The organism is Nostoc sp. EspVER01 (genome assembly GCF_034530635.1).
Taxonomy (GTDB): Bacteria; Cyanobacteriota; Cyanobacteriia; order Cyanobacteriales; family Nostocaceae; genus Nostoc.
The window spans coordinates 1-115343 of record NZ_JAVRCS010000014.1 but is presented as its reverse complement, the minus strand read 5'-3'; the positions used below and the strand labels follow the sequence as shown (position 1 = coordinate 115343).

The window sequence follows — 115343 nt, the reverse complement described above, 5'->3', positions numbered from 1 at the left end:
ATCATTGACTCCCAAGGTCGCGTCATCAGCACCTGGGCAGATGTAATCAACCGCGCTAACTTGGGTATGGAAGTAATGCACGAGCGTAACGCTCACAACTTCCCCTTAGACTTAGCTGCTGGTGAAGTTGCTCCTGTAGCAATGACTGCTCCTGCTATCAACGGCTAATACTTAAGTATTCGCTAAATAAAAAGCGCCCTCCAGAAATGGGGGGCGCTTTTTACGGCTTTTGTGGAACATAGCTTAAATAATAGTGTTTTTATCCCTCCCTTAGAAAGTGGCGATCGCTTAACCCGCTACGAATTTGAGCGTCGTTATACAGGAAACTATCCCACTAATAATATTTTGAATATTTTGTGAATCCAGATGTGGATAGTGATGTTATGTGAACCTGACATAACTCATTTTGCAACTTTTCTTTTCCCAGATATTAACTCTAGCTTCGGAAAATAACGCTGCCAGATTTGCCGTACTAGCAAAAGTAGACTGATAATTTGCCGCACTTGTTGAATTTGTATTTGTAGCGCTTGATTTCTCTGCCGTAAGTTATAAATATTTTGTTGGCTGAGATAAATATTTTCGGGTGCTTTATTCAGTGCTGCATTGGTACAACTTTCATAGGTGGTTAACCTATCTGCTATATATGCTAGCTGCTGCTTAAGTTGCCACACCCGCCAAGCCACATAGAGTAGTACCAGTGAAATCAGGGTGTTAATTATGACAACTAAAATTACCATTGTTTATCTTGACCAATATTAGCTTTGAGGAATTGTTATATATACTTGATTTGGCTCTTATTTAATGATGAAAAAACTAGAGGATATAAATTTATGGCACAGAGTACATTCTGGATTCTGGCAATAAAAAGTAGTTAGATAATGCTCTAAGCGATATTGAGAGGCTTTGCTAGGTGAAAATTAGTGTAACAAAGGCTGATGGCTAAAAAATCGCCAATTTGCCAATTTTGTAACAATGATATGTCCACACCTTGCAAAACCACAGCTACAATTGCCGTAAGGATTCACGACTCGGTTTGCGAAATCAACCCGTATGTTCCATAAGCCCCATCATTACTACCTTTCACTTCTTAATCTGATAATCCTAGTCAATTTGGAGCTTTGTGGGATGTAAGCACAATGGTATAGACCTTTCAACAGATGGTGAGAGAACTACACTACCCTCCTTGGATACTCCCCAGCATTGCCTTTATTATTGTGCTCCTACCTCTACCAGTTTTCCAGTCTGTCGTGTGCAGTTAACTAATATTTTGCCCGCAAAAACCTCACTAGTGGTTCACCAACCAAAAATTGCTGGGTGTGGAGTTGGGAAACAGATAAGGGACTTGCGGAGAAAATCTTTTAATTCCTCTTCCCTTTACCTTTTTATTTGCCGAAGGCTTCCCCATCAGCCCTTAACCTCTTCCCGCTGAAGACTTTCCCCTGGTATTTTACTAATACTTTACCAATAATGATTATCTTTTTTTATACATCCAGTAGGAGTTGAGGATGTCAAAAAAATCACCATTGAATAATTTCTTCCCAGTTATTCTTGCTGCCTTGACAATTGGATTTGTTGGATGTAGAAATCAAGCTGTAAGCACTACATTCACTCAGACTAACACCCAGGTAAATGAGAATCTTCCCCGAGTTGTAGCTACTACAAGCGTACTGTGTGACTTAACCAGACAGGTTGCCGGAAATACAGTTAACCTCACCTGCTTAATTTCTCCTACCGCCGACCCCCAATTTTATAAACCAAAACCGGAAGATCGTAAAGCCATTGAGCAAGCTAATCTTATTCTTTATAATGGCTACAATTTTGAACCAAATCTGATCAAGTTAATTAAAGCGACTAAAAACCCTACACCAAAAATAGCTGTCGCTCAACTGGCAGTGCCTAAGCCACAAAAATTTCAGGCAGGTGGTAAGAATATAACCGATCCTCATGTTTGGCACAATACCAAAAATACTATCAGAATGGTGGAGGTAATTAATAGTAACTTAAGAAAATTACAATCTAGTGATGCAGAGGCTTATAGCAGTAATACTAAAAAAATTACTAATGAACTCACTCAACTAGATAGTTGGATTAAGTCAAGAATTGCTAGTATTCCTACCAAAGAACGTAAGTTAGTTACAACCTCTGATGCACTGAGTTATTACGCTAAAGCATACCGTATTTTATTGGCAGGAGGATTGCAAAGTATTAATACTAACGAAAAACTGACAGCAGAACGAGTCAATAATTTAGCTACAAACATTAAACGGACTAAAGTATCAACAATTTTTGCTGAAGTGGAAATTAATCCTAATTTGATTCAATCTATAGCCAGAGAAGCTGAAGTGGACATTTCTGATAGAAAGCTATATGTTGAGGGACTTGGGGAACCAGGAAGCGATGCTGACACTTATCAGAAAATGATGATTGCCAATACACGCACAATTGTAGAAGGACTAGGAGGCACGTATTTGATGTTTGAAAGAAAAGCTGCTAAGTAGCCAGAATATCAATTTAGTAATCCGAAAAACTCAGTTTATTTAGTAGTAAGTTGGATTGAGGAACGTAGCTTGCTTCCCGTTTGCGTAGCGTCCTGAAGGGAAGGTTAACCCAACATTTAAGGGACTTGCGTGAAAATAAAGTACCAATAAACCGAGTTTCGACACTATTAACCCGCAGATCCCTAATCATTGTTTCTGTTGGGTTTCACTGCCGTTCAATCCAACCTACATTGATAGATTTTATTATTTAAAATTTAAAATCGTTAGACTGAACGCTCACGACAAGTCCAAAATCTAAAATCCAAAATTGACTCACCATCCCCAAGTACCAGGAGCGCCTTTAAATGGCCCAACAATATCACTGGTTATCCAACCGCCATAGAAGTTACCTGGTTGTGGTTGCACCTCTTCGCCATTAACGTAGCATTTATCCATTAAATGAGCATAAAAAGCTACATAGTCTTTGATAGATTCAAAGGCGGGTGTGGGTTTGGGGTAGAACCAGGCAGCATTATGGACTTCTTTATCACCAACTCGGATTGTGTAGTAACCAGCACTTCCCTTCCACTCACAAAAGCTAGATTGCGGAGTCATCTGTAGATATTCCATTTTGATATCCGCTGGGGGAATGTAGTAAGAAGGAGGATGACTGGTTTCTAAAACACGTTTGGCGCTGTGAGTATCTACAATTACTACTCCGTTAAAAATTATTTGGATATGTTTGGTTGTGTCCTCCAAAAGAGGAGGACGGGGATAATCCCAAACTGATTCTTGTCCGGGAACAGGTTCGATGCGTTGAAAATTAACCATCATCAAGAGTATTGAGTTCTGAAAGAGGAAAAAGTACTCAGTACTAATGTACTTAGTAAAGCAGCAACTCTCCTTGTGGAGTGACTGCGGTCTTTTAACTTAACCCTCTTTATCGTACCTCTTTAAGAGCATCAACTTGCTTGGTAAACAACTCAGTGAATAAACTAAGCACAGTCCGTTCTTCGCGCACTTTTATATTGGCACTGATAGACATACCTGATTGCAAGTTAACTTTTTTGCCCTTAATTACTAGGGATTGTTTATCTAATGAGACTTTTGCCGGAAATCTGTAAAACTGATGGGTTTGGTCTGGCGGTAATGCGTCTGAACCTATCCCAGTGACTTCTCCCTTGATATCGCCAAACTCGCTGTAAGGAAAGGAGTCAATTCTGACATCTACTTTCATCCCTTTTCGCACAAACCCAATATCTTTGTTAGTGATGAAAACTTCAGCGATATAGTTTTCTTTGGGGACAATTTGCAACAGTTTTGTAGTTGGAGTTGCGACAAATCCAGGATTTTTTGCTTGCAAATCAAAAACTGCACCAGCTACAGGCGCGCGAAGTTCTTGATATTTAACGTTTAACTGTGATTGAGATATTTTACTATTGACATCTGCCAAACGCTGCTCATTCTCCAGCATAACTTTCATGAATTGGCTATCGATTGTGGCAATCTGCTGTTTGTTCTGGGCTATCTTATCTAAAATGTTTTTATCAGAAACAGCCACCGTATTGCTTAATTCTTGTTGTCCTTTTTCTATATCAAACTGGAGGCGTTTCAGTTCTTCACCTAGTTGTGCTACTTCTGCCGTGCGGTTTTGTACTTCTTGTTGCTGGTTAAGATACTGAAGTTGAGAAATACCACCTTCTTCTGCTAATATCTTTAGCTTACTTAAAATTCCCTCTTGAATGGCTAAACTTGATTTACTATCTTCCAGCTTAATTTGATTTTGAATCAGTTGTTTTTTAGTCTTTTCTACTTCTAATCGCGCTGCGGAAGAGCGAGAGTCTAATTCCTGTTTGGCAACTCGTAGAAGTTGTTGTTCATCAATTCCTACTCCAGAATCTTGCCCAGAATTTTTTAATTGAGTGCGCAATAATTCATTTTCTGCTACTAATGCTGCCCGACTTTTCAGCAAAAAAGCAGTTTCTTGTGGCAAATTACCGCGCAAATATAACAGTTCAGAGCCAGTGCCCGTGCTTGCACCCATCAATCGGCGATAAATTTGGTTTTCTTTCATTAATGCAAGGCGAATTTTATTCAAAGAATTTAATTCGGCAACAGAGGCTATGGAATCAAAAGTTAGCAGTAAATCACCTGGCTTTACTTCTTGTCCATCTTTTACATTAACTGTTTTCACCACTCCACTCACAGGAGCCTGAACTTCTTTGACTGTTCCTTGGGGTTTTAATTGCCCGGTTGCTGGCACTACTTGCTCAATTTTTGCAAAATAAGCCCAAGCAATTCCAAAGCAGGCTAGCCCCACTAGTGTAATCATAATTGTACGCGACCAAATTGGAGATTGGCGCAAAACAATAGATTGCTCAAATTCCTGATTGTTTAAGTTAGTAAAAGACTCTTGAGCAGCTTTTTGTTGTTTTGTCAGTACCTGTGAATCGTGCTTCACTCCATTTTTGTGATTGCCGTTTTTCTGATTGCCGTTAAGGTGATTCCCATTAAGTTGAGTCATAACGATTTTGGGTTTTGGATTTGTCGTGAGCGTTCAGTCGAACGATTTGGAATTTTTTGTAGGGTGGGCAATGTTTCCCGATGCCAAAAACCTTTGCCCTCAAGAATGACTAATTACAAGTTTACATCTTGTTGCTGATACAGGTAATAATAATGACCTTTAGTAGCCATTAATTCTTGATGGCTACCTTGTTCTATAACCCTGCTGTTATCCATCACAACAATCATATCTGCATTACTTACGGTGTTCAGTCGGTGGGTAATAAAAAATACTGTATCACCCTTGAATGCTTTGGCTAAGTTGAGACATATTTGCCGTTCTGTGGGATAATCTAATGCACTAGTTGCTTCGTCTAAAACTAATAATTTTGGTCGTTGTAACACAGAACGAGCGATCGCAATTCTTTGTCGTTGTCCACCTGAAAGTGCAGAACCCCGTTCTCCCACCCGCGTGTTGTAACCGTTGGGTAAGTTCATGATAAACTCATGGGCGCACGCAACTTGAGCGGCTTCGATAATTTCTTCGGTTGTGGCATCGGGATTCGTTAGGGCAATATTTTCCTGAACGCTGCCGTCAAACAATAATGTCTCTTGGGGAACTACGCCAATTTGTCGTCGCAACGAATAAAGTTCCACTTTGGCAATATCATAACCATCAATCAAAATTCTGCCGGACTCAGTTTCGTAAAGTCTCAGCAGTAACTTCATCATCGTACTTTTACCAGACCCACTTTGTCCGACAATGCCGACAAATTTCCCTGGCTCAAATTCGAGGTTGACATTAGAAAGTTGCAGAGGGCCACTTGTGCCAAAACGGAAGGAAACATTTTCATATTTCACTGCTCCCTTAATGGTAGGTAAGGGTATATTGTAGCGGTCTGTTTCTGCTTCTTGTGGCGTATCGACAATATCGCTTAAACGCTCTAGAGACAAGGCAGTTTCTTGGAAGCTTTGCCAGAGTTGAGCTAAACGTAATATTGGGCTGGTGACGTAACCCGATATAATCCTAAAGGCAATTAATTCACCTAAAGTTAATTCTTGTTGCAGTACTAAATAAGCTCCTACCCACAAAACTAGTAAACTGCTGAGTTTGTTGAGAAAGTTGCTGGTAGAGTTAGCGAGGGTAGAAGTTACGACTGTTTTAAAACCAGCGGCGACAAACCGGGCGTAACGCTCTTGCCAAGAAAAGCGCGATCGCAATTCGATATTTTGCGCTTTTACGGTTTGAATGCCTGACATCACCTCCACTAAATAAGATTGAGTTTCGGCGTTGCGTTCGGCTTTAGCACGTAACTGTCTGCTAATAGTGGGAGAAGCAATTAAGGTGATCACGACAAACACAGGAATTGTGCTTAAGCCGACTAAGGTGAGTTGCCAACTATAAATCAGCATCACACCGATATAAACCACCGAGAACAGAGCGTCCAATCCCACTGTTAAGGCAGTACCTGTGAGGAATTGGCGGATATTTTCTAGTTCGTTAATACGAGTGGAAAGTTCACCCACTGGTCGGCGTTCAAAATAGCGCAGCGGTAGACGTAGTAAGTGGTCAATGATTTGCGATCCTAAACCCATATCGATCCGGTTAGTGGTATCGACAAATAAGTAGGTTCGTAAGGTAGTCAACACTGCTTCAAATAGCCCGACTACTAATAGCAAAATCCCCAAAATATGTAGTGTACCAATACTATTTTGAGTGATAACTTTGTCGATAATTAACTGAACAACTAGCGGATTTGCCAACGCTGCCAACTGCACGAAAAAGGAAGCGATAAAGACCTCTATTAGGACTCGACGGTGCTTTGACAAGTAGGGCAAAAACCACCGTAAACTAAAACGTTCTTGGGGTGTTTGGTTGGTAGCAGTCAGCAGTAATACCCTAACTTTGGGCGGAAAGTCAGTTGGATCGACATCTAATTGTTCAACCAATTGAGCGGGTTTGCAACGCACAATTCCTTTGGATGGAACACCGACAACCACAGTATTGGCATCTACTTCATATAAAACGGCAAAATTATCACCGTAGCGAATCAGCGCTGGTGTTGGAATGCGCGTGACTGAAGCGACTGGTAACTCTATCAACTGCGCCTTCAGTCCGATTAACTCTGCTAGGTAAGCAGTAACTTGAAACGATATAGTCCCCTGACGTTTGACTTGCTCAGTTAAGATGCGGCGAACCACCTCTCGACGAAATGGCATTTCTAGATGCTTCGCGATCATTTGGAAGCAGGCGAAGGCTGAATTTAGTTCTCCTTTACCGCCAAAAAATGGGTATTTTTGTTTTGACGAATTCTTTGAGTTTTGGGGGGCTGTCTGTGGAACTATTTCGTCTGATGCGTAGGGAATAATATCTAGATCGTCAGCGCTATCTTTATCTACTCTGGTTTCAGTTACCGCAAGTTCTATCTCATGACTATCTTCTAAGATCAAATCCGACGGATGTATGCCAAGCAACCGTACGGGGTTTTGACCGATAACTTGAATCTTGTCTCTGTCATCTTCTGATTCTAAGCGATCGCCAGGTGAAAAATTTGTGACTGTACTACCGCCACTTACAAACCAAACGCTTTTGCTATCAAGTTGGTTGAATGGAGTTTTTCCTGAAGGGAGATAATGTACTTTCGCCTGGGGTAAGGCTTTTTCTGCCAGTTCTCTGAGATTTAAGGTAGCGATCGCTTGCTTTTGCCAATAGGAACCGAGAATATCGAAAACTTCTACCAAATAACTACGGTTCTTACGAGCTTCCGCAAAAGCTGGGTATGAAGCCAGAAAGCTAAAATATGCTGATGCACTCAAGGTTAAACATACTACTTCGGTGGAAGCGATCGCTGTTTCACAGGCGACATCGCGTAACAAACCAATTTCGCCGATAATTTCCCCTGGTTGTAATAATTTTAGGGTAATTGGCATTTGCGTCTGGGGTTCATATCCTAACAGCCGCACTTGTCCCTCATAAATGATGGTGATACGTTCCGGGAGACTTTCTTTACCAATGATTTTCTGACCTATGCGATAGCGCCAGGCTTGCAGTTGTTCTGATAGATTAGCGATCGCTCCATCTGGCAACTGCTCAAACCCCTCTAGGGTGGTGAGAAATTCGGGAAAAGTGTTCTTAATATAAGTCATATAAAACTAGTTAAAGTGAGGAATTAAGTCGAAAATATTAGGGAGTATCTCTTTTACTAACAGTGGCAGTGTTTGGTTTTATGCCAGCAGTGACAAGACTTATGTGGAATTTAGGTGTTTAAATGTGTAACAGCACAGAGGGAAATTTAGTCTAATTGCAGACCTGTATTTATATCACACGGTTACGATTGTTACGCGTTTTTCAAAATAAAGCATACTGTAAATAGATCGAGGACAAGTTATCACTTGGTTAACGCTACATAATTTATACAAAATTAAACTCAATATTGATGATTGCAACTATGCAATATCGATATTCATCATCAAACTAAAATACATAAACATGGCTGTTAAATTTAGAGATTTATATTTTACTTTATGATAATCAACATGAAAGTATCACAGATGCTTTCCTAAGTAAATACCCTAGTTAAGAATTATGTAATAAAAAAAACTTTAAATTTCTGAATTATTTTTTACAAATTCTTGAATATAGGTATTGACAATATCACTAATGGCGAAAAATAGGAACTTTCCTCGTTGAACATCACCTATACCTATTTATGAAATAATTCTCCATCACTTTTTTGCTAGCTTAATTTAATAAAAATTAACTGGAAAAGTAAAGCTGAAGATTTTTTGTCACTCTAGAGGAATCAACTATTAAATTTATGAAGGAAAGACAATAACTGCCTTCAGTAAATTTACTAGTTTAATTAATAGCGAGTCCATCTAATCGCTACGCATAAAATAACCTCATCCCGCAACCGGGATAAGGTTATTTTATTTATCCAAGTAATTGCTCGTAGTTGATACTAGGCAATATTGACACTCAAATTGATCTGCACAATCATATCGTTATAATCTTTATCACCACCATTAGCTAAATCTTCAAAACCAAAGGTATTATTTCCCAATAACCGAATGTGATCTACCTTATCTGAATTAGCACCCAAGAATGTGAAGTAAACATTTTTATTGGCATTACCATTGAGAATTGCATCGGGTCTGCCATCCACAATAATAAATGGTGCAAATAAAGAATTCGGCCCGAAAGTGCCAGTGTAATTTGCAGTGCTTTGGTTGCCCACTGCCAAGTCAATGCCTGCAACACGCCCGCGCACAGCAGCTTCGGCGTAACCAGCCTGACCAACAAGAATATCTGCTGTACCATCACCGTTGGTGTCAATACCACCATTTTCATCAGCCACCTGATAGAAGCCGACAAAGTTATTGTAAGCTGCCTCTCTGTTGACTGCAAACTCAGCTGTTACCGATTGTGTCACACTCCGTAAATCAATCAGTTCGCCTTGATATTTGCCTTGCAGACCAGTACCGAAAGATACTTCTTGATTGGTTGGCTGAATATTCACTACCAAATTCTGAAAATTAAGAGAAAACCCTTCATCTTCTATGTCGTTATTTGTAGCTGAGGAAAAAAGCACACTTGAGAAGGGGGTTTTTCCAGACAGTACAGACTGAGTAGTACTGTTGGATACCAGATAAAATCTGAGTTTGGTATCAGAGTCGAATTCTAATATGTTTTTCAGGTCGGCAAGATTAAAACCATTAGGCAGATTGGCAAGAGCGGAGAAAACCACCTTTGAACGCAAAAGAGCCGCTTGCGTATAGCCTTCTGCACCAGGGGCTATGCCGTTAATCCTACCTTGTTCATCGTCAACAGTAAATACATTTAGTTCGTTCACCTCTTTAGAGGTGTTGTTTCTAATCTTGATTGAGAGTTTTCCTTTATCACCTTTAATGTTCAGCTTAGTCTTGACACTAAAGATATCGCCTGTAATTTGTGTTACTACAGCAGTATTGTCAGTAACCCCAAGTTTAAACACATCACTGGCTTGCTCTCCTGCAACATCCTTAGCTGTGACTTTGATGTTTAAACTACCTACATCCTCATTCTCAGGAGTACCACTGAAAATAAGAGTAGTAGGATTGAAGTTCAACCAAGTAGGTAGTAGGTCATTATTTTCCAGCGTTGCAGTATAGGTGAGAATGTCTCCAACATCCACATCGCTAAAGGTGTCAGCTGGGACGGTGAAGTTGAAGAGTGTGTCTTCAGTAACTTGTTGGTCTGCAATTTCTTTTATTAAAACTGGAGGATCGTTGACATTATTAACCGTGAGTTTAAACACATCACTGGCTTGCTCTCCTGCAACATCTTTAGCAGTAACTTTGATGTTTAGACTACCTACGTCCTGATTTTCAGGAGTGCCACTGAAGGTACGGGTAGTAGGATTGAACTTCAATCCCATTGGCAGAGGAGCATCGTTTTCTAAGGTTGCAGTGTAGGTAAGGATGTCTCCAACATCCACATCGCTAAAGGTGTCATCTGGGACTGTGAAGTTGAAAAGTGTGTTCTGGGTGGCTTCTTGGTCTGTAATTTCTTTTATTAAAACTGGAGGATCGTTGACATTATTAACCGTGAGTTTAAACACATCACTGGCTTGCTCTCCTGCAACATCTTTAGCAGTAACTTTGATGTTTAGACTACCTACGTCCTGATTTTCAGGAGTGCCACTGAAGGTACGGGTAGTAGGATTGAACTTCAATCCCATTGGCAGAGGAGCATCGTTTTCTAAGGTTGCAGTGTAGGTAAGGATGTCTCCAACATCCACATCGCTAAAGGTGTCATCTGGGACTGTGAAGTTGAAAAGTGTGTTCTGGGTGGCTTCTTGGTCTGTAATTTCTTTTATTAAAACTGGAGGATCGTTGACATTATTAACCGTGAGTTTAAACACATCACTGGCTGTTTCTCCACCAACATCTTTAGCGGTAACTTTGATGTTTAGACTACCTACGTCCCCATTATCGGGAGTACCACTGAAAGTCTTGGTAGCAGCATTGAACTTCAACCCATTCGGCAAAGGCGTATCGTCGTCCAGAGTTGCAGTGTAGGTAAGGGTATCTCCGACATCTAGATCGGTGAAAGTGTCATCTGGTACAGTGAAGCTGAAGAAAATATCTTCAGTGGCTTGTTGGTCTACAATTTCTTTTCCCAAGACTGGAGCAGTTAGTACTGAAGCGTAGGCTGCCATTACTTCTGGCTGAAATGCCAAAGTAGGAACAATTGCCCCCGTAGAAACTTTTAGTTTCCAGTTACCACCTAATGCAGTACTCCCCGTTAAGTCATCAGACGCCGCTACTACTGCACCTGTCAATTCACTTAGGCGCTGTACAAATGCTTTACCTTGCTCTGTTTGCCCGACTTCGCAACCATACAACAGCAGTTGTGCATTTGCACTCAAAACATTTGCCCAGTCCATGAGTTGCCAAGCATAATGGTTGAGGGTTTCGTAGCTGAGTTGACTGTTTCCCAGATAAACTTGCCCTGGTGCGCCGTGAGAAACAATGTGTAGGCTGTTGATTTCCCGATGAGTTGCCACCACTTGGCTAATTTGTTCAATGCCATTCTGGTCAGGGTCTAAGACTACAACAGAGGTGTTAGGCAATACACCTGCTACCAGACTGTGGTAGTTCTCAACCTGTGAGTCGATGAAAACTAAGTGAGTAGCAGGTATTTGCTCATATAAGTCTTGAGTTGGCTCTTTTGCGATCGCGATCGGGATGGTGTCTGACATAATTACTCTATATTAATAATTAATGGTTTTTTTGTGACAGCCATTACGTGCCATAACCTGTAAATCACGTAGAAACAGGATTTTTTTGGTATCGTACAGGAGTCAATTATTAAACTTATATAAAAGGCTAATAGTTAACTCCAGTAAATTTACTGCCTAAACCTGCGGATCAATATTACCATTGCCATCGCAAATAGCATCATATTTGCCATCAACAATAATAAATAGCGCAAACAGCGAAGCAGCTTTGAAAGTCGCGGTATAATTTGCTGTCCTTATTCACCGTAAAAAATGCCTGTAACACGCCTATAAATAGCTTTAGAGTGATGCAAAGACTTTATTGGCGATCGCATTTATACATATATGAGTCCATGTAATCGCTACGCAGAAAACAACCTCACCCCGCAACCGGGATGAGGTTGTATTATTTTTCTAAGTAATTCCTCGCCTTCGATCTAGGCAAGATTGACACTCAAATTTACCTGTACAATCATATCGTTGTAATCTTTATCACCACCATTGGCTAAATCTTCAAAACCAAAGGTGTTATTTCCCAACAGTCGAATGTGATCTACCTTATCTGAGTTAGCACCCAAAAATGAGAAGTAAATCTTTGGATCGTTATTGGCATTATTATCGAGAAACTTATCTGCTTTACCATTGATAATAATAAAGGGTGCAAATAACGAATCAGTTCCGAAAGTGCTGGTAGATGTTGCCGAACCTTGATTGCTCACCGTCAAGTCAACGCCTGTAACACGCCCACGCACAGCGGCTTCGGCATAACCTGCTTGTCCAACAAGAATATCTGCTTTACCATCGCTATTGGTGTCAATGCCACCATTTTCATCAGCAACCCGATAAAAACCGACAAAGTTGTTCAATGCAGCTTCTCTATAAACCTTAAAGTCAGCTTTTACCGATTGTCCTACACCCCGTAAATCAATCAGTTCGCCTTCTTTTTTGCCTTGTAAATTTGTCCCCAAAGATATTTCTTGATTTGTTGCCTGAACCGTTACAGCAAAATTTTGGAAGTTGAGAGAAAAACCTTCCTCTCCTGTGTTGGTATTTGTGGCTGAGGAAAAAACGACACTTGAAAAAGATGCTTTTCCAGACAGTACAGCCTGAGTAGTACTGTTGGATACGCTATAGAATCGGAGTTTGGTATCAGAGTCAAATTCTAAGACGTTATTCACATCGTCATGCTTGAAACCCTTGGGCATATTAGCAAGGGAAAAGAAAATCACCTTGGAGCGTAAAAGAGCAGCTTGTGTATAGCCTTCTGCACCAGGGGCTATGCCATCAATCTTACCTTCATCATCATCAACATTAAATACACACAGCTCATTCACCTCTTTAAAAGTGCTGGTTTTAATTTTGATGGAGATTTTTGCTTTATTGCCTTTAGTCTTCAGCTTAGTCTTGACACTAAAGATATCGCCTGTAATTAATGTGAATAGAGTAGTAGGAGTATTTTTATCGGCAACCCCAAGCGTAAATATATCACTAGCTTCCTCTCCAGCAATATCTTTAGCAGTGACTTTGATGTTTAGATTACCTACATCCTTAGTTGTGGGAGTCCCACTGAAGGTAAGGGTAGCAGGATCAAACTTCAACCAAGTAGGCAGTAAATCATCATTTTCTAAAGTTGCAGTGTAAGTCAGGATATCTTCAACATCTACATCGCTGAAGGTGTCAACTGGAAGGGTGAAGTTGAAGACACTATCTTCGGTGGTTTCTTGATCAAGAATTTCATTTCCCACCTCTGGCGCATGATTGAAAGGCGCACTAAACACCGCCACCGCCGAGTCATCAGATCCAGCAGTGTAGAGGTATTTGCCATCGGAGGTGAGAGTTACAGAAACCGCACCACCAAGTCCATCAACACCATCTGTATCATCTTTTTGAACTTCCACAAAACTCAGTTTGCCTGTGGTTGTATCCCGCTCAAACACAGCTACAGCCGAGTCATCATATCCAGCAGCATAGAGGAATTTTCCATCGGAACTGACAGTAATGGAAGAGACACCACCAAGCCCATCGACACTACTGATACCATCTTTTTGAACTTCCACAAAACTTAGTTTGCCTGTGGTTGTATCCCGCTCAAACACAGCTACAGCCGAGTCACTATATCCAGATGCATACAGGAATTTTCCATCGGGGCTGACTATGAGGGATTTAGCACCAGCAAGCCCATCGACACCATTTGTATCATCTTTTTGAAATTCAACAAAACTCAGTGCGCCTGTGGTTGTATCCCGCTCAAATACCGCTACAGCCGAGTCATCATATCCAGCAGCATAGAGGAATTTACCATCGGGGCTGACGGTGAGAGATTCAGCACCAGCAAGCCCATCGACACCATTTGTATCATCTTTTTGAAATTCAACAAAACTCAGTGCGCCTGTGGTTGTATCCCGCTCAAATACCGCTACAGCTGAGTCACTATATCCAGATGCATACAGGAATTTACCATCGGGGCTGACTATGAGGGATTTAGCACCAGCAAGCCCATCGACACCATTTGTATCATCTTTTTGAAATTCAACAAAACTCAGTGCGCCTGTGGTTGTATCCCGCTCAAATACCGCTACAGCCGAGTCATCATATCCAGCAGCATAGAGGAATTTACCATCGGGGCTGACGGTGAGAGATTCAGCACCAGCAAGCCCATCGACACCATTTGTATCATCTTTTTGAAATTCAACAAAACTCAGTGCGCCTGTGGTTGTATCCCGCTCAAATACCGCTACAGCCGAGTCACCATATCCAGATGCATACAGGAATTTTCCATCGGGACTGATTGTGAGGGATTTAGCACCAGCAAGTCCATCGACACCATTTGTATCATCTTTTTGAACTTCTACAAAATTCAGGATTTTCTGCGTCATATTTCCCTTGAGATTGCAAAATAGTTTGTAAAAGTAATGTTCTTTTCTAGCAAAGAGAAGAATGTACTATATAGCTTATTGTCTGATTTTTATTCAAGCCTCAGTAGATATACTACGTATTTTCCAGCTTACAACTTATGCAAGAGCTTTAGTAGCAATTGAATTTATACATATATAGTTAAAGTTATTACTTAGAAATAAAACAACCCCATCCCGGAAGCGAGATGAGGTTGAAAGTTCTAACTATTTCTGCAAATTAAATGAATTTCAGATGTCTACAATAGCTTGATCTATACAAGCCCTCATCTTTTCAGATAGAGTTCGGACATGGGGTTCTCTAAAAATAGAATCGTGGTTTCCTGGGACATTTTGAATATCCAAACCTCCTAAGACCATTTCACTCCAACCCATTTGGGGGTCAACCTCCCGTTTTTCCAATGCAACGCGCTCTTCTGCTCGGAATACAGTGACTCGACCTGGATAAGCTTTTAGAACGTATTCTCTGGCTGCCTGTTTATTGGCCTCTTCGATTGTTAATTTCCGGTAGTTATAAGGTACAGTCCGCCAGATTCTTAAGGAAAACTTAAAGATCAATTTTCGGAACTTTTCTTGAAGTTTATACTTCAGCCAAGAGCTTTTGTTCCTGATTTGCTCAAGCACGTAATTAGTCCCAAGTTTTGTCAGGTTGTCCCAATGCTGAGAAACTCGCTTTTCTAATGGCGCTTGTTTAATATAATTTGGGCCAGTAGTATCAAATAAAGCTAACAGAGCTACTTTTTGACCTTGTTTTACTAATTGTTGAGCCATTTCCCAAGCTACTAGTCCGCCAAAGGAGGAACCACCCAAAAAATAAGGGCCTTCAGGTTGAATAGTTTGTATCTCTTTGATGTAATGAGCCGCCATTTGTGCAAGCTTGGTAAAAGGAGCTTCTTTCCCACTTAATCCTCGTGCTTGTAGCGCATAAAATGGCTGATTTTCACCTAAATGAAGTGATAAATCTCGGTAGTAGAGGACACTTAAACCAATTGCATGGATGCAAAAGAGAGGTGGCTTAGAACCGTTGGGCTGCATTGGTACTAATGATGACCAAGGCATCGGTTTTTCTGAGTTGGTACTAGTATTACTCTCAACCCGATTATGGCTTTCTGGCAAAAACCCTTGCTGGCGAATAAAACTAGTTAATTGCTCAATGGTTGAAGATTGCAAGAGAATAGCTAGGGGCAGATTTAGACCAAATGTCTTTTCGATCTGAGAAAATAGATGTACTGCAAGTAGTGAGTTTCCACCCAAATCAAAAAAGTTGTCTTTTATGCCAATAGGATGAATACCTAAAAGGTTTTCCCAAATTTTAGTTAACTGAAGTTGTAATGGATCTTCTGCTGTGGCAAATATTTTTTCTATTTTAGAATTAGTTGGATTCACCGCAGATAAGGCTTGGCGATCGACTTCGCTATTAGCATTTAATGGCAGAGAATCGACTATGAAAAAGGCAGAAGGCAACAAATGTTCAGGTAACTTTTGCTGGAGAAAACTCAGCAGTTGCTCACTCCCAAAAGTTTCTCCTTGTTTGGTGACAACATAAGCAACTAAACTTTTATCCCCAAGAACATCTTCTTTGGCAATCACCACAGTTTTTTGTACGCCTGGATATTGACCTAAAATTATTTCAATTTCAGCCAACTCAATGCGAAAGCCGCGAATTTTTACCTGATTGTCTAAGCGGCCTAAAAACTCAATATTGCCGTCACTTAAGTAGCGTCCTAAGTCACCAGTTCTGTAAAGGTATGCCCCAGATTCGCTGCTAAAGGGATTGGGGATAAATTTCTCAGAGGTTAATTCGGGACGATTAAAGTAGCCTTGGGTAACACCGATACCGCTGATGTAGATTTCACCAGTTACACCAATAGGGAGGAGTTGCGATCGCCGATCGAGGATGTAGATTTGGGTATTGGCGATCGCTTTTCCTATGGGAATTTTTGACCGAGTGTTATTGGCTTCAGTGGCAGTCTTTGGATCGTAAACCGTGGCGGTTAAAGTTGTTTCTAGCGCTCCATAAGCATTCAGCCAGCGTACTTGCTTGCCAACTTTTTCTACCCAAGTTAGATAAGCCTGGCGTGAGACTTTTTCTCCACCAACCATGACTAAGCGCAAGCTGGCTGGCAAAGTTTGTGGAGACACAGATAGCTCCTTGACTAACTCATACCAAAAAGACGTGGCTAGATTAACAACAGTAATTTGTTGTTGAGCAATGAATGGGAAAAACTGCCCCGTCGATTGCATCTCCTGAGATTGGAGAATTGCAGTAGCACCAGTAATCCAAGTGGGAAAGAGTGATTCAATGAACGTATCGCAACTGATACTAAGTATGAGTAGTAGGCGATCGCTCTGAGTCAACTCCCAAGTTTCGCTAATTGCCAAGCTGTGGGTAACAAGATTATCGTGGGTAATAGCTATACCGTTGGGTTTTCCATTGCAGCCAGACACATACATTACACAGGCGAGAGTCCGATCTGTGCCATAACTTTCTGGATTTTCAGTCACGTGTACGGCAATAACTTCCCAATCACTATCCAAACAGATAGCTTGTGCTTGATGCTCAGAGAGGTTCTCAACTAATGAGCTTTGGGTTAACACCAAAGATATTTGGGCATCTTCTAAAATGACAGCCAGACCATCTTGCCCAGATGTCGGAGCGAGCGGTACGTAAGTTCCACCGACTTTCAAAATACCCAACAGCCCCACAATCATCTCCAGGGAAGGCTCTAGATAAAGACCGATGAGTACCCCCGATTCTACCCCTAAAGTTTGCAAATAGTAGGCTAGTTGATTTGCCCGCTGGTTAAGTTCCTGATAAGTTAATTGCTGATTTTTAAAACTTACTGCAATATTATTTGGAGTTCTTTTAGCTTGAGTTTCAAACCACTGATGGATACAAGTATGCTGGGGATAATCAGCTAGTTTGCTATTCCACTCAACTAATAATTGATGTTGTTCAGGTGCTGTCAACAGGGGTAATTCAGCAATCGGGCGATCGGGATTAGCAACAATACCTTCGAGTAAAGTTTTGAAGTGTCCCAACATCCGCTCTATCGTACTAGCATCAAACATTTCGGCATTGTAATCAAATACCATGCCTAGACCATTATCCTGTTCTCGCAAGACCAATGTCAGATCATATTTGGTCTTGCCATGATAGATGTAGCCAAATAGAGAAGTGATAGTCAAATCAGGTAGTTGCACTGATGCCATGCCACGACCATTCGACCAAGGAGGATTGAGGGAGAATTTTACTTGAAACAGTGGCGAAGTATTGCGACTTCGCTGTTCTGGTTTAAGTTCTTCAATTAGCTTTTCAAAGGGTAGGTCTTGATGGGTATAAGCCTCTAAGCAATCCTTACGCACTCGGTCTAATAATTCTCGGAAAGTTGGGTTGCCTGCAAAATTACTCCGCAGTACAAGAGTATTAGAAAAAAATCCAATCAGCCCCTCGGTTTCAACTTGTCCTCGACCTGCACTTGCAAAGTTAATTAGTAAGTCTTCTTGTCCAGAATAACGGTAGAGCAATAGCTCAAATGCTGCCAGTAGAGTCATGAACAGGGTGACACCCCATTTTTGACTCAGGTCTGTCAGGGCATGGTTCAGCGCCTTTGATAGCAGCAGGGCAGCGCGATCGCCTCGATAGGTTTGCACTCCTTGAGGACGGGGGCGATCGTAAGGTAAATCAATAATGGGTAAATTGCCTTCTAGCTTTTGCTTCCAGTAATTTACCTGTGACTCTAAAACCTCTCCCTGGAGCCATTGATATTGCCAATTGGTAAAATCAGCATACTGCACTGGTAAAGGAGTTAAAGGAGAAACTTGACCTGCTGATAATGCTTTATAGATGGTAATCAGGTCTTGATAGAACAGATCGGACGAAGCTCCATCACAAACTATGCAGTGCATATTCCAAATTAGCAGATGTTCGCGATCGCTCAATTGCAGCAGTAACACCCGCAAAATCGGCCCATTGCCTAAATCAAAGGGTTGATGAGCTTCTTTAGTTGCCAGTAGATGAGCTTCCGCTTCTCGTTGTTCATCTGGTACTTGCCGCAAGTCAATTATTGGCAGTGTCAAGGAAACATCGGTGGCAATGACTTGAGTGGGCTTTCCATTCACTGCTGGAAAAGTTGTCCGCAGGACTTCATGGCGACGAACGACTTCTCTTAAACTTTCTTCTAAGACAGCAACATTCAGATTCCCCGTAAAACGCACCACAACTGGCATATTATTTGAGGAACTATCAGGTTCAAACTGATGGAGAAACCATATCCGTTGCTGACCAAAGGAAAGCGGCAAGTCGCCATTCCGTTCACAAGCGACAATTGGAGGAATTTGTGAACTGGCGGCTGTGTTAATTTGTCGGAGAAAGTTGATGATTTCGGCTTTTTGAGTTTTTAACTCGGTTAGCAATTCTGGTGTGAGACTATCTTTTGCCGCCCGATAGCGTAAGCGATCGCCCTCTAGCCAAAGTTTGACATCGCGCTGACGTAGCTCAGATAGTAATTCATCTAATGTTTTCATAGCTCACCTTCCTCGTAATCATCAGCTGTTTCACTCTCAGCAGCTTGAACACCTTGGGTTGCCCACCGCAGAGTTTCCACTCGTTCAGCCAAATCCGCTACCGTTGGTAATTCAAATAAATTGGACATCAAAATTTCTGCTTGCAAGGCTTGGCGCACTCGAGAAACCACTTGAATTCCTAGTAGAGAATATCCACCCAATTCAAAAAAGTTGTCGTTAATTCCAACCTGCTTGACATTAAGAACCTGCGCCCAAATATCTGCAATCTGCTGTTCAATGGGAGTGCGGGGCGCTACATAATTTGCCTCCAGTTCCGGGCGGGAAGCATCAGGCTTTGGCAATGCCTTGCGATCGACTTTGCCATTGGGGGTTAACGGCATCGCTTCTAGTGCCATAAAGATTGTTGGCACCATAAAGTCAGGAAGCTGTTGTTTCAAGAATCGACGCAATTGCGAAATCACTTCCAAGCTATCTTGACCAGTTTCGGCAACAATATAACCGACTAAACTAGTCTCATTAGGAATGTCTTCTCGAACAATTACAACAGCTTCTTTTACTCCTGGATGTTGTAGGAGTGCGGTTTCAATTTCACCCAATTCTATGCGGAAACCACGCACTTTTACCTGATAGTCGATACGACCTAAGTATTCAATATGTCCATCTGGTAAATAACGAGCCAAATCCCCAGTTTTGTATAAACGCGATTCAGGGTTTGAACTGAAGGGATTAGAAATAAATCTTTCAGCAGTCAGTTCGGGACGATTTAGATATCCCCTTGCTAGCCCTTCGCCACCAATATACAACTCACCTGATATACCAATGGGAACGGGTTGTAAATGGGAGTCTAAGATGTAGATTTGCGTATTAGCTAGAGGACAACCAATGCCTATTGGTTTATTTGCCGTTGTCACCTTGTAGCCTGTTGACCAAATCGTTGTTTCTGTAGGGCCGTAGAGGTTCCAAAGACAAGCTCCCTTCGGTAATAATTGATTTGCGAGGTCTCTAGGTAAGGCTTCACCTGTGGAAATCATCTTGAGTTGAGGACTACCTTGCCATCCGGCTGCTAGTAATAACCGCCAAGTAACTGGTGTCGGTTGCATAAAGGTTGCCCCGGAGGTGGTTAGGGCTTTTAACAGTTGAGTACCATCAGCCGCAACTTCACGGCTTACCAATACCAACTTCGCGCCTACAGATAGAGGTAGAAAAATTTCTGAAACGGCAATATCAAAGGATAGGCTAGTAACAGAGAGGAGAGTATCCTCAGCGGTTAAACCGGGTTCTTTAGCGATCGCATTCAGCAGATTAACAGCATTCTGATGTTGAATTTGAACGCCTTTCGGTTGACCTGTCGAGCCAGATGTATAAATGACGTAGGCTAAGTTATTGGAAGTGACGTTATGTGTTGGGTTATCTAACCCATAATCTATAGATTGCCAGTTGCTATCAAGGCAAACAATCTCCGCTTGATGGTTGGGTAGTCCCGATTTTAGCTTCTCTTGCGTTAGTAGCACTGACACCTGAGCATCTTGCAGCATGAAAGCTAAACGTTCTTCAGGATAAGCATAATCTAACGGTACGTAGGCTCCTCCGGCTTTGAGAATGCCTAAAACTCCTACAACCATTTCCAAACTGCGCTCGACACACAGACCAACCAGAACTTCTGAGCCGACTCCTAAGCTTTGGAGATAATGGGCTAGCTGATTGGCTCGCTGATTTAGTTCGCGGTAGCTAATTTGTTCATCTTCAAAAACTACAGCGATCGCATCTGGAGTCTTCTCCACTTGAGTTTCAAACAGCTGGTGAATGCAGATATCTTGGGGATAAGCTGTTTGAGTATTGTTCCATGTTGCTAATAACTGTTGCTCGACTGCTGGCAAAATTGGCAATTTAGCAATAATTTGATTAGGGTTAGCAACTATGCCCAATAACAAAGTTTCAAACTCTGCCATCCGGCGGCGGATAGTATCAGCGTCAAATAAATTAGTGTTGTACTGGCATTCCAGAATAAGTTCACCATGCGATTCCGTAGCATTGATAAACAGTTCAAAATTCTCGAATGCGCGGGGATTGGAGAAAAATTCTACCTCTAAATCGATAAAGGGAAGTCGATCGCTATCTAAGGCTTGATCGACATTAAATATAATTGGTACTAAGGGAATACGGCTGGAATCCCGTGGCAATACTAATTTTTTGACCAGACTGCCAAAGGTAAATTGTTGATGGTCATAAGCATCTAAGACAGCCGAACGCCGCGTTTGCAAGTAGTCGCTGAAAGATTTTTCGCCATTAATCTGGCTACGCAATGGTAGTAAATTAACACAGTGACCTACGAGATTATATTGTCCTAAAGCAGCTTGTCCTGCGGCTGGAATACCTACAACTAAATCGTTTTGTCCTGTTAGTCGGTGCAGCCAGACCTCGAATCCTCCGAGGATCGTAGTCATAAAGCTACAACCGAGTTTTGTTCCTAGTTGTTTCAGGTTGGCAACTAATTCGGGATTTAAATGCCAATCTTCGCGGGCGGCGTTAAAGGTTCTGAGTGGGGGACGAGGGCGATCGCTAGGGAAATCCAGTACAGGTACAGAGTCAGCGAATTGTTGTAACCAGTATTGTTCTGTGGCGATCGCTTCTGGACTATCCGCCTCTTCTTCCTGCAAAATCGCATATTCACTTAAGTCGTCTGGTTCTTCTAATTCAGGAACAATACCCTGTTGCAAGCCAGAATAAAGTTTACCCAAATCTGGAATCAGCACTGCCCAAGACCAACCATCACAAATAATATGATGGGCTGTCAAAGTAACTAGATGCTCTTGCGGCTGCAATTTGACAATTTTTGCCCGAAATAGAGGGCCATGTTCCAAATCAAAAGGTTGCTCTACCTCTTGTCGCAAGATACTAGCTAATTTTTCCTGTTTTTGTTGTGGTTTTAAGTTAGACAGTTCAATAATCGGAATTTCAATTTGCCGAGAAGCAACAATGCAGAGTGTATTGCCATCGGTACTAAAAGTTGTCCGTAGTGCTTCATGACGTTGTACTAACTTTTCCACCGCAGATTGGAAAAGTTTGACATCTAGTTCGCCTTTTAGTCGCAGAGATTGAGACTCATTATAAGCACAATTAGCAGCATCGCCCATTTGCACAGAAGCCCAAATTTCTTTTTGTGATTCTGTAGCGGGGGCGGTTAGAAGTAATTCTCCATCTGCAAATGGATCAAAATCAACCGCAGTTAATGTCGATTGGTAATCTACAGGTGATAAGGTCATAAAACTCTATTATTTTCTCAGTTTATTGAATGTGGATAAATTTCAATCTTTTTCTTTGTTAAATTACTGACTTTAAATACATTGTTTAGCCAAGATTGTAGACTTTAAATAATTACGTGCGGGGACTTCTACAAATCTATATGTCAATGATGCAGCCAATAAGACAATCATAAGAAATACTCCTAAAGATGTCAACGATTGATATTCTGTGAATTCTTTGCCAAAAACATTGTGAAATTTATAAAACCAGAAAAATTTTAACAATTCTTGAACAAACCAATGAACCATATAAATTGAGTAAGATATAGTCCCGACATATAGCATTAACTGTGAATTGAGAAACTTTGATATTAGACTTTTGTTGTTGATAGATACAGATAAAATCAGTAGAGAGAAAGCTGGTAAAATTAGCCAATCATGAATGTTACGAAAATTATGCCAGTAATAATGCATAATCAAAATTATCCAAGTTATAGCTATAATTGCTAGAAAATTAAGATTAAAATACTTTTGATAATTACCTCTATGATAAATTTTATAGGTTATAACACCAAGGATGCATTCTAGCCCACATCTAGCTATCGAAGGTATACCAATAATCGTATCTAAATTTCCACGGGTAAAAGTGATTAGTAGTAATATAAAAAAGAGAGTATAAATATAAATTATTAAATCGGTTTTAAAATTATTTTTTAATAAGAGTAATAATAACAATGGAAATATACAGTAAATGAAAAACTCTACACTTATTGACCAAGCTGGCTCATTCCAATAGGTATTACACCATAATAAAGGTAGGCACTTTAGGTCAAATGCTTGGAGAAGAAAAATATTGGAAAAAAGAGCCGTTAAGTTAAATTTACCAGTAAAAGCAGAAGTGCTTAGAAAAAATAATTTTACAACCTCTAATCCAACAAATAGAAAAATAATAAATATATGCAGAGGATAAATTCTTGCAAAACGCGAGAATAAATATGAACGATAGTTCTTTAAACTGACTTTTAAACAAAAAGTATTGGCATAAACATGGGTCATAATAAAACCACTCAGAATAAAGAAAAAATCAACCCATAAATATCCATTCTGAAAAAAATTAGTATAGGCTGACAAAGTTGAACCTGTTTTCGGTAAACCGTAGTAAGAAAAATGGTGTACAACAACAACCAAGGCTGCAATACCGCGTAAAGAAGTGAGCGATTTGATGTGTTTATACATTGATATTTTTAGTTTTAGTTTATATCTATAGCAATCCTATTTAAATTGTAAAAACTATTTTTAAAACTAGACGCGTAGTTGATTTATGTCGGCGGCATGAAGGATGTAATAAGTACTTATCTTGTATAAAAATAAGCTTCGCGAAGTGCCTAAAAGAAAAGATTTCACAAATGATTTAGAATTGCTATAGAACACCGATTCAGTATTCAGGCTAATTAATAATTAGTCATTTAAGAAAAATTAGATTTTTTTCACAATCTTGTTGATAAATTGCTTTAACTTTCCTTCAATAGATTTTAGTTTTAATACACCAGAGCGCAGGATCATAAATTTACTTTTCGGTCGGCGATCCGATAAAAGACCCAGAGCAAAAATTTTGAGCCGATCTTTCAAAGCAGATTTATCTGGTGAAGTGGGTTTTAATCCCAGTCTGCGTAAGTAACTGTTGACTTGATATATTCTGGCTTTGAGATCGTAAGGTCGCAGATAAAAGAGGATACTCAAAGCTACAGAAACATTATTACTATTTTTGGCCCAATGGGGTGCCAGTATCGGATGATGGAGTCCCTTACCTGGTTGCAAATGGTAAACAGTCGCTTTACTCTGATTCTCCTCTTTATAATTTGCTACATTCAGGTCGCCTACATAAAATTTTTCAATCTCCTCTTCGCTCAGTACAGAACGATCGCTTTGATTGAAGAGGCTCATATCTTTCTCGCCCTGAATTTGAAACAGGAAATTCAACTCACTATCGATATGGTAAGGTGTAATAGAATTTGGGGAACCAATAAAGATGTAAGCACCTAGCCACGTCATCTGCTTACGAAGGGGTTTACCTGTAAGAGTTTCGAGTTCAGTTATAATCTGGTTGACCAGGGCAGCATATTCTGGGTCTGCTTGAACATCTTCAAGCATGACCCAAGAATCCGATTCACCAATATGTGCGATCGCCTCGTTAATGTGCTTGATTCCAGGTCGCTGATTCCACTTTTGCTCAACAGGAACTTTGCTGATATAAGACTGGATTTTATTTGTTCTTCCCTGACTTAGCATGGTATTTGCAAGCTCAACTAAGCGGGGGATCTCAAATAAAGGATGTCCTGCAAGGTTGTGCGAAAACATGAAGTGAGAAGAGTTGAAGTTTTCCCGAAAGTTTGAAACATCAGTTTCAATGATTTGTTCAGGAAGCTTCGGATCGCACTTAATAGAATTCGGTTCAAGTAGATTATCAACTGACATACAAAACCTGGATGGATGAGTATTTACTATTTGCAAAAATTACTGAAGCTCACTACACTTTCTATACACTCGATTTTTTAAAGCACTTCAGAAAACACTTGCGACTTGTAAATATTTCCCAGGACGCTCGATATCGGGGATATACCAGGCGGGGTTCCCTTGGGGATCTCGTCCTAATTTGGCATTAGGTTGCGGAGGACGATTGCGTAGGCTGTTATTGGTAACTTCGCAGTTTGTTACTTCTTTTGGCGGTGCAGACAAGAAGCCAGCAGACTGCATTTCAGCAATACTTTCTTTAAAAGCTGCCATTACAAAAGCCAGATCAGCTTCGGAATGGGCTGTTGTCAAGAAGCAAGGACGGTGATCCCAAGTATGCACTCCCTTATCCCGCAGCAAGTAAAATAGTAAATCTCCGTAGGCGAACTCTGGTGCAGATTTCACCATGAACAAGGAGCCGAAATTATAGGCTGTGAACGGTGCTTGAACTTGCTGGAAATAGCCCATAAGTTCCGCTACAAACTTATCGGTTCTGGCATTAAGATTTTGCTGCAAGCTGGGGCCACTCTGTTTTAAATGCTGAAGTACTGCTTTGGCGGCTGCTAGTGCGAGAGGATGGCGGACGAATGTGCCAGCAAAGTAAGTCACGCCTACTTCTGGAACGGAGTCATCGCCAAACTGCCAAAATCCACCGTCCAAAGCATCCATATATTGTGATTTGCCAGCAATGACTCCAATTGGTAGCCCACCGCCCACAATCTTGCCGTAGGTTGCTATGTCCGCCTTGATACCGAAATGTGCTTGAGCGCCACCTGGATGAATTCTAAATCCGGTAACGATTTCATCAAAAATTAGGGCAATCCCAGCTTCTTCGGTGAAATCACGCAATTGCTGGAGGAATTCTTTGGGCTGGTATTCAGGGCGACGGCTTTGCACGGATTCCACCATCACTGCTGCTAACTCATCAGCCCGACTTCTGAGGATTTCTAGAGACTCAGGCGAATCGTAATCTACCACCAAAATGTTCTCTACCATTTCGGGTGGGATACCAGGAGCAGCAGGAATTGACCGGAGTTTTTTTGTACCCCGAACAATTACTTCATCCAAAATACCGTGATAAGCTCCAGAAAATATAGCGATTAAGTTACGTCCTGTGATGGTGCGTGCCATCCGCATCGCTCCTAATACCGCTTCCGAACCTGTGTTGCAAAAAGCTGCTCGGTCAAAGTTGGTCAACTCACACATCAGCTTCGCCACTTCTCCAACCAAGGGAGTTTGCGGGCCAATTTCCATGCCGAGTTTGAGTTGTGCTTCAATTGCTTCGGTAATGAAAGGTGGCGACCAACCAAACAAATTCAAGCCAAAGCCATTGCTTAAATCGACATATTCATTGCCATCAACATCCCAAAGTTTAGAACCAGATGAACGAGACACCACGATGGGATAAACCATCTCTTTCATCGTCGGGTTAAACCCAGAAACAGTTCTTGGGTCTGCCAAATAAGGGCGATGAGTTTGAGTATATTCTTTAGATTTTTGAGTCCGTTTTGTATATCTTTGGATAATTTTGTCTAGATGAGTGCGTTGTTGCGCTGTCAGAGTTTTAGTTTGGGTCTTTTCAATTCGAGCCGCCGCACCAAATGCCTTTTTAGCACCATTTGACTCTGTTTCTACTGATGCTGATTCTTTGCTGGTTTGGGTTGGGGGGATAGATACAGCGTTTTGTGGCTTGACACCATTATTTTGAGATGTCACCACAGGTACAACTGGGACTGTTAAAGATTGACTGCTATTACCCAATAGCGCCAATTGCTGGCTCATAATTTGTAGCTGCTGATTAATCACACTTTCTAGGACGTTACTAGATGCAGCAGGTTGCAGGGAAATCTGAGGTGCAAATCCATTTGATCCATTTGTATGAACTTCATGCACTACCAAAGTGGGTGATGTGGTTGCAGGTGGAGGTTCTGGCAATGGTGCTTCTGGAATTGGGTCTGCAACGGTTTCTATTAATCCTAGTGCAGATAAAGTTTCGGGAGACAAGGCTTGATTGATCAAGTCAGCCAACGTTACTAAGTTCGGGCAAATTTCTAGTAACTGCCTAAGTGTTACTTTGACTTTAAATTTTTTCTTCAAAGCTAACCCGACTTGCGTTAGAGATAAGGAATCTAATCCCATTTCTAAAAATGTTGTCGAGTCGTCAACACTAGCAATTTCCAATCCTGATGTTTCTTCGATAACTTCTTTGAGCAGAGGAATAAGCTTTTGCTGAGGGTATGTTGTCATAGTTTGGGTCTTTTCTAATAAATGAGGATTTAAAAGTTTGGAAGTTGCTGCACGATTGGGATGAGGTGGAGGATCAATCCAGAAGCGTTGGCGCTCAAAGGGATAGGTAGGTAGAGGAATTCGTTGTCGCGTTTCCCTTTGATAGAAGTTGCTCCAGTCAATAGATACTCCTGCTAGCCACAGTTGTCCTACTGCCTTGAGTAATGCTGTCCATTCGGCTTCGTTCTCAGCATTATCACTTAGAGAAGGAATGGCTATCTGTTGTTTAATATCTTTTGCTTGTTGGCGGGCTAAGGTGGTAGTTGTGATTCGTGGCCCCACTTCTAACAGTACGCGCTCCGGTTGCTGCCATAGAGTTTGTACGCCCTCCGCAAATCGCACAGTCTGACGCAGATGTGTAGCCCAATACATCGGATCAGTTGCTTGTTGGGCTGTAATCCAGTCGGCGGTAACTGTGGATACAAAGGGAATTTGGGGTGGCGATAATTTAACCTTTCCAACTACCTCAGCAAAGGGGGCTATGATGCTATCCATCATTGGGGAGTGGAAAGCGTGGGAAGTGTGTAAATGGCGACAGACAACTTCTTCGCTTTCTAATTGTTTTTGTAGAGCCGCGATCGCCTCTGTGGGGCCAGAAACTACACACAGGGAAGGGCCGTTAATTGCTGCGATCGCTAATTCTGCACTCAATCGTGGCTCTATCTGTTTGGCTGGAAGGCGCACCGAGAGCATCGCCCCTTCTGGTAACTCCCACATGAAGCGACCGCGATTTGCAACCAACATCAGCGCATCTTCTAAGGTGAATACACCCGCAATACAGGCGGCGACAAATTCACCAATGCTGTGACCAATCATCGCTTGGGGCTTGACTCCCCAACTTTGCCACAGTTGCGCTAAAGCATATTCAATGACAAATAATGCTGGTTGAGTAAAGCAGGTTTGCCGCAGAGAGATAGCCGCAGTTTCGCAATCGCTCGGTGCTGGATACATGATTTCTCGTAAATCCCTACCCAACAAAGGTTTAAGGATTTCAGCACATTCATCTACTACCTCCTGAAACACAGGTTCGCGGTTGTAGAGATTCAGTCCCATGTCTACATATTGCGATCCTTGTCCAGGGAACATGAAGACAACGGCTGGATTGCGGATTTCTGTATGCCGGGTATTTACTTGATTTGGATCTAAAGATTGCAGCGCTGCGATCGCATCTGTGATGTCGTGACAAACTATACTGCGTCGGTAGTTGAAGGCTTTACGCCCTCGCTGTAAAGTATAAGCTACATCAGCTAAGTTAATTTCGGAATTATACTGCAAATGTTGGTGTAAATTCGCTGTTGCAGCCTCTAAAGCTTGACTAGTTTTTGCCGAGAGCAACAATAGCTGCTGTGGGCGCGAAGATCCTGAACTTTGGATTTGTGGCGCTTCTTCTAGCACAATATGAGCATTAGTCCCACCGACACCAAAAGAACTTACACCGGCTCGTCGCGGAGTTTCACCTTCTGACCATTCGGCTAGTTTGGTATTTACATAGAAGGGGCTGTTGGCAAAGTCAATTTTGGGGTTGGGAGCCTCAAAATTTAAACTAGGTGGAATCTTTTTATAATGCAGGGCGAGAGCGGTTTTAATTAAACCTGCGACTCCGGCCGCCGCAACTAAATGTCCGACATTGCTTTTAAGAGAGCCGATCGCACAAAATTGTTTAGCATCTGTATGTACTCGGAATGCTTGCGTCAGCGCTTCAATTTCAATCGGATCACCTAAAGGTGTAGCTGTACCGTGAGCTTCAATATAAGAGATGGTTTCTGGGTGGAAGTTGGCATAAGCTTGGGCCATTGCAACGGCTTCTGCTTGTCCGTCTACGCTGGGAGCGGTAAAGCTTACTTTATCAGCCCCATCATTATTAATACCAGAACCACGAATTACAGCATAGATGCGATCGCCATCATTAAGCGCATCTTCTAAACGCTTGAGGACAACTACTCCTGCGCCATTATTGAACATTGTGCCCTGAGCGCTGGCATCAAAGGGACGACAATGCCCATCTCCAGAGAGCATACTGCCTTCTTGAGTCATATAACCGCTGTTTTGAGGTGTAGTCATAGATACACCACCGGACAAAGCCAAATCGCACTGATAGCTGGTTAAGGCTTGACAAGCCTGAATGACTGCTACCAAAGAAGTGGAACAGGCTGTATTGACGCTGACGGCTGGGCCTTTAAGGTTGAGTTTGTAAGCCGCACGGGTTGTCAAAAAGTCTTTTTCATTGGCTAGCATCGTCTGAAACTCGCCGATGCGATCGACAATTTCCATACGTCCAGAAATGTGGCTAGCAAAATAAGTATTTTGACCGCAACCAGCGTATAAACCAATCAAACCCTCGAAAGATTCTGATTCATAACCAGCATTTTCTAGAGCTTCATAAACCAACTCTAGAAAAACTCTGGCTTGTGGGTCCATAACCACAGCTTCCAGTGGATTAATGCCAAAGAAGGCAGCATCAAAAGTTTCTCCCCCAGAAATAATTCCTCTAGCTTTCACGTAGCTAGGATCTTTACAAAGGTTCGGATCAATACTAGGGTCTAGTTCGTCATCTTGAAAGAAAGTCGTTGATTCTAATCCGTCACACAGATTGCGCCAAAACTCATCAACATTTCCAGCCCCAGGAAATCTTCCTACCATGCCAATAATGGCAATACCATCATTAGGATCTTGGTTATCGGATGCTTGCATATTTACCATTGCTTAACACCTTGTTGATGATTACGACGACGAGTCCGAGCTGCTTGTTGGCGTTGGGCGCGATTTTGCAGCTTGTCAGAAGATGGTTGGCTATTCTGGTTGGAATGCAAATAGTTTGCTAAAGAGCCAATCGTTGAATACTGAAATAACTTCACAGCAGATAGCTCAATACCAAGTTCCTGTTTTATTCGCGCAGCAACTTGGAGAATTGAGATTGAAGTTGCTCCCAAATCAAAGAAATTATCATCAATCCCAACGCGATCGATTTTGAGCAGTTCGGATAAAATACCTGCAAGCAGACGTTCTAAATCGGTTTGGGGAGAAATGTAAGCTTGTTCCAGTTGTGGACGTTCTCTACTTGGTGCTGGCAATTTATGTCTATCGACTTTACCATTGGCAGTCAAAGGCAGTGATTCTAACATCACAAATGCTGATGGCACCATGTAATTAGGTAGTCGCTGTTGTAAGAAATCACGTAATTTATTGTGCGTGTATTCACTGTTATAGTGAGGAACAATATAAGCTGTCAACTGTTTTTCACTTGTGTCATCCTGACGAGCTAAAACGACAATTTCCCGAACATCAGGATGTTGTGCAATTTCCCGCTCAATTTCACCTAGTTCAATTCTGAAACCGCGAATTTTTACCTGATTGTCAATACGACCTAAGAATTCAATTTTGCCATCTGGAAGATAACGAGCTAAATCTCCAGTCTTGTAAAGGCGCGTTTCTAAATTGCTATCAAATGAGTGAAAAATAAATTTTTCGGCAGTCAAATCGGGACGGTTTAAATAGCCTCTAGCTAATCCATCACCACCAATGTACAATTCGCCAGTTTCTCCTATTGATACTGGTTGGAGGTTTTGATCTAATATATAAACTTGGGTATTAGCAATTGGGCGACCAATAGGAATAGAAACATCTGGTTGCAGTGGCGCTGTTATAGGATGGCAACAGGTAAAAGTTGTATTTTCAGTTGGCCCATAACCATTAATTAGCTGACAGTTGTGCACTGTTTGCAGAAACTTCTGCACATGTGGAATAGATAAGACATCACCACCCGCTAAAAGTTGACGCAAGGATTTCAAAGCATCTATTTTTTCATCCACTATCAGGTGGAATAAACCGGCTGTCAGCCAAAGAGTAGTAACTTGATATTGCTGAATAATCTGTCCTAATTCTTCTAAAGATGGTGTATGAGGAGGATAGATTATTAATTGCCCACCGTTCAGTAAGCAACCCCAAATTTCAAAAGTTGAAGCATCGAAGGAAATAGGAGCAAGTTGCAGAATTATTTCTTCAGCTGTGAGGTGAGCATAATTAGTTTCCTTGACTAATCTAACTACACCACGATGGATAACGCTAACACCTTTGGGTGTACCTGTAGAACCTGATGTATACATGACATAAGCCAAGTTATCAGCAGTGACACTAGTGTTTAGGTTCTCTTTGTGATTTTGGGAGATTGTATTCCAATCTGTATCTAAACAAATTACAAATGCTGTATGAGTAGGTAATTTTGCAACTAATTCTTTTTGAGTTAATAGTATTGATACCTGGGTATCTGATAGCATGAAAGCTAAACGTTCTTGTGGATAACCTGGGTCTAATGGTACATAAGCTCCACCTGCTTTAAGGATAGCTAAAAGTGCCACAATCATTTCTAAGGAGCGCTCTATGCAGATTCCTACAAGAGTTTCTGTTCCTACCCCTAGTGATTGCAGATGTTGTGCTAGTTGATTAGCACGACTATTCAAATCTCTATAAGTAAGATGCTGATTATTAAAAATTAGTGCTACAGCATCAGGCGTTTTCTCTACTTGTGCTTCAAACAACTGATGAATAGACGCTTGTTGAGGATAATCAGTTTGAGTATGATTCAACTCTATTAGTAGGTTATTTTCAGATTTTTTCAAAATAGTTAATCTTAAATTATCTCGTTCTAAGTTGTTTTCTGATGATGAAAGTTGACCATCATTCATCAGTAATTCATTTTTATTTTGAGCCAATGAATTAGTTATTATTTTCATTTTTAAGTTGAAGAAAAATACTTATATCAATGAATAACAAGGAATTGGGTGTATTTAAATTTAAGATGAGATGTTTATTTTCCGTATTTAGAGAAACAGATAAAATAAAAAGTGGTAAAGCATTTTTATATATTTATCTATTAGTGTTTACACGTAGAATTGATGGTTACATTGTTAGCTTTAAAATTATATTAAAAGATTAATTTGACAAAAAATTATGCCGCAATCCTACAATATTTGTGTGAAAGGGCACTGACTCTAAGATTTAGTTCTTTCATTCTGACCTATTTCCTCCAAATCGTAGTTATTTTCAATACATCTTCATTGAAAATTAAAACTTTAGAGATGTTTGCAATGGGAATATTAACTGTACGTAGGCTTATTTTGAGAGAATAAGAAGAATTAATACCTTGAAGAACAAGGAATACTGCGATTTTAGCAACTGATAAGTAATGTAACCCCTTCGAGGTAGATTGGACTCCAGCGAAACGAGAATAGGGTGAGCATTGTAATGCCCACCCCAGAATAACGAACTATTTGCTGTAGTCTACGTAATTGAAAACCACTGTTTCAACTGATAGTTATTTCTGCCACGCTGCACTAGGTGAACAGACTAAGCCACAACGCTAGCAGAGAAAACGAAGTCATTTGCAGTCAGGCTAGTTGCGGTAATTTGCAGTAATGAAGCCAACTCTGTATTTCCGCTTTTTACGATAGTGTCAGCACCCTGTTGCAATAGGGTTAGGGCACTAAACTGAGTAACACCAATACCGCCCAGCCCGATTTTATCAATGGCGATCGCAAAATCAGTCACAATGTTCTTGCTAGTTGGCAGACTGGCGTTAGCAATCCAGAATTGGTCAGCACCAGCAGCACCACTCAAGCGATTACCACCCTTTTGACCAGCAAATAGCACATCATCACCATCGCCACCAAACAGGGAATCATTCACGCTGGAGAAGAGTTTATCATCGCCAGAACCACCATACAAACGGTTATTGCCACCGTTGCTGGTGAGGGTATCGTTACCTGAACCACCGAAGGATAATTGACGTGAGCCTTCAACTACTGTCAAAGTATCATTACCTGCTGCTCCAAGTAAATTATTAGTACCATTGGCTTCAACTACGGTAATTTCGTCATTACCATTGCCACCATCAGCACTAGTTTTGTTAGCAGGGCCATTGGCACCAATCAAGACTTGATCGTTACCCTCTCCTGTGGAGACTGAGGAGTCACTACTTACCACCACTGTGTCTTCACCATTTCCAGTCTGGATTGTGTTACCTGTAGTACCCGTTACAAAGTCTGCTCCGTCACCTGTGAATAAGGTTTGATCCGGCTGAACGGTAATATCATCGCTGCTAGTGGAGCCAAAATTAATTTCTTCAGCTTGAGGTTGACCTAAACCAGCTGCAAGGTTAAGGGGCTTTTCCAACTTCAGCAGTAGAATTTCGTTGTTGTCTATGACTGGATTCTGAGGATCATTACCAGGACGACCTGTAGAGAAGGGATAATTGTTGTCATTAGCTACCAAAATGGTGTTTTTGTCAACAACTAAAACATTTTCAATGGTTACAAACGGGAAGTCAAAGGTGGTTTTGCCATCTCCATTCAGGTCGTTGGGGTCTTGGATGTTTAACAAGTCTGCAACTTCTTCTTTGGCTACATAGCCATTAGAATCTGTTTTCGACAAGTCAATTTTGTAGATTCTCTTGAATTGAGCAGCAGTTCCTTGACCACCATCCCGCTCAACGACTAAGTACTCATTGTCATTAATGACTGCTAAATCCCCGATCGCATACGCGGGATTTTCCAACTTGTAGTAAAGTTTATTATCGGTGTACTCGCGGCTGGCAATATCAAATTCGTTAATCCGCAAAGCACCAGCAGCATCACCTTGAACCGTACCCTCTAGCAGCATATAAAGCTTGGTTTTGCTGGCGTTAATTGCTCCACCCTCAAAACCTTTAGAGCCACCTAAGTTAGCAAAAGTATCTCCTGAAAGCACATCGGGGTTTTGTGGCGATCGCACTAAGTTATTCTGAGGATCGCTCAAGAAATCTCGGACTTTATCGCCTGTCTCTGGGAAGTCTGTAAATAGTGCATCTACGCCTAATTGATAGAACTGCTGAAATTCTAGTTCTGGATTACCTTTGTAATCTGCTGCTAAATACAGGTCTTCATCGCGAAAGGTGTAAGGATGAACCTGTAAACCTGCATTGTGAGCATCTTGAATTAAGGTAGTGGGAGCTAACAGCGTTCTGTCAGCATCATTTACTGTGCCGTCGTTGTTGATATCATCTGCCAAACCATCGTTATTAGCATCAGTACCTTTGACACTGACAATTAACCGCTTCCAAGGGCCAATGCCATCAGCATAGGTAGCGATTTCAGCCAAACCTTCTGGAGTCCGTAAATCACCATAAGTGCGAAGGTCGCCACTGACTTCAAAATCATAAGGCTGAGTCTCTATGATCTCACCGTTTAGCTCAATTCCAGCTGCATCTAGAAGTTGAACCAGGGGAATATCTACACCTGCATTAGGCATAATGCGATCGTGGAGATCCTTGAGATTACCAACTTCAAAGGATTGGATGAAGATCCGACTGGGATCGGTGAAGTTCTCAGCCTTGAGTGTATCGATTAATATCTCGCTGATGTTTCGGTTAATTTTGTTCGTAGTGCCTACATAAGTAGCTTCTTCGGCAGAATAGGTAGGATGCTTAGTTTCGGGATAGATGCCAATCTTTTTACCTGTCTCGGCTTCTACTTCCTTAACCAAGTCGATGATTTCGGCGAGGGTGGGAATTTCAAATTGACCATTGAAGGATTGGTCGCGGAAAGGTACACGCTGTATCGCTCTTAAAGTCTTGATTTCTTCTAAAGTAAAGTCTTCAGCAAACCAACCTGTAATTTCAGTTCCATCTAGACTGACTGTTTTCTTGCGATCGCTAAACTGTGGATACTTGGTAACATCGTAAACGTCTGTGGTTGTATTGCTTAAATTAAGAGTGCCATCAGCATTCAAAATTGCCAAAGCAGGTTCATGACGAGCAATCAACACGCCATCTTTTGTAACTACTAAGTCTGGCTCAATAAAGTCAGCACCGTCTTCAATTGCCCGTCTGTATGCCTCTAAAGTATGTTCTGGGAGATCGCCACTTGCACCTCTGTGTCCAATAACTTTAGGTGCTTCTCCATCTAAAGTTTTGAATTGGTCAGGTGTAGCAATGGGAGCTTCCAACAACTTACCACTGGCATCAAAATGCAATAGGTAAGGGCCAAACTCTTCTCCAACCCAGATTGTGCCGTCTTTATCAAAGACGAATGACTCGACATCAAAATCTGCGCCAGTCAGTAATCTTCCAGTAGTTCCTTCATTCACAATTTGGAAAGGAACTTTGTTGTTAGGGTCAGACAGTTGAATGTAATCTAAAACTTTAACAGTGCCATCGCCATTTTCTGTTCCCTTAAAATTCGGGTCTACACGATTGATTCGTAACAGGAAGTCTTCACTATTATCTTTGCTACCGTAGCCATTATCTGACAGGAAGTACAAAGAGTTGCTGTTAGCAAATTGAACACCGCTAAAACCCTGAATTGGCTGTCCAGGGAAAGGCCCGGTTCTGCCATTGGCTGAAATTTCTGCACCAGAAGCAGGCCCATCACTATAGGTATCAGCAGGTAAAGAAGCAAAACCTACTAACTCAACTTTTGGCTTTATTGAAGCAAACATCGTTTGGTAGATGTGGGTTTGATCATTTAAACCCGCAATTCCTGGAATATCAAAACCGTAGGCGTTATAACCTTGACCTACCAAGCTATTTAGAACTTCAGAACCAGCACCTTGGTAGTAAACAGGTACGGGACGGTTTGTGTGAGTTCCCCAACCATACTTGACGGTAGGATCTGACCCCCAGTAGTGTCCAACTTCTGCTGGAGTATCCAAATTGGTTAATGCTTCAGCACCTTGATTTTGTACTACAGTCGGAAAATCACCGTCGAGAGTCAGGTAGTGATCGTGATCAGCAGTAACAATTAGTAGGTTTTCATCCCAACCACCATTGTTATTTATCCAGTCAATCGTTGATCCAACTGCCTTATCGAAGTCCAAAGTGGTGCCGATCAAGTTGTCCATGTTGTTGTCATGGGCAGACCAATCAATATCGCCAGCCTCTACCATTAACCAGAAACCATCGGGGTCTTTACCCAATACATCTAATGCAGCATTTGTCAATTCATTGAGGGTTGGATTTTCGTTAACCTCTTTGGCAATGAAAGATGCGTCCGTTTCTCCAGGAAGGAGTGGGCGTGTGGTGTCGACTTTGGTGTTATCACCTTGGTTAGTGAAAACGCTGAACATATCTAAACCAGTGGTGCTGTAGTCGCCGTTGGCAGAACTTACAGGCAAGTTACCATTTTGACCACGCGCACCGTATAGACCGAAAAGGCGATCGCCTTTTTCTGGATCGATTGTCGCCGCAGTTTCAGCTAGTTTCTGGGCGGCATTCTCACCCCGCTCTAAAAATGTGTAATCGTAGAGGTTGTTTGTTGGTTTAGTGCTAAGTTCTGTGTAGGTAGATTGGCTAATATATTCATTGCTTGTATTCGGCTCAACCTCGGATGGTAGTAAGTCTCCAGGAGCAGAGAGTGGGTGTCCGCCACCAAGTAATACTGTTGGTTGATAGACACGGAGTTCCTGTTGCAGAATGTTGTCTAATGCCGGATAGTCATCATCATACTTATTGCGACGGTTAACGTTGGCAGCAGCGGCACCAGGTGTTGCATGGTCAATGGGAACTGAAGTCACCAAACCAGTAGATTTACCAACTTGGTTCGCCGTTTTGAGAATTGTTTCTAGAGGATTCTCAAAAATATCAACGCCAATAGCGCTGTTGTAGCTCTTGACGCCAGTGTACAGAGTTGTTGCGGTGTTTGCCGAGTCAGGATAGCTGTACTTAATATATTCAGGATCGTTACCGGGAGTCCAAGGGTTAACACCACCTCTAGTAGGGTCATAACCTACTAGATTCCCAACAGCACCATCACTGACTTTTGCGCCACCTGTTGGGGTATTACCTGGGTTAAAAGTTGGATCAAAGGTGAAACCAGGACGAACCTGGCTCTCTCCGGTAATGGGATTGGTATCGTCAAGAGCTGAATTACCAGTGCTAAAAACTCCATCACTACCAGCGATCGTTGTCCCGTATGTAGTTGCCAAACCGTAGCCTTGGAGTGTTTGAAAGTTGAGTCCTTGTCCCTTACCTTGTGTATAAAAATCACTTAGATTAGCGCCTGTCTTACCATTTTGAATCTCTTTATAGATGGACGCAGCACGAGCCATTTCCCAGCCCATACCATCCCCAATCATAATGATGACGTTCTTAGCCATGAAAGAGAATCTCCCTGTGTTTAATTGTTGAGATGGTCTTCGCTCTAGTGAAATCAAAAAAGCAATATGGTGAGGAAAAACTAATAGTTTTAGGCTGCAAAGATGTAATTTACTTGTAAGCTTTTTGAGTCTTAACTATTAAATGTAAACTACCACTACAATTGATATTTCACTAGAGCATTTTGGTATCAAAATTAACGATGAAAATTGCATAATAATTAACATACATACCCAAAGTTGTGAAAAAATTGTGGGCTGGTTAAGAAATCTTGTATTGCAATCTTTTAGCTAATGTGTTATGTACAAAATCATGCATAGTTTTGATGATCTAAAAAAGTTTTTGGCGTCAGATACTCATTTATTTCTAATCTTTATCTTTAGACACTTTCGCAATAATTAAATACAGCTTCATTAACTTTGACTGTGTAATGAAGCTGTAAAAATCACGTTATGCAAACAAGCTAAACTACACTAGCAGAGAAAACGAAGTCATTTGCTGTGAGGCTAGTTGATTTAATTCCAACTAATGAAGCCAATTCTGCATTTCCAGTTTTCACTAAGGTGTCACTACCCTGTTGCAATAGGGTTAAAGCACTAAATTGAGTGACACTAATACCACCAATTCCAATCACATCAATTCCTGGAGTAAAGTCAGTGACGATGTTCTTGCTATTTGGCAGACTGCCATTAGTAATCCAGAATTGGTCGATATCAGCACCACCACTCAGGCTATTACTACCCTGTTGGCCAGCAAATAGCACATCATCACCATCGCCACCAACCAGGAAGTCATTGGCATTAGAGAAGAGTTTGTCATCTCCAGAACCACTATAGAGACGGTTATTGCTACCATTACTCGTCAGGGTGTCATTACCTGAGCCACCGAATAATGATTGACGAGAACCTTCAATTACCGTGAGAGTATCATCACCTGCCGCTCCAAACAAATTATTACTACCACTGGCTTCTACCACAGTAATAAAATCATCACCAGTGCCACCATCAGCATTGGTATTTTGAGCCGGGCCATTTTGACCAATAAATATGCGATCGCTACCATCTTCCCCGGAAACTGAAGAGTTATTCCCTGCAAGCACTGTGTCATCTCCGTTTCCAGCCAGGATTGTGTTACCTTCAGCACCTTCTACAAAGTCTGCTCCGTCACCTGCATTAAAGAATTGTCCTGGCTCAAGATTGACAGTATCGCTGTTGCTAGAACCAAAACCGTTCGGAAAAGTAGGTTGTACAGTTGTCAGATTATTAGGTAATTCGAGAATAGCGAGTTTTTCAGCAGCCGTATTACCTGTAATGTTGAAGTCGTTGTCGTTAAGCAAGGCTAGAGTATTGGGTGCTACCAATGCTAGACCTTCTAATTTTTCCACCCCGGTGTAACCCAACTGAGCAGCATTAGCAATCAAACTCTTGCTGACAGGGTTAATATTGGCAGTAGCTAACTCCGCAGAGGTAAGTTGTTCAATAGTTTTACCAACTGGCAAGGTAAAGTTAGCAGGGTTATTGATGTTGGTCGCGCCAGCTAAATCAATTTGGTAAATTAGTTTATTGCCAGCAGATGTACCATTGTCGTCTCGTTCAACTACTGCAAATTTGCCGTTACCCAAAGAAACTGCATCGCCAATCTTATCGGTTCCTGGTAGACCTTCTAGGCGATATAAATACTCTCCTGTTACCTGCTTGCTGACAATATCAAACTCTAGAATTCGGAGATTGAGAGAAGCTTTAGAAGTCGCATCATTGGCGACATCTGGATTATCAATTGGACTCTGAATAAAGGCGTATAATTTATTACCTTCTAGCGCTACAGCTTCAAATCCTCGGTTATTGCGGCGTTGGGCATAAACTGCTGGCAATACCTCAGTGCCAAAAGTTCCATCTGGTTGATCTGGGTTGGGTGCTGTGGCAGTTCCTTGAGGGATAAAGCGATCGCTCAGTTTACCATTAACATCAAAGTGATAAATTGCCGGACGGTACTCATCTACCAGCCAGTAATCTCCATTTTCTGCAATTACAATTCCTTCTAAGTCAGCACCTAAAGGATCGTTAGCTAAAACATTTTTGTCTAAGTCAACGGCAATTTCATCTGTGTAGGCTAAACCGTTTCCTACACCTTGCAAATTAGGCAATCCCGTTAATGGGGTCGTTCCATCTTGGCGAAATAATCCTGTTCTGTTGGTAATGCTGATTTCACCTGTGGTGCGGTTGAGTTCAAAGCTAACTATTTCTGGCTGGAAGTCGGGTAATAAAAATGGTCTATTTACACCATCAGGTTCTCCATTGGGTCCACGATCTGTGTTGGTGACAAATTTCAGGTTGCCATTTGCTGCAAACCCTTGGAAATATAATCCAGAGAAACCACCCAAGAAAATATCTTGATTTTCAGAGGTTGTACCTAACTTGGGTAAGTTTTCAAATTCATAGATAGTCAGCTTGGGTTGAGCAACAGGATTGCGCGGATCGTAACTAGTAGTGTCGATATTTAGAGAATTAGGGAAGGCATTGGCAATATTTTCCCAAGGTACCAGCTTGAAGTTAGAACTAATATTTTCCTCTTCACCTTCATCACTAACTATTTTGGCAGGTTCATTAGAACCATCTTGAGTGACAAATAAACCAAATGGAAAGTTAGGCCCCAGTGGCACGTTAATTACATCTGCACCGTCTGACTCTTGTACGCTGTCAATTGGCCCATTGTTACCAATGGCAAAGTTACCCAGGTATTCGTTGTTACCTTCACGAGTGTAAGCAACAAAAGTGTTGTCGCCTTGGCTAGATGCTAATAAGTAGCCTGTGCCATTTTTGCCGTAATAAATCGTCAGTCCTTCTACGTCATCGGTAAGGTTAGTACCGCCTAAATCTCTGACTTGATCAATTAACTTACCAGTTGTGCCACCGTTTGGTTCTGCTTGGAACTTCCAAATACCGACATTTTCCTGGCCCATGTAGAGGAAGCCAGTTTCTTGGTCTACCACCATACCCTCAGTTTGAGGATCGCGTCCCTCAATTGTCGGTACAGTGAATTCCCGCACCCGTTCAGCCCCAATTTTGCCATTACCTTTGTCAATCAGTTTAAACTGAGCCACATCTCCAGTTTCTCGGCGACTGGTAAAGACATAGTAATCATTGGTGATGGGGCTTCGGTATAAAGTAAGCCCGTAAGCACTCCGGGAAGATGAGGAATAAGGTTCTGCAAAAGGTGCTGCTTGGAAGATAGTACCAATATTGCTATCGGTGATATTTTCCAGGTATTGTCCGGGGGGGGAAGGATTGGGGTTAATTTTGAAGATTGCTAGTTTGTCGTTGTTGCGATCGCTAGCTACGGCAATATCAAGAGATTGATTGCCTAATTTAAAACCGTATTGCAGATCAATATTGTTGTAGCGAATGCCACCGGGATTAACTGTTTGCAACAAATTACCAGACAAGTCATAAACCCGTAGTCCGGCATTTTTGACTGAAGTTAATACTAGACTATCGGCAGAATTTGTGGCATTAACATAGATCGCAGGATCATCAGCATCGGCACGTTGATCTACTGGGAGTGTTTCATCGTCCAACAAATCGGGACGGGTTTCTAGTGTGGGTGCAGCAGTTGGAACTAAGTCTGCATCCAAAGTCAGGATTTGGGTAAATTGGCTTTGGTTAAAGTTGTTATCACTCACCAGCACAATCGACTGGCTACCATCTGCTAGTTTGGGGCCAAAGGTAATACCCTCAATGTTATCTGTACCGTTAGGTAAGTTTAAGTCATTTAAATTCAACAGCAGACGTTTTTGAGCGGGTTTGATAGTAGCTAATTGTTCAGTACTCAAATTATTGAGAGAATCGTAGAAGCTAATATCTGTTGCACCTTGCAAAGAAACTTCGTAGATTTTGATTGTGTTGCCTACACCTTGTGCAAAGGAACGTTCTAACGCTAGTAATGTGCCACGATTATCTATTGCTAATAAATCTGTCAAGCCATTGTCAGCAAAGCCTGTGCTAGGGTTGGGCGCTTCGGAAATCGCATCCGTAATGTAGAGGTATTCTTTTTCTGGTTGTCCGCTAACCAGATTGTATTGCAGAATTCGGGAAGGGCTGCCACTACTGAGCGAAGCCCTTAATCCATCTTGGGAAAGCGCGTTTTCAGTGGCGGTGAATAGGGTTTTCTGGTCAGGTGTGATGGTGAGGCTTTCAAAGGCTAAGTTATTGTAAACACCTGATGTCTGCGTGTCACCTGCATCGATAATACCGTTGCTGTTGGTATCTTCAACTACTGGTAGGAATTTGCTGGGGACAAATAGCGATCCTATTTCTTGCCCTGTTGTCAGGGAAAATTCCTTAATAAAGGGATCGCTAACTCGACCTGCACCAGGATTAACTTCACCTTCAGAAGAGATGAAAATAGTCTCATTGTTAGTTAAAGCAATGCCTTCTGGGTCAATACTAAATGTTGCAAATAAATTGCCATTGCTATCTTTCAGGGGCGTGACATTGGTAAAAGTCACCCCAGTATCAGTAGTAAAAGTATAGAAGCGGGCGGGGCCAAATTGCGAGCGATCGTCTGAGATTGCATAGTAGCGGTTGTTAACTGCATCGTATGTGACACCAGAAAGTCCCCCTAATGGAGTCGGTGTTCCATTCACAGTTCCCGCCGTGCCAGCAGGAATAAAGCCTGTGGCAAAAGTACTCTGTCCCACAAATCTTACATTGGGAATGGTTTTACCTGGTTCCATTGCTCCGGTTTGCACATCTGCAAATACTAAACGATGGTCAGAACTGGGGAAGGGAAAAGTACCTACCAAGGGAAACGTCGAATCAGTATTCAGAGGCCAAAATACTCCTGAGTTGGCAATTGTCAAATCAGCCGAGGGTAGCACATAGTCAGTCCGCAGGTTTCCGGGAGTGTTATCAGCAAAGTCTGCGGTGTCAAAACTAGGATTACCCTTTTGGCTAGCGTTTGCACCAGTTTGTAAGTCTGCTTGTTGGAGCGCACCCAGACTGGTAGGGATGACATTAGTATTGATATTGGGATTTTGCAACAGTTGGCGAATAGCGTTGTCAAAACTATCACCATCCAACGGATCTGCATTTTGGTCGCCCACAATCACAAAGCTCGATCCAGCAGCAATACCGCCAGTTTTACCCTCATCATCGTAAATGTAATTACCATTACCAGGAGTAATATAGTCTGCCCAAAACCGGATCTCGTCATGGTTGCGCTTACCGTTACGGTCTTCCGCGCCATCAAAAGTTGGGGGTGTGGGGTGGCTGGCGAGGATGTGAATTATCTCGCTGTTTACCTGGATGGGTACATCCCAGTGACTTTTAGAAGAAAGGCGTAGAACTGCCAATTCCTCCTGAGAATACCAATCATTTGGCTGTGGTGTTGTCGGATCGTCAGGAAGCAAAGCATTGGGCATATCCTTCCAGAGAAAATTTTGAAAGGTGCGGATGTTGGCTGTGTCAATGGGATATTTGGACAATAGCAACATCCCGTATTGACCAGGGAAATTCCCGAATCCGAAAGCATCATCGCCGTATCCGGTTGCGCCTGTGGTTGTAACTACTGTGCCGTTGTTGTTTAAGTCAAACCCAGAGGCAATACCCGTATTGGAAGGAGCGATGTAAAAGTAAGGGTAGTCAACGGGTGTTGTACCATTCTGGCTGACGGCTAGATAATTTTGCCGGAATAGTTGAACTGCCTCCGGGGAGTAGTCAAACTCGTTAATTAGCAATACATCCGGGTTATTACGCTGGATAATTTCTGCAACTGCCTTTGCTTGAGCATTGTCAGGAGTAGACAAATCGCTGACTAACTGACCTTCGGCATTACGATTCAAAGAAGCGTTGAACTGAGAAAAGCGAATTGTATTAGTAGTTACCATGTTTAATTCTGAGATAGATTCTAGACATGAGACTGCTTTGAACATTGGGAATAGGGAACCGCAGAGGCGCAGAGTACACAAGAGTTGTCGGAGTTCGATTAAATCTGCGTTAAATAAAGACGAAACGAGTATCTGTTGCCAAATTTGTATTGCGGTTTAACCCGTTTTCTACAACAGCAATCAATTCCGTTCCATTGTTGGTGAAAATACCTACAGCCGATCTCACTGACCCTAGTGAGTAATTGTTAGCAACTCCCTGAAGCTGAATTAGATCGTTTGCTTGAAAGTTGAGAATCTCGGCATAATCATTGTTGCGAGAACTGGTATAGAAAACTGAAGTGGTATCACTTAAAACGTAAGTATCCGTACCTTGTTCGCCGTTAAGGAGGTCAATTTCGTTTGTGCCACCGCCCCAACCAATCAGGCGGTCATTGCCATTACCCCCAGAAAGTCCGTCACTGCCAAATCCACCTAAGATTGTGTCATTGCCATCGCCACCAAGGAGTACATCTATGCCTCCCTTACCATCCAGGTAATCATTGCCTGTTCCACCGTCGATTAATTCACTGGTATTAGTGCCGATGACGCGATCGCTCCCTGCAAGAGCATTGACTATGTATTTGTTCAAACCAGTAAGTTCGCTGACAAAGATGATGTCGTTGCCAGATGTCGCCTTGTTATTGGCAACAGTCAAGTCAAAGGTATCGCTAACATTAGCGCCTTTAGCATCAGCAGCGGTAACTGTAACTGCGAAAATGCCGATTTGGGAGATAGTGCCGGATATCACACCTGTGTTGGCAACGATACTAGAACCAGTGGGTAAACCTGTAGCACTGTAAGTCAGGGTGTCACCTGGATCTGCATCAGCAAATTTGTTACTGATATTGAAAGAAAAAGCTTTATTAGTAGAAATGATTTGGTCGTCAATCGGCTGTACTACCGTGGGAGCATTGTTTTTAGGGAGATTAAACCGAGCTACGCTAGGATCGTGATCGCTATCCTGATCGGCAAACTCTGAGTTGATGTGAACTACATCATAACCATCCAGCTTGTTGAGCAAGTTGTTGCTAACTAAAACGTGGTCAAGGGTTTGGGCGTTACCTTCAAAGTTGTAGGTGTAACGCTCATTTTGCGGCAGAGTTTCAATTAAGGAAGTCAGCCCGGCGCTTTCTAGGGTGCTGACGGGGTTGGAAAATTCAAAGTCATTTAAGTCACCCGCCACTACGACATTGGCATTGGGAGCGATCGCTAAAATAGACTCGACAAAGTTTTTCACCAGGGTAGCTTGTTGCTGGCGCTGGGTTTCACTACTGAGAGTTGGTGGTTGATTCGGCCCAAATAATGGTTGGTCGCCACCTTTAGAATTAAAGTGGTTGCCAATTACATAAACAGTTTCACCGTTGAAAGTAAATTCACCAACTAACGGCTTACGACTACTGGTAAAGGCAGAGTTGGTGGGGTCGATTAAACCAGGACTATTAGAAACTGTAGGAATACCAGAAACATTGGTAACTGTGGTGCTGGTGGTGGAAGTACCACCAGGGCGATCTACAAAGTTGACACGATTGGGATTAAATAAGAAACCTACCCGGATATTTCCACCAGGTTCACCGCCGTTCGTATCGTCTACTGGGTTAACTTGGCGATATTGATACGCGGGGCCACCAGCAGCAGTAATTGCATCAATTAACTTTTGGAAGGTAGTGCTGGCATCAACTACGCTATCATTTGTCGCACCGTTATTGTCCTGAATTTCTTCGAGACTAATGATATCTGGTGATTTAAGATTATTAACAATGCGGTTAGCCAGGTTGTTAAACTTGGTTGGATCGTCACCTGGATCGAGATTTTCGACGTTGTAGGTAGCGATCGTCAGTTTGTCAGTGGTAGAAGTTAGGTTAGTGACTTCTTTTTGAATGTTACTGTTCTGTACTACCGTGGGAGCAGCCGATACTAAAACTTCATAGTTGTTAAAGCTATAGTCAACGACACCAACAATAGTGCTAAGTTGCGTACCAACATTAACTTCAGGTAACACTAAAGAATTGTTCAGATCATCTATCTGAATCCGCTCAGGATTGAAGTCTGAAGCACTAATCAGGCTCCCACCGCGAACCGTTCTACCCGTGGCATTTGCGCCATTGTCTGCTAATACCCAAATTTCCTCTGATGTGCCAAAGTTTGCAGTGGGTGAAGTGGTAATTGGGTTATTCACCTGTACCAACATTCCTTCTAAGCTTTCATAGAAGTCGATGCCATCCTGAGCAGGATCGAAGGTGGTTGTTCCAGTTTCAATATTAGCGATCGTGTCGTTATCGATTACCGTTGTCGGAATAGTTCTGCCACCATTACCAAGGATTGTAGCAGTGGGTAGATCATTGCCACTAGAAACGGTAACAATTGTGGGAGTGGTAATTTGCGTTTTGGTTAAATTATTGGCATCGTTGCCAGGACGAAACTCTGTAACTGTTCCACTGACTAATACCGAATCGCCGACGGATACGGTTGGCGCTGATGATGTGAAGACGAAAATACCTTCAGAAGTGCGATTGTCGTTGTCTGGAGTGGGGTCTTGCAAGTAAAAACCGTTACTTGCTTTCACTGTGACAATTCCCGCTACATTGCTGACAGTCTGATTTCTAAAGGATGAGATATGTGCCGTTCCCTGAATGTCGCTAATCCGAACGGATGGAGTTATTTCAAACACCGCAATTGTCTTACTGACTTCGGCCGTAGTAACTAACAAAGGCTTGCCTGTGGGACTATCAGCCGACGAGACAAAGGTTAGCCCTTCGATCGCAGTATCTTCAGGAGGGTTAATATATTGAACAAAGCTTGGCTTGTTGGGATTTGTCACTTCGTAGACAATGACATCGCCAGTGCGTTCTAAACCAATAAAAGCATAGGTGCGGTTGTTGATAACTCCAACTACCACGCCTTCGGGTTCAGGCCCTTTATTATCGCTGCGGGTGTCAAATGTATCAGCCGCACCATCTGAGTTAAACAGAGTTGGTACTTTGGTCGCGGTAATTTGTTCAAATTGGTCGCCACTATCAAATATTTGATTACCGCTTGCGTCCCAAATCGAAAAGGAACGCGCCCCAAATGCTTCGATGCGGTCAAAATCTCCGTCTCCGTCAGAGTCTCCTGTGGCATTTGTAACGGTTAACCGCCCCAGGTTGGTGTTTTGCTTCAGGGTAGCCGCATTGGGGAAAACAGTTGGATCTAAAGCATATCCGGCTGCGCCAACCCGGATTTCCTCACTAAAACCAGTATAATCGCGGGAATCTCCTTCGTTCGCGGTGATGTAATAGGTTTGTCCGTTGGCACTGAAGCTAGCGATCGCATCGGGTTGATATAACCCAAACACCGGCCAATTCTGAATATTGATTTTACCATCGCGATCGCTAGCATCTAATCCGTTACCTGGGAGATTGTAATTCTTCCTACCCAGAGGCAAAATATCGGTGATGGTGGCGCTGGCAATATCCAGAATAGCGATCGCATTATTTTCTTGCAAGGTAATGCGTGCAGTTTGACCGTCTGGAGATACAGCAATATACTCTGGTTCTAAGTCTTGTGCCACCGTCGAGCCGGGGCCAGTAATCCGTACACCTGCGGCTTTGAGTGTGGCGATCTGGCTATTGAAGCTTGTAAATGAGGCTTGGGCAACGGTTGCATTCGCCACGCCACCGGAAATATCAATAATGCTAACTGAACCTTCAGGATCTACCGAATTTGGTTGCCCGTAGCTGTTGGGTTCTCCCTCATTTGCTACTAATACCTTCGTGCCATCGGGCGTAAAGGTGAGCATATCGGGTAATGCACCCACCGCCACCGAGTTCAAAAAGTTGCCATTGGCGGCATTGTAAAAACTCACCTGTCCTGTCTGTTGGGCGTTTGTGCTGGTGTTTTGAATGGCGTAGGCGACTGCGACAATACCATTTTTCACCGCAACGCTGTTGGGAATAGCTTGTGTCCCTGCGGGAGGCGTAAATCCTGTTGTCAAAGAACCAGCTAAGGTTAGCGTCCCTGTATTGCTGACATTATAAATTTCAACTATGCTGCTAGCAACCACAAATAAGCGATCGCTTCCTGAATCAAAGGCGGATATTTCGGCTCCATTAGTACTGGTGAAGCTGCCAACTTTCTGCAAAATGCTGGAGTTATTGTTGGTCGCAATATCGCCTTGTGTCAAAGCCATTAATAACGTCTCCTTCAATTTATTTTGTATTGTTTGAAAATCGCCTGAAAAGCTGATGCTCAGTAATAATTTGCAAACACAATCTAGTCACATTGACAATCGCAATATCACTATCAAGAAAAACTATTTTGTAGTCAAAAAATCTACGGATTTTACTGATATTAATCCATATTTAACAACCTCAAGTTATCTCAGCAACGTTAAGAAACTGCTAGCAAAAGGTTAAAAGAATAAATAATATACAGCTGGATTTAGATCCTCGACATCTCGAAGAAGTCCAGGAGGCAGCAATTTGACGCCCATAAAAAAAGGCGGACAAGATGTCCGCCCCACAATAAGTAGTTGGATATTTTTTATTTGAAAGTCATTTTGTATTAAAAACCACTCTTGCTTACCGGAATTTACCAGGGCTTAGACGAACACCGTTAGGTTGAGACTGACGACGAATTGCGACTCCACTCCGCAAATTGTTTCCAGTACCACCATCTTGACGATCGAGGAAAGGTTTCAGATTAATCCCACTTCTAGATGAACTAACCCGATTATTGCCACCGCCTAGAAGTGTGCGTCCTAAATTATATAATTCGTTGGTTCCACTACTGCGATCGCCATAAGTGTTAACGGCTATAGTCTGTTGTCCACTGTCAGCAGTAGTCAAGTTTTGGAAAATGCTATTGCGAATAACAACAGGATCTTTTCCACGGGGGACTGTCAGCACAATTCTACAGGTTGGATTAGCTTCAGTTGTAACGCAGACAGTATTTTCGTTGTTTTCTACGGATGTCTGAAGTTCTTGTAAACCATCTGGACGATAAAGTTCCAAGCGACTGGCAATTGCTGTACAACGCTTTTGTGCGTCCCAACCGCCACCTAAAGCCGCAGGTGCTGCCCAAGGAAAGAATTGTCCTGGTTGACTTTGTGGCTGGTACATGACAGTATACTGTCCATTATAAGTCTGACAGGTAAACCGAGTTGTACCATCAGCAGAGGGTGAAGGTGGTACACCTGTCGATGTGTCGATTGGGACTGGTGCTGATGTGCCACCTGATGGTACTGTTGGTACTACTACACCATCGCCAGTAGAATCATATTGCGCCATTGCTGCCGAATTGCCCAGACACAAAGATAAGCCAAGACTGCCCAAAGTTATCAACCGCAACATTTGTGATGACATAAATCATCCTCCAGGAGAAATTAAGTAGGGAATTGATAGTTTAAGTGACGAATAATTCTGGCTTTTGATTCAGCAAAAGCTTATTTTTTTTCTCTCTTGCTTTTTTCTCAGCAATTAGCTTTTTCACCTGTGATTGAATTTCTGCATGATGCCCCACTCCTTAGTAGGCATAAGGGTTGTAGCTATTACGGGTAATCAGGTTTTCTAAATCACTGACTCGCTCACCACTGCCTGGCTGCGAAGAATTCGTTTCATTCTGCGGACACCTATGCATATATGCTAAGGCAAATTAATTGGATCGATACCTTGAGATTGTAAATAGGCAATTAGCCGTTCTTTTTGCTGGCGTTCCTCTTCAATTTGTTCCACTGCCCAAAGTAACAAATTACCTGCCTCATCCCACCAGCGCAACCAGTAACCAGTTCTGGCTTCTTTTGTTCCTTGCCAGGTTCCCAGAAATAAACCCATTGAATCAATCCAATGACGACCATTTTCATCAGGTTGCTTTAACTCGTAGCGCCTGTTTTCGAGTTGGTAAAATTCTAATAAACCACCTTTTGGGTCAAAAATTATGTAAATTGGGACTTGAAGAATCTGCTCGTAAAAAAACCATTTTCCTGGTGGATAGGTTCGTTTAAAAGAGTATTCTCCACCCTCAGTGTCAGATAGAAATTCCATCACAATTGCTGGAATATCTCCATCTAAATTAGGTGTATAGCTTTTGCGTTCTCCTAAAACCTGATTTACCGATGGCACATAAACCCAGTCGGGTGCTTTAGAAATAAATTGTCCGTTTACCGTCGCACAAAGTCCAAAATTTGAGGCTATTAACATCTGCGGTTGGATGAAACCACTTATTTCAAGGCTTTCGCGCAAAGCACCAGCCAATAGTGGCTGACCTGTATTTTCCACTGGTTCATCCTCTAGGTGAAAATCTGCGGGCAATGCTTCCCAAGATACTACCAGTTCTGTTGAAGATTTAGCTTCACCGAGTTGGGTTGCCATAAACACCCCCTTTTATTGATTTGTCTTCATTTTATGGCTGACCAATGGTTTGTTGCTGACCGAGCAATAAAAAAAGCTAGATGCAGAGAAAATATGTTATTGATTTGAGCGATACCAGCAAAAAACTGTGATGCTTGGTCGCGCTTGGTGTCTGCCTTTGTGAGAAGACTCGCTAACGCACTTGTTTGACAATATAATACACTCGCCGTTTGGGACACATAAAACACAAAAAACCCCGGCTAATTTAGCCGAGGTAAAGTCGAGAAGTGAGATTAACGATGAGATACAGCGATACCTAAATCAAAAAATCTTAGCTAACACTCAAACCAACCAAAACTAAAGCGGTGACGATTAAAGTCGCAAAAAGACCCTGTAAAACGTATTTACGTTGTTCCCAAATTGCTGGGTACTCAGCGTAGTACATCTTGGGTTCTGCTGCGTAGTTGTTGAGAATGCCGTCTTCGTTAGTGGTGGTGTACATAGTTTTTTCTTTTCTTTGTTTTGTTATCTTATGTAAATAAATATAACAATTTTGTTGCAAACTGTCAACATGACTTGACAAAAAAATACTAATAGTAACTATAAAACTGACTTATCAGCATACTACTGCCGTTTGGGATACGTAAAACACAAAAAACCCCGGCGAAACTAACCGGGGTTACAGAGAGAAGTATGAATGACGATGAGATACAGCGATACTGAAATCAAACAATCTTAGCTAACACTCAAACCAACCAAAACTAAAGCGGTGACGATTAAAGTCGCAAAAAGACCCTGTAAAACGTATTTACGTTGTTCCCAAATTGCTGGGTACTCAGCGTAGTACATCTTGGGTTCTGCTGCGTAATTGTTGAGAATGCCGTCTTCGTTAGTGGTGGTATACATAGTTTTCTTTTTTTTGTTTTGTTATCTTATGTAACTAAATATAACAGTTTTGTTACAAATCGTCAATAAGACTTGACAAAATAAGACTGATGGTAGATATAAAGCTAACTTATCTGCGATCGCGGACTCTGGCAAAGTGATTCGAGTCTGCCAACACCGGATGTCTCTTAACTCGTCGCTGCTGGCTCCAAATCAAGAGCGACCAAATCCTATAGCTGATTGCTCTTTCTGCCTGCTTCAATTTTTGGGATTCCCTAAATTTCTAACCCAACTACCATTAAGTCGGGTGGATATTCAACATTAAACTGGTAATATATATCTCGTCGCTCTTGAGGTGAAAGAGTTAGCAGCCATTCTAAAATTCCCATTTCACCGAGTTGAATTTGTGGGTTGCTGCGACTGAGGCGTACTTTAATTTGCTCGTTGCGGCTAACTGGCAATTGTTCGCTTAATTTTAGATTTACTTCTTTCTCTAGCAAGTTAGTAACAATCAACCGATAACTATAAGTAATCCGGCGCTGGTTGCTAATTAATCTTTTATCTACCAGACGTTCAACTAAATCGCGCTCAATTTTTAAACCTTCGTCAATTCCTAAGTTCAGTTTGAATTCTTGTCCTGGTGCAATATTCTCCAACCCAGTAGTGCCCACAAAAACGTTATCGCGGAAAATATTTGCTTTACCTGCTAACAAAGTCGCACCGCTGGGATTATTTTTCACATTAGCTTGTAGATAAGCAAAACTTACCAAGCGCGGCATTGCCACATAATCGAAGCTACAAGGATAATCATCATTGAAAATCGTAGTTTTATGAGGTGCGCCATCGCTGGGAATGTTACCACCACCATTCAGTTTAAAGGTAACTACACTACCTTCTTTGGATACTTCTGCTGTAACGGTTTCTGCTGGGATAAGACTATCCTGTGTAACTTCGTCTTGTTCTTCCCAATCCGCTCTGGCAGCAGCAGGTGGTTCTGGTATACTAGGCAGCAGTGGTGGCTGGGCAGCTAGTCGAGATCGTCGTAACATTTGGGGACGTGGCGCATCAATATACCAAGGTTCAAGTTTAGGTGGAAGTGTACCTAATCCTGGTTTAGCAGTAGAAAGGGTGAGATTTGCACCAATCCAATCTTCGCCAGTGCTTTGAGTGATTTCTGCAAGGTAACTCAGATGGACAATATCGCTGGTAGTGCTAAACCGTAAGTCATAAAGCGGATTCCAGCTAGCGCGATTTACGATGTAAGACACCTCTAATTCAAATTTGCCTTCACCCGCGACTTCAACTGCTACAAGTAAGCTAAAACTTTCTTTGGGATGGGGTGTTTGGATTATTTGCAATGAGGTGTAGAGTGCTTGCAGTTGTTTGTCTAACTCCTGCTGTTGAGTTTTGCACTCTCCAGATGCGATCGCATATTCACTATACTGGCTTCCAAGAAAGTTGAGGAAATCCAAAGTTTCACTGAGGCTGAGATTTTTCCGAGACAAACTCTGTGAAAAGGGTTCTTCTGTTTTTTCACGTAAGCCTGCAATAAAACTAGATTGCAAGGCTAAAGCATCCACCTGAGCTTGGAGGTGGCGTTTTTCTGCTTCTAATTGCTGAATTTGCCTAGTCAAATGTGCTACTCGCTCCGCTACAGGTTCAGTAGTGTAGATGCGATCGCTACTAATTCCTACCAAGCGTACCCCTACCGTACCTGTACCGCTAACCCTGACAGACTCAGTTTCTAGAGTTATTGGCACTGGGGTAATTACTAATTCCTGTTCAATTCCTGTTAAATCAACTACACCTCGCCGTGTAACCAATGCTCTGTCAGTATACACGGTAACAGCTACAATCTCGCTTTGTACTGTTTTGCGCCAAGACGGTATTTCCGGGTTAACCACTGCCAGTTTTCCCCCATTTATAATAACTCTGCTGGTTAATTGTCAATGCTTCTCGGTCTAACCGTCAACCCCTTTAGGTCATTAAAAATTTAAATTTTTAATTTTGCTTGACTAATGCAATGTCATAATAAATTACTAACCTTTAAAATTGTATCAATATGAATATTTTCCTTATCGGTTATTATGGTGAGGGTAATGTAGGTGATGATATATTTGTAAAGCAATTAACAACTTTTTGGAAAGCCCAAGAAGTTGTAGAACAAGTATTCGTGATGTGTCAAAATAATTATTATGATAATTCAGACAGTAAAATCCAAATTTTTAGCATTCATAAATTAACTAGATTACACAGGCTTTGGTTAATTTTAAAAAGTGACTATATTGTTTGGGGAGGAGGTAGCTTAAACCTCAGCATTAAGCCTAAATATTTAGTCAGACTTCAATTGTTATCAAAATTAATGGGTAAGCGTTTTTGCTTTATAGGCGTAGGTTTAGAAGGTGTTAAAGCAGAAGATAACGTAACGCAGATATATAAAAATGCAGATTTCTTATATGTTAGAGACAAAGATTCGTATCAAGTAGTCCAACAAAAAATTAAATACAATAAACACTTTTGTATGGGTGGTGATCTAGCATTTTTAAATTTAAATTTTTATGAAAAGTATCTAAAGAAAAAAACAATATCCAATAATATAAATAATATATCTTTTTCTGGAACATATTGGTGGGGCGAAGGTAGAGGCAAGTTTTATGCAGAACAGTTAATGCCATTGATTGAGAAGTTTAATTCAGTCATTCATTTACTGCCAGCACATATAGGAGATCAGAAAAACGACAATAACTTTCATAAATTCCTGAAAAAGTATTTACCCGAACAAAATTGTGTAATTCATTCATGGAACAAACCAGAGGAGTTTATTGAAATCCTTAGCAAAATGGATTTTCACTTGGGAAATCGTCTGCACTCTATAATACTTGCTGACATATTAGGGGTTCCTAATATTGGAATTGGTAATCATCCTTCAAAGATTAGTAACTACATTAATAAAACCGAAATGCTAACTAACGAAAGGATAGCAGATTTTATGGAGCCATTATCTCTAGACCGGATTATGAATATTTTTCAAACATATAAAAGACCAGAGGAATTTATTTTTAACGAGTCTAAGACATCTAAGGAAGGTTTAGAAAAACTTTTTAATATTTAAAAGGCATAAATTTTCTCTAAGAAAAAACTTACCATTAAATATAGAGTTATATCAGCACGCCAGTTCTTCACTTGAAGGTAAATAAGGTAACTGTTCACGGAGATAACGAGAAAATAAGAGTTACAGGCAAATTAGTGAGATGAGTTAGGCTTGTTTCCTCCTACTCTAGGGCTTGATAAGTAGGTAGACATGATGAAATATAAAATAAACTTCTAGTTTGTAGTGAGCGATTTATCGCTCAGAGCAAGGATTATCAGGACTAAAGTCCTTACTACAAACAATAAATTTATTTATTCCTAGATACTTAGTCGCTCAAACCCTCTTAAATTCGTATCCTCCCTGAACGCTTACCTTATCAGATTAAAGAGTATTAAAAGTAGTATCAGCTTTTTGGTCAACAATATTTTTTGCCGCAGCTAGTAGATACTCATAATAGGCACGAGCGACGATAGATAGCTGCTTGCCAGATGGGTAAACCATGTACCAATGCCGCTGAATGGGGAAGTGTTGCACGTCTAAAATGCTGAACTCTGAACCGTCTGATAGTAAGGTATGACGAGATAAAACAGAAATTCCTAAACCACCTGCGATCGCTTGTTTAATTGCTTCGTTACTTCCCAATTCTAACTTGACTTTTACCGTCACTGCTTGTTCTTCAAAGAGCTTTTGGACGGCACGACGAGTTCCTGAACCTGGTTCCCGCATAATAAAAGGTTCGTTAGACAGGCGTTCTATAGGAATATTTTTTTCTTTGGATAAAGGATGATTAGTCGGCGCAAAGACTATCAAAGGATTTTCTAGAAATGGTTCACAAGTCACATCGATATTGTCTGGAATTTGACTCATAATATATAAGTCATCCAAATTTTGACTCATCCGTTCCAAAATTTGTTCGTGATTTGTGACTTGTAGCGAGATATCAATCCCTGGATAAAGTTCGCAAAATGGCCCTAACAAACGTGGGATAAAATATTTAGCTGTTGTGATCACTGCCAAACGTAATTGTCCCTGTTTTAGCCCTTTTAAATCTGCCACCTTCATTTCGTACTGGGCTATATTGTGAAAAATCTGCCGACAAGTGGCAAATAATTCCCGTCCGGCTTCCGTCAGATACAACCGCTTCCCTACTTGCTCAAATAATGGCAACCCTACCGATTTTGTTAGTTGCTTGATCTGCATAGAAACGGTAGGTTGGGTGAGAAACAATTCCTCAGCAGCACGAGTAAAGCTACTGTGCCGTGCCGCCGCCTCGAACACCTTTAACTGGTGCAGCGTCGCTTGGTTCAAGGGTGATTCTCCTGTATATAGCGATTAATAGATATAAAACTAGTATTGCTGAACACTGGCAAATGATATAGTGATGCTCACAGAAAGTTACGAGTTCTATCCATAGATAAAACTCTACTGTTTTTATTAAAATAAAGGTATTTTACTTATGGTTATAAGAAGCTATTATCAGAACAGCTAAAGCGTAAGATGCCTTCCATCTAAACGATGAATGCTGAATGATGATTTGACAAAATTCATCTATCATCATTCATCATTCCATAATTCTTCTTGAACTTTTGTCGGTAACTTGGTTAAGTCTGGTAATCTTAGTACCTCGATTTCCGCAACTTGTTCTTTGATATTCACTGGCAAGTTTAACGGTTCGCGTTCTTCTATCCAGCAGCTTGCCAATGGCAAAGTTAACTCCATTTCATCCAGCGGTCGAGGAATTACCATCACTGCATTTAATTCTCCAATGCGTTCTGCTTCAAACATTCCCGCTTCTACTGCTACCGCCACATTGGCTACGGAACCCCGAATAATTGCTGTACACAAACCCCCACCAATTTTTTCATAAGCTGCTAAATGAACATCAGCAGCTTTGAGCATGGCATCACATGCTCCTACCATCGCGGGAAATCCTCGCGTTTCGACCAAACCAATTGCTTGGTTACTCAGGCGGCTGGAATTGCCCTCTTGCATTAATTTAGTGAAACGAGTTGTAATGGGAAGCACTATATCTAGGTTGGGATAAGGTCGGGGAATCACCAAACTAGAAACCAACTGACCAAACTGTTCAGCTGTTTGTACACCAGATTCTACCGCTAGACGCACGTCAGCAATTCCACCACGGACGATCGCAGTACAATAACCACCACCAATTTTTTCATACCCAACTAGGTGAACTCCCGCTGATTTCAGCATCATATCCGCCGTCCCAACGATCGCCGGAAAGCTGCGGGTAGAAACTAAACCCAAAGCAGTATCTTGAAAGGTTTCTTGACTACTCGCTCCTTGGATAGTGCGAATAGACCGTTGATTGTATGTTTCCATTGATGAATTCTCCAAAATACGGAAAAAGCCGACACCTTACAATTAACACTTACTCTGACTAATCGTCAGAGTTTGGGTCGCTCAAGGATTGTCTATGAGGAAACAGTGTAGTCAACAGTCTGCTTATGCTCCCTTGTCCATAAATTTGAGTCCCAAAACCGTTAGGGGATTCTGTGGTTGGCTGATTGGGGTCTAAGTTATGTTCTGTTGACGGTTTGGCTGACTCCACTTTGGAGTCAGCATAATTGATCGGTTCCTCCACAGGAGGTGGCTGACTTTCTGGAGTTGCGGGAGATTTAAAATAAGAGATCGACTTGTTTTGTTTAAAATCGACAAAAGCCGAAGCTGAGAAGTTAGTTGAGGAAACTACTTTTTCCTTAACTCCACCTGAGCTATTTTCCTCTTCCTTCAGTGGTGGTGTATTGGTAGTAGAAGTTGGGTTATTTGTAGATGTTTCCAGCTGTTTTGTTGGCTCAATCTGCCGACTGGTATCTCCTAAAATTGAACCAGGCGGTACTACTTGCCCAGGTTCAACCGAATAGTTAAAAACTGTTGTCGCAGAACCAATGCAAGCATTTGCGCCAATTTTGCCTTTGCCAATCATCAAAAAACCGGCTCCCAGGTTTGCACCTGCTTCTACTTCTAGAGTGCCTTCATGGACTTGGAGAATTGCTCCCATGCCAATACAGACCCCTGGACCAATGACGATCTTGCTGTTTACAGCCGCTTGGAGGATTACCCCAGGTGCAAGTACCGCGCTTGGATGAATAGTCACCTCACCACTAATATAATTATCAAAGTTATTGCTGAGGCGCAGTAGCGGCACAGACATGGAAATTTTAACCTCGGAAGCCGGAAGAAGATAGAGAGTTAGAAGTTAAAAGTGAGGAGTTAGGAGTTAGTTAAAAGTGGGGAGTTATAAATTTTAAGTTTAGAGTTATGAATTAACAATTTTTTTTAACTCCTAACTCCTAACTCCCAACTCCTAACTTCCTAACTCCTTAAGGTCGTTGAATAATCGTTTCCAATACGCGACGCTTGGCTTTGGGGTCAATACCAATTAAGCGCACATATTCTCCTTGATATTCGCCGAGTTGTCTTTCTACGGCTGCGATCGCTTCTCTTTCTGAGGAGGCTTGAATTTGACCGGTACTAGTCCAGGAACCTGTACGGAATCGCCGTTGATCTACGTGTTCAATGCTAATTTTTGAGCCGCTAGCCAATAATTGCCGGAGTTGGTCTACTACTTCACTACTCAAGCGGGTAGCTGTTGCTGTTGCTGTTGCAGAGGGTGCTGCACTAGTAGTAGTAAATGATTTCTGACTGCCAGAGGAGGCTGCTTGACCATTTGGACGTTGGATAATCGTCTCTAATACCCGCCGTTTAGCTTTAGGGTCAATACCAATTAAACGTACATATTCCCCTGGATATTCGCCGAGTTGTCCTTCTACGGCTGCGATCGCTTCTCTTTCTGAAGAGGCTTGAATTTGACCGGTACTAGTCCAAGAACCTGTACGGAAGCGGCGCTCATCTACGTGTTCAAGGCTAATTTTCGATCCGCCAGCCAATAAATGCCGGAGTTGGTCTATTACTTCACTACTCAAGCGGTTACTGCTAGCTGTTCCCGTACCAGAGGGTGCTGCATTAGTAGTAAATGATTTCTGACCACCAGAGGAAGCTACTTGACCATTTGGACGTTGGATAATAGTCTCTAATACTCGCCGTTTGGCTTTGGTGTCAATACCGATTAAACGTACATACTCACCTTGATGGCTTGCTATGCATTCTTCCAAAGCGGAGATGACTTGATTTGTGGAAGTTGCATCAATTGGCTTACAACTAGTCCAGGAACCAGTACGGAAACGACGCTCATCTACGTGTTCCATGCCAATTTTGTAACCACCTGCCAAGAGTTGGCGGATTTGCTCTAGAGTTTCGCCACTGACCTTGCCACTGCTAGAACCGTTACCGTTGCCGTTACCATTACTACTGCTGTAACTGCTATTGCTACGACCAGTCGGTGCTTTAAAGCTGCTAGCTGGTTTTGCATCATCATCGGGACGTTGGATGACGCTTTCTAGCACACGTCGTCTATCTTTGTCAATCCCAAACAGTCGGACATACTCGCCGCTATGGTCATTTAGACAGCTTTCTAATGCTGCGATCGCTTCACCGAGGGATCTCGGTTCGATTGGTTGGCAACTAGTCCAAGAACCTGTGCGGAAACGCCTTTGGTCTACATGTTCCGTACCAATTTTATACCCTTGCCCCAATAGATACCGTAACTGATCTATTGTTTCTGCACCCAAGCTATTGCTCGACACTTCACTACTCCTTTCCAACTCTAAAACAGTAATACCATTACCTGTATAAGATTTAGCGTTCTCATCCCGGATGGGTGCTATACATTTGCTATCCGCAGCACAGAGATAACCAGCTCGTAATGCCTGATTAATCCCAACCACATGATGAGCAAATTCTTTATCCTGATCTTGCACATCTGGCAAGCGATCGGCTTGCTGCTGGCTGGTGATTATCGCTCCCGAAGGTACATACTTACCAGAGGGAATCTCTACATCTTGAATCAAGGCGTGCATCATTACGATGCAACCTGCACCCACCCTGGCATTAAACACCGTAGAGCGAAAGCCAATGAAGGAATTATCACCTACATAAGCTGGCCCGTGAATTAGAGCCATGTGGGTAATACAAGCGTTTTTACCAATCCATACTGAGTATTTATTTTGGTCATCGCCAATTACTCTGCCTTGCTCCAACCCATGAATGACAACACCATCTTGAATATTGGTGTTTTCACCAAGATAAAAGGGTGTGCCTTCATCCGCTCTAATCGTAGTCCCCGGAGCAACGATTACATTTGCACCTATTCGTACATCCCCAATCAGATTGGAGAATGAATGTACAAAAGCTGTTTCATGGATTTTGGGTTCAGCTAAATTCCTTGACCACGGGGTTGGGGGTGCCGCCGTGCTGCGGACTGCCATCGCGAGATTCCTCCTGTATTGTCTGCCATTAGTCATTTGTCCTTTGTTGAGAGCTAATGACTAATGACCAATGACTATCGATATTGATCTTTTTTGCTGTAAATGAGGCGATCTTCAACGTAAATAGTATCTATGATCGCCACCACTGCTGCATCCAATGGACGCTGTTCATTGCCAACAACTTGACGAGCGGCACTACCACGAGTGATGAGTACCCACTCATCTACTCCTGCTCCCACAATATCTGCTGCTACTTCATACTCTGGTAGGATATTGCCGTTTTCATCTACTAATTGTAACAATAGTAGTTTCACACCTCTAAGAGTTGGCTCTTTTTGGGTGCTAACTACTGTGCCGCGAACTTTGGCAATTTGCATTACAAATTACGGTCTTCTACCAAAAGGACGAATTGCGTTCACATTTTCCCGGAACTGCTCTACGTCTTCCGTATAACGAATTGGGAGAACGTATTCCAAGTTTTCGTGAGGACGAGCAATGATATGAGTAGACAGCACTTGTCCACCATTAACTCGCTTTACAGATTCAACTCCTGCGGCCACAGAAGCTTGCACTTCCGAAACGTCACCCCGAACAATTACCGTCACTCGACCACTACCAATTTTTTCATAACCTACTAAAGTGACGCGGGCAGCTTTCACCATTGCATCAGCAGCTTCCACTACTGCTGGAAAGCCCAGCGTTTCAACCATTCCCACTGCAATTGACATTAGTTTTAATCCCTATTTCAAAGTTTTTAGCCTTGGACAAAAGTGATGCTCTTTTCAGGCAAAGAGCGTTAATTACTTTGTTTAAACAGCTTTTAAGTACGGAATTGTTCCACCGCTTCTGTGTAACGTATCGGCAAGACGTATTCCAGGTTTTCGTGAGGACGAGCAATGATGTGAGTGGATAATACTTCACCACCAAAGACTCTTTTGGCCGCTTCAACCCCAGCTGCTACAGAAGCTTGCACTTCCGATACATCTCCCCGAACTATCACGGTGACGCGAGCGCTACCAATTTTTTCATACCCTACTAAGGTGACACGGGCGGCTTTCACCATCGCATCAGCAGCTTCCACCACTGCTGGAAAGCCCTTCGTTTCAATCATTCCAACTGCAATTGGCATCGCAGAACTCCTACAAAATTAATGCAATCTGTACTGTCGTTTGAATTTTTTGACGGGGAGAGCCTGATCTTATAGCTAAGAAAACACTTCCAAATTAAGCATAGGAAAGCTTGGCGTTCCTGGCAATATAAATTACTATAATAGTTTATGATAAGAAAGTTTTAAAAAACTTAACAAAAAGTTATCTAGGCATCTGAGCAATTAAAGTTTACAGATTCCTTGAGCTGGCACTTATGCTTTATAATTTCTTTATTACATTTACAAAACGACATTCATAACCAAGGCTAATCCCATCTGATGAGGGGTAAGCGGCGGCTGTATGTTTTGCTGTATCTATCTTTCCTCAAATATTTCTAGGTGTACAAGGACTAAGTGAAACATATATAATTTTTTCAAATATATCGTATAAAGTACTCTGCTTAAAGTAGAAATACAAATGTAAAAAGGTCGGTGATGTTAAGGCAAGTAAATGCTTTTGCTTATGTAAAGTTATATTTTACTTATATTTAATAGGGTAGCATTAAGTAAAAGTACTTCTGGAAGTTTAGTTAAAAAAATAGTAAAGAAACATCGATATTTTGGTAAGTTGATTTTATTAAATAAATAATTGGTTGGAATTTTTTTTTAAATCAAGGCTGAGTAATTAAGGGAATTTAAATGGAGCAATTTCTATTTTCAACAAGTTGGTTTGTGCCTTTGTATAGCTTATTGGGCGCAATTTTGACCTTGCCGTGGGGAATAGGAATAATTCAGCGAACAGGGCCAAGACCTGCGGCATACTTCAACTTGTTGACGACCGTTTTAGCTTTTATCCATAGCCTGTTTGTATTTAAAAATATCTGGGATAGAGAACCAGAAAACTTACTAATCAATTGGTTCAAAGCAGCAGATTTAGACTTATCTTTTGCCTTAGAACTATCGCCAGTCAGCATTGGGGCAACAGTTTTAATTACGGGGTTAAGCTTACTAGCACAAGTTTACGCTCTGGGTTATATGGAAAAGGACTGGTCGTTGGCGCGTTTTTTTGGGCTACTGGGATTTTTTGAAGCAGCGCTATGTGGTCTAGCAATCAGTGATTCTTTGTTTGTCAGCTATGCCCTTTTGGAAGTCTTGACGCTTTCGACTTACTTGCTGGTAGGTTTCTGGTACGCTCAACCATTAGTAGTGACAGCGGCACGGGATGCGTTTTGGACTAAGCGGGTAGGAGACTTGTTGCTACTGATGGCTGTAGTGACACTTTCTACCTTAGCCGGAAGTTTGAACTTTTCGGATTTATATGAGTGGGCGCAAACAGCTAATTTAAGTCCAATGACATCGACGCTGCTAGGTTTGGCACTAATTGCTGGGCCTGCTGGTAAATGTGCCCAATTTCCACTACACCTGTGGTTAGACGAGGCAATGGAAGGGCCCAACCCCGCCTCGGTAATGCGGAACTCTCTGGTGGTAGCTGGTGGTGCTTATTTACTGTATAGATTTCAGCCATTATTAGCGCTGTCGCCAATTGCCTTGAATGCTTTGGTAGTCATGGGTACGGTGACTGCGATTGGTGCCACATTAGTATCTATAGCTCAAATTGACATTAAGCGATCGCTGTCTCATTCCACCAGTGCATACATGGGGTTAGTGTTTTTGGCGGTGGGGTTACAGCAAGGGGGTGTAGCCTTGATGTTGCTGTTAGCTCATGCGATCGCTAAAGCATTATTATTTATGAGTTCAGGTTCAGTCATCTTGACTACCCAAAGCCAAGACTTAACAGAAATGGGCGGTTTATGGTCGCGGATGCCAGCCACCACCACAGCCTTTGTAGTTGGTTCAGCCGGGATGGTAACACTGCTACCCTTGGGAAGTTTCTGGGCAATGCTAGCGTGGGCTGACGGTTTCGTGAGTATTAGCCCTTGGGTAATTGGAGTTTTAATATTAGTCAATGGTTTGACAGCATTAAATTTGACAAGAGTATTTAGATTAGTCTTCTGGGGGAAACCGCAACAAAAGACCCGTCGCACCCCAGAAGTTGGTTGGCAGATGGCCTTCCCAATGGTGTTTCTGACAGTGCTGACTCTGCTTCTACCTCTGATGTTACAGCAATGGTACTTACTACCAGATTGGGAAAGTATTAATTGGTATGTGGTGTTAGCCTTGTTTGGGTCTACCGTAGTGGGGGTAGGTGTAGGGTGTACAGTTTATCTGCACAAAGCTTGGTCAAGATCCAGAATCTTGGCGTGGAGATTTCTGCAAGACCTGTTAGGTTATGATTTTTATATTGACCGAGTTTATCTTGTAACCGTGGTAAGTGTAGTAGCACTGCTATCTAAAATCTCTGCTTGGAGCGATCGCTACTTGGTTGACGGTTTCGTAAACTTGGTTGGGTTTGCGACCATTTTCGGCGGACAAACCTTAAAGTACAGCATTTCTGGGCAATCTCAGGGCTATATGTTGACCATCCTAGCAGTTGTCAGCGTCTTGGGTTTTTTCATCAGTTGGTCATTAGGTTTACTAGATAAATTGCCTTTTTAAGCGAGTTAGGAGTGAAAAGTTAGAAGTTAGAAGTTAGGAGTTATTATTCTCCCCCTGCTCCCCTGCTCCCCTGCTCCTCGTTCACTGAGCGTAGCCGAAGTGCTGCTCCCATACTCCCCTGCTTCCCCCGCTCCCCTTACCTAAAGTCTATGCTTAGTGTTTTAATTCTAGTGCCGTTAATCGGCGCAGCTTTAATTGGTTTCTCCCCCTCTGGCATCAGTGGTAAATTTGCCCGTGTAGTGGCTTTGGTTTTTGCCATTATCGCTTTCTTGTGGACAATCGTATTAGTAAGTCAGTTTCATCCAGGGGAAATAACTCAACAGTTTGCTGAGTCTCTCCCTTGGGTAGATGCTTTAGGGCTGAACTATAACCTTGGGATAGATGGTTTATCTTTGCCATTGCTGGTTTTAAATGGATTGTTAACTGCCATTGCCATCTACAGCAGCGATGAATCGCTACAGCGCCCTAAATTTTATTACTCTTTGGTACTATTATTAAGCGCTGGGGTGACAGGAGCCTTTCTAGCACAGGATTTACTGTTATTTTTCCTGTTTTACGAATTGGAACTGATTCCGCTGTATTTGTTGATAGCCATTTGGGGTGGCGCCAAACGCGGTTATGCTGCGACTAAATTTCTTATTTATACAGCCGTTTCGGGAATCCTGCTTTTAGCAAGTTTCCTCGGTATGGTTTGGCTGAGTGGTTCCTCTAACTTTGCACTAGCAACCTTGAACGCGACAACTTTACCTCTAGGAACACAGCTTTTATTGCTAGCAGGAATTTTGATCGGTTTTGGAATTAAAATTCCTTTGGTTCCCTTCCATACTTGGTTGCCAGATGCTCACGTTGAAGCTTCTACACCGATTTCCGTGCTATTGGCTGGGGTGCTGTTGAAGTTGGGAACTTACGGCTTACTGCGCTTTGGCATGAACTTGTTACCAGAAGCTTGGGCTTATGTGGCTCCTTGGTTGGCGACTTGGGCAGTAGTGAGTGTACTGTATGGTTCATCTTGTGCGATCGCCCAAACCGATATGAAGAAAATGGTAGCATACAGCTCCATTGGACACATGGGTTACGTGCTTTTAGCGGCGGCGGCGGCCACACCTTTAAGTGTATTGGGTGCTGTGATGCAAATGATTAGCCACGGCTTGATTTCCGCCATGCTGTTTTTGCTGGTAGGAGTTGTGTATAAAAAAGCCGGAAGCCGTGATTTAGCAATCATTCAAGGATTACTGAACCCAGAACGGGGTATGCCAGTAATTGGTAGCTTGATGATTGTCGGAGTCATGGCCAGCGCTGGTATACCGGGAATGCTAGGGTTTATTTCCGAATTCGTAGTTTATCGCGGAAGTTTTCCAGTTTTTCCAGTGCAAACCCTGTTATGTATGCTTGGTACTGGTTTGACAGCAGTTTACTTCTTAATTCTCGTCAACCGCGCCTTTTTTGGACGCCTGTCTGCACAAGTTACTAACTTACCACGTGTGTATTGGAGCGATCGCATCCCAGGTGTAATTTTAGCTGTACTGATTGTGATTTTTGGCATTCAACCTAGTTGGTTAGTGCGTTGGACTGAACCAACAATTACAGCAATGATAAATACCCAAAACGTAGTAGTAGCAGTGTCCTTAGATAAAGCAATGGAGAATGGGAAGTAGGGAGTAGGGAATGGGGAATGGAAAATGGGGAATGGGGAATGGGGAAAAGTTTTCCTAATGCCCAATGCCCAATGCCCAATGCCCAATGCCCAATGCCCAATGCCCAATGCCCAATACCCCAATCCCTAAACTTTTTGGAGAGATGGCAATGGTAACTATTAAAAAGAAAGCTACTCACAATCCCTTAGCTGAGTATATTGAACGCCTACAAAAAGGAGATGCATTAGTCCCCGATAGTCCAGAGAATGTCCTGGAAGTTGTTGGTATTCTTAAAAGCTATGGGGTAGTTTTAGATGCTTACTCAAAAAATCTTAACTATATTGCCGAACATCAGTTTTTAGTATTTTTCCCATTTTTTAAATACTTTAATGGAGAGGTTTCTTTTCAGAAATTACTCCGTCACTGGTGGCATGACCGAATTAATTTTGAATATGCCGAATATTGCATGAAAGGCATGATGTGGCATGGTGGCGGCGGATTAGATACGTATTTAGATACATCAGAATTTCAAGAAAGAGCGCAAGCCGTTATTGCCGCAAAATTTAAAAATAATCCCTTGATTCTGGGTATTAACCAACTGTTTCCAGATTTCTTAACAGAACAGTTGCGCGTCTCTGCTTACTACACTGGTTTAGGTCAATTCTGGCGAGTCATGGCTGATATGTTTCTCGACTTATCAGACCGCTACGACCGAGGCGAAATCAAATCGATTCCCCAAGTTGTAGACCACATTAAATCAGGGTTAGTAGCAAATGCATCAAACCCAATTACCTATGCTGTCAAAATTCGAGGTAAGGTCTATGAAATCATTCCCAAAAGTGTTGGTTTGACCTTCTTAGCAGATACAGCAATACCTTATGTAGAAGCAGTATTCTTCCGGGGAACTCCTTTCCACGGCACTGTTTCATACAACGCCCAAGCTTATCAAATCTCCCCAGATCAAAGTCGATTTCAATATGGCGCATTGTATGCCGATCCTTTACCCATCGGCGGCGCTGGTATTCCTCCTACCTTGTTGATGCAAGATATGCGTCATTATCTTCCAGAGTATTTGCACGAAATTTATCGTCGCAGTCTTCGGGGCGAAGATGATTTGCGAGTTCAAATTTGTATGAGTTTCCAAAAATCGATGTTTTGCGTGACGACAGCAACGATTTTGGGACTGATGCCTCATCCTTTAGATACTAAAGATCCAAATGAGCAAAAAGGCAATCGAGTTTATTTAGAGAAGTGGATGAGTCGGTTACAAACTTCGCGGTTGCTGGATGTGAATAAATGACAAATATTGGCAATGCAAAGCGATGAGCAACAGGGCAATATTGAAAAAGCAATTATCGAAGTATCCTCAAAGTATGTCACAGAAAATGGTATGGAAATTTCCGCTTCTGTGATGCTGGCTCTAGCTTACAAAGCATAAGCTAAAACAACTTTTTTGAAATTGCTTGAATCTGATGAATTTAGTAATTGTTGAAGTGTTTTTCCATGACAAAATTTATCAGCTTTTGCCCTCTACGCTCTACCTCTTGCTTTTTGATAACAATAAATCCCTGACTCTCAAAAAAAGGTTTAGCTGTAATACTGGCTTCGGTAAATAACTTTTCCACTCCTAAAGAATGTGCTTTTAATTCAATCTGTTCTAATATTTTCTTACCAACACCTTTCCTTTGAAAATCTTTATGACAATAGAAACGGTCAATATGACCATTAGCCTTTAATTCTCCAAAACCAATAATTTTGTCTTGTTCTTCTGCTACATAAGTAAACTTACTTCCTAAACTTTTAATCCAAACTTCAATATCCATGTTTGCTGGTGCCCAAGCAGCTACTTGTTCTTCTGTATAATCATGAATATTCACCTCATGAATAGTGTCGTAGAACAATTTCATAATTTGTTGGGTATCAGGCATTTCGTATATTCTTACTCTCATAAAGTAATTAACGATCGCTAACTCTAATTAAGAATATTATCAGTGTTGATGAGTGTGAATGTTTCCACAGTGGAGCATATTTGACGGCGCTATTCTCGCTTCATCAGAATAGACTTATGGTATGAATCTAAAGCCCTCACCCTAAATCCCTCTCCCAAGCTTGGGAGAGGGACTTTGAAATTCGCTGACGTTCAAGGTAAATTATTTTAGTACAAAAGTACTATTTGCTGCTAAAATGCCTTACAAGTCAGCTAGCCTTGTTTGAGGTAGTATGCAAAAAATCCAAAACATTGACAAAAAGACCGTTTTGCGTAAAGTTTCGTTGTTGCAGCCTAAATCTGTAACTACTGCGATAGTGCCACTCCGACCCCAAAAGGAAAAAATCATCAGCGAAGGGGAGCGTTTGATTGCACAAGTTGAACGTATCAATCGGATGGCAGGAGAGTTAGAAGCAGCGATATTCGAGTTGAAAGCGATCGCTAACACTCTGAATACTCAAAAAAGCTACCCAGTTCTCAATCAGGAGCCATGCAAAAATATTTGTCAGTATTTTACAGTTAGCGTTCCTTGGGTGAAACGAAAGCCTGATAACTCATTTATTTTGACGACGCGAAGAGTTGATTTATTCCGAGCCGAAAGGGAAGCCACACAGTTAGCACAGCAACTTCGTCAGCAAACCAAAAAAAGATTAGCATCGCAGCCACAGACAAAAAACAAGAATGGGGCTGAGGGTGACACAAAATGCTTGTTCAAAAAGGTGTTAGTCAACAAATCTTAAAATTATCAACATTCAACGGCATCTCACCCTTAAGGTTGTAACAGTTATGCTGATTGAAGTGGCAGAAGGAACTTATTCTTCAAAATTGTTAGATACTACACTGCCATTATTTCTTTGCAACCATAGTTGGTGACAAAGAGACAAAGCCGCCCTAATATTTGCACTTCCGTAAAACCAGAGTGTAACATCAGGGACAATCAATCAGCGCACAGAAGAGGTAAAAAGAAGGTGTTAAAGACACTTTTAGTGATTGCCGTTGGTTTTTTACCGTCCCTGTTTTCCCTGTGGATGATCCGTAGAACCCAGCGATCGCGCTTGCGGATGAGGCAAGCAGCCATGAATTTTCCAGTGATACAGGGACGGCACAACGTCAGACCTGTGGAAAGCGATCGCTATTATTTAGAAGGAGTGGGTTATTTAATTGGCGATATCAGCTGCAAGTTTAATGCTCGATCTGGCTATATCCGCTGTGCTATCAATCCCGAAGGCCCATGTAACGGTTGCCGTCACTACGAACCAAGAGAATTAACTGGTAATGAAAAAAGCACTTAAGATTCCTTACTCAATACTTAACCGACCTAAAATTACACGGATAATTTTCCAGCGATTCATAGCACTAGAACCAGGGAATGATAAAATCATTACTAATTATAATAATTTGTATTTACAAGCACTTTGAATATTTCTCTTTGCATGGTGAAATAAGAATGATTTAATAGAATTCGTGCAAAAGTGTAAATCTGCATTATTTTGTTTGCAGATTATAACCTTTACTATTAACTCTTGCCGAATATCTCATAACTAGATGATTATCTAACGATGAACAACGCGATCGCTCGGACAACAGCATTATTATCAACTTGCGCTTTGCTACTAACAGGCTGTGGTGGTGGCACTACCACAGTCACAAATTCTCCCACTAATACTCCAAATATTACCCCAAATACCACTGCAACCAATACCCCAGCAACAACAGCTACATTATCAGGTGGTATTCCCATCGGTATTGGTGTTGCCCAAACTAGCAATGTGGCATTACTGGGTCAAGAGCAAGTAGCTGGAGCCAAACTTGCCCAGAAGTATTTCAATAGTAAAGGTGGTGTTAATGGCACACCAATTAAATTAGTTTTTCAAGATACTAGCGGTGATGAAGCGGGAGCAATTAACGCTTTTCAAACATTAATTAATAGAGATAAAGTTGTTGGAATTGTAGGACCAACTTTGTCACAGCAAGCCTTTAGTGCCGATCCCATTGGCGAACGAGCAAAAGTACCAATTATTGGGCCATCAAATACTGCTAAAAATATTCCCGAAATTGGTGATTACGTTGCTCGTGTTTCGGCACCAGTTTCAGTTGTTGCACCTAATTCGGTGAAAGCGGCACTTAAGCAAAATCCCCAACTGAAAAAAGTCGCAGTTTTCTATGCCCAAAATGATGCATTTAGCAAGTCAGAAACGGAAATTTTTCAGCAAACAGTTAAGGATCAAGGACTGGAATTGGTAACAGTCCAAAAATTCCAAACCAGTGATACAGATTTTCAAAGTCAAGCGACCAATGCAATTAATCTCAAACCAGATTTGGTGATTATTTCTGGCTTGGCTGCTGATGGTGGTAATTTAGTTAGGCAATTGCGGGAGCTGGGTTATAAAGGCTTAATTGTCGGTGGAAATGGTCTAAATACATCGAATTTATTGCCAGTTTGTAAAGCACTTTGTGATGGAGTATTGATTGCTCAAGCCTACAGTCCAGAACATCCAGGTGAAATTAACGCGGCATTTCGTAAAGCCTATATTGAAGAATATAAAAAAGAACCACCCCAATTTAGCGCTCAAGCTTTTACAGCAGTGCAGGTTTATGTCGAAGCACTCCAATCTTTAGATAAAAAGAGCAAAATAAACAAACTACAGCTACCAGAATTACGGACACAGTTAAACAAACAAATACTTGAAGGATCATACAATACACCATTGGGTGAAATTGGTTTTACTCCCACAGGTGAAGTTGTACAAAAAGATTTTTATGTTGCTCAAATTAAAATGGAAAAAGACGGTAGTCAAGGTAAATTCACATTTCTAAAATAGTTGCTAAATGAATATCAATCTCTTTTTGCAGCAATTATTAAATGGGTTATCCATTGGTAGCGTCTATGCAATTTTTGCCTTGGGATATACCTTGGTTTATTCTATTTTGGGCATTATTAATTTAGCTCATGGCGCAATTTTTACCTTGGGTGCATATTTTACTTATGCACTTATGGGTGGGAACTTTGGATTTAATGGCTTGCTGGCTAATGCAGCCTTGCCGATAAAATTACCATTTGCTATAGCCTTAATTTTAGGAAGCACCTTAGCAGGATTGGTAGGGGTAGTGATGGAACGCGTTGCTTTTCAACCTTTGCGCCGTCAAGGCTCCGATCCTTTGCTAACTGTTGTTTCCAGTTTGGGGGTAGCAGTGGTAATTGTGAATTTAATCCAGTATTTAATAGGTGCGGAAAGTTATACATACCCCGCAAATACTTACGGTAATTTGCCACCTGCGATTAACTTTGGGAGTCCAGAAAACCCAATTCCGATTCGCAGTGTTCAGGTGGTAATTTTTACTGTATCAGTGGTGATTGTGGCAATTCTTACCTATTTTATCAATCGGACTAAATATGGTAAGGCAATGCAAGCGATCGCAGAAGATCCAACCACAGCTAGTTTGTTAGGAATTAATAGCGATCGCTTTATCATCCTAACATTCTTCATCAGCAGTTTTTTAGCAGGATTAGCAGGAACTTTAGTCGCCTCTAGTGTTAGTATTGCAGGGCCATATTTCGGCATTGCTTTTGGTTTGCGGGGTTTAGCGGTAATTGTCTTAGGTGGTTTAGGTAGTATTCCTGGTGCAGTATTGGGAGGTTTGTTAATTGGATTAGTAGAGGCGTTTGTCCCTGCTGATTATTCTGGATATAAAGACGCAGTAGCCTTTGCGATTTTGTTTATCATGCTATTAGTTAGACCCCAAGGTTTGTTAGGGCGGCGGTTTATTCAGAAAGTTTAAAGAGACGTAGCGCCATGAAAACATATACCAAACAAAAGTTAACTTTTGACCAATTTTTAGAACAGTGTCCAGAGTCAGGTTTATATGAACTTGTGGATAGAGAAATTGTAGAAGTGCGTGCAACTAGAAATCATGATGATGTCGCTGAGTTTATATTATTTAGTTTTAATCATGAAATTAAGCAACTAAATCTGAATTACGTAGTGAAAAATACAGCATTACTTAAAACTATAACTGCTAATGGAATAGAGCAAGGGCGCAAGCCTGATGTAAGTGTCATAGATAAAAAGAAATGGCGCTCAAATCGTTCTGCTTATGCTGCACTTGAAGAACCTATCCAGTTAGCTGTAGAGGTGACATCAACTAATTGGGAAGATGACTACATTGATAAATTAGATGAATATCAACGCTTAGGTATTACAGAATATTGGATTGTAGATTATTTGGCAATTGGGCTAAGAGAGTATTTGGGAAATCCAAAAGTTCCGGCTGTATTTGTTTTTCTATTAGATGATGAGGGTAAATACCAATGCACACATTTTGGAGGTTCAGAACAAATTGGATCGCGAACTTTTCCTGAACTGGCGCTGACAGCAGAGCAGATATTAACAGCTTAAGAGTTGATAAAAGCGATACTTTGATTAAGTTTAATCAAAATATATTAAATAAAATGGATGATTTTTTCGCTACTTACGCTTCTTTAATTGTCTCTATGGTATTAGGGGCGTTACTAGGGTTATCGCTTTACTTACCCCTAATGACAGGACAATTGTCTTTAGCTAGTCCAGGATTTTATGCTTTAGGTGGATATATTGCAGCAATTTTATCCACAAAATTTTTTACATCTAGCAGTAGTTTATTTCCAATTCCTTTGTTGTTATTGGAGATGTTAATTGCGGGTGTAATTTCTGGTTTGTTGGGTATCTTAGTGGGAATTCCAGCATTACGGTTGCGAGGAATTTATTTAGCGATCGCAACTATCGCTTTTGTGGAAGTTCTGCGCGTCATTTCCCTCAATTTAGATATTACAGGCGGTGCTGTCGGAATTTTTGGCATTCCTCAACCCTTCCAAACACAACTTGAATATTTATGGATTGCTTTGCCATTACTATTAATTAGTATGGTGTTACTTTATCGTTTAGAACGCATCCGCGTCGGCAGGGCTTTTATCGCTATCCGCGAAGATGAATTAGCTGCGGGTGCAATGGGAATCGATCCAACTTATTACAAAGTTTTGGCGTTTACATTGGGGGCTATGCTTGCAGGGGTTGTAGGTGCAATTAGCGCTCACTTCCTCAATACCTGGAATGCTCGTCAAGGTACTTTTGATGCCAGTATTATATATTTAACTTTTGTTTTAATTGGTGGTTCAAGAACTTTTTTAGGCCCGGTAATTGGAGGTATGGTATTTACAGCTTTACCAGAGATTCTGCGAAGCCTTGCTGATACTGGTGGTTTACCTAATTGGTTAGCACAGTTTTTGCGAGATGGTAGATTAATTATTTTTGGCTTACTAATAGTAATAGGTACAATATTTTTCCCGCAAGGACTAATTACTCCAGATATTTTTCAAAGGAAAAAACGAACCGCAAAGAAGTAATAATAGTTTCAGAAAGTTATTGCGTAAGTCTTATAATCCATAATAATATGCGAAAATGTCACATAGTATTCCAGGAACTAATAACAGCATTGTCTTAGAAGCAAGAGCATTAACTCGCCGCTTTGGTGGTTTAGTGGCGGTCAATAATGTATCTTTTAGTGTAAATCAACATGAGATTTTTGGACTGATTGGCCCTAATGGTGCTGGCAAAACAACACTGTTTAATTTGATTACTGCCTTCATTCCACCTTCTAGCGGGCAATTAATTTATCAAGGTGCAGAAGTTTCTCAACTGCGTCCTCATCAAATTGCGGCTTTAGGTATCGCCCGTACCTTCCAAAATATCCGTTTATTTGGGGAATTATCGGCGTTAGAAAATGTGATAGTTGCTCGACACTTACACACTAAAAGTAATATGATTACAGGAGTTTTGGGATTACCACCAGCACCTCGTGAAGAATTGAAGACTAAACAAAAAGCTTTAGATTTATTAGATTTGGTGGGATTGAGCGATCGCGCTGACGAAAAAGCCAAAAACTTTGCCTACGGCGATCAGCGGCGGCTGGAAATTGCCCGTGCTTTAGCATTACAACCGCAAATTTTACTTCTTGATGAACCAGCAGCGGGGATGAACCCCAACGAAAAGCAGCAATTGAGTGAATTTATCCGTAGTTTACGCGATCGCTTCAATTTGACGATCATTCTTATAGAACACCATGTACCATTAGTTATGGGTTTGTGCGATCGCATTGCGGTATTAGATTTTGGTCAATTAATTGCCTTGGGTGAACCATCTGTAGTCAGGAATGATCCGGCTGTGATTGAAGCTTATTTAGGAAATGATTGAATTTATGTAGCCAAAATACTCACAAATTCGTCTAAAGAACTCACAGCGATCGCGCTATCCATTAAAGTTTCTAATTGTTCCACACTTTCGCTCTCAAGCCTTGCTTCCACTTCATGAGGAATTTCGCCAAAGCGTCGTCGTAATACTCGTACTAACTGCCGTTGTACACCCTGCTGAAGACCTAGCTGAATACCTCTTTGCTCAATTTCCTGATACCAAGGCGATTCTCGCAATACTGCCATATCCCACCTCATGATTTGTTGCACTAAAGGTGTGTCTAACACAAAGCTAGCAAAAAATGCCAGCAATGATTCTAACTCGTTCAACTGTGCATCTGCTCTTAGCGCCTGTAGTGCGCGTTGCACAACTGATACTTCTCCCCCTCCTCGCAGGATTGGCACAAAGGGTAACAAGGATGGTAATGGTTGCTCAAATACTATTTCAGCATCGATTTCCCACAAATTAATTACGCGATAATCTTGGATAGCACGTAATCCCAAAAATTCCTGCTCGTAACTATTGACAATAGTTAAGGTGGATGGAGGCGGTAAAATGTTGATTAATACTGGGTAAGTTGGCAATCGGTAGCGTTCTTGTGCCAAGGCAGCATAAGCTCTCATCCGTAGAGGCATCTGTGCCGTGTAACGCAACTGTAGTTCATTTAATAATAGAAAATCTCCGTGAGTAGCACTGTATGCTTTCACCAACACATCTGTTTCGCGGCTAATCCAGTGAAACTCCGAGCCAAGAATTTCTTTCGCCACGACTTCAGGACGCTGTGTCACCCATTTTACCCATGCATCGGGAGCTAAATTAATTAATCGTTTGCTACCAATATCTGCTACTTTTGCCACAGGACACTTGATATCTTTACCAGTAATTAATGGTACATCATAAAGATTGCGGTATTGTGGCGTTGGTTTGAAGTTTCAGCAATGTCTACGACGGCTACGCCTACGCACTGTTTTAAGAAATGTAGGATTGATGTATCTTAGGTTTTGAATCAACATTTCTGGATATAAACCGCCGATGAAAGCCGATAGTAAGCCAAACTATACAATTTTAGAAGTTCAAGAACTTGATGTTAATTATGGCGGTATCCAAGCTCTAAAAAAGATTAATTTAATTATTCAAAAAGGCGAAGTGGTTACTTTAATTGGTGCTAATGGTGCTGGTAAAACTACCACACTCCGCGCTATATCTAAAGTAGTTAATCCTAAGAGTGGTGTAATTATCTATAATGGACATAATATTAACCGCCGCCAAACTCATGAAGTTGTCCAACTTGGTATCGCTCATTGTCCTGAAGGACGCAGAGTATTAGCGCGGCAAACTGTATTTGATAATTTACTTTTGGGTGCTTATATTCGCTCCAATCAAGCGGAGGTAAAAGCAGATATTCAGCGCCAATTTGAGCTATTTCCCCGCTTATCCCAAAGACGCAATCAACTAGCAGGAACTCTCAGCGGTGGTGAACAACAAATGTTAGCGATCGCACGTGCTGTAATGAGTAAACCACAACTCTTACTTTTAGATGAGCCTAGCTTAGGTTTAGCACCTGCGATCGTCCGGGAAATCTTCTCTATTATTGAAAATCTCCGGGCTACAGGCGTGACTATATTGTTAGTTGAACAAAATGCAAATCTTGCACTACAAATTGCCGATCGTGGTTATGTTCTAGAGGCTGGTTCTATAACTTTAACAGGCGCAGCATCAGAATTAATTAGTGATGAGCGAGTTAAAAAAGCTTATTTAGGGTGATGATTGTTAAAATTTTAAACGATATATGATTTATTGTTGTATATGAAAACTTAGGAAGTACAAGCAGATGGTAAAATCACCAACTAAGCCTCTAACTTTGGAAGAGTTTTTAAAACTATCAGAAACAAAGCCTAGCTTAGAATACATCAACGGTCAAATTATTCAAAAGCCAATGCCACAGGGAAAACATAGTATTCTTCAAGGTGAACTAGTCAGTAATATCAATTCTGTAACCAAACCTCAAAGAATTGCCCTTGCATTTCCAGAATTGCGATGTACTTTTGGCGGGCGTTCAATTGTCCCTGATATAGCTGTGTTTGCTTGGGAACGGATTTTATTAGACGAGCGTGGAGAAGTAGCAAATGTCTTTAAGACATATCCAGACTGGACAATTGAGATTCTTTCGCCCGATCAAAGCCAGACTAAAGTAACTGGAAATATTCTACATTGTTTAAAACATGGTAGTTGCTTCGGTTGGCTGATTGATCCAGATGAGCATTCTGTTTTGGTTTATCCACCAAAGCAGCAACCAGAACTTTTACAAGAAGAACAAGAAATATTACCAGTTCCCGATTTAGTTAGCGATTTTCAATTAACTGTAGGGCAACTATTTGGATGGTTGAAGTTGTAATCAATTGTATAAATTCTTCTCTAGCTTTGCGAATACTAAAGGTAGTAATTTACTAAAGTCAGAGCGAGATAATGGATTTCGTGAATTTAATAAAAACGGGTAATAGTTGGAAATTTGCGACTGAAGCTGATTTAGAAGATTTTGTTTGGGCTAATTTAAAGGAACTTTTCGGATTAATTCCGCTAAAGCGACAATATTATGTTAAAGGTCAAATTTGCGACATTTTAGCATTGAGGGAAGATAAACAGTTAGTGGTGTTGGAATTGAAAAATGCTGAAGATAGATATATTGTTCAGCAGCTAACTCGATATTATGACGCTTTACAGGAAATCAAACCTTTAGAAGACGAAATAGATTATCAGCAACCTATTGGTTTAATAGCAATTAAGCCTAATTTTCATAGAGATAACTTTATAGACAAAAAATATCATCATTTATCTATTGATTTTTTTGAATTCGCAGTTTTACTAGAGGAGTTTAACTATTATTTACAGATAAAAAACTTAGATAATGAGAAAGTTTTAAAAATAGAAATTCCTCATCAGAACAGAGAGAGAAATTCAGATATACCTCCATCTTCTAGAGGGCTGTTGAATCGTCTAGCCAAATGCTCTTATGAACAACAAGAAGAAATATTGAAAATTCGTCAAAAGGTTCTTACCTTTGATAAACGGATGGAAGAAATATCTTCTGTTGTTAGTTTTAAATATGGAAATGGTAATAGCAAAACAAGTAAATTCTGCGCTGAATTTTACTTTGATAGCAAAGGAATACCAATTATATTTTTATGGTTAGGTTTAAAGAATAATAAGAGTGACCGCATAAGTAGAGCAAGAATTTGGACAGATTGGCAAGATAATGCTTTGTTAGAGGGATATGTACCAAGTGGAATTGGTGTAAAGATGAATTTATCCAAAAAGACACTTTCAAATAGAGTAAAAATAATGAATGAAATAGTAGCAAATAAAAATTCAAATTATCGAACAAATAAATATTTTAGTCAATATTCTAAGGATAGAAACAGAATAACTAAGAAACTTAATAACTCAGAGCCTTTAACATACGAGGAGAGGCAATTACTAGAAATTGATGCAAATGAATTTACTCTTGTTATCGGGGGTGGAAGACTTAATACATATAAATTTGAACGCTATGATTCTCTAAATGGATTAGTTGATGTAGCTTTAGAAAAATGGCTAAAAAGGCTATAAGCAAAGTATCACTATCATAATCTTAAACATTTCAGCAGATTATTATAGTCGATGTTGTTTTAGATGCTTGGCTAAAAAGGCTTTAAGAAAAACTACATTGACAGTACTTATAACTTTTCCTAATCATTAGTATTATTAAATATTATTACGATTTTTGTCCTATATTAATATTTGCAGGCCTCCTTGCAGATATCTATATATTTGTTTAGCGGCGAATTCTATTCACCGGAATGATTAAACTTATGAGTCAAATAGTCTGGATAGCAAGACACGCTAACCGCCTCGACTTTGTAAACCCCGATTGGTTTCTCACCGCCGAACGACGCTACGATCCACCGTTGTCTGATGATGGTATGCTTCAGGCACAGCAGTTAGCTAGACGATTGAAAAAAGAAAAGATTGGACATATTTTCGCTTCTCCTTTTCTGCGAACCGTACAAACAGCAAACGCAGTTGCAGAAATGCTCAACTTGCCGATTAAACTCGAAACAGGTTTGAGTGAATGGCTAAACCCAGTTTGGATGACGGAAGAACCTGAAAGACTCTCAACTCCAGCTTTAGCGAAGTTATTCCCCAGAATTGACACCAGCTATACCTCGCGTATCGCCGCCAAATTTCCTGAAACCCACGAAAAAGTGCGAGAACGTTCTGGACAAACTGCTAGATGTTTAGCTACTGAGTTCTTCCCAGAGGATATACTGCTAGTGGCGCATGGTGCATCTGTGTTGGGCGGAGCAATGGGACTAGTGGGGGAAATTGCCAAAACAGAAGTTAAGGCTTCTTTGTGTTCTTTGGTAAAAGTGGTACGCCAGGAACCAGAATGGTTATTGGAACTAACGGGAGATACTTCCCATTTAACCCACATAGAAGAAGTTATTCGATTTGCTTAAACCTCTGATAGAGATTTGCGTTCATGCCTTCTGCTACGTTGGGTATATCCTACAAAAAAAGTAATTAATTCACGAATAAATTCTATGACTTTGTTACTAGCAGGAGACATCGGCGGGACGAAAACTATTCTGCGATTGGTTGAAACATCAGATTCACCAGCTTTACATACTATTTATCAGGAAAGTTACCACAGTGCTGATTTTCCCGATTTAGTACCTATAGTGCAGCAGTTTTTGGTCAAAGCTAATACACCTATACCAGAAAAGGCTTGTTTTGCGATCGCAGGCCCCATTGTCAAAAATACGGCCAAACTAACCAATTTAGTCTGGTTCCTGGATACCGAACGTCTAGAAGAAGAATTGGGTATCCCGCACATTTCTTTGATTAACGACTTCGCCGCCATTGGTTACGGCATTTTAGGTTTACAAAAACAAGACTTGCTGACGTTGCAAGTTGGCAAATCTCAACCTGAAGCCCCGATTGCAATTATTGGCGCTGGTACTGGTTTAGGCCAAGGATTTTTAATTAGACAGGGAAACGACTATCAAGTTTTTTCTTCAGAAGGTGGACACGCTGACTTTGCCCCTCGGAACGAGATGGAGTTTCAACTATTGAAATACCTGCTGGGTAAACATGATATCCAGCGCATTTCTGTAGAACGCGTGGTTTCTGGAATGGGAATTGTGGCAATTTACCAATTTCTGCGCGATCGCAAATTTGCCGCTGAATCACCGGATATTGCCCAAGTCGTCAGAACTTGGGAACAAGAAGCGGGACAAGAAGAGAAAAGTGTCGATCCCGGTGCTGTCATTGGTACGGCTGCACTAGAAAAACGCGATCGCCTTTCGGAACAAACTTTGCAATTATTTATAGAGGCTTACGGTGCAGAAGCCGGCAATCTCGCCCTGAAACTCCTACCTTACGGTGGCTTATACATCGCTGGTGGAATTGCGCCCAAAATCCTGCCCTTAATCCAAAACAGCGGTTTCTTATTAAATTTCACCCAAAAAGGTAGAATGCGCCGCCTCCTCGAAGAGATCCCGGTGTATATTATCCTCAACTCGCAAGTCGGCCTAATTGGTGCTGCTTTATGTGCTGCTAGGTTATAACAGCTGGCATCATCAGTGAGATCAGCATCTCAAAGGGCAAAAAATATGACAGTTAAAAGTCTGTTACCACTAATAGCCGCCACGATAGTCTGTGGTGGCTCTGTTCTTGTGGAAGCGCGTCAACCCAAATCTCCGGTAGCTGTTGTCAAACCAAAGGTTTCTCAACCCGTGCAGCCAAAATGGAAGTTATATACTGCTCCAGATGGACGTTTTACAATTTTGATGCCGGGAAGCCCTAATAGAAATACCGAATCCCAAAAAACTTATATGGGGGAAATTAACCTAGAAATATTTGTCGCTCAACCACCAAAACAGCAAGTAGCATACATAGTTGCTTACAATGATTTTCCTTATAGTTACGGTGAAATGGCTGATCCTCAAGCTGTACTTAATAATGCACGGGATATGGCTTTAAAGACTACGAAAAGCAATTTAATTAGTCAACGAAACATTCGTAGTTACAATAATCATCCCGGCAAAGAAATTCAGTACATCAATTCTGGAGGGAAAATTACTATAAGTAGAATGTATGTTGCCGAAGGAAGACTATATCAAGTAATGGCAATCACTACAAAAAAACAGCAAAAGACATTAGCTAAAACCATTACTGGGTATTTAAATTCTTTCAATGTAGTTTTAAAAAAGTGAGATAAATAAAACTTCTACTATATTAGCCCTGCAATTGATTACAAGGCTAATATAGGGTTTTTGTTACCACAAAAGCTCAAATTATTGAGTCAGATTGCAGCAGCAACATTTGAGGATGGTCAGTACTTTTTTGAGCAACGCATCGTTGAGCAATATATTGGTGACTATATTCAGAATTTGACCAACGTGCCAATGGATGCAGAGGAACTGCAAGTAGAAAGCGAAGCGGCACTGAAAGCAATCGAAGCTCAACATGGACTACTGGCAGAACGGGCACAGGGAATTTTTTCTTTCTCTTATCTGGCCTTTCAAGAATACTTCACAGCCAAGCAAAAGATACGACAGTTCGAGCATTTTATTTGGACTTGAGTCGGACTCCTCACGTAGCTCCTCACTTTGTTCTAGCCAGCAGCCTCGACCAAGGGATGTTTCTGGATGCAGCATTAGATGCTGTTGCTGGAGTGTGCAATTGTTCGCCCATATCCACGCCTGTGGAGATGCTCTCTCGACTATTCTGGGTATTGTTCTGGATGTTGGACTTTATAAATCTCCGCAACAACTTTCTGACCAATTACCCAATTCTCGTAAAAGTCAAGAACGGTTTGGGCTATGGTGTCAGACGAACTATTCAACCTGGGCTGAACAGTTAAAGACAACAGTGATTTATTATCGAAAAATTAACCACCAGTGGGAGTTTAGCCTTGAACAACAGCAAGTGTTACAACATTACTATGATGCTAATCAGTTACGACTCGATTGCCTACATAGCAATTGTGAAGTAACCCCTGCTATCAGGCAAGAAATTAAAGCCACCTTATTATTGCCTCAAAAGGAACTTGAGGACAGGGAATGGGAATAGTTTTGTTGATTAATTCTTTACAGCTATTTTCAGTTCATTGAACCACAGATTTTTGGAGGTAACATACCGCGCAGTTTTTTGAAAAGTTTTTCTACGTTTTATGTCGTAGTTAATCAATTCATTTAGGAAATCAAACAACACGCGCTCATAGTATAAGAACAGAACCTAGTAATTGTAACCATTAAATGGTTCTCTGCTACTTTTTATTTGACCTATCTGGTTGTCTCATCACCTTAAGACTACAGATTTTTCAGATCGCTTTGCCCTTAAAGCCCTAATCGCAGGTCTTATTATGAATTTAATCAATGACTTTTGCTTGGCAGTTGGGATACTCAAAGGTGTACAAGTACTCGTGGTAGACAACGATCGCGATAGTAGAGATTTGTATACTTTTTTACTGGAAGACCTGAGCGCAAATGTGATTACCGCTGGTTCCATAAAAGAAGCTTTAGAAATCCTGAGTTGGTTCACGCCCAACATTATTGTCAGTGAAATTAGGTTTTTAGGTGAAAGTATTTATACATTGCTAAATACATTGAATGCTATAGAGGCAGACAATGGTAAGCATATCCCAATCATTGTGACTTCAACATCTACCACAGGTACTTGTGACCAAATTCCAGATGTAGAGTTTGAAGAATATTTACTTAAGCCATTCAACCTTGACGAGTTTGTTTTTATGATTGTGAATCAAGTACAGGAAAATGTGGCGGAAAATTTTTGCACCGGGCTGCTAGTTGCAAACTAGTAGGTAAAGTTAAGAAAAATCGTAGGTTGGGTTGAACGAAGTAAAATCCAACAAAGCCTTGAGAATGTTGGGTTTCGTTCCTCAACCCAACCTACGCCAGTTGTAGTTTTTAGCCTTAACCCAAGCGTATTGCCTTAAAGACTGGTTTTGTAAAAGTAGACCATCGCTGCGTTAGCCTCCGGCGTAACACACCCTACGAAAATTGTTAGCAAGGATGCAGTTAAAGCTTTGCTGTCAGCTTAGTGCTAGAAAATGAAACTTGTATGATCGTTGTTAAAGTTCCTCTTTCGCAATATTATGAGCGAATTACAGACCCAACTAGCAACCGATACCTGGATAACAGCAAATTGGGATGAATATATCCAAATAATTGAAAATCCTGCCTACGAAAAAGCTAAGGGCTACTACCACAATGGACAGATGAGGATTGAAATGCCGCCACTAGGACATGACCACGCCTGCGACAATACAATTATTGCCTTTGCTGTTAACCTTTTTTGCACAATCAAAGGCATCTCTGCCAAAGGCTTAACTAATTGTACATATCGGAAAACAGGCTTTAAGGAAGCTCAACCTGATGTGTCTTATTATATTGGTGAAAATGCTGATGTCATTCCCTACGGTACTTCTATCATCAATTTAGATATCTATCCACCACCAGATTTAGTTATTGAAGTGGCTAATACCTCACTTGCTGACGATCAAGGTGAAAAACGACTTTTATACGAAGATTTAGGAGTGAAAGAATACTGGATTTTAAATGTCCAGAATGTCCAAGTTATGGCTTTTGCCATTGAAAACCAAGGTAGTAGGCGGATTACAGAATCTCAGGTATTACCAGGATTAGCTATTTCTTTATTAAACGATGCATTACGGCAAACTCGTCAAATAAATCAAAGTCAAGTTGGTGCTTGGTTATTAACCCAATTTCAGCAATAATTACAAACTGCTTTGCGGTAGGGAAAAAGCAAAGGATACAGAGCAACTAAAGCGCGATCGCACTATAGCAATCCTATCTGATTTGTGAGAATTGCCAGCCGTAGATTCCCAGCTTCTCAAAAAAGTCGGGGATCTTGTTTCTCACGAATGGTTCAATATTACACTAATATGCTGTGGCTAAAGTCACCCTTTCAGGTGAAGACATACAGAAATCCGAATGCCTAGTATGAAGGAAGATTAAGCAACTGTGAAGCAAATTATGCGTCTAGTTGTTAGTTAACTCATACAAATTTAATCCCAAAGCTTTAACAACTCCGTACTCTCCACTTGTCCTCTAACTAAAAAATATTCTTATACAGCAAGATTTACAGGTTTCTATAATATGGCTACGTACATAGAAATTCCAGTTATTGGCAAAGTTAAGTATCCATTGCGCTGGCTGATGGGGCTAATGGCGGGGAGTGCTTTGGTCGTGGGTACTATAACAACTTACACCTTGGTAAATCAAGGGACAAACAAAGAAGATATTGCTCAACTAACTGTGCCAGTTGCAGCCCAAAACGTCACGTTGCGGATTACAGCTAGTGGCAAAGTCGTGCCAGTTCAGAGTGTAAATATTAGTCCGAAGAACCCCGGAGTGCTGTCGCAATTATACGTGGAACAAGGCGATCGCATTCAACAAGGGCAAATTCTCGCCCGCATGGATAGCGCTGGTATTGAAGCCCAAAGAAGCCAATACCGTGCTAACTTAGCCCAAAGTCAAGCACAGCTAGCGCAAGCCGTTGCTGGTAGTCGTCCTCAAGAAATCGCTCAAGCTAAGGCGCGATTAGCCCAAGCTCAAGCCCAACTAGCTGCGGCTAAGGCTGGTAATCGTCCTCAAGAGATTGCTCAATCTCAATCACAAGTGGATGCGGCTCAAGCAAGGGTGAATTACACCAGTGAACAGGTAAAGCGTTATCAATACTTATATAAAGAGGGAGCAGAGAGAAAACAATTACTCGACCAAGCCATCAGCGACGACAAAAGTGCTAGAGCTAGTTTAGAAGAAGCGAAAAAACGATTGTCGTTAGTCCAAAGTGGTTCTCGGACTGAGGAAATTGACCAACGCCAAGCCGCTGTTAACGAAGCACGGGCAGCATTGGTACTGTTAGAAGATGGCACCCGTTCTGAAGAAATTGTCCAGCGTCAAGCCGCTGTTGCATCCGCTGAGGCTCAGTTAAAGGGTGTACAAGTGCAGTTGGAAGATACTATTATTCGCGCTCCTCTGTCGGGAATTGTTACCCAAAAGTATGCCGAACCAGGTGCGTTTGTCACACCCACAACTTCTGCATCTACTAGTGCATCGGCAACTTCTAGTTCAATTGTCGCCGTAGCAAGGGGTTTAGAAATATTAGCTCAAGTTCCCGAAGCCGATCTTGGCAGAATAAAACAGGGACAGCAGGTGGAAATTGTCGCCGATGCCTACCCCGATCAAGTTTTTAAAGGTCATGTACGCCTGATTGCTCCAGAAGCAGTGGTGGAACAAGGTGTGACATCCTTCCAGGTGCGGGTTGCTCTTGATACTGGTATAGATCAACTGCGTTCTGGCTTAAATGTGGATCTGACTTTTTTAGGCGATCGCGTTAATAATGCCTTGGTGTTACCAACGGTGTCAATCGTCACCGAAAAGGGTAAAACTGGCGTACTCGTACCCGATGCAAAAAATAAACCCCAGTTCCGCGAAGTTACAGTTGGGGCACAAATTCAAGACCAAACTCAGATTTTAGGGGGAGTTAAAGAAGGCGATCGCATTTTTGTTAACCCACCCAAAGACTACAAAATCGAAAAAGCCAAAGAACAAAATAATTCGTAATTTAAGATATGAATTTTCTCGAAAGCATGAATATGGCGGGGAAAACCCTGCTATCAAATAAGCTGCGTAGCGCCCTCACGATGTTGGGTATAGTTATTGGCAACGCTTCGGTGATTGCCATGATTGGCATTGGCGAAGGTGGGCAAAAGTATGTAAATAAACAGTTGCAGTCATTAGGACCAAATGTGTTATTTGTACTGCCAGGTAATCAAGAAACTCAGCGGATATCCTTTGAAGTACCAAAAACTCTAGTGTTGCAAGATGCGGAAGCGATCGCTTCTCAAGTCCCAACAGTAGTAGGAGTTGCACCAGAGTTAAACAGAAGACAGGTAGTTACATACCGCAACAGAAACACCGATGTCAATATTATTGGCACAACTCCCTCCTTCCTATCTGTGCGGGATTTTGAAACTGCTAAAGGCAGGTTTTTCTCTGAGGTAGACATCAAGCGAAGTAACCAAGTCGTAGTGCTGGGTGGAGATTTGGCAGAAAAACTATTTGGTAATAGTAACCCTGTAGGACAGCAATTGCGAGTTGGAAATACCAGCTTTCAAGTAATTGGGACGTTAATAGCCAAAGGTTCCAGCGTGGGAGCAGATTATGATGATGCTGCCTTAATACCAATTACCACATCAGCAAACCGACTTGTGGGCAAGAATTCTCCTTATGGTATTGCCTTAGATTATCTCGTTGCTGCCGCTCGTGATTCCGAGAGTGTGGATGCAGCCGAATTTCAAATTACTAATTTGCTGCGTCTACGACACAAAATTAATGGTGAAGATGACTTTACTCTTCGCAGCCAAAAAGATGCTTTGCAAACTGTCGGTCAAATTACAGGTGCATTGACAATTATGCTAGCTGCGATCGCAGGTATATCCCTGTTTGTCGGCGGCATTGGCATTATGAATATTATGCTCGTCTCCGTCACCGAACGCACCCAAGAAATCGGATTACGAAAAGCGATCGGTGCAACTGAGCAAGATATTTTGCTACAGTTCATCATTGAGGCAGTGATTGTTTCCGCAGCCGGTGGTTTAGTTGGGACTGCGGTTGGTATCAGTGGCATCCTATTAGTGGGAGCCTTGACTCCTTTAGAAGCGAGTCTTTCTCCTGTAGCAATTACTATGGCAGTTGGTGTCTCTGGGGCTATTGGTTTATTCTTTGGCGTTGTTCCTGCACGTCGCGCTGCTAAACTCGACCCCATTGTGGCTTTGAGAAGTGCTTAGTAGGTATTGAGCCGAGAGACGAGTAAAAACCTGCAAGATGGTCTGGAGAATGTTAATATACATACCTTTCAGAAATTTTTAAGTAAAATTTGCAGGAGAGCGCAAATCTTGGGTTTACGTAAATTTAGCCAAGTTATTTATAAAAACATATAAATAGTTAATTATTAAAAGTTTGATGAAACTGACATAAGAATAGAGACGATTGTATAGAAATAGACCTAGTATCGAAATAGAGGGTAAAAGTCTATACAAATTCCATAGGATATTTTATATTCAGACGTTGTATCATCAATGCCTATTAATGCCACATACATAGTAGGCAATTACTGTCGTGAATACACTTATGGATTGATATAAACATCTCTCTAAAATACAATCCCATTCTTTAAATCTTAGACCGTATCAAAAGTGAAAAGCAAATTTTTCCATTTATCAGCTTCAGTTTTACTAGCTACCGGAATCGGTGGTACATTTGTGGCTGCACCAGCACAGGCAGCTGTATGTAGTACCAGCAACATCTCTCTTGGTGGAGTAGATGCTACAGCTTGTGCAGGCGCATTTTCTGGTAATGACACAGGTGCAGGTAATCCTTTAGAAACTCTTTTGGATGGTGGACTATTTGCCAGTTCTGTCGGTACTGCTGATTGGACACTACTTGCTAAATCTGATGAATCAAACTCTCTGTTTACAGCAGCCAACGGTACTAATATTGGCAGTTGGAGTCTTTCTCAGCCATTAACTAGTAACACTTTTGTAGTAAGTCTGAAGAGCAGCACTAAATACAGTGCCTATCTATTCAAAGATTATGATTGGTCTCAAGGTTTGACAGGAGTTTTCAATACCATTGGTGTTGATTTAAATGGTCGTGGGAATGCAGGGAAAGATTTATCTCATGCTTCCTTATTCGTTTCTAATATCAAGAGTAATCCAGATCCTCAAGCAGTTCCAGAACCAGCTACTTTACTTGGTTTAGGTTTAGTTGCTAGTGGTATGGTAATTTCTCGTCGTCGTAACTCACGCTAATAAGCAGCCAGTAATTTTAATTGGCGCAGAGTATAAAAAACCCGGTTTTTCAAAAAACTGGGTTTCTTAATTTAAGGCATTTTTGAAACCAAATTATGGGCCTTGGTGGTATATGGTATTGAGCCACGGTATGCGTCAATATTGTTCGGTTAAGACAAGAGACGCGATGAATTGCCGTCTCTACAATAATTAGTCTTTCGTCGTGACGGCAATTTATCGCGCCTTTAGCGATCTAGAATTTTCATCAATAAGCTATTTTCAGGTAAATAGACCATGCGGTAGGCCTTGCGCTCCTACGACAGGTGTGGTTCAAATACATGAAAACTGCTGTAATCTTCCTGATTAGGTTGAGTTGGAGAGATGTCTGCTAAATAATTCACTAAATCACTTTAACTGTTGAAATCCAACAGCACCTCAGCTAACTCTTCTAGTTAGAGCGATCGATAAAAGCTTCGATGTGCGATCGCTACAACCCATTGAAGTAATTTTGCTGAAAAACGGGAAGACTATGGTTAATCCCTAATGGGGAAATTTCTATAAAAATCCTGAACAGCAAAATGCTCAAAAAATCTCTACTTAACTGTTTAATTTTACCTTTTTCTCTAGTGCCCTGGCTCTGTGTGGGAACGCTTTTTGATTCCCAAGCCAATGCTTTACCAGGACAAAGTACAGAAGAGGTAGGCACTTGGATTAAAGCACATCCGACACTCCGCCCCAGGAGAGGGGAGCAATTATTTGTGCAAAAGACTGATACTGCTGCACAACGATTCACTTTTCAAGCGTCGGTATTGCCTCCTGGTAGAGTGGAGTTTTCTAAAGACCGTGGCACAATTCGGACTGAGCGCATTACTATGTATGATGCTATTAACGGCATGACATTTGCGCGTCTCCAAGAATCCCTGCGGGTGATTTATGGCTTGGAGATTTATCAAGATTACGATCGCGCCCAAGTCGTGTATCAATATCCCAACCAGAAGGTAGTTAATTCGGCGCGTTTGGCTAAAACTCCGATTCGGGAAGCCTTAAAGGGAGAATTACGAGTAGGCGATCGCTATGTATATTGGGTGGAAGTTGCCCAACCCAAGACGGGCAAAGCTTTTACCGGTCAAATGACCGTTTTACTCAAAACTGATCTAAACAAGTTAGAAAATGAACTGCAAATTCGTTAATAGGCATCTGAGTGCTGAGTGCTGAGTGAGAAGTAAGGAATTATTTTCCTTGCTCCCCTGCTCCCTGGTCACTGAGCGAAGCCGAAGTGCTGCTCCCCTGCTCCCTCATCTCTTCCCCAACTCCATCGGAGCTAAGGTTTGCCATATACCCGAAAAGATACTTTCAGCTGCTAAGGAAATTCGTAGTAAATCTTCTTTGAGTAGTGGTGGCCAATCAACTCCGGCTTTACGCCCTGCGCCAAATAGCTGTTGCGCCTTAATGCTTAACTGATAAAGGGCCAAAGCCAGTTCTCGGTCTAGGCTCTTTGCATCTTTGAGGGCTTCAAACACCACTTTCAATGCCAACAAAATCGAAGTTATCTGACCGGGTACCGGCGGTTTGCCCTGTTTCATACGCGTTAACAGCGCATCTGGGTTTTCCTCGGTTGTGATTGTCTGATCTATGAGGAGTTTCCTAGCTGTTTCGTAATTCATGTAGTCAGTTTAGCGCACATTTTGCTTCAGCAGTAATACTTAATTAAAAAGTCATAAAACGGCTTTCTAGTTATTTATAGCAATCTCTGATGATTTGTGAAATGATAGGCGTGGGGAAAATGATCGGGAATTGACGATGCTCTAGGTTAACCAGATAAACTGAATATAATATCTTTGAAAAATACACCTTACTAGGAATTAGAAGTCAAATGATCTCACCGAATTTACTAGAAATTGAGCGCTCCATCCTTGCCTTGTCTGTGGAAGAACAACTTTGGCTGTTAGAAAGCATTGTTCGACAAATCCGAGAAAGGGAGTATGAAAAAGATAAATCTTCTGATGCTAAAAATCTAGAAGAACAACTGCAATTAACACCTGTTGAGCCAAAAATTCAAACACAAATTGCTGCTATAAATGATGAGTTTGCAATTTCTGAAATTCTCTGATAGGTAGAAATAAAAATTATGAAATCGCCAGACATAAAGAATTAAATATACAAGTTATCAGTGAGCGATCGCTTAAAATTACTGACTGCGATCGCAATCTCTAAATTAATCATTTACATCACAAAAGCAGTTTTATTCAGTAAGAAAAACAAGCTTTTACGTAATCTAGATTGCCAAACTGTTTTCGTTTACACGGAGATGTGGCGATCGCAAATTCCCTTTTAATTTTGTTTCATCTATCTTTACGATTCACCCCCATTATGGTATACCACTGTGGTAAATACGCTTTGATAATGTTGCAGATTATCAGTCAATAGGGACAATCTCGCAAAAGCAAATTTTAACGGTGCTTATTACATTGTTTGAAGTTATGTAGCCTTTTGATTACGGCCTATCAACCACTGCGGTAGACTATGCGTTGATTATGATTCTTTCGCAGAGAAGAACACTCGAAAGGAGCCGTTTTTTCAATGTCTCATACCGTAAAAATCTACGATACCTGCATTGGCTGCACCCAATGCGTCCGCGCTTGCCCTACTGATGTACTTGAGATGGTTCCTTGGGATGGCTGTAAAGCTGCTCAAATTGCCTCTTCACCCCGTACAGAAGACTGCGTGGGCTGTAAGCGTTGCGAAACCGCTTGTCCCACCGACTTTTTGAGCATCCGGGTTTACCTGGGCGCTGAAACAACTCGCAGTATGGGTCTAGCTTACTAAAAAGCTGAGTGCTGAGTGCTGAGTGCTGAGACAAAAAGAAGTTAATCAGAAACACAATTTCTTGATTCTTCACTCGGAACTTGGAACTCGGCACTCAAGTCTTTTAAGTGTCGCAATAGCAAGCACCTTTATGATCGTAGAGTGGACACTGCCCACCTTACGAAATCGCAATTTTAGATTGGGGATATAATCTCTGGGTATCTAAATCCTAGAAGCTGTATTTGTACCGTCAAGTCAAAAGCTGACGGGGAATCCGCTGTAAAAAAAACCTAAAATCTATAACAATACCTAGTGGTAGAGGGAGTAAAATACTCCCTTTTTTCTTTGCAAAACGTCCACTTTATGCTACCTACTATACTGGATTTAATCATCCTGAAAAAAAAGTGGCGTGAAGAATGTGCGGAATTGTTGGATATATAGGCACTCAAGCGGCGACAGACATTTTACTAGCTGGACTGGAAAAACTAGAGTACAGGGGCTACGATTCGGCTGGAATCGCCACTGTTTGGGAAGGTGAGGTAAATTGTGTGCGGGCAAAGGGTAAACTCCATAACCTGCGTTCTAAACTGGAACAAATAGAAACCCCTGCCCAAATTGGTATTGGTCATACACGCTGGGCAACTCATGGTAAACCAGAAGAGTACAACGCCCATCCCCATTTGGATACAGCAAAACGAGTAGCTGTGGTGCAAAATGGCATTATTGAAAACTACCGCGAGTTACGCGAGGAACTCAAAGCAAAAGGACACCAGTTTCTTTCTGAAACCGATACAGAAGTAATTCCCCATTTAATAGCCGAATTTTTAAAGAATCTTCCTCCCTCATCTTCCTCATCTCCTTTCCTAGAAGCAATTCGCCAAGCTGTTAACCACCTAAAAGGGGCATTTGCGATCGCAGTTATTTCTGCTGACTATCCCGATGAATTGATTGTTGTCCGCCAACAAGCACCTTTAGTAATTGGTTTTGGGCAAGGGGAGTTATTTTGTGCCTCTGACACCCCTGCGATCGTTGCCTACACCCGTGCCGTACTACCTCTGGAAAATGGCGAAATTGCCCGCCTCACACCTTTGGGCGTTGAGATTTACAATTTTGCTGGCGACAGGTTGAAAAAACAACCCCGGCTGCTCAACTTCAATCCGGCAATGGTAGAAAAGCAGGGATTCAAACACTTCATGCTCAAAGAAATCCATGAGCAACCAGGGGTAGTAAGAGCGAGTTTAGACGCTTACTTTAATCCAGCCGAATCTACTGAATCGCCAATCAATCTTGGTTTACCTGCGGATTTATACACTGATTTAGAACAAATTCATATTGTCGCCTGTGGTACGAGTTGGCACGCAGCATTAATCGGAAAATATTTACTCGAACAATTAGCAGGAATTTCAACTCAGGTACATTACGCTTCTGAGTATCGCTATGCACCATCGCCTTTGACATCTAATACTTTGATCGTTGGCGTTACCCAATCGGGTGAAACTGCTGATACCCTAGCAGCTTTGACGATGGAAAAAGAACGTCGCCAAGGGAAAGAACCTAAATATCAAGCGCGACTACTGGGGATTACCAATCGCCCAGAAAGCAGCCTTGGTCATCTAGTGCCGCATATTATCAGTACCCTCGCAGGAATTGAAATTGGGGTAGCAGCGACGAAAACTTTTACCGCCCAACTGATGGCGTTTTATGCTTTGGCATTGGATTTAGCAGCCCGTCGTCAGACAGTTTCAAAAGACACATTAGATCAAATTATTAATGGGTTACGGCAGATTCCCAAAGAAATTGAAGCAACTTTAGAAAGTCAAGAACGTTTAACCGAACAGTTAGCCCACGAATTCGCCGAAACCCAAGATTTTATTTTTATAGGCAGAGGAATTAACTTTCCAATTGCTTTAGAAGGCGCGTTGAAATTAAAAGAAATCAGTTATATTCACGCCGAAGGGTATCCAGCTGGAGAGATGAAACACGGCCCGATCGCCCTTTTAGATGCGAAAGTGCCAGTAGTTGCGATCGCAATCCCTGGTAGTGTTTATGAAAAAGTTATTTCTAATGCCCAAGAAGCCAAAGCCAGAGATTCTCGGTTAATTGGCGTGACTCCCGTCAACGATGGCGAAGCTGCGGAAATCTTTAACGATCTTCTTCCCGTCTCTCATGTAGAAGAATTACTTTCTCCGATTCTGACAGTAGTTCCTTTGCAATTATTGGCTTATCACATTGCCGCCCGTCGCGGTTTAGATGTTGACCAGCCAAGAAACCTGGCTAAAAGTGTTACCGTAGAGTAATATTTTTTACAAAATTTTATATTTTTGTGGAGGAATAATTCGGTTAAACAATAAATAATTCGATTCAACAATTCATAAAACGATTGAACAATAACCTCTAAGGGAGTACTATTGTACCAAGTAAAGGTGCGATCGCTTCCAGAGGTTATTTTTATGGTTAGGCGCAGAAGGGAATGGACACAAGCTAAATATGAACGATACATAAAAGAAGGTCGTGGTCGAGGAAGCGGTAAAGACTATAAACCTTGGCTTACAATTCAGGATTTTCCCTCTAAAGGCCGTTCCTCTAGAACTCCTGGTTGGAAAACGAATCGAGTACATCATTTCTTCTCAGACCATGAAAAACGGTTATTTTATTTGTTTGAGTGGTCAGATATAGTCACAGATATAAGAGAGCAGTTTCCTCTAGATAATTTGGATCTAGCCATGAGTATCGCTACAGACATAGGTATAAAGTACCCTATAGATACACAAAGTGGCACTCCTAAAGTTTTAACAAGCGACTTCATGCTTACAGTCAATCGCAATGGGAAGCAGATGCAGATTGCCCGGACTGTCAAGCAGTCAACAGAACTGGAGAAAAAGCGAGTTAATGAGAAATTGGAGATAGAAAGACAATATTACTTAGCAAGAGGTATTGACTGGGGAATTATCACAGAAAAAGAAATTTCAAGGCTTTTAGCAGAAAATGTTGAGTGGGTTCATTCCGCTTATAGGCTAGAAGCAAATTCGGAAATGGACACTTCACAACTGCATGAGTTGTCAACAATTTTAAAATCCAAGCTTCAGGAAGAAGATGCAACCATCAATAAAATAACTAATGCTTTAGATGAAGAAATGAATGTAAATTATGGTACATCACTTTATGTATTTAAACATTTAATTGCTAAAAAACAACTCATTGTAAATTTAGTAAAAATAAAATTATCTGCTTGCCCATCAACTAAGGTGATTGAAAAAATAATATTTTAAACCTCCATAGTAGGTAAATAATATGGTTAAAGATTTATTTGTCAATGATTTAATAGAGTGGACTTTAGATACCAACGCTCATGTAGTTGAAAGAATTATTTGGATAGACGAAGGTTATATTATTGCATTCGTTATAGATATTAATGTTACAAAAGGTTTGCCTGAACCTAAGAAAATATCTGAAATTTTAGAAGCCATATCTGAAGGTATTGCTTTGAAACAGCAACAAGATCCTTGGGCAAGAATCGTGAGGGATGAAAATTTAACAGATAGGGAAAAGGAATACAGAGATAAAGCTTGGGAAATAATTTCATCATTAGTTAAAGAAGAACCATCAATATATTATAGGAATTTTAGAGGTTCGCTGGTTAAAAAAATTGTTGAAAAGCATAACTTAGAAAGAGATAAAGACAAATTGGTAGAAAAAACCGTCTATGGATATTTGAGAAGATTTTGGCAGAGGGGGAAAAATATAAACGCTCTTATACCTGATTTTATTAATTCATCAGGGAAGGGCAAAATTCGAGGCCAATCAAGCAAGAAGAGAGGAAGACCAAGAAAATATGCACATGAGCCAGATATTGGTGAAGGTGTCAATGTTACAGAAGAAGATAGAAAGATTTTTAGAATAGCTATAAGTAAATTTTACAATAGCTCAAAAGAGAACTACTTAACAACTGCTTATGAATTAATGGTTAAAAATTATTATAAAGAAGGAATTAGATATGACGAAAATGGTGTCCAAAAATCTATCTTAATTCCGACTGATAAAATACCTACAATTACCCAATTCAAATACTGGTATCAACTTGAGCAGGATGATGTCACAAAAACTTTGACATCTCGAAAAGGAGCCAAGAAGTTTGCTTTAGAGAATAGAGCGATTTTGGGAACATCTAAGATGGAAACTATTGGCCCAGGTTCTCGATATCAAATTGATGCCACGGTTGCTGATGTATATTTAGTATCAAAATATAATCGTGATTGGATAATTGGCAGACCAGTTATTTATGTAATTATTGATGTTTTTAGCCGAATAATCACGGGTATTTATGTTGGTTTAGAAGGCCCATCTTGGACAGGGGCAATGATGGCACTAGCCAATGTAGCGACAGATAAAACCCTATTTTGCCAAGAATACGACATTAATATTACTGAAGATAAATGGCCTTGCAATCAAATGCCAGATGCAATTTTAGGAGATAGGGGAGAATTAGCAGGTATGAAAGTTGAAACATTAATCCCTAATCTTTATATTCGTATTGAAAATGCAGCTTCCTATAGAGCAGATTGGAAAGGGTTAGTAGAAAGACACTTTCGTATAATCCATGAATATGTAAAACCTTTTTTACCTGGTTATATAGATACTGATTTTAGACAAAGAGGCGCAAGAGATTATAGGCTTGATGGCAAACTTGACATAGATCAATTTACTGAAATTATTGTTCGTTTAATTGTTCACCACAACAATAAACCTCTTAAGGAATATGAAAGGGACAAAGCGATGATTGTTGATGATATACCCCCTATACCCAGAGAGTTGTGGAAGTGGGGTATTACGAATCGTTCTGGTAGACTTAGAACTTTTTCTGAAGATATTGTCAAATTGAATTTGATGCCTACTGAAAAAGCAACCATTACCGCTAAAGGCATCAAAATGAGAGGGAAGGAGATGTACTATACCTGTGATAGCGCTGAAAAGAGGCAATGGTTTGAAAAAGCTAGAAGTAATCTCCTTTCTAAGTCAGATAAATCACTGATTGTGTCTTACGATATCAGAAATCCAAACTTCATTTACCTTCCATCAAGTGATGGTAGAGATTTTGAAAAATGTTTTCTTATCGATTCAGAAGGGCGGTATGCTAATAAAAACTTTCATGATATTGAATATTTGCTTGCTTATGAAGAATTGGAAAGACAAAAAAGCCAAGGTAAACAACTACAAGAAAAGGTAGATTTGATAGCTGATATTGAAAGCATAGTAGATAGAGCAGAAAAAATGACCAATTCTGCTCAGGAGCCTAATTTAAGTAAGTCTAAAAAACTCTCTGGAATCAGAGAAAATAGGGCGTTTGAAAAGGCTAAACGGCGAGAGAGCGAAGGATTTGAACTAGCAAATACAGAAAATCAGAACAGTTTTCAGGCTGTAGATAGCAAACTCGAAACTTCTGAACAGCCAGAATCACTACAGCCAAATCATCTGGATCTTCTCAGGAAAAACCGACAGGAGCGTAAACGTGGACAAGAACGCCAGAGTTTCATGAACAAGAGAAGGAGCTAGAAGCTCATTATAGATTTCATTGCATCGAAAGGTTATCTAGGTATTTTGATCCCCAAAATAAAACTGTTGAATTACAGAAGGTAATTTGTGCCTTCATAATGAGTGGCTATCTGGCTCGGAATGTTCTAAAGCCTGAATATGCAAGTCGCTCTAGGCAAATTTATAATGCAATAAAAGACGGAGGAGGTAAAAACTTAGAAAACTACGTTAATCTTCCTACATCTGCTTCCGGTTTAACCTTGATTGGCCCATCAGGAATGGGGAAGTCTACAAATTTTCAAAATATTCTTAATCTTTACCCTCAAGTAATTCTTCACCCTGAGCATAGTGTCTACCAGATAGTTTGGTTGAAGGTTGATTGTCCTCATGCAGGTTCTTTGAAGGGTCTGTGTACTGATATTTTTCTTGCTGTTGACAGGTTGTTGGGTACTAACTACTTCAAAAAATTTGGTTCATCGCGCAACTCTGAAGATTATATGCTTGCTCAAGTTGCTCAGATTGCCCATACTCATCATTTAGGGGTTTTGGTCATAGATGAGATGCAAAATCTTGTTACAGCAAGAAGAAGTAGCTCCGATATGTTGAATTTTTTAGTAAAAATGGACAACACTGTAGGAATTCCAGTAATTCGCGTTGGCACGAATGAGGCTTTTCCCATCCTCCAAGGAAATTTTAGAAATGCTAGGAGAGGAACGGGAGAGGGAAGTGTAATTTGGGACAGAATGGCAAATGATGATGAATGGTATTTTTTCATGGAAGGGATGTGGGACTACCAATGGACAAAAATACCAATTCCTTTCTCAAATGAAATTAACGAAGTTTTCTATAACGAAAGTCAAGGAATTATTGATATTGCCGTCAAACTTTATAAGATGGCTCAATGGAGAGCAATTTCAATAGGTGGGAAAGAAATTATTACTATTAACTTAATTCGACAAGCGGCTAAAGACGGACTATATTTAGTCAAGCCAATGCTAGATGCTATTAGGTCAGGGGACAAAGATTGGATGATTAAGTATAAGGATATTGCTCCTCTTGATACTACAGAATATCAAAATAAATGTCTCTCTAAGCTTGATTCTGACGATTTGAAAGAAATTCAGAGATTAGCTAGAAAGCAGCAGAATCAGCAGAAAGTATCGCCGAAGCTAAATTATGTAATTCTTGAGCTTTTGAAATTGGAAGTAGAAGCTGCTAGAGCAAAGGAATGTGCGGAACAAGTAATTGTTTATAATGATGAAAATGCAGATATTACATCTTTAGTCAATAAAGCATATACTCTTGCTTTGCAAGGAGGGCAATAAAATGGGAACCTTGTTAAGATAAGTAAAAAGAAAGCTAAGTTGAAGCCGATGTACGTAGAAAATGACATTCGACGCACTGTTGAAAATGCACAAAAAGAGAAAAAATCTGCACATGAAGCTTTAACATTGGCAGGTATAATCAAAGATCCAGTAGAAAATTTTATAAATATTTCGCTTCTTGATGCTTAGTTTCTTCCCAACTCTTTATCCAGATGAACTTTTGTATAGTGCTTTGGCTAGATACCACATTCGCAGTGGTAACAGAATTTTTAAGCAAACCGACTTAGAGCTATTCGGTTATAGTTCTCAACAAGTTTGCAAGGTCACTTTAACTAATCACTTAAATTATTTAGTTAAAAACTTGCCTTTACGTTCCCAGCAAACAGTCGGTAATTTACTGCAAAATCATACTTTATACCCTTTTTATGCAACTTTTTTAACACCACAAGAAGTTTGGTTATTAAAAGACTCAATGAGTAAAAAACTTAGTGGTTCTATTTTAGAGCTTGCTAAGGTGGCTAATGGTTCTAGTGGTGAGTCAAAAAAAATTTTAAAATTTTGTCCTGAATGTTTAGAACAAGATACACATCAATATGGTGAGCCTTACTGGCATAGAACACATCAAGTACCTGGCATATTAGTTTGTCCAACTCATGGTGTCTTTTTGTGCAATAGTTCTGTCACAATTGAATCGAAAGGCATACATTATTATGCTGCGAGCTTAGATAATTGTTTAACAGTTACTGGTTTAAAAAGTTTGACAAACCAGGCTTTAAAAACACTCTTCACACTGGCAAATGATATTAACTTGCTGATTCATGGTAATTTTGCCTTTAAAGGCTTGGCTTGGCTTCGCGCTCAGTACCAGCATTACTTAATCAGTAAAGGGCTATTGCAAATTTTTCCTGCTGGGAAGTTTAAATTTGACGAATATGGTTTTTCAAAGCTTATATTTGATTTTTATGGTCAAGAATCTTTAGAAGCTCTCAATCCAAAGTTAACCCAACATCAAGGTAAATATTTCTCCCATTGCTTGCTTGGATGTGACTTAAATCCAGCAATTGACCGGATCACCCATATCTTGATGATAAAATATTTAGCAAATTCTATAGAACTATTTTTCCTATAGCAAAAGTTCACATATACTTTTTAAATATATTTAATATAAAACAATAAAAAGTTACTAAAAATTATCATGTTTGCTTGTCGTTTTAAAGTAATCTCACATTAATCACTAAGGTAGCCTAAGTAATAATTTAGTTGCCTCAAATATCGTGTATCTGCTTAAAGATAGGGTGGGAAAGATGATTATTGATTGCAGGTTACCTACGCAGATTTCTCCAGAGTCACCTTTAAATCTAATAAAGCAAAGAAAGCTTTTAACGTCTGAGTTACCATACATAGATTTAATTTTTAACTTGGTTGGTGAGACAGTACCTGTCGACCACGGCTATGAGCTATTTTCTGCGATCGCCCACTTTGAACCTGAACTTCATAAGTTAAATACAGTTGGAATTCATACTATTGCAGGTATTCCCAAGGAAGGCGTAATTCAGCTAACTAAAAATTCTAGGCTTCGGATTCGGCTACCAGTAGATCAAGTGCGTTTGGTTTATCCGTTAGCAGGTAAGTCGCTGAAAATTGCCAGGCATACAATTCGCTTAGGAATTCCTGAAATTTATTTGCTTGAGCCAGCTGAGAGATTGCGATCGCGTATAGTGATTATCCAGGGTTATCAAGAACCGGAGTCGTTTTTAGCAGCAGCACAGCGTCAGTTAGAACAACTGGGTATCCAGGGGAAAGCCTTTATTACCAAAAATACTGATGGTAGCCCAAAACGTAGAAGTATCAAAATCAAGCGCTTTACTGTTGTGGGTTTTGGGTTAGAAATCATTAATCTCAACGATGAAGATTCGCTAACATTGCTAAGATATGGCATTGGGGGAAAACGTAAGATGGGCTGTGGCGTTTTTGTGCCTGTGAAGAGAAAGGGAAACGCAAGTTAAAGCTGGTTTTAACTACTACCCAATATAAGTTTGAGAGTATTTCCCAGAAATAAATAAGATGTCCGTAGTAGCTAGTGTTGTCAACCCCAAAATTCAGTTAAATTTGGGCGACCCAAGCATAACTTGGATGCATCGTGCTGGCATAGCAGGACTGTGGATGACGCTTAGGCAACTAGAAAAACTATACCCAATACCTGCGGAACGACCTGGTAATTTAACTTGGTTGCTGACTCCTCGCAGCATCAGTATTGAATGGCAAGGGCAGGATTTCGTAGTTTTAGACTGGCTGCTAAAGCAATCCTTTCAGATTAATAAAGAAGGTCTAATTTCGCTGACAGGCTTAAATACGCATTCAATCAATATTGAAACCCAAATTAATATTCACTTGGGAATAACAGGAACGTTTCTCCAACATAACCAGGTTTTTAAATTTGACGGCGGTAAATCCTGGTCATTAATAGTTGATGGTATAGAAATCGATGTCGAGTATAAAAAAGCAGTTTCCTATGCTCATCAACATTTTGCTAAACAACTCTGTGATAAACAAGGTCAATTATTAGGACAATTAATTGGTGTAGCAGGGTGGCTATATCCGGGATCTGTAGTTCGTCATGTCGCTTTTACAAAAGAAACTAGGTTTGAAGAGAAACCACAATTGGCTTTTGCTCTTTTATATGCTCTTGTTGCTTGCCACTATTTTGTTTTGCGATCACATACCAAACCGGAACATACACAATATGCCCTAGTTATACCTGAAGTGGTTGACTTAGAAATTTATGCCCAGGAATACTGGAATTTGAGAAACTTAGATTACAAGGATTTCAATGTATCTAGCTTAGGAGACGCTGCGTTAAGATACCTTACTTACGAAACAATTATAGAATTGGCTATACCCGATCAAGTAAAACGATGCCAAGTAATATTATTTGGAACGGTAGTTTGGTCAAAGCAGCAAAAAACTCGCATAGAAATAGCAGTGGTAGAAGCGACTGAAATAATAGATTTTATCTATAAGCTTAGTCGAATTTATTTTCCAGAGTACCAAATTATTCAGTATAAAAATAAAAATTTTATCATTAGCAATATTGGCCCATTAAATTTTGCAAATTTAGTGCCTCCTAATGACAGGTGCTTGTAAGATTATCTAGAAGACTTGATGGATTAAGATTGTTTAGCCATCGCCGTTCTTTAACATTAGATGTCGTCAGACTTGAGCAGTCGCACATTTCCCATATCAAGGTTGGCTTAAAGTCGTTCTTTAACATTAGATGTCGTCAGACGTTGAGCAGTAGGGCGACGCATTGCGGTTGCTCCAGCCAAAGGAGTTCTTTAACATTAGATGTCGTCAGACGTTGAGCAGCCAATGGATAGAAGCCTCTACCCAGCTAATTGGGAGTTCTTTAACATTAGATATCGTCAGACGTTAAGCAAGATTCTGTTGCTCTTGCCATAACTTATACTTCAATAAACCTCTCTCAACCCTGTTGATGCAAAATTTTTGCACGGATTTGTTCCCATTGCTCAATCTGCTTCTGTAGTTGCAATTTGCGATCGCCCTCAACTGCACAAAGACCAGTAAACAAACCCTGACCGTTCAACTGATCGCTGTAAATAGCAATCAATTCAGCCAGTGCTTTTTTATAGCTTCCATCTCCTCCTCAGTGAAGGAATTTACATCTAGGCAAATCAGTCGTCTGCCAATTCTCTCTACAAGCTCCGACCTGCTTATATCAAAATTGGAAGCGATCGCATCTAATCCTTCAATACCAGTGGGAGTAAGGGCTAGGTTAACCCTTTTCTTCACCTCATCGTACATCTCTGGTACGTCTTTTTGTCCTTTCTGCCCTTTCTTTCCCATTAGTACCCAGCTATTACACACCTCCTAAATCATAGTCAACAGCAAGCACTACAGGTAGATTCTATAAATTGCTCAAAGATATTTAGTTATTGTGTAGTACCTGAATTATTGCTAATATAGGCGTTGTGTAATACCTAAAATTTTGATGATAGAGGACAAAAATCCTCATAATTTTGTTGACTGTGCAGAGAAAGGTGTGGAAGGCGATTGCCACAAACTTGAAACACTTTGGAATTTACAAAAATATTCTTTTCAGGTTTCAACATGAGAAAAAATCTATGCTTGGCTTTTTCCCAGCCCCTTATCCAGATGAAATTTTATACAGTATCTTGGCTCGCTACCACATTAGGAGTGGTAACACAAGTCCAAAAATAACTCTAGGAGAGCTATTTAATTTTCAAGATGTAATAGCTACTGTTGACTTACCTTCTAACCTTAATTCGTTGATTGAGAATCTACAATTTATCTCGAATTATCAAGTAAAAGATTTGATATATAAATATACCCTTTATCCTTTCTACAGTGTTTTTCTGCCACCGAAAAGAGCCAGTCAGGTGATGGAGTCTATGAAAGCAGATTTCGGAGGAGATATTCACACCAGAACCGGAATTATGGCGAGTTCGTTGAAGATGCCGAGGTATCTGCGATTTTGCCCAAAATGTTTGGAAGAAGATTTGCAAAACTATGGGGAGTCCTATTGGCATAGACTACATCAAACACCAGGGGTTCTAGTTTGCCCAGTTCATGGTGTGACTTTGCAAGATAGCACAATTCCTATGCAAGGTTTTAACAGGCATGAATACTATGCTGCAAGCCAAGAAAACTGTCCTGTTGTACCGATACAACAGACTTACAGTCAAGAGACTTTAAAAAAGTTGCGACTGCTGGCTCAAGATATTTCATGGTTGATAAATAATAATCTTTTCTCTAGAGAACTAGAGTGGTTTCAAAGAAAATATATAGCTTTATTGATTGAAAAAGATTTTGCAACGGCAACTGGGCGAGTAAACCAGAAGAGACTACTAGATAATTTCTTATTCTTTTATGGTGCTGAAGTGCTTGAGGCTGTTAACTCGATGGTGAATTACGAAAATGAGCAAAACTGGCTATTCAGCATTGTCAGGAAGCATAGAAAGTCATTCCACCCCATCAGACACCTACTCCTAATTAGATTTCTGACGAATTCTATCGAGGAGTTTTTCAACACGGATTACGAGTATAAGCCTTTTGGTGAAGGCCCTTGGCTATGTCTAAATGCTGCGGTAGACCATTACCTCAAGCCAGTAATAACTAATCTTGTTGTCACTCACTGTTTGGATAATAAAAAGCCATTAGGTATTTTTTCTTGTTCCTGTGGCATGGTTTATTGTAGAACTGGCCCTGATAAAACTGATGAAGACAAGCTACGAATTGGCAAAGTCTTGACTTACGGTCAATTTTGGGAGCAGAAGCTAAAACAACTGGTAGAAATTCAAAGATTAGGTCTACGAGAGACAGCAAGACAGCTCAATGTCGATCCCAGAACAGTAAACCGCTATACTGCCATACTTAAGCTAAAAACTTTTTGGAAATCTTCACAGGAAAATCGGCTAGTAGACTTACAGGAAGTTTTAGATTCAAATCTAAATTTAACCAGCGATCACAAGATAAAATACAGGGAAGCTTGGAAAGCTTTACAAAAGCAGTACCCAGAGGCATCGAAAACTACTCTCAGGGCATTAGCTAAGGCAACCTATATTTGGCTATATAGAAACGATAAAGAGTGGCTCAACAAAAATTCGCCTTCTTTAAAAGTGCCTCTCCCTTGCATCGGTAAAGTTGACTGGGTAGAAAGAGACAAGCAAGTTCTCGAAAAGGTAAAAAATGCTGTGCGATCGCTTCTGAGTGCAGAAAAACCCGCAAGAATAACTATTGGCAAGATAGGCAAAGCTATTGGCTTACTGGCACTACTCGAAAAACATTTGTCAGAAATGCCAGTGACTAAGGTTTATTTAGAATCAGTGACAGAAACTGTAGAAGATTTTCAGATTAGGCGTATTAAGTGGGCAATTCAGCGGCTTGATGATTGCGGAGAAGAAATTCAGCCTTGGAAGGTAATTAGACTTGCTGCGCTACGAGAAAATTGCTCACAGAGAGTAAAAGCAGCTCTAGAAAATGAGCTTTATAAACAACTAGATTAAGTTAATAACGCTTTTTTGATAATACTTCTGTTGATCAAAAGTTCCAAAAAATAAAGAGACGTGAATTTAACACGTCTCTATGTGATGGTAAGAATATTGAGTTCTAAGCTACATCTGCAACCAGTAAGCCGTTGACAGCAACAATCAAAAGCAGTGCTGAATCAGAAGTATCACAGCAGTGTTTTTTATCGCTATTACAGGGTTGTGCTACCCATTTGCTTTCAAGATTCTGGTAAAAAGTTCCCAGAAGTTGGGAACCGTTCCAAACTCGATACAGTTCTCCCAAATCATCTGGTACTGAGTCAATTTCAATTTCTGGTGCTACTGCGTCAGCTAAATGGTCAACATATTCCTCAAACTCTGCTTGAGCCGAGGCTTGGTTGTCAAACTCATCTTGTACAATCATCTGAGTAACCTCATTGATGGGGTTTAACAAAAGGCGATCGCAATCTTTGGACGGAGGGCGATCGCCTTTGCCTTGTTACTATAGTGTAGTTACTTGTTACTACTAAAGCAAGAGCGTTACTACAAAATTTTCAAAATTCGCCACAATTAAGGTAAATAGAGTTATTACAGATTAAAAGTTTTCAGCAGAAAGTAGTATGGCAAAGCGGCAGACAACAAAATTGAGCAATCAGATTATTGTCAGAATGGATGATGAGACAAAGGAAGCTTTTATGAATAAAGCTAAGGCTGAAGGCAAGACAGCCTCAGAATTGATCATGGGATGGATTCGTTCTTACATGGCTGAAGAACTCCAAGGAACTCCAGACTTAGCCAAAATGCAAGCGGACTTGGAGAATCTAAAACAACAAGTTGCTGCACTCCAAAATGAATACTTGGGAAAATTAGCAGCCTGAGAGAAGAGAACGATTCTCTCAGGCTATGGATAGATCAAATTATCAGTTCTGCCCCTAAAAACCCAAAAAACCCGTCAGATGCCTGACGGGTTTAGTTTTGTTAAGGAGATTAACTATGGGAAATTCTACAGTTACTACAAGTAATCAACAAGTAGTAACCAATTTTATGAGTGCGATCGCACTCAAATCCGTTAAACCACAGGACTTTCCCTTACTTTTTTGAGTGTGATGTAATGCTTTACCTCATTACTATCTAACAAGTTTATCTACCTCAACTTTATTCTTGTTCAAATCCCTGATTACTAAATTTGAGAACCCGACAATTCTCGCTGACTGTGCGAATCACGTTCTCTGGCACTCCTTCAGGGACAGTGACCTGAAGTTCTAAGGTGATTTCTACTTCAGCATCTACTAAACTACTGAGGTGTTGAATAACCTCGTCTGCTATCTGTCCTATGTCACGTCTTAGCCGCAATGCGTCCAATTTGACTGAACCATAGAAACGTTTTGGTGGAACTATGACAGTTACTTGGCTATCAGAGGAGCCATTATCTGTTATTACAATGTCAATAGTTTTTTCTTTTTCAGTCTTGTAGCTTCCTGTTTTTTCTTTAACTGATGGTGGAGTTACAGGTTTAGCAGCAGCATCTGCCTCAAACTGGCGTTGCGCTACTTCTGGCTTAACTATCAGATTTTGACTGCTAAGAGTTACGGTAATGTGTTCAGCTGCTTTCAAACCAAGATAACGTCCTTTGGATTCATCCCAGCCTGTGGCATAAGCAAAGTTTTCATTCCACAGTAACGTTGCAACTCCTTCTGCGATCGCTTGTAATAGCACTTGTTGATTTTTGATGCGTGGCAGGTAAAGGTAGTACGCTAAGTACTCCCATAACTTCTTAAGGTCGAGGTGGTTTACATCGCGCCAGAGATAAGGATCGAGGGCTTCTAGGCGCAGGCGGCTGGCGGCATAGTTAGCAATCAAATGTTCTTCATGAACTGCTTTGCGACTTGCTTGCACAATAGGAGAGTCTTGCTTTTGCAATCGGATTTCTTGCCATTCAATCTCTCCTTGGGGGTCGGGTTGCATCGGCACTAACAGCCAGATGTAAGCTTCTTGAATTAAATTTTTTACATCCTTGTCGGTTTGTTGTTGTTTAGTTGTCGCCTGATTGCTTTGAAAAACATCTAAGTTTAAGGCTTCTTTATCTCGAATAATCGAATTCCAGGCGAGGTATTGGCAAACAGATTGTTCTAATAGCTCCAGTTTTGCCTTGTCTGGTGCCAGGAACAGCAACATATTCTTGCAGTACCGAGGACTGGCTCCCTTTTGGTTTAGTATTTCTTCGGCTCTGGTGCGGGCTTGGGTTTCGCTTTCCTTATTTTTATGGGGATGTTGTGGCCCCATGACAACCAGCCTTACGGCCATTTCATCAGGAACATCTGCACAGGAGTCAGGAGCAATATGTACTCCAGCAAACTCACCCCGTTGCTTATCAGCCTTTAATCGGAGAATAATTTCATCCCAAACTTTATCCTGATCCTGTTGGATTTGCTCGGCTCGGTCTTGGGCAAGTCTGGTGACACTAGGCTGAGTTGAGAACCAGTAACGAGTGTTATCGACATAAAGATGTGTGGACTGGTCGGTAAGTCGGCGCAAAGCATCGCCAAAAGTTGCTGCACTTTCCCCTGGTTGAACACACCCTAACTTGATTCGATGATCTTCTACACCGCGATTGGCTGCTCTTAGAGTAGGAGCAGAACCAAGATAAATCGTCCGAGCAACGCGGCGACAGGCAGAGTAACGTCCTAAATTCGGGTTTTGGCGATCGCACGCTAATGGTAGAGAATTATATCCATCTACATCTTTTTCAATAACTGGCACCCAGTTATCTTCGAGGTAGCGAGTCAATTCTGTTTGTACCTGTCCGTCATCCATTGGCACGCTGGCAGGCATGATTAACAAACTCTTGTCCTGTCCTTCCCAAAGTGAATGAATCACCTTTGCCATCAGTCGCAGCACACCGCGCGTACGTTGGAATTTGTCGAGAGTTGACCAGTCATTATAAAGTCGGTCAAACAGTTCTGGATGGATAGGATAGGCATTTTCTAGCCGTCGTTTGTAACTACCTTCTCGGCACTCACTAGGAAACTCCTGAGATTGGTTTTGGTACATTTCTGCAAAGGCACGGATGATGGCATCACGGGCAATAAAGCCACTTTCTTCGGTGATGGGTTGAAACAGTCGCCGCCGCACAATTTCAAAGCTTTCATCGGCAGTTGCTGGTCGCCAAGGAGATTCAACTCTGCCAATAGCATTTTTGAGTCTACTTAAGCTTTATCAGGAATAAGTATAGTACTGAAAAGGTCGGGATAAATAAAACTTAGAGAACGTCGTAGCCAAACATAAAAAAACTCCGATAGGTCAGCGTAACCAATATTATCGTAGTAAGGGGGATCTGTAGAAACAACTATTGACTTTGTGTAAATATCTGATTTAGTAGCATCTATGCGTTGGACAAACCCTTGAGTGCTACAAGGAGAAATTTCAACTACTTTGGCTATCCAATCAATTGCTCCGATAAAGTTCCCACTGGAACTGCTAAATGGATTCACTTCTGCAAAGTCCCAAGTCATAGGAATGGCTTGACGAGCAAAGGTGTTACGGATATTGTCACGCCCTGAATTCCAACTGCAAATAGTTGAACTGTAATCACTCATTCGATCTACTGCGATCGCTAAATAAGTCACCACTGCATCCGCGTAAGCAGTCGCACTCTTACCACCTTCACAAAGAGGTAAACTATCATCTGGTATTTCAAAAGCTACAGCATCAGAAAGTATCTTTTCTCGTGCTTCGCGCACCAAGTCACTGAAAGTGGTTAAGGCCAAAAGTTGACGAGATGAAAATAAATTAGCGTGTTTCGTCATCCCGTAAGCTTGCACTCGAAAACCTAGCGCTTGTTCCGGCAAATATGTTTCAGGTTCCCACTCAAGCTGATCTGTTACAGCAATTTTCTCATGTTCCTCATTCGATGACAAATATACTCGACCACCCTCACCTTCTCCCACAATAGCCATTAATTGAGCGTTCATTCGTCCTGCTTTTCCCTCTGCGCGGATGTGATCAAATTGCACAGGTGTACTACAACAGATACAAATTGTACCCTTGCGACTAACTATTCCATCCGGTGCTTTACCCTTGCCAGAGTTCACTTGAAAACTTACAACAGGCGGTTGCTTGCTATGGTTAATAATTGGTTCTACCCAAGCTTCCTTCCCTTTCTTAGTTGAAAGTTCAAAAGAACGCACTAATGGCATTTGACAACCACAAGCTGGATTAGAACATTTCACAGTCCTAGCCCACAACCAAGCAATCACCGTTGCTTTAGCGTCCCCATACTCCTGTGATAAATTCACCTTGGGATATAAATGTCCAATTCGCTTAAAAGCTTGCTCCCGCATCCATTGCCCGTAATAGCGCACATCTTCAGCTAAACCCTGCGCCCCATACCATGTTTTAGTTTTTAGAGGATTTTTCCGATAATCAGGGTTAACAGGAGGTAAATTTGCAAACTTCGGCGGAATTTCAATCAAAGCTTTAGTAATCAAAACCGCCACAGGATTAATATCACTTCCATGTGCCTCTAACCCCAATCTTTGAGCTTCCAAGGGTATACTGCCCCCACCACAAAAGGGATCATAAATAGGTGGTGCGTGTTTGCTTAAATACTCTGTTACTTCTTCCGGTTGAGTTGGTGGCTTATCACCTCGTTCCCAAGCAAGACAACGGGCAATTTCTCTTTGTGCTTCCTCAACTACACTGTTATTTGTTATGTCATCCCAAGATACTAAACCGCGAACACTTTGGGTTGACTTTCCCCTTGTTTCAACATTTTCAATTCGCCCAATTAAGTCATGTAATCGTTGGCGTTCTTTTTCTTGTTCCTCAACAGTTGGAAATTTGTCAGGATGACTTGAGGGATCATCTACTAAAGATGCAAACAAAACTGCTCGACAAGCTGCCAAAGGTCGCCGCGCCCACCACAAATGTAGCGTAGAAGGGTGCCCATGCCTAATTGATTTTTCTCTAGCAGATTCTTGATTAATTGCTTCCAGTGGTAAAGCGACTTCGATTAGCTTCTTGCGGTAGATCATTCATTTTCCCAGACTTGTATAATTGAAGTCTGTTTTTCTACCAGCAAGCAGCGCAAAATATTCCGAATGAGTGGGTTTACGGAATGATTGCATCAAAGAATTTAGTGAGCTAATTAGTCTTTGTTAATTGCTACTTACTTAACTTAGTTACAGAGCTTCGTCCGGCAATTATAGTCACGATACTCAGCTATATGGTTCAGTGATAATTCGTAGGGTGCATTATCTATTGTAAAGTTATGAAAAACTTTTCAGTTTTGGCAAGTACAAGACGTTGAATATAACGAACAATTCTGATAACATTAACGTTATCAAAAGAGTGCATTTAAGTGAGCGAGTGGAAAATTGAATTTTATCAATCTGCTGACGGTCAATCCCCAGCAAAAGATTGGTTTGATGAACAGGAGGCAAAGGTCAAGGCTAGATTAGGTCGTATTTTCGACCTCTTGCAGGAGCAAGGCACATCTGTAGGGGAGCCTCATGTTAAGCACGTTGAAGACAAGCTTTATGAAATTCGAGCAGAACAAAACACAAATACTTATCGTTTAATCTATTTTGCCTACACTGGCAAGCGATTCATATTACTTCACGGCTTTCAAAAGAAAAGTCCAAAGCTACCTAAAAAAGAGTTGGACTTGGCTAAACAACGGATGAAAGAGTTTGTGAATCAAGAGAAAAATCAGCAGGAGAAAGCTTCTTCTCCAGAAGGTAATAAATCCAAGAAGGGTAAAAAACGATGACTTCTAACACAATTTCTTGGGATTCTATCCGTGATGAGGTTTTAGCAGATCCAGAGGTAAAGGCTGAATACGATGCCTTGGAATCTGAATTCCAGTGTGCAAAACAAGTTATTGCTCTAAGGAAGGCTAGCGGCTTAAATCAACGGGATTTTGCTAAGTTGGTTGGCATTAAACAGCCACAGCTAGCTCGGATTGAATCTGGGAAACAGGTTCCTAAAATTGAAACTCTAGCAAAACTTGCTAGGAGTGCAGGTTACGATGTCGAGATTCGCTTTGTAGCACCCAAAGGAAAGCGATCGCATAAAGTCGAGCCTCTGAGGATTTCTGCTAAAGAGTTAGTTTAGTCGTGTGATTGCTCTCACCAAAAGCATCCCTTTTTACTTGGATAACTAGCTATCCAATAAAGGAGGCAGACTTAAGAGCGATTACTCTGACAAAATTGCGATGTCTACGACGGGCTACGCCTACGCACCAAAAAACAATTAGCAAAATCAAGTAAACCTGTAGTAGTCATTCTAGAGAAAGCTAGAGTTCTGAAATTTTGGCATAGTTGAGCTACCCGACATCATCAGAGAATAATGGCACATCATAAAATTTAAACTTTTGGTCTACTGTAATTATTGTTAAACCTTCTACCAAAGCTTGAGCAATTAACATCCGATCAAAAGGATCTTTATGGTGTAGAGGCAAATCAGCAACCTTTATTCCATGTGCCAATGTCATAGACAAAATCTCAAACCGACTGAAGCGCAAAGCCTCCTCCAAATTACCAGGAGCAATTAACTTTCCTAAAGACTGTTTAATTGAAATTTCCCAAGCACTAATCGCACTAACGAAAATTAAATTTTCAGGATTAATAATTGCCTCTCGTAACCGATCTGACAATTTAGAATCATTTTCTAAAAACCACAACAAAATATGAGTATCTAATAAAAAGCTCACTACTCATCCCCATAAAATGCTGCAATTACTTCTTCTGGAGTCTCATCAAAATCATCAGCAATCTTAACTTTTCCCTGCCAAAAACCCGCAACTCTTGGCTTTAAGGCATGATTTAAATCAGCTTTAGTAACTGTAGGCTCAGGTTGAGTCAAAGGCAAAACTTTTGCCAAAGGGACACCCTGATGAGTTAGGGTAACTTCAACATGATTTTGGATATCTGACAATAAATCAGCTAAATTCTCAGATAAATCAGCAATATCAAAAGTTTTTGGTGACATTTGGCTTATGCCCTACTGATTACCAGCATTATAACCAATAAAATCTACCCTCATTGAAGATAAAATCGAATAGTCTTAGAGGATGAAGAATGATTAAAAAATATGAAATGTAATCGTTAACACGGTAAACAATTATTTTAAAACGGCTCAGTTCCCTGTTGCCACAACTCCACCCAATCATAATTAACACTCGTCACGGCAAAATCTGGTTCTTTATGGAAGGGACAGCGTAAGTAGTGAATAGAACAATTACCTTCCATATCTTCTGCTAAAGGCACTTGCACCAATGCCAAAATGAAATTATCTGGCTTGTTTAGAGCGGTAATAATTTCATTCTTCGTCACTGTCACAGTTTTAGCGCCTGTAATTCGCCCTTTCACCTCAATAAATCGCAACTGTCCCGTTTCTGGAATGCGTGACTCAATATCATAGCCGCACTTTTGGGTACTCACATCAGTTGGTTCGTACCCTAAATTGCGTTCTACTTCCATCACAGCCTTCATTGCTGCCTGTTCTACCCGTTCCGTCTCCCTGGCAAACATCGCTGTTGTTGCCTGTTGTTTGCCTTGCATACGTTGCAGCAAGCCTACCGAAACTACCAACGCGCCCCCAACCACCACAGGCGGTAATGGCGATAATCTACGTTCTTGCTCTAATTCTTCCAAGCGTTGCATTAACCGTGCTTGTAAATCATCAGCTCGCTGACGTGCCTTACCTGAGTTAATTTTGGCATTAGGCTTGCCAGCTTCCTCTTGCATTTTTAGTTCTTCTGCCCGATGATCCCAGTAATTAATTTCCTTGGTTAATCTATCTTTTACTGCTGTCATCGTCTTAGCAATAAGTTCCTCTTTGCGCTGCTTGAGTTCTTGAAGATGTTGGGGAACAAGGTGAGCGATCGCATAACTCTTAGCTTTTGCTTCTAAATCTTCTCGCAACCAAGATTCTTCTAAAACTTTTTCTACAACACCCTTCTCCTCGTCTGTTAGCGGACGGTAATTGAGGTAAGGTGCGTAACCTGCATTGTAGGTATTACCTTCTGGGTTGATTTCTACATATTGCATCCGCCGCGATACTAAACGCCTAGAGCCATTTAAATTTGTCCGCGCGTCTTGTATAGAATGTTCTAAATAAACTAAGGCGCGGGTTCCCTCGCTGGAATCATTTTCATCGATTAATATGGTGCCTTGTTTCAACAAATCCCGGTGTCTTTCTAAAGTCAGATCAATTGTGGCATCCAGTAGAGAATGTCCAGAACAGATGAAAGCAGCTAAGGGTTTACCAGAAATGCTGATCAAATCTTTTTCAAAGCAGACACGTTCGTAACGTAGCAGTAACGGTTCACCTACACCAATTTGCCGCCCTCGATTGCGAATAACTGCCGGGACATGACTGATTTCGTAACGCTGGGGTTCACGTTGACGCAATGTTCCACCTAATTGGGTAAATGCTTCTAGGAAGAAAGAAGCAATAAAATGAGGTTGCAACCGTCGCGCTTCTGCCCTTTCCATTTCTTCCCGAATTTGCTGCACTTTGGCGATATCCATCGAATCCCGTGCCAAAGCCCGTTCTTCTAAAAGTTCGCGTAGTCGCTGTTGGTCGAGCTTATCATGTACGACTTGGTTGAGTCTGTCTCGCACCTCTGGTTGATCGCCATAGCGAATTGCTTCAATCAATAACTCTCGTAATTCCGTCCCTGCGATCGCTTTCCCCAATACATCAAATACTTTACCTCCCAGTGCCTTCTGCTCTGCCTCTATCTTTTTCAATAGCGCTAAATATACATCGCCTTCACGAGTGCCTTTTGCCACTAAATTCCATAAATGACAAACCTCCGTCTGCCCAATCCGGTGAATTCGTCCGAAACGCTGTTCTAGGCGGTTAGGATTCCAAGGTAAATCGTAATTAACCATGAGGTGCGCCCTTTGCAAGTTAATCCCTTCACCCGCAGCATCCGTAGCTATTAAGACTTGTACTTCGATATCTTGGGTAAACGCCTCCTGCATTTTGCGGCGTTCTTCGCGTCCCATTGCGCCATGTATATTTACCACAGCTTCATTACGTCCAATTAGCGTCCGAATCCGATCTGTCAAATAATTTAATGTGTCCCGGTACTCGGTAAAAATCAGGAGTTTGCGCCGATGTCCTTGGGCATTGAACATTTCGGCATCATTTTGCAAGAGATTCGAGAGTTCTTCCCATTTTTTATCTTTACCACTACGTCGCACTCGTAGTGCCAGTTGCTCTAATTCTTCTAAAAGCTTAATTTCTGTTTGTAATTCTGCGATCGTCCGTGATGCTGTAGCTAGATCAACTACTTCCTGTTCTGTTGCTTCTCGTTCTTCACCAGGAATATCCTCTAAATCATCTTCTAAGTCTTCCAGATCCAGAACCTGCTTAAATTCAATGATGATTGCATTACTTCCTCGCCTCAAAACTTCTTCTTGCCTCAGCCGTTTTTGCAACCTTTCCCGACGGCGTAGCAGCGATTGATAGATAGCTTCTGGTGAAGAAGCAAGCCGACGTTGCAAAATAGTCAAAGCAAAGCCAACATTACCCTTGCGTCCTTCATTTTCTAAAGCATCGGCACGATTAAATTCCTCGCGGACGTACTCAGTGACTCGCTTATACAGTACCGCTTCTAAATCCGATAGTTCATATTCTATAGTGCTAGCTTGGCGTTCTGGAAATAGCGGTTTTTCATCAAATTTCAGCAAATCTTCTTTAACCAATCGCCGCATCAAGTCGGAAGTATCGGCTACGTGAACACCATCGCGGAAGCGTCCTTCAAATCTGTCTCCATCCAATAACGCCATAAACAATTGGAAGTCTTCCTCTTTGCCGTTATGTGGTGTCGCTGACATTAATAAAAAATGCCTAGTCAAAGTTGAGAGTAATTTACCAAGTTTGTAGCGTTTCGTCTCTTTAATTTCACCACCAAAAAACGAAGCTGACATTTTATGAGCTTCATCACAAACAATTAAATCCCAGTCTGTCTGCGCTAGCTTTGCTTGTAAATCTTGATTACGGCTGAGTTTGTCCAGTCGCACAATCACCAATGGTATTTCAGCAAAAGCATTTCCAGTTACTGCTGATTCAATGCGATCGTTGGTGAGAATTTCAAAGCGTAAATGAAACTTTTGCGACAATTCATCTTGCCATTGTGGGGCTAAACTGCCGGGACAAATCACAAGGCAACGATGCAAATCACCTCGGATTAGCAATTCCCGCATCAGCAACCCCGCCATAATAGTTTTACCTGCACCTGGGTCATCTGCTAAGAGAAAACGCAGAGGTTGTCTAGTCAACATTTCCCCGTAAACGGCGGTTATTTGGTGTGGTAAAGGTTCGACTAGAGAGGTGTGAACAGCTAGCAAGGGGTCGAAGAGATAAGCTAGACGGATGCGGTGCGCTTCTGATGCCAGACGAAAATTAGCCCCATCAGCAGTAAAACTCCAAGCACCACCAGAGGTGATTATTTCCAAGGTAGGTTCTCTGTCTCGAAAGACTAACTCATTCCCTAGCGTGCCGCTAGCATCTTTGTATGTTAATTCCACAACATCAGAGCCATGCCACTGAGCATCAACGATGGCGACAATACTGTTTGGCAGGATACCTTGTACTTGCGTGCCTTTTGTTAAATCCTCAAGTCTAACCATATTGCGGTGTTTTCCCTTTTGGCAGATGTCAGTGGCAATGTAGATACCAATGTTTTTTGACCGGACATTGCTCCTTATGACCATAAGAGACACTAGGCTGGTTAGTAGCTAGTATATTTACTGTTTTTGGCTATAATAGCTTGACGTTGCTTAATTGAAAAGCTGATTTTAAGCGATCGCTCCATGCTAGTGGCTACAGGTAAAGTGAAATAGAGTGCGATCGCATCCCTCGAAACTCAAGCTGTTGATTCAGGCTTTGTACTTGGAATGCGATCGCCATTGAGTCTTGTAGTAAATAGTTCCAAACCCTTACATGGTTTGCTTTTGAGATATTGTACAACTTTTTTATTTATCAATATGAATGACGAATTTTGGGAAAATTATACAACTTTATTTTTATAAGTCGCGTGAATGCCAACGGTAATATAGGGGTTAAAAACTGTAAAATTGTACAACTTTTTTATACTTCTACAACTGTTGTAGGTGGATATGCAAGCATCTACAGGAGTTTTTATGGCTAGAAGCAAGCAAGATTGGACGCAGATTAAAACAATTCGCAATTCGCAATTATGTTTTGTGACGGGGATTGAAACCCCGACACAAAACACGCTGCTTATGAGTTGCTCTTTACTTAAACCCTCAAAGTTCATTAAAGAGGCGATCGCTTGATGGACAAGTAGGGCGATCGCGCAATTGGGTAAAAAGCTACGATTGAGTTACTGTGCCTACTAGAGATAATGATCGCTATCTCTACAATTTCTGCATTGCATCAACTCAAAGAAGAATAGAGGCACAATCATTACCTAACTAGCTACATTCACCCTAAATGATTAGGGTAGTAAGAAGTGACCGTCTAAGGGGTAATGGTCGGAGAGATCCATCGTGCCATCAGAAGTCTGAAACGTGAAAGTTTTGGGTACAGTTACAGAGGTAGGGGTGATACCTCGTGTGAACATATAATCCAAGCGCTGCCTGACTTTATTCTTGGCATCATTGGGCGCAAAATACTTAATCAGCTTGTTATGAACTGCGTCACAGGTGTAACCTAGATCGGGTGCAGCGTTGGGATTCAGGGTACGATACGAGTCAAACATTTGACTCTGCTTCAATATGCCACATAGGAATTCGTATTCTTTCGTAGAAGTGCCTGATTCATTCTCCCCTGTGATGTTCAGGTCGCCAAGTAGAATTACAGGTATAGAGCGATCTGCGGCACTACTAATGCTGCTGTGCAACTGATTAATGTTCTGTTTTCTGGCTTCAATAGCATCATTGTTGTCGTCTGCTTGGGTATGTGTATGGACAATTAGAAGTTTTTGCGAATCAATCTTGGCAGTAGCCATAAGAAAGCCTTTCTGACTCTTGGAGTCGCTACCGGAAAGTTTATTGTATTTAGTGAACGAAACATTGGAGAGAGGAAATCGACTGAGTAGGAGCAGACCAGAACCCATTTCCAATGGATTTTCGTTTTTATCCCATGCAGAATATTCCAGTTGAGACTTCAAACCAGAAATAATTTTATTCTTTGAATCATTAGCCCATACTTCACTAAAACCGACGATATCTGGATTGAGCTTCTGTACTTCAGTAATTATGCTGTCTAGTCGTCTAGAATCTTCGTATTCTTGGAGTGGAACATCTCCACTTACTTTGTTTAGCAACTTTGTTACTAAATTAAGATTCCCAACTACTGTGCCTAAGAAAAGATGAACGTTGTAGCTTAAAAAATGTAAGGTATTGCTAGTCATGTTCCATCTACATGACCTTGACATTCTATTGATTTATCTGAGTAGTTAAATTTTGTTGCCCATTTTTGGTTATCATTTGGAATACTAGAAGTCCATCCGTGTTCCACCAGATCCTGCATATCTTTTTCGCGAGTTCCGTTCCACCAATGGTCTTTTTCTCGTATTTCCACTATAAACTTGTTTTTTGAGAAAGCATAGGGTGTATCCCATCCAATGAATACATCTAGGTTTACATTTTCTATTTGGTAGACTAGGTATCCAGAAGAGCCTCTTCCACCAGACGAACTATGAGCGTGTAGTATAGCACTACATTGCCCATTCCATATTGCTGTATCGAAGCCGTCATACCATCTTCCGTGCCAACTGTTCTCATGCAACTTTTTTAACTTTTGACCAGTTGCATTAAAGATACAGATCTTTGTTGAAATACCATTTCCGTAATTATTCTTCAGTCCATTTACAGTTTTAACTGCTTCTTCTATGAATTGACCTTGAGATACTTGGCTTACACCCTCTTTAGCTAGGTACTCATAGAATTTTTCCGGGTTTTTCTCTAGTTCCTCTTTATATGTTACTTTTATCGTTTCGTCAGTGATAGTTTTTCCTACAAGCATGATGTTACTCTCCGATAAGAATGTTGTTTAATGACTTCTCTGCTTAAGACGTATTGCAAGAGATATTTCTGAATCTTTAGTGCTAAAAGATAGATTCTTTCAGGAAATTGAAAATTGGGAAAACAATACCAAGGAGGAGAGCGGGACATCGCATAAGCACAAGCACAAATTCTCCCGCAACTTTCCCCACTTGATGCTGTTTTTGCCTCCACAGCACCACCTCAACCCACCGACAACCATCACTCTTTACTTGCAACTTCCCCCCAGAAGTCGCCGCAACCATCACCCACTCAGACTGCTGCACATCACGCACTTCCTCCTGCGCTTCCTCATTCCCAACAATCTCCACTTCCTCCACCGCAACTGCAAGTACCGTCTCCCCTGCTCTCGCTTCAACTCCCCCATTCCCCTCGGACATTTCCCCTATTTCCGACTCCGTTGCAGTCGGTGGAACAGATTTATCCCTATCCGTCCTCTCCTCCCCGATAAAATATCCCCTCAACTCCTCTTGCAAAATCTTCCGCGCCTGGGAAATCCGCTTGCAGACATTCTGATAGGAAATATCTTGTTGTTGGGCTATCTCTAGATAAGAAAGTTCTTGATAAAAGTGCAGAATAAACGTCTCGCGCAGCCTCGTTAGTAAGTTATCAATAGCACGGCGAATCACAATCCTTCTCTCGCTATTCTCCACTGCACTTTCTGGCGTATTCTCAAAATCAACCAGTCCTTGCTCTTCACCAAATGCGTAACCTTCTATATCCTCAACTCTATTCGCCCCCCGACTGCGTTCTCGATGAATATCCACGCAGAGATTACGAGTCAGCGTCATTAACCAAGCTTTAAAATTAGCAATTTCCCCCGCATACTTTTGCGCTTTCTCCCAAGCTTTCAGCATTGCCCGACTGAGCGCATCTTCAGCATCGATTGGGTTTCCTCCCATCCACTTGACGCAGCAACGATAAAGACAATCTCGATACTGTTGCCATTGCTGCCAGAAAATTGACCCTATATCTATAGCAATATTTTTCTGTTTTGACATGGTAAATGCTTGAAAAGCATATTTCATAGTTCTTAGTGTCCAGCAGAGAATTTTACTTATTAGCAGTCTGTGTCTGATAACAGACTCGCTTTAACTCTTTGAAGTCCATATCATGCTTCGTCTCCCATACTCTTGTCAGTCGGAAAAGTCAAATCTGTAAAGTCAAAAAAAGTCCGATCGTTGCACAGGGCGAAGGCACGGCATCTGGAAAACCTCTCTCTAAATCTCTCTCCTAAAAGGAGAGAGACTTTGAATTTTCCCCCTTCCCGCGTCGGGAAGGCAGGGTGGATTAATTGTCGAGAGAGAAAATATAACATAGAAGGATGATTCCT

Annotated in this window: 85 protein-coding genes and 3 pseudogenes (1 of these 88 running past the window's edge); 44 read left to right on the top strand and 44 right to left on the bottom strand. The window is 41.2% G+C overall.

Annotated features, from left to right (window positions below):
- Nucleotides 1-168 carry the end of a photosystem II q(b) protein gene (gene psbA / locus RMX69_RS14710; protein WP_289798939.1) on the top strand. Its footprint begins 915 nt before the window's first position, so only the last 168 of its 1083 coding nucleotides appear in the window; the start codon falls outside the window, past its left edge; it ends in the stop codon at nucleotides 166-168.
- Nucleotides 169-231: 63 nt separating this feature from the next.
- Nucleotides 232-360 (top strand): hypothetical protein, encoded by a 129-nt coding sequence (locus RMX69_RS14705; RefSeq protein WP_289798938.1) that lies wholly within the window; start codon nucleotides 232-234, stop codon nucleotides 358-360.
- A 41-nt stretch (nucleotides 361-401) separates the two neighbouring features.
- Here RMX69_RS14705 and RMX69_RS14700 read toward each other — a convergent pair whose 3' ends face one another.
- On the bottom strand, nucleotides 402-737 hold the full coding sequence (locus RMX69_RS14700; RefSeq protein WP_289798937.1) for a hypothetical protein: 336 nt from the start codon (nucleotides 735-737) through the stop codon (nucleotides 402-404).
- Between the two features lie 768 nt (nucleotides 738-1505).
- Between RMX69_RS14700 and RMX69_RS14695 the strand changes: the two genes are divergently transcribed.
- Nucleotides 1506-2498 carry a metal ABC transporter solute-binding protein, Zn/Mn family gene (locus tag RMX69_RS14695; protein WP_322637886.1) on the top strand — a complete coding sequence of 331 codons (993 nt, stop codon included), beginning with the start codon at nucleotides 1506-1508 and terminating at the stop codon, nucleotides 2496-2498.
- A gap of 312 nt (nucleotides 2499-2810) precedes the next feature.
- Here the strand turns inward: RMX69_RS14695 and RMX69_RS14690 are convergent, their stop codons facing one another.
- From RMX69_RS14690 to RMX69_RS14595, 20 genes are all read right to left on the bottom strand, one after another.
- Nucleotides 2811-3308, bottom strand: a complete 498-nt coding sequence (locus RMX69_RS14690) for a DUF427 domain-containing protein (RefSeq protein WP_289800103.1) — start codon at nucleotides 3306-3308, stop codon at nucleotides 2811-2813.
- Nucleotides 3309-3417: 109 nt separating this feature from the next.
- Nucleotides 3418-5001, bottom strand: coding sequence for an HlyD family efflux transporter periplasmic adaptor subunit (locus tag RMX69_RS14685; protein WP_289798935.1), 1584 nt, complete (start codon nucleotides 4999-5001; stop codon nucleotides 3418-3420).
- Nucleotides 5002-5114: 113 nt separating this feature from the next.
- Nucleotides 5115-8126 (bottom strand): peptidase domain-containing ABC transporter, encoded by a 3012-nt coding sequence (locus RMX69_RS14680; protein ID WP_289798934.1) that lies wholly within the window; start codon nucleotides 8124-8126, stop codon nucleotides 5115-5117.
- A gap of 815 nt (nucleotides 8127-8941) precedes the next feature.
- A complete protein-coding gene (locus RMX69_RS14675) occupies nucleotides 8942-11722 on the bottom strand; it encodes a putative Ig domain-containing protein (protein WP_322637885.1) in 2781 nt (926 codons plus the stop codon).
- A 455-nt stretch (nucleotides 11723-12177) separates the two neighbouring features.
- Nucleotides 12178-14616 (bottom strand): beta-propeller fold lactonase family protein, encoded by a 2439-nt coding sequence (locus RMX69_RS14670; RefSeq protein ID WP_289798932.1) that lies wholly within the window; start codon nucleotides 14614-14616, stop codon nucleotides 12178-12180.
- Between the two features lie 267 nt (nucleotides 14617-14883).
- Nucleotides 14884-19179, bottom strand: coding sequence for an amino acid adenylation domain-containing protein (locus RMX69_RS14665; RefSeq protein ID WP_289798931.1), 4296 nt, complete (start codon nucleotides 19177-19179; stop codon nucleotides 14884-14886).
- A complete protein-coding gene (locus tag RMX69_RS14660; RefSeq protein ID WP_322637884.1) occupies nucleotides 19176-22442 on the bottom strand; it encodes an amino acid adenylation domain-containing protein in 3267 nt (1088 codons plus the stop codon). Before RMX69_RS14660 ends, RMX69_RS14665 begins: the two co-directional genes overlap by 4 nt.
- A gap of 72 nt (nucleotides 22443-22514) precedes the next feature.
- Complete coding sequence (locus tag RMX69_RS14655; protein ID WP_289798929.1) at nucleotides 22515-23657, bottom strand: acyltransferase family protein; 1143 nt, start codon at nucleotides 23655-23657, stop codon at nucleotides 22515-22517.
- Nucleotides 23658-23897: 240 nt separating this feature from the next.
- Complete coding sequence (locus tag RMX69_RS14650; protein ID WP_289798928.1) at nucleotides 23898-24896, bottom strand: cupin-like domain-containing protein; 999 nt, start codon at nucleotides 24894-24896, stop codon at nucleotides 23898-23900.
- An 87-nt stretch (nucleotides 24897-24983) separates the two neighbouring features.
- A complete protein-coding gene (locus tag RMX69_RS14645; RefSeq protein WP_322637883.1) occupies nucleotides 24984-29909 on the bottom strand; it encodes an aminotransferase class III-fold pyridoxal phosphate-dependent enzyme in 4926 nt (1641 codons plus the stop codon).
- 2 nt (nucleotides 29910-29911) lie between these two features.
- Complete coding sequence (locus RMX69_RS14640; protein ID WP_322637882.1) at nucleotides 29912-31948, bottom strand: non-ribosomal peptide synthetase; 2037 nt, start codon at nucleotides 31946-31948, stop codon at nucleotides 29912-29914.
- Nucleotides 31949-32561: 613 nt separating this feature from the next.
- Nucleotides 32562-37343: an esterase-like activity of phytase family protein gene (locus RMX69_RS14635; RefSeq protein WP_322637881.1), complete on the bottom strand. Its 4782-nt coding sequence runs from the start codon at nucleotides 37341-37343 to the stop codon at nucleotides 32562-32564.
- A 461-nt stretch (nucleotides 37344-37804) separates the two neighbouring features.
- Nucleotides 37805-43225: a phytase gene (locus tag RMX69_RS14630; RefSeq protein ID WP_322637880.1), complete on the bottom strand. Its 5421-nt coding sequence runs from the start codon at nucleotides 43223-43225 to the stop codon at nucleotides 37805-37807.
- Between the two features lie 109 nt (nucleotides 43226-43334).
- Nucleotides 43335-47429: a choice-of-anchor I family protein gene (locus RMX69_RS14625; protein WP_322637879.1), complete on the bottom strand. Its 4095-nt coding sequence runs from the start codon at nucleotides 47427-47429 to the stop codon at nucleotides 43335-43337.
- 391 nt (nucleotides 47430-47820) lie between these two features.
- A complete protein-coding gene (locus RMX69_RS14620; protein ID WP_322637878.1) occupies nucleotides 47821-48603 on the bottom strand; it encodes a COP23 domain-containing protein in 783 nt (260 codons plus the stop codon).
- Nucleotides 48604-48882: 279 nt separating this feature from the next.
- Complete coding sequence (locus tag RMX69_RS14615; RefSeq protein WP_322637877.1) at nucleotides 48883-49608, bottom strand: Uma2 family endonuclease; 726 nt, start codon at nucleotides 49606-49608, stop codon at nucleotides 48883-48885.
- A 310-nt stretch (nucleotides 49609-49918) separates the two neighbouring features.
- Complete coding sequence (gene psb34, locus RMX69_RS14610; RefSeq protein WP_289798921.1) at nucleotides 49919-50089, bottom strand: photosystem II assembly protein Psb34; 171 nt, start codon at nucleotides 50087-50089, stop codon at nucleotides 49919-49921.
- Between the two features lie 233 nt (nucleotides 50090-50322).
- Nucleotides 50323-50493, bottom strand: a complete 171-nt coding sequence (psb34, locus tag RMX69_RS14605) for a photosystem II assembly protein Psb34 (protein ID WP_289798921.1) — start codon at nucleotides 50491-50493, stop codon at nucleotides 50323-50325.
- A gap of 109 nt (nucleotides 50494-50602) precedes the next feature.
- On the bottom strand, nucleotides 50603-50734 hold the full coding sequence (locus tag RMX69_RS14600; RefSeq protein WP_289798920.1) for a hypothetical protein: 132 nt from the start codon (nucleotides 50732-50734) through the stop codon (nucleotides 50603-50605).
- A 13-nt stretch (nucleotides 50735-50747) separates the two neighbouring features.
- Complete coding sequence (locus tag RMX69_RS14595; protein WP_322637876.1) at nucleotides 50748-52376, bottom strand: mucoidy inhibitor MuiA family protein; 1629 nt, start codon at nucleotides 52374-52376, stop codon at nucleotides 50748-50750.
- A gap of 158 nt (nucleotides 52377-52534) precedes the next feature.
- Between RMX69_RS14595 and RMX69_RS14590 the strand changes: the two genes are divergently transcribed.
- The gene (locus RMX69_RS14590; RefSeq protein WP_322637875.1) at nucleotides 52535-53584 is read left to right on the top strand and encodes a polysaccharide pyruvyl transferase family protein; all 1050 of its coding nucleotides are present in this window, start codon (nucleotides 52535-52537) and stop codon (nucleotides 53582-53584) included.
- A 360-nt stretch (nucleotides 53585-53944) separates the two neighbouring features.
- On the opposite strand, the gene RMX69_RS14585 is transcribed toward RMX69_RS14590, so the two are convergent.
- From RMX69_RS14585 to RMX69_RS14555, 8 genes and pseudogenes are all read right to left on the bottom strand, one after another.
- Nucleotides 53945-54871 (bottom strand): LysR family transcriptional regulator, encoded by a 927-nt coding sequence (locus RMX69_RS14585; protein ID WP_289798917.1) that lies wholly within the window; start codon nucleotides 54869-54871, stop codon nucleotides 53945-53947.
- Between the two features lie 246 nt (nucleotides 54872-55117).
- Nucleotides 55118-55906 (bottom strand): BMC domain-containing protein, encoded by a 789-nt coding sequence (locus RMX69_RS14580; protein WP_289798916.1) that lies wholly within the window; start codon nucleotides 55904-55906, stop codon nucleotides 55118-55120.
- Nucleotides 55907-55964: 58 nt separating this feature from the next.
- On the bottom strand, nucleotides 55965-56738 hold the full coding sequence (locus tag RMX69_RS14575; RefSeq protein ID WP_322637874.1) for a transferase: 774 nt from the start codon (nucleotides 56736-56738) through the stop codon (nucleotides 55965-55967).
- Between the two features lie 169 nt (nucleotides 56739-56907).
- Nucleotides 56908-57153: pseudogene (locus RMX69_RS29445) on the bottom strand (ribulose bisphosphate carboxylase small subunit); the annotation flags it as partial.
- A 102-nt stretch (nucleotides 57154-57255) separates the two neighbouring features.
- Nucleotides 57256-58911, bottom strand: a pseudogene (locus RMX69_RS14570) (ribulose bisphosphate carboxylase small subunit); the annotation flags it as partial.
- A gap of 74 nt (nucleotides 58912-58985) precedes the next feature.
- Nucleotides 58986-59288: a EutN/CcmL family microcompartment protein gene (locus RMX69_RS14565; protein WP_289798913.1), complete on the bottom strand. Its 303-nt coding sequence runs from the start codon at nucleotides 59286-59288 to the stop codon at nucleotides 58986-58988.
- A gap of 6 nt (nucleotides 59289-59294) precedes the next feature.
- A complete protein-coding gene (locus RMX69_RS14560) occupies nucleotides 59295-59639 on the bottom strand; it encodes a carbon dioxide-concentrating mechanism protein CcmK (protein WP_010995041.1) in 345 nt (114 codons plus the stop codon).
- Nucleotides 59640-59731: 92 nt separating this feature from the next.
- Nucleotides 59732-60040, bottom strand: coding sequence for a carbon dioxide-concentrating mechanism protein CcmK (locus RMX69_RS14555; RefSeq protein ID WP_012410633.1), 309 nt, complete (start codon nucleotides 60038-60040; stop codon nucleotides 59732-59734).
- Between the two features lie 657 nt (nucleotides 60041-60697).
- On the opposite strand from RMX69_RS14555, the gene RMX69_RS14550 reads away from it, so the two are divergent.
- The 4 genes from RMX69_RS14550 (at nucleotide 60698) to RMX69_RS14535 (ending at nucleotide 65626) form a co-directional block, all read left to right on the top strand.
- On the top strand, nucleotides 60698-62554 hold the full coding sequence (locus RMX69_RS14550; RefSeq protein WP_322637872.1) for an NAD(P)H-quinone oxidoreductase subunit F: 1857 nt from the start codon (nucleotides 60698-60700) through the stop codon (nucleotides 62552-62554).
- 149 nt (nucleotides 62555-62703) lie between these two features.
- Nucleotides 62704-64209: an NADH-quinone oxidoreductase subunit M gene (locus RMX69_RS14545; protein WP_289798912.1), complete on the top strand. Its 1506-nt coding sequence runs from the start codon at nucleotides 62704-62706 to the stop codon at nucleotides 64207-64209.
- Nucleotides 64210-64357: 148 nt separating this feature from the next.
- The gene (locus RMX69_RS14540; protein ID WP_289798911.1) at nucleotides 64358-65488 is read left to right on the top strand and encodes a CO2 hydration protein; all 1131 of its coding nucleotides are present in this window, start codon (nucleotides 64358-64360) and stop codon (nucleotides 65486-65488) included.
- 12 nt (nucleotides 65489-65500) lie between these two features.
- Nucleotides 65501-65626, top strand: coding sequence for a hypothetical protein (locus tag RMX69_RS14535; RefSeq protein WP_322637871.1), 126 nt, complete (start codon nucleotides 65501-65503; stop codon nucleotides 65624-65626).
- 40 nt (nucleotides 65627-65666) lie between these two features.
- Here RMX69_RS14535 and RMX69_RS14530 read toward each other — a convergent pair whose 3' ends face one another.
- On the bottom strand, nucleotides 65667-66137 hold the full coding sequence (locus RMX69_RS14530) for a GNAT family N-acetyltransferase (RefSeq protein WP_409878361.1): 471 nt from the start codon (nucleotides 66135-66137) through the stop codon (nucleotides 65667-65669).
- A 271-nt stretch (nucleotides 66138-66408) separates the two neighbouring features.
- On the opposite strand from RMX69_RS14530, the gene RMX69_RS14525 reads away from it, so the two are divergent.
- The 7 genes from RMX69_RS14525 to RMX69_RS14495 all read left to right on the top strand — a co-directional run bounded on the left by RMX69_RS14525 (nucleotide 66409) and on the right by RMX69_RS14495 (nucleotide 72402).
- Complete coding sequence (locus RMX69_RS14525; RefSeq protein ID WP_322637869.1) at nucleotides 66409-66915, top strand: hypothetical protein; 507 nt, start codon at nucleotides 66409-66411, stop codon at nucleotides 66913-66915.
- A gap of 228 nt (nucleotides 66916-67143) precedes the next feature.
- A complete protein-coding gene (locus RMX69_RS14520; protein ID WP_322637868.1) occupies nucleotides 67144-67467 on the top strand; it encodes a DUF6464 family protein in 324 nt (107 codons plus the stop codon).
- Between the two features lie 267 nt (nucleotides 67468-67734).
- Nucleotides 67735-68997: an ABC transporter substrate-binding protein gene (locus RMX69_RS14515; RefSeq protein WP_289798905.1), complete on the top strand. Its 1263-nt coding sequence runs from the start codon at nucleotides 67735-67737 to the stop codon at nucleotides 68995-68997.
- 7 nt (nucleotides 68998-69004) lie between these two features.
- Nucleotides 69005-69955 carry a branched-chain amino acid ABC transporter permease gene (locus tag RMX69_RS14510; protein ID WP_289798904.1) on the top strand — a complete coding sequence of 317 codons (951 nt, stop codon included), beginning with the start codon at nucleotides 69005-69007 and terminating at the stop codon, nucleotides 69953-69955.
- A 14-nt stretch (nucleotides 69956-69969) separates the two neighbouring features.
- A complete protein-coding gene (locus RMX69_RS14505; RefSeq protein ID WP_322637867.1) occupies nucleotides 69970-70572 on the top strand; it encodes a Uma2 family endonuclease in 603 nt (200 codons plus the stop codon).
- Nucleotides 70573-70625: 53 nt separating this feature from the next.
- Complete coding sequence (locus RMX69_RS14500; RefSeq protein WP_322637866.1) at nucleotides 70626-71555, top strand: branched-chain amino acid ABC transporter permease; 930 nt, start codon at nucleotides 70626-70628, stop codon at nucleotides 71553-71555.
- A gap of 55 nt (nucleotides 71556-71610) precedes the next feature.
- Complete coding sequence (locus RMX69_RS14495; RefSeq protein WP_322637865.1) at nucleotides 71611-72402, top strand: ABC transporter ATP-binding protein; 792 nt, start codon at nucleotides 71611-71613, stop codon at nucleotides 72400-72402.
- A gap of 2 nt (nucleotides 72403-72404) precedes the next feature.
- On the opposite strand, the gene RMX69_RS14490 is transcribed toward RMX69_RS14495, so the two are convergent.
- Nucleotides 72405-73256 (bottom strand): DUF4351 domain-containing protein, encoded by an 852-nt coding sequence (locus RMX69_RS14490; protein ID WP_322637864.1) that lies wholly within the window; start codon nucleotides 73254-73256, stop codon nucleotides 72405-72407.
- Between the two features lie 175 nt (nucleotides 73257-73431).
- Between RMX69_RS14490 and RMX69_RS14485 the strand changes: the two genes are divergently transcribed.
- The 13 genes and pseudogenes from RMX69_RS14485 to RMX69_RS14420 all read left to right on the top strand — a co-directional run bounded on the left by RMX69_RS14485 (nucleotide 73432) and on the right by RMX69_RS14420 (nucleotide 86469).
- Nucleotides 73432-74163, top strand: coding sequence for an ABC transporter ATP-binding protein (locus RMX69_RS14485; RefSeq protein WP_118169733.1), 732 nt, complete (start codon nucleotides 73432-73434; stop codon nucleotides 74161-74163).
- A 67-nt stretch (nucleotides 74164-74230) separates the two neighbouring features.
- Complete coding sequence (locus tag RMX69_RS14480; protein WP_289795932.1) at nucleotides 74231-74794, top strand: Uma2 family endonuclease; 564 nt, start codon at nucleotides 74231-74233, stop codon at nucleotides 74792-74794.
- Nucleotides 74795-74874: 80 nt separating this feature from the next.
- Nucleotides 74875-76005 (top strand): endonuclease NucS domain-containing protein, encoded by a 1131-nt coding sequence (locus RMX69_RS14475; RefSeq protein ID WP_322637863.1) that lies wholly within the window; start codon nucleotides 74875-74877, stop codon nucleotides 76003-76005.
- Between the two features lie 242 nt (nucleotides 76006-76247).
- On the top strand, nucleotides 76248-76895 hold the full coding sequence (locus RMX69_RS14470; RefSeq protein WP_289795934.1) for a histidine phosphatase family protein: 648 nt from the start codon (nucleotides 76248-76250) through the stop codon (nucleotides 76893-76895).
- Between the two features lie 84 nt (nucleotides 76896-76979).
- Nucleotides 76980-78005: a glucokinase gene (locus tag RMX69_RS14465; RefSeq protein WP_322637862.1), complete on the top strand. Its 1026-nt coding sequence runs from the start codon at nucleotides 76980-76982 to the stop codon at nucleotides 78003-78005.
- A gap of 45 nt (nucleotides 78006-78050) precedes the next feature.
- Nucleotides 78051-78653: a hypothetical protein gene (locus tag RMX69_RS14460; RefSeq protein ID WP_289795935.1), complete on the top strand. Its 603-nt coding sequence runs from the start codon at nucleotides 78051-78053 to the stop codon at nucleotides 78651-78653.
- Nucleotides 78654-78707: 54 nt separating this feature from the next.
- Nucleotides 78708-79512 (top strand): annotated as a pseudogene (locus tag RMX69_RS29440) (NACHT C-terminal helical domain 2-containing protein); the annotation flags it as partial.
- Between the two features lie 292 nt (nucleotides 79513-79804).
- Nucleotides 79805-80260: a response regulator gene (locus tag RMX69_RS14445; protein WP_322637859.1), complete on the top strand. Its 456-nt coding sequence runs from the start codon at nucleotides 79805-79807 to the stop codon at nucleotides 80258-80260.
- Nucleotides 80261-80557: 297 nt separating this feature from the next.
- A complete protein-coding gene (locus RMX69_RS14440; RefSeq protein WP_322637858.1) occupies nucleotides 80558-81199 on the top strand; it encodes a Uma2 family endonuclease in 642 nt (213 codons plus the stop codon).
- Nucleotides 81200-81581: 382 nt separating this feature from the next.
- Nucleotides 81582-83051, top strand: coding sequence for an efflux RND transporter periplasmic adaptor subunit (locus tag RMX69_RS14435; protein WP_322637857.1), 1470 nt, complete (start codon nucleotides 81582-81584; stop codon nucleotides 83049-83051).
- An 8-nt stretch (nucleotides 83052-83059) separates the two neighbouring features.
- Nucleotides 83060-84277, top strand: a complete 1218-nt coding sequence (locus tag RMX69_RS14430) for an ABC transporter permease (protein WP_289795941.1) — start codon at nucleotides 83060-83062, stop codon at nucleotides 84275-84277.
- A 408-nt stretch (nucleotides 84278-84685) separates the two neighbouring features.
- Nucleotides 84686-85300 (top strand): PEP-CTERM sorting domain-containing protein, encoded by a 615-nt coding sequence (locus RMX69_RS14425; protein ID WP_322637856.1) that lies wholly within the window; start codon nucleotides 84686-84688, stop codon nucleotides 85298-85300.
- A 557-nt stretch (nucleotides 85301-85857) separates the two neighbouring features.
- On the top strand, nucleotides 85858-86469 hold the full coding sequence (locus tag RMX69_RS14420) for a hypothetical protein (protein WP_289795942.1): 612 nt from the start codon (nucleotides 85858-85860) through the stop codon (nucleotides 86467-86469).
- Nucleotides 86470-86574: 105 nt separating this feature from the next.
- On the opposite strand, the gene RMX69_RS14415 is transcribed toward RMX69_RS14420, so the two are convergent.
- Nucleotides 86575-86943 (bottom strand): Dethiobiotin synthetase, encoded by a 369-nt coding sequence (locus tag RMX69_RS14415; protein WP_094351640.1) that lies wholly within the window; start codon nucleotides 86941-86943, stop codon nucleotides 86575-86577.
- A 209-nt stretch (nucleotides 86944-87152) separates the two neighbouring features.
- Between RMX69_RS14415 and RMX69_RS14410 the strand changes: the two genes are divergently transcribed.
- The 11 genes from RMX69_RS14410 (at nucleotide 87153) to cas8a1 (ending at nucleotide 98082) form a co-directional block, all read left to right on the top strand.
- Complete coding sequence (locus RMX69_RS14410) at nucleotides 87153-87389, top strand: hypothetical protein (protein ID WP_289795944.1); 237 nt, start codon at nucleotides 87153-87155, stop codon at nucleotides 87387-87389.
- Nucleotides 87390-87449: 60 nt separating this feature from the next.
- Complete coding sequence (locus RMX69_RS14405) at nucleotides 87450-87614, top strand: hypothetical protein (RefSeq protein ID WP_322637855.1); 165 nt, start codon at nucleotides 87450-87452, stop codon at nucleotides 87612-87614.
- A 245-nt stretch (nucleotides 87615-87859) separates the two neighbouring features.
- The gene (gene psaC / locus RMX69_RS14400; RefSeq protein WP_012411495.1) at nucleotides 87860-88105 is read left to right on the top strand and encodes a photosystem I iron-sulfur center protein PsaC; all 246 of its coding nucleotides are present in this window, start codon (nucleotides 87860-87862) and stop codon (nucleotides 88103-88105) included.
- Nucleotides 88106-88500: 395 nt separating this feature from the next.
- On the top strand, nucleotides 88501-90381 hold the full coding sequence (glmS, locus tag RMX69_RS14395) for a glutamine--fructose-6-phosphate transaminase (isomerizing) (RefSeq protein WP_322637854.1): 1881 nt from the start codon (nucleotides 88501-88503) through the stop codon (nucleotides 90379-90381).
- 153 nt (nucleotides 90382-90534) lie between these two features.
- Nucleotides 90535-91353 (top strand): TnsA endonuclease C-terminal domain-containing protein, encoded by an 819-nt coding sequence (locus RMX69_RS14390; RefSeq protein ID WP_289795947.1) that lies wholly within the window; start codon nucleotides 90535-90537, stop codon nucleotides 91351-91353.
- 22 nt (nucleotides 91354-91375) lie between these two features.
- Nucleotides 91376-93634 (top strand): DDE-type integrase/transposase/recombinase, encoded by a 2259-nt coding sequence (locus RMX69_RS14385; RefSeq protein WP_322637853.1) that lies wholly within the window; start codon nucleotides 91376-91378, stop codon nucleotides 93632-93634.
- Between the two features lie 98 nt (nucleotides 93635-93732).
- Nucleotides 93733-94938 (top strand): ATP-binding protein, encoded by a 1206-nt coding sequence (locus RMX69_RS14380; protein WP_322637852.1) that lies wholly within the window; start codon nucleotides 93733-93735, stop codon nucleotides 94936-94938.
- A 48-nt stretch (nucleotides 94939-94986) separates the two neighbouring features.
- On the top strand, nucleotides 94987-95127 hold the full coding sequence (locus RMX69_RS14375; RefSeq protein ID WP_289795950.1) for a hypothetical protein: 141 nt from the start codon (nucleotides 94987-94989) through the stop codon (nucleotides 95125-95127).
- Nucleotides 95120-96067: a TnsD family Tn7-like transposition protein gene (locus tag RMX69_RS14370; RefSeq protein ID WP_322637906.1), complete on the top strand. Its 948-nt coding sequence runs from the start codon at nucleotides 95120-95122 to the stop codon at nucleotides 96065-96067. Before RMX69_RS14375 ends, RMX69_RS14370 begins: the two co-directional genes overlap by 8 nt.
- Nucleotides 96068-96242: 175 nt before the next feature.
- Nucleotides 96243-96944: a type I-MYXAN CRISPR-associated protein Cas6/Cmx6 gene (gene cas6 / locus RMX69_RS14365; protein ID WP_289795952.1), complete on the top strand. Its 702-nt coding sequence runs from the start codon at nucleotides 96243-96245 to the stop codon at nucleotides 96942-96944.
- Between the two features lie 58 nt (nucleotides 96945-97002).
- Nucleotides 97003-98082 (top strand): type I-MYXAN CRISPR-associated Cas8a1/Cmx1, encoded by a 1080-nt coding sequence (cas8a1, locus tag RMX69_RS14360; protein ID WP_289795953.1) that lies wholly within the window; start codon nucleotides 97003-97005, stop codon nucleotides 98080-98082.
- A 337-nt stretch (nucleotides 98083-98419) separates the two neighbouring features.
- On the opposite strand, the gene RMX69_RS14355 is transcribed toward cas8a1, so the two are convergent.
- The gene (locus RMX69_RS14355) at nucleotides 98420-98566 is read right to left on the bottom strand and encodes a hypothetical protein (protein WP_289795954.1); all 147 of its coding nucleotides are present in this window, start codon (nucleotides 98564-98566) and stop codon (nucleotides 98420-98422) included.
- Nucleotides 98563-98802: a hypothetical protein gene (locus RMX69_RS14350; protein ID WP_289795955.1), complete on the bottom strand. Its 240-nt coding sequence runs from the start codon at nucleotides 98800-98802 to the stop codon at nucleotides 98563-98565. The genes RMX69_RS14355 and RMX69_RS14350 overlap by 4 nt, the downstream gene beginning before the upstream one ends.
- 278 nt (nucleotides 98803-99080) lie before the next feature.
- Between RMX69_RS14350 and RMX69_RS14345 the strand changes: the two genes are divergently transcribed.
- Entirely contained in the window at nucleotides 99081-100982 is a 1902-nt protein-coding gene (locus RMX69_RS14345) for a TnsD family transposase (RefSeq protein ID WP_289795956.1), read from the top strand.
- 103 nt (nucleotides 100983-101085) lie between these two features.
- Here RMX69_RS14345 and RMX69_RS14340 read toward each other — a convergent pair whose 3' ends face one another.
- Nucleotides 101086-101388, bottom strand: a complete 303-nt coding sequence (locus RMX69_RS14340) for a hypothetical protein (protein ID WP_289795957.1) — start codon at nucleotides 101386-101388, stop codon at nucleotides 101086-101088.
- A 196-nt stretch (nucleotides 101389-101584) separates the two neighbouring features.
- Here RMX69_RS14340 and RMX69_RS14335 point away from each other — a divergent pair, with 196 nt between their 5' ends.
- Nucleotides 101585-101842: a hypothetical protein gene (locus RMX69_RS14335; protein WP_094343937.1), complete on the top strand. Its 258-nt coding sequence runs from the start codon at nucleotides 101585-101587 to the stop codon at nucleotides 101840-101842.
- Nucleotides 101843-102119: 277 nt separating this feature from the next.
- Here the strand turns inward: RMX69_RS14335 and RMX69_RS14330 are convergent, their stop codons facing one another.
- Together RMX69_RS14330 and RMX69_RS14325 are read right to left on the bottom strand one after the other, a co-directional pair.
- Nucleotides 102120-104153, bottom strand: a complete 2034-nt coding sequence (locus RMX69_RS14330; RefSeq protein ID WP_322637905.1) for an ATP-binding protein — start codon at nucleotides 104151-104153, stop codon at nucleotides 102120-102122.
- A gap of 17 nt (nucleotides 104154-104170) precedes the next feature.
- Entirely contained in the window at nucleotides 104171-105997 is a 1827-nt protein-coding gene (locus tag RMX69_RS14325; RefSeq protein ID WP_322637851.1) for a DUF1156 domain-containing protein, read from the bottom strand.
- A 326-nt stretch (nucleotides 105998-106323) separates the two neighbouring features.
- Between RMX69_RS14325 and RMX69_RS14320 the strand changes: the two genes are divergently transcribed.
- Both RMX69_RS14320 and RMX69_RS14315 read left to right on the top strand, forming a co-directional pair.
- Complete coding sequence (locus RMX69_RS14320) at nucleotides 106324-106734, top strand: type II toxin-antitoxin system RelE/ParE family toxin (RefSeq protein ID WP_322637850.1); 411 nt, start codon at nucleotides 106324-106326, stop codon at nucleotides 106732-106734.
- Nucleotides 106731-107078, top strand: a complete 348-nt coding sequence (locus RMX69_RS14315) for a helix-turn-helix transcriptional regulator (protein WP_104908183.1) — start codon at nucleotides 106731-106733, stop codon at nucleotides 107076-107078. Before RMX69_RS14320 ends, RMX69_RS14315 begins: the two co-directional genes overlap by 4 nt.
- Before the next feature lie 211 nt (nucleotides 107079-107289).
- Here the strand turns inward: RMX69_RS14315 and RMX69_RS14310 are convergent, their stop codons facing one another.
- The 3 genes from RMX69_RS14310 to RMX69_RS14300 all read right to left on the bottom strand — a co-directional run bounded on the left by RMX69_RS14310 (nucleotide 107290) and on the right by RMX69_RS14300 (nucleotide 111610).
- Nucleotides 107290-107676, bottom strand: coding sequence for a type II toxin-antitoxin system VapC family toxin (locus RMX69_RS14310; RefSeq protein ID WP_322637849.1), 387 nt, complete (start codon nucleotides 107674-107676; stop codon nucleotides 107290-107292).
- Nucleotides 107676-107954, bottom strand: a complete 279-nt coding sequence (locus tag RMX69_RS14305) for a hypothetical protein (RefSeq protein ID WP_322637848.1) — start codon at nucleotides 107952-107954, stop codon at nucleotides 107676-107678. The genes RMX69_RS14310 and RMX69_RS14305 overlap by 1 nt, the downstream gene beginning before the upstream one ends.
- A 137-nt stretch (nucleotides 107955-108091) precedes the next feature.
- Nucleotides 108092-111610: a helicase-related protein gene (locus RMX69_RS14300; RefSeq protein ID WP_322637847.1), complete on the bottom strand. Its 3519-nt coding sequence runs from the start codon at nucleotides 111608-111610 to the stop codon at nucleotides 108092-108094.
- A 489-nt stretch (nucleotides 111611-112099) separates the two neighbouring features.
- Here RMX69_RS14300 and RMX69_RS14295 point away from each other — a divergent pair, with 489 nt between their 5' ends.
- Nucleotides 112100-112279, top strand: coding sequence for a hypothetical protein (locus RMX69_RS14295; RefSeq protein ID WP_322637846.1), 180 nt, complete (start codon nucleotides 112100-112102; stop codon nucleotides 112277-112279).
- 161 nt (nucleotides 112280-112440) lie between these two features.
- Here RMX69_RS14295 and RMX69_RS14290 read toward each other — a convergent pair whose 3' ends face one another.
- From RMX69_RS14290 to RMX69_RS14275, 4 genes are all read right to left on the bottom strand, one after another.
- A complete protein-coding gene (locus tag RMX69_RS14290; RefSeq protein WP_322637845.1) occupies nucleotides 112441-113358 on the bottom strand; it encodes an endonuclease/exonuclease/phosphatase family protein in 918 nt (305 codons plus the stop codon).
- Nucleotides 113355-113972 (bottom strand): hypothetical protein, encoded by a 618-nt coding sequence (locus RMX69_RS14285; RefSeq protein WP_322637844.1) that lies wholly within the window; start codon nucleotides 113970-113972, stop codon nucleotides 113355-113357. The genes RMX69_RS14290 and RMX69_RS14285 overlap by 4 nt, the downstream gene beginning before the upstream one ends.
- A gap of 82 nt (nucleotides 113973-114054) precedes the next feature.
- Nucleotides 114055-115011, bottom strand: a complete 957-nt coding sequence (locus RMX69_RS14280) for a sigma-70 family RNA polymerase sigma factor (protein WP_322637843.1) — start codon at nucleotides 115009-115011, stop codon at nucleotides 114055-114057.
- Between the two features lie 110 nt (nucleotides 115012-115121).
- A partial coding sequence (locus tag RMX69_RS14275) for a hypothetical protein (protein WP_322637842.1) occupies nucleotides 115122-115343 on the bottom strand: 222 nt, incomplete at its 5' end.

Bases quoted from the DNA above. Each gene is read 5' to 3' on its own strand.
- RMX69_RS14700 (WP_289798937.1), bottom strand. From the start codon at position 737: ATGGTAATTTTAGTTGTCATAATTAACACCCTGATTTCACTGGTACTA.
- RMX69_RS14695 (WP_322637886.1), top strand. From the start codon at position 1,506: ATGTCAAAAAAATCACCATTGAATAATTTCTTCCCAGTTATTCTTGCT.
- RMX69_RS14690 (WP_289800103.1), bottom strand. From the start codon at position 3,308: ATGGTTAATTTTCAACGCATCGAACCTGTTCCCGGACAAGAATCAGTT.
- RMX69_RS14685 (WP_289798935.1), bottom strand. From the start codon at position 5,001: ATGACTCAACTTAATGGGAATCACCTTAACGGCAATCAGAAAAACGGC.
- RMX69_RS14680 (WP_289798934.1), bottom strand. From the start codon at position 8,126: ATGACTTATATTAAGAACACTTTTCCCGAATTTCTCACCACCCTAGAG.
- RMX69_RS14675 (WP_322637885.1), bottom strand. From the start codon at position 11,722: ATGTCAGACACCATCCCGATCGCGATCGCAAAAGAGCCAACTCAAGAC.
- RMX69_RS14670 (WP_289798932.1), bottom strand. From the start codon at position 14,616: ATGACGCAGAAAATCCTGAATTTTGTAGAAGTTCAAAAAGATGATACA.
- RMX69_RS14665 (WP_289798931.1), bottom strand. From the start codon at position 19,179: ATGAAAACATTAGATGAATTACTATCTGAGCTACGTCAGCGCGATGTC.
- RMX69_RS14660 (WP_322637884.1), bottom strand. From the start codon at position 22,442: ATGACCTTATCACCTGTAGATTACCAATCGACATTAACTGCGGTTGAT.
- RMX69_RS14655 (WP_289798929.1), bottom strand. From the start codon at position 23,657: ATGTATAAACACATCAAATCGCTCACTTCTTTACGCGGTATTGCAGCC.
- RMX69_RS14650 (WP_289798928.1), bottom strand. From the start codon at position 24,896: ATGTCAGTTGATAATCTACTTGAACCGAATTCTATTAAGTGCGATCCG.
- RMX69_RS14645 (WP_322637883.1), bottom strand. From the start codon at position 29,909: ATGCAAGCATCCGATAACCAAGATCCTAATGATGGTATTGCCATTATT.
- RMX69_RS14640 (WP_322637882.1), bottom strand. From the start codon at position 31,948: ATGAAAATAATAACTAATTCATTGGCTCAAAATAAAAATGAATTACTG.
- RMX69_RS14635 (WP_322637881.1), bottom strand. From the start codon at position 37,343: ATGGCTAAGAACGTCATCATTATGATTGGGGATGGTATGGGCTGGGAA.
- RMX69_RS14630 (WP_322637880.1), bottom strand. From the start codon at position 43,225: ATGGTAACTACTAATACAATTCGCTTTTCTCAGTTCAACGCTTCTTTG.
- RMX69_RS14625 (WP_322637879.1), bottom strand. From the start codon at position 47,429: ATGGCTTTGACACAAGGCGATATTGCGACCAACAATAACTCCAGCATT.
- RMX69_RS14620 (WP_322637878.1), bottom strand. From the start codon at position 48,603: ATGTCATCACAAATGTTGCGGTTGATAACTTTGGGCAGTCTTGGCTTA.
- RMX69_RS14615 (WP_322637877.1), bottom strand. From the start codon at position 49,608: ATGGCAACCCAACTCGGTGAAGCTAAATCTTCAACAGAACTGGTAGTA.
- psb34 (WP_289798921.1), bottom strand. From the start codon at position 50,089: ATGTACACCACCACTAACGAAGACGGCATTCTCAACAACTACGCAGCA.
- psb34 (WP_289798921.1), bottom strand. From the start codon at position 50,493: ATGTATACCACCACTAACGAAGACGGCATTCTCAACAATTACGCAGCA.
- RMX69_RS14590 (WP_322637875.1), top strand. From the start codon at position 52,535: ATGAATATTTTCCTTATCGGTTATTATGGTGAGGGTAATGTAGGTGAT.
- RMX69_RS14580 (WP_289798916.1), bottom strand. From the start codon at position 55,906: ATGGAAACATACAATCAACGGTCTATTCGCACTATCCAAGGAGCGAGT.
- RMX69_RS14575 (WP_322637874.1), bottom strand. From the start codon at position 56,738: ATGTCTGTGCCGCTACTGCGCCTCAGCAATAACTTTGATAATTATATT.
- RMX69_RS14565 (WP_289798913.1), bottom strand. From the start codon at position 59,288: ATGCAAATTGCCAAAGTTCGCGGCACAGTAGTTAGCACCCAAAAAGAG.
- RMX69_RS14560 (WP_010995041.1), bottom strand. From the start codon at position 59,639: ATGTCAATTGCAGTGGGAATGGTTGAAACGCTGGGCTTTCCAGCAGTA.
- RMX69_RS14555 (WP_012410633.1), bottom strand. From the start codon at position 60,040: ATGCCAATTGCAGTTGGAATGATTGAAACGAAGGGCTTTCCAGCAGTG.
- RMX69_RS14550 (WP_322637872.1), top strand. From the start codon at position 60,698: ATGGAGCAATTTCTATTTTCAACAAGTTGGTTTGTGCCTTTGTATAGC.
- RMX69_RS14545 (WP_289798912.1), top strand. From the start codon at position 62,704: ATGCTTAGTGTTTTAATTCTAGTGCCGTTAATCGGCGCAGCTTTAATT.
- RMX69_RS14540 (WP_289798911.1), top strand. From the start codon at position 64,358: ATGGTAACTATTAAAAAGAAAGCTACTCACAATCCCTTAGCTGAGTAT.
- RMX69_RS14535 (WP_322637871.1), top strand. From the start codon at position 65,501: ATGCAAAGCGATGAGCAACAGGGCAATATTGAAAAAGCAATTATCGAA.
- RMX69_RS14530 (WP_409878361.1), bottom strand. From the start codon at position 66,137: ATGAGAGTAAGAATATACGAAATGCCTGATACCCAACAAATTATGAAA.
- RMX69_RS14525 (WP_322637869.1), top strand. From the start codon at position 66,409: ATGCAAAAAATCCAAAACATTGACAAAAAGACCGTTTTGCGTAAAGTT.
- RMX69_RS14515 (WP_289798905.1), top strand. From the start codon at position 67,735: ATGAACAACGCGATCGCTCGGACAACAGCATTATTATCAACTTGCGCT.
- RMX69_RS14510 (WP_289798904.1), top strand. From the start codon at position 69,005: ATGAATATCAATCTCTTTTTGCAGCAATTATTAAATGGGTTATCCATT.
- RMX69_RS14505 (WP_322637867.1), top strand. From the start codon at position 69,970: ATGAAAACATATACCAAACAAAAGTTAACTTTTGACCAATTTTTAGAA.
- RMX69_RS14500 (WP_322637866.1), top strand. From the start codon at position 70,626: ATGGATGATTTTTTCGCTACTTACGCTTCTTTAATTGTCTCTATGGTA.
- RMX69_RS14495 (WP_322637865.1), top strand. From the start codon at position 71,611: ATGTCACATAGTATTCCAGGAACTAATAACAGCATTGTCTTAGAAGCA.
- RMX69_RS14485 (WP_118169733.1), top strand. From the start codon at position 73,432: ATGAAAGCCGATAGTAAGCCAAACTATACAATTTTAGAAGTTCAAGAA.
- RMX69_RS14480 (WP_289795932.1), top strand. From the start codon at position 74,231: ATGGTAAAATCACCAACTAAGCCTCTAACTTTGGAAGAGTTTTTAAAA.
- RMX69_RS14470 (WP_289795934.1), top strand. From the start codon at position 76,248: ATGAGTCAAATAGTCTGGATAGCAAGACACGCTAACCGCCTCGACTTT.
- RMX69_RS14465 (WP_322637862.1), top strand. From the start codon at position 76,980: ATGACTTTGTTACTAGCAGGAGACATCGGCGGGACGAAAACTATTCTG.
- RMX69_RS14460 (WP_289795935.1), top strand. From the start codon at position 78,051: ATGACAGTTAAAAGTCTGTTACCACTAATAGCCGCCACGATAGTCTGT.
- RMX69_RS14445 (WP_322637859.1), top strand. From the start codon at position 79,805: ATGAATTTAATCAATGACTTTTGCTTGGCAGTTGGGATACTCAAAGGT.
- RMX69_RS14440 (WP_322637858.1), top strand. From the start codon at position 80,558: ATGAGCGAATTACAGACCCAACTAGCAACCGATACCTGGATAACAGCA.
- RMX69_RS14435 (WP_322637857.1), top strand. From the start codon at position 81,582: ATGGCTACGTACATAGAAATTCCAGTTATTGGCAAAGTTAAGTATCCA.
- RMX69_RS14430 (WP_289795941.1), top strand. From the start codon at position 83,060: ATGAATTTTCTCGAAAGCATGAATATGGCGGGGAAAACCCTGCTATCA.
- RMX69_RS14420 (WP_289795942.1), top strand. From the start codon at position 85,858: ATGCTCAAAAAATCTCTACTTAACTGTTTAATTTTACCTTTTTCTCTA.
- RMX69_RS14415 (WP_094351640.1), bottom strand. From the start codon at position 86,943: ATGAATTACGAAACAGCTAGGAAACTCCTCATAGATCAGACAATCACA.
- RMX69_RS14410 (WP_289795944.1), top strand. From the start codon at position 87,153: ATGATCTCACCGAATTTACTAGAAATTGAGCGCTCCATCCTTGCCTTG.
- psaC (WP_012411495.1), top strand. From the start codon at position 87,860: ATGTCTCATACCGTAAAAATCTACGATACCTGCATTGGCTGCACCCAA.
- glmS (WP_322637854.1), top strand. From the start codon at position 88,501: ATGTGCGGAATTGTTGGATATATAGGCACTCAAGCGGCGACAGACATT.
- RMX69_RS14390 (WP_289795947.1), top strand. From the start codon at position 90,535: ATGGTTAGGCGCAGAAGGGAATGGACACAAGCTAAATATGAACGATAC.
- RMX69_RS14385 (WP_322637853.1), top strand. From the start codon at position 91,376: ATGGTTAAAGATTTATTTGTCAATGATTTAATAGAGTGGACTTTAGAT.
- RMX69_RS14380 (WP_322637852.1), top strand. From the start codon at position 93,733: ATGAGTGGCTATCTGGCTCGGAATGTTCTAAAGCCTGAATATGCAAGT.
- RMX69_RS14375 (WP_289795950.1), top strand. From the start codon at position 94,987: ATGTACGTAGAAAATGACATTCGACGCACTGTTGAAAATGCACAAAAA.
- RMX69_RS14370 (WP_322637906.1), top strand. From the start codon at position 95,120: ATGCTTAGTTTCTTCCCAACTCTTTATCCAGATGAACTTTTGTATAGT.
- cas6 (WP_289795952.1), top strand. From the start codon at position 96,243: ATGATTATTGATTGCAGGTTACCTACGCAGATTTCTCCAGAGTCACCT.
- cas8a1 (WP_289795953.1), top strand. From the start codon at position 97,003: ATGTCCGTAGTAGCTAGTGTTGTCAACCCCAAAATTCAGTTAAATTTG.
- RMX69_RS14350 (WP_289795955.1), bottom strand. From the start codon at position 98,802: ATGGGAAAGAAAGGGCAGAAAGGACAAAAAGACGTACCAGAGATGTAC.
- RMX69_RS14345 (WP_289795956.1), top strand. From the start codon at position 99,081: ATGCTTGGCTTTTTCCCAGCCCCTTATCCAGATGAAATTTTATACAGT.
- RMX69_RS14340 (WP_289795957.1), bottom strand. From the start codon at position 101,388: ATGATTGTACAAGATGAGTTTGACAACCAAGCCTCGGCTCAAGCAGAG.
- RMX69_RS14335 (WP_094343937.1), top strand. From the start codon at position 101,585: ATGGCAAAGCGGCAGACAACAAAATTGAGCAATCAGATTATTGTCAGA.
- RMX69_RS14325 (WP_322637851.1), bottom strand. From the start codon at position 105,997: ATGATCTACCGCAAGAAGCTAATCGAAGTCGCTTTACCACTGGAAGCA.
- RMX69_RS14315 (WP_104908183.1), top strand. From the start codon at position 106,731: ATGACTTCTAACACAATTTCTTGGGATTCTATCCGTGATGAGGTTTTA.
- RMX69_RS14305 (WP_322637848.1), bottom strand. From the start codon at position 107,954: ATGTCACCAAAAACTTTTGATATTGCTGATTTATCTGAGAATTTAGCT.
- RMX69_RS14300 (WP_322637847.1), bottom strand. From the start codon at position 111,610: ATGGTTAGACTTGAGGATTTAACAAAAGGCACGCAAGTACAAGGTATC.
- RMX69_RS14295 (WP_322637846.1), top strand. From the start codon at position 112,100: ATGCAAGCATCTACAGGAGTTTTTATGGCTAGAAGCAAGCAAGATTGG.
- RMX69_RS14290 (WP_322637845.1), bottom strand. From the start codon at position 113,358: ATGACTAGCAATACCTTACATTTTTTAAGCTACAACGTTCATCTTTTC.
- RMX69_RS14285 (WP_322637844.1), bottom strand. From the start codon at position 113,972: ATGCTTGTAGGAAAAACTATCACTGACGAAACGATAAAAGTAACATAT.
- RMX69_RS14280 (WP_322637843.1), bottom strand. From the start codon at position 115,011: ATGTCAAAACAGAAAAATATTGCTATAGATATAGGGTCAATTTTCTGG.